The sequence below is a fragment of the Paraburkholderia caledonica genome (assembly GCF_000383275.1).
Lineage (GTDB): Bacteria > Pseudomonadota > Gammaproteobacteria > Burkholderiales > Burkholderiaceae > Paraburkholderia > Paraburkholderia caledonica.
This window is the reverse complement of the sequence record NZ_KB911047.1, coordinates 1-93,828: the sequence shown is the minus strand read 5'-3', so window position 1 is coordinate 93,828 and position 93,828 is coordinate 1. Positions and strand designations below refer to the sequence as shown.

108 protein-coding genes, 1 tRNA gene and 1 riboswitch are annotated in these 93,828 nt (G+C 61.9%); of the genes, 19 read left to right on the top strand and 90 right to left on the bottom strand.

Annotated elements, in window-relative coordinates; translation table 11 throughout:
- Window positions 1-269: 269 nt before the first annotated feature.
- A complete protein-coding gene (locus H281_RS0129165; RefSeq protein WP_020070664.1) occupies window positions 270-1,565 on the top strand; it encodes a TIGR03862 family flavoprotein in 1,296 nt (431 codons plus the stop codon).
- 31 nt (window positions 1,566-1,596) lie between these two features.
- Here the strand turns inward: H281_RS0129165 and H281_RS0129160 are convergent, their stop codons facing one another.
- The 8 genes from H281_RS0129160 to H281_RS0129125 all read right to left on the bottom strand — a co-directional run bounded on the left by H281_RS0129160 (window position 1,597) and on the right by H281_RS0129125 (window position 8,241).
- Window positions 1,597-2,724 (bottom strand): methyltransferase, encoded by a 1,128-nt coding sequence (locus tag H281_RS0129160; protein ID WP_020070663.1) that lies wholly within the window; start codon window positions 2,722-2,724, stop codon window positions 1,597-1,599.
- Between the two features lie 368 nt (window positions 2,725-3,092).
- A tRNA-Thr gene (locus H281_RS0129155) sits at window positions 3,093-3,168 on the bottom strand.
- Window positions 3,169-3,187: 19 nt separating this feature from the next.
- Window positions 3,188-3,706: a ClpXP protease specificity-enhancing factor gene (locus H281_RS0129150; protein WP_020070662.1), complete on the bottom strand. Its 519-nt coding sequence runs from the start codon at window positions 3,704-3,706 to the stop codon at window positions 3,188-3,190.
- Window positions 3,707-3,776: 70 nt separating this feature from the next.
- Window positions 3,777-4,388 (bottom strand): glutathione S-transferase N-terminal domain-containing protein, encoded by a 612-nt coding sequence (locus tag H281_RS0129145; protein ID WP_006052302.1) that lies wholly within the window; start codon window positions 4,386-4,388, stop codon window positions 3,777-3,779.
- Window positions 4,389-4,484: 96 nt separating this feature from the next.
- Complete coding sequence (locus H281_RS0129140) at window positions 4,485-5,240, bottom strand: cytochrome c1 (RefSeq protein WP_027805049.1); 756 nt, start codon at window positions 5,238-5,240, stop codon at window positions 4,485-4,487.
- Between the two features lie 23 nt (window positions 5,241-5,263).
- A complete protein-coding gene (locus tag H281_RS0129135) occupies window positions 5,264-6,643 on the bottom strand; it encodes a cytochrome b (RefSeq protein WP_020070660.1) in 1,380 nt (459 codons plus the stop codon).
- The gene (gene petA / locus H281_RS0129130; protein WP_020070659.1) at window positions 6,643-7,263 is read right to left on the bottom strand and encodes a ubiquinol-cytochrome c reductase iron-sulfur subunit; all 621 of its coding nucleotides are present in this window, start codon (window positions 7,261-7,263) and stop codon (window positions 6,643-6,645) included. Before petA ends, H281_RS0129135 begins: the two co-directional genes overlap by 1 nt.
- 231 nt (window positions 7,264-7,494) lie before the next feature.
- Complete coding sequence (locus tag H281_RS0129125) at window positions 7,495-8,241, bottom strand: Nif3-like dinuclear metal center hexameric protein (RefSeq protein WP_020070658.1); 747 nt, start codon at window positions 8,239-8,241, stop codon at window positions 7,495-7,497.
- Between the two features lie 19 nt (window positions 8,242-8,260).
- Between H281_RS0129125 and H281_RS0129120 the strand changes: the two genes are divergently transcribed.
- A complete protein-coding gene (locus H281_RS0129120; protein ID WP_020070657.1) occupies window positions 8,261-9,475 on the top strand; it encodes a Do family serine endopeptidase in 1,215 nt (404 codons plus the stop codon).
- A gap of 194 nt (window positions 9,476-9,669) precedes the next feature.
- Here the strand turns inward: H281_RS0129120 and tatC are convergent, their stop codons facing one another.
- The 29 genes from tatC to H281_RS0128970 all read right to left on the bottom strand — a co-directional run bounded on the left by tatC (window position 9,670) and on the right by H281_RS0128970 (window position 31,917).
- Entirely contained in the window at window positions 9,670-10,449 is a 780-nt protein-coding gene (gene tatC, locus H281_RS0129115) for a twin-arginine translocase subunit TatC (RefSeq protein ID WP_020070656.1), read from the bottom strand.
- 34 nt (window positions 10,450-10,483) lie between these two features.
- Window positions 10,484-11,002 carry a Sec-independent protein translocase protein TatB gene (gene tatB / locus H281_RS0129110; RefSeq protein WP_020070655.1) on the bottom strand — a complete coding sequence of 173 codons (519 nt, stop codon included), beginning with the start codon at window positions 11,000-11,002 and terminating at the stop codon, window positions 10,484-10,486.
- 39 nt (window positions 11,003-11,041) lie between these two features.
- Window positions 11,042-11,278, bottom strand: coding sequence for a Sec-independent protein translocase subunit TatA (gene tatA / locus H281_RS0129105; RefSeq protein ID WP_020070654.1), 237 nt, complete (start codon window positions 11,276-11,278; stop codon window positions 11,042-11,044).
- Window positions 11,279-11,472: 194 nt separating this feature from the next.
- The gene (locus H281_RS0129100) at window positions 11,473-11,838 is read right to left on the bottom strand and encodes a histidine triad nucleotide-binding protein (RefSeq protein WP_020070653.1); all 366 of its coding nucleotides are present in this window, start codon (window positions 11,836-11,838) and stop codon (window positions 11,473-11,475) included.
- Window positions 11,839-11,919: 81 nt separating this feature from the next.
- On the bottom strand, window positions 11,920-12,315 hold the full coding sequence (locus tag H281_RS0129095) for a DUF4870 family protein (protein WP_020070652.1): 396 nt from the start codon (window positions 12,313-12,315) through the stop codon (window positions 11,920-11,922).
- A gap of 105 nt (window positions 12,316-12,420) precedes the next feature.
- Complete coding sequence (locus H281_RS0129090) at window positions 12,421-12,804, bottom strand: phosphoribosyl-ATP diphosphatase (protein ID WP_020070651.1); 384 nt, start codon at window positions 12,802-12,804, stop codon at window positions 12,421-12,423.
- A complete protein-coding gene (hisI, locus tag H281_RS0129085) occupies window positions 12,801-13,211 on the bottom strand; it encodes a phosphoribosyl-AMP cyclohydrolase (protein ID WP_020070650.1) in 411 nt (136 codons plus the stop codon). Before hisI ends, H281_RS0129090 begins: the two co-directional genes overlap by 4 nt.
- Before the next feature lies 1 nt (window position 13,212).
- Window positions 13,213-13,986 carry an imidazole glycerol phosphate synthase subunit HisF gene (gene hisF, locus H281_RS0129080; RefSeq protein WP_020070649.1) on the bottom strand — a complete coding sequence of 258 codons (774 nt, stop codon included), beginning with the start codon at window positions 13,984-13,986 and terminating at the stop codon, window positions 13,213-13,215.
- Between the two features lie 238 nt (window positions 13,987-14,224).
- Window positions 14,225-14,977 (bottom strand): 1-(5-phosphoribosyl)-5-[(5-phosphoribosylamino)methylideneamino]imidazole-4-carboxamide isomerase, encoded by a 753-nt coding sequence (gene hisA, locus H281_RS0129075; RefSeq protein WP_020070648.1) that lies wholly within the window; start codon window positions 14,975-14,977, stop codon window positions 14,225-14,227.
- Window positions 14,978-15,191: 214 nt separating this feature from the next.
- Window positions 15,192-15,833 (bottom strand): imidazole glycerol phosphate synthase subunit HisH, encoded by a 642-nt coding sequence (gene hisH / locus H281_RS0129070; RefSeq protein WP_027805048.1) that lies wholly within the window; start codon window positions 15,831-15,833, stop codon window positions 15,192-15,194.
- On the bottom strand, window positions 15,830-16,450 hold the full coding sequence (locus tag H281_RS0129065) for a MarC family protein (RefSeq protein ID WP_020070646.1): 621 nt from the start codon (window positions 16,448-16,450) through the stop codon (window positions 15,830-15,832). Before H281_RS0129065 ends, hisH begins: the two co-directional genes overlap by 4 nt.
- 51 nt (window positions 16,451-16,501) lie before the next feature.
- On the bottom strand, window positions 16,502-17,089 hold the full coding sequence (hisB, locus tag H281_RS0129060) for an imidazoleglycerol-phosphate dehydratase HisB (protein ID WP_015003873.1): 588 nt from the start codon (window positions 17,087-17,089) through the stop codon (window positions 16,502-16,504).
- A 70-nt stretch (window positions 17,090-17,159) separates the two neighbouring features.
- On the bottom strand, window positions 17,160-18,230 hold the full coding sequence (gene hisC / locus H281_RS0129055) for a histidinol-phosphate transaminase (protein WP_020070645.1): 1,071 nt from the start codon (window positions 18,228-18,230) through the stop codon (window positions 17,160-17,162).
- A 317-nt stretch (window positions 18,231-18,547) separates the two neighbouring features.
- Window positions 18,548-19,870 carry a histidinol dehydrogenase gene (gene hisD / locus H281_RS0129045; RefSeq protein WP_020070643.1) on the bottom strand — a complete coding sequence of 441 codons (1,323 nt, stop codon included), beginning with the start codon at window positions 19,868-19,870 and terminating at the stop codon, window positions 18,548-18,550.
- A gap of 61 nt (window positions 19,871-19,931) precedes the next feature.
- Complete coding sequence (gene hisG, locus H281_RS0129040) at window positions 19,932-20,630, bottom strand: ATP phosphoribosyltransferase (protein ID WP_020070642.1); 699 nt, start codon at window positions 20,628-20,630, stop codon at window positions 19,932-19,934.
- Window positions 20,627-21,889, bottom strand: coding sequence for a UDP-N-acetylglucosamine 1-carboxyvinyltransferase (gene murA, locus H281_RS0129035; RefSeq protein WP_027805047.1), 1,263 nt, complete (start codon window positions 21,887-21,889; stop codon window positions 20,627-20,629). Before murA ends, hisG begins: the two co-directional genes overlap by 4 nt.
- A gap of 111 nt (window positions 21,890-22,000) precedes the next feature.
- Window positions 22,001-22,240 (bottom strand): BolA family protein, encoded by a 240-nt coding sequence (locus H281_RS0129030; RefSeq protein WP_006052280.1) that lies wholly within the window; start codon window positions 22,238-22,240, stop codon window positions 22,001-22,003.
- Window positions 22,241-22,254: 14 nt separating this feature from the next.
- Window positions 22,255-23,019, bottom strand: coding sequence for an ABC transporter permease (locus H281_RS0129025; protein WP_020070640.1), 765 nt, complete (start codon window positions 23,017-23,019; stop codon window positions 22,255-22,257).
- A complete protein-coding gene (locus tag H281_RS0129020; protein WP_020070639.1) occupies window positions 23,016-23,948 on the bottom strand; it encodes an ABC transporter ATP-binding protein in 933 nt (310 codons plus the stop codon). The genes H281_RS0129025 and H281_RS0129020 overlap by 4 nt, the downstream gene beginning before the upstream one ends.
- Window positions 23,949-24,143: 195 nt before the next feature.
- A complete protein-coding gene (locus H281_RS0129015) occupies window positions 24,144-24,437 on the bottom strand; it encodes an STAS domain-containing protein (RefSeq protein WP_020070638.1) in 294 nt (97 codons plus the stop codon).
- Complete coding sequence (locus H281_RS0129010; RefSeq protein WP_020070637.1) at window positions 24,434-25,066, bottom strand: MlaC/ttg2D family ABC transporter substrate-binding protein; 633 nt, start codon at window positions 25,064-25,066, stop codon at window positions 24,434-24,436. The genes H281_RS0129015 and H281_RS0129010 overlap by 4 nt, the downstream gene beginning before the upstream one ends.
- A gap of 114 nt (window positions 25,067-25,180) precedes the next feature.
- Window positions 25,181-26,236 carry an MlaA family lipoprotein gene (locus tag H281_RS0129005; RefSeq protein WP_027805046.1) on the bottom strand — a complete coding sequence of 352 codons (1,056 nt, stop codon included), beginning with the start codon at window positions 26,234-26,236 and terminating at the stop codon, window positions 25,181-25,183.
- A gap of 11 nt (window positions 26,237-26,247) precedes the next feature.
- On the bottom strand, window positions 26,248-26,778 hold the full coding sequence (gene mlaD, locus H281_RS0129000) for an outer membrane lipid asymmetry maintenance protein MlaD (RefSeq protein ID WP_027805045.1): 531 nt from the start codon (window positions 26,776-26,778) through the stop codon (window positions 26,248-26,250).
- Between the two features lie 88 nt (window positions 26,779-26,866).
- Window positions 26,867-27,634 (bottom strand): lipid asymmetry maintenance ABC transporter permease subunit MlaE, encoded by a 768-nt coding sequence (gene mlaE / locus H281_RS0128995; protein WP_027805044.1) that lies wholly within the window; start codon window positions 27,632-27,634, stop codon window positions 26,867-26,869.
- Window positions 27,635-27,642: 8 nt separating this feature from the next.
- Window positions 27,643-28,464, bottom strand: a complete 822-nt coding sequence (locus tag H281_RS0128990) for an ABC transporter ATP-binding protein (RefSeq protein WP_020070633.1) — start codon at window positions 28,462-28,464, stop codon at window positions 27,643-27,645.
- 93 nt (window positions 28,465-28,557) lie between these two features.
- A complete protein-coding gene (gene thiE / locus H281_RS36195) occupies window positions 28,558-29,670 on the bottom strand; it encodes a thiamine phosphate synthase (RefSeq protein WP_020070632.1) in 1,113 nt (370 codons plus the stop codon).
- A complete protein-coding gene (locus tag H281_RS0128980; RefSeq protein ID WP_027805043.1) occupies window positions 29,667-30,482 on the bottom strand; it encodes a thiazole synthase in 816 nt (271 codons plus the stop codon). Before H281_RS0128980 ends, thiE begins: the two co-directional genes overlap by 4 nt.
- Window positions 30,483-30,517: 35 nt before the next feature.
- A complete protein-coding gene (thiS, locus tag H281_RS0128975; protein ID WP_020070630.1) occupies window positions 30,518-30,715 on the bottom strand; it encodes a sulfur carrier protein ThiS in 198 nt (65 codons plus the stop codon).
- A 71-nt stretch (window positions 30,716-30,786) separates the two neighbouring features.
- A complete protein-coding gene (locus tag H281_RS0128970; protein WP_020070629.1) occupies window positions 30,787-31,917 on the bottom strand; it encodes an FAD-dependent oxidoreductase in 1,131 nt (376 codons plus the stop codon).
- A gap of 218 nt (window positions 31,918-32,135) precedes the next feature.
- A riboswitch (TPP riboswitch) is annotated at window positions 32,136-32,259 on the bottom strand.
- A 381-nt stretch (window positions 32,260-32,640) separates the two neighbouring features.
- Between H281_RS0128970 and H281_RS0128960 the strand changes: the two genes are divergently transcribed.
- The 5 genes from H281_RS0128960 to H281_RS0128940 all read left to right on the top strand — a co-directional run bounded on the left by H281_RS0128960 (window position 32,641) and on the right by H281_RS0128940 (window position 37,485).
- Window positions 32,641-34,392, top strand: a complete 1,752-nt coding sequence (locus H281_RS0128960; protein WP_020070627.1) for an ABC transporter ATP-binding protein/permease — start codon at window positions 32,641-32,643, stop codon at window positions 34,390-34,392.
- Window positions 34,389-35,249, top strand: a complete 861-nt coding sequence (locus H281_RS0128955; protein ID WP_020070626.1) for an SDR family NAD(P)-dependent oxidoreductase — start codon at window positions 34,389-34,391, stop codon at window positions 35,247-35,249. The genes H281_RS0128960 and H281_RS0128955 overlap by 4 nt, the downstream gene beginning before the upstream one ends.
- Window positions 35,250-35,458: 209 nt before the next feature.
- Entirely contained in the window at window positions 35,459-35,920 is a 462-nt protein-coding gene (locus H281_RS0128950) for a hypothetical protein (protein WP_027805042.1), read from the top strand.
- An 85-nt stretch (window positions 35,921-36,005) separates the two neighbouring features.
- Window positions 36,006-36,653, top strand: coding sequence for a hypothetical protein (locus tag H281_RS0128945; protein WP_027805041.1), 648 nt, complete (start codon window positions 36,006-36,008; stop codon window positions 36,651-36,653).
- Between the two features lie 88 nt (window positions 36,654-36,741).
- Entirely contained in the window at window positions 36,742-37,485 is a 744-nt protein-coding gene (locus tag H281_RS0128940) for a response regulator (RefSeq protein ID WP_020070623.1), read from the top strand.
- A 102-nt stretch (window positions 37,486-37,587) separates the two neighbouring features.
- Here H281_RS0128940 and H281_RS0128935 read toward each other — a convergent pair whose 3' ends face one another.
- The 4 genes from H281_RS0128935 to H281_RS36185 form a co-directional block, all read right to left on the bottom strand.
- On the bottom strand, window positions 37,588-38,229 hold the full coding sequence (locus tag H281_RS0128935; protein WP_370687492.1) for a flagellar basal body L-ring protein FlgH: 642 nt from the start codon (window positions 38,227-38,229) through the stop codon (window positions 37,588-37,590).
- Between the two features lie 93 nt (window positions 38,230-38,322).
- On the bottom strand, window positions 38,323-39,060 hold the full coding sequence (locus tag H281_RS0128930) for a hypothetical protein (RefSeq protein WP_027805040.1): 738 nt from the start codon (window positions 39,058-39,060) through the stop codon (window positions 38,323-38,325).
- Window positions 39,061-39,063: 3 nt separating this feature from the next.
- Window positions 39,064-39,261: a DUF6726 family protein gene (locus H281_RS36190; RefSeq protein WP_084690199.1), complete on the bottom strand. Its 198-nt coding sequence runs from the start codon at window positions 39,259-39,261 to the stop codon at window positions 39,064-39,066.
- Window positions 39,262-39,276: 15 nt separating this feature from the next.
- On the bottom strand, window positions 39,277-39,468 hold the full coding sequence (locus H281_RS36185) for a hypothetical protein (RefSeq protein WP_084690197.1): 192 nt from the start codon (window positions 39,466-39,468) through the stop codon (window positions 39,277-39,279).
- A 458-nt stretch (window positions 39,469-39,926) separates the two neighbouring features.
- Between H281_RS36185 and H281_RS0128915 the strand changes: the two genes are divergently transcribed.
- Together H281_RS0128915 and H281_RS0128910 are read left to right on the top strand one after the other, a co-directional pair.
- A complete protein-coding gene (locus H281_RS0128915; protein ID WP_020070618.1) occupies window positions 39,927-40,667 on the top strand; it encodes a response regulator in 741 nt (246 codons plus the stop codon).
- Window positions 40,664-41,989, top strand: coding sequence for an ATP-binding protein (locus H281_RS0128910; protein WP_020070617.1), 1,326 nt, complete (start codon window positions 40,664-40,666; stop codon window positions 41,987-41,989). The genes H281_RS0128915 and H281_RS0128910 overlap by 4 nt, the downstream gene beginning before the upstream one ends.
- 226 nt (window positions 41,990-42,215) lie before the next feature.
- Here the strand turns inward: H281_RS0128910 and H281_RS0128905 are convergent, their stop codons facing one another.
- Window positions 42,216-43,160, bottom strand: a complete 945-nt coding sequence (locus H281_RS0128905) for a tyrosine-protein phosphatase (RefSeq protein ID WP_020070616.1) — start codon at window positions 43,158-43,160, stop codon at window positions 42,216-42,218.
- Between the two features lie 349 nt (window positions 43,161-43,509).
- Here H281_RS0128905 and H281_RS0128900 point away from each other — a divergent pair, with 349 nt between their 5' ends.
- Window positions 43,510-44,769, top strand: coding sequence for an MFS transporter (locus H281_RS0128900; protein ID WP_020070615.1), 1,260 nt, complete (start codon window positions 43,510-43,512; stop codon window positions 44,767-44,769).
- A gap of 43 nt (window positions 44,770-44,812) precedes the next feature.
- Window positions 44,813-46,141 (top strand): D-amino acid dehydrogenase, encoded by a 1,329-nt coding sequence (locus H281_RS0128895; protein WP_020070614.1) that lies wholly within the window; start codon window positions 44,813-44,815, stop codon window positions 46,139-46,141.
- A 139-nt stretch (window positions 46,142-46,280) separates the two neighbouring features.
- Here the strand turns inward: H281_RS0128895 and H281_RS0128890 are convergent, their stop codons facing one another.
- The 3 genes from H281_RS0128890 to H281_RS0128880 all read right to left on the bottom strand — a co-directional run bounded on the left by H281_RS0128890 (window position 46,281) and on the right by H281_RS0128880 (window position 53,584).
- Complete coding sequence (locus tag H281_RS0128890; protein WP_020070613.1) at window positions 46,281-47,750, bottom strand: glutamate synthase subunit beta; 1,470 nt, start codon at window positions 47,748-47,750, stop codon at window positions 46,281-46,283.
- A 128-nt stretch (window positions 47,751-47,878) separates the two neighbouring features.
- Window positions 47,879-52,582, bottom strand: a complete 4,704-nt coding sequence (locus H281_RS0128885; RefSeq protein WP_027805038.1) for a glutamate synthase-related protein — start codon at window positions 52,580-52,582, stop codon at window positions 47,879-47,881.
- Between the two features lie 294 nt (window positions 52,583-52,876).
- Complete coding sequence (locus H281_RS0128880) at window positions 52,877-53,584, bottom strand: transposase (RefSeq protein WP_020070611.1); 708 nt, start codon at window positions 53,582-53,584, stop codon at window positions 52,877-52,879.
- A gap of 187 nt (window positions 53,585-53,771) precedes the next feature.
- Here H281_RS0128880 and H281_RS0128875 point away from each other — a divergent pair, with 187 nt between their 5' ends.
- The 3 genes from H281_RS0128875 (at window position 53,772) to H281_RS0128865 (ending at window position 55,249) form a co-directional block, all read left to right on the top strand.
- Window positions 53,772-54,497, top strand: a complete 726-nt coding sequence (locus H281_RS0128875; protein ID WP_020070610.1) for an OmpW/AlkL family protein — start codon at window positions 53,772-53,774, stop codon at window positions 54,495-54,497.
- Window positions 54,498-54,541: 44 nt separating this feature from the next.
- Complete coding sequence (locus H281_RS0128870) at window positions 54,542-54,727, top strand: hypothetical protein (protein WP_020070609.1); 186 nt, start codon at window positions 54,542-54,544, stop codon at window positions 54,725-54,727.
- A gap of 141 nt (window positions 54,728-54,868) precedes the next feature.
- Window positions 54,869-55,249, top strand: a complete 381-nt coding sequence (locus H281_RS0128865; RefSeq protein WP_020070608.1) for a DUF883 family protein — start codon at window positions 54,869-54,871, stop codon at window positions 55,247-55,249.
- Between the two features lie 246 nt (window positions 55,250-55,495).
- Here the strand turns inward: H281_RS0128865 and H281_RS0128860 are convergent, their stop codons facing one another.
- From H281_RS0128860 to pilM, 7 genes are all read right to left on the bottom strand, one after another.
- Window positions 55,496-56,701 carry a deoxyguanosinetriphosphate triphosphohydrolase gene (locus tag H281_RS0128860; protein ID WP_020070607.1) on the bottom strand — a complete coding sequence of 402 codons (1,206 nt, stop codon included), beginning with the start codon at window positions 56,699-56,701 and terminating at the stop codon, window positions 55,496-55,498.
- 68 nt (window positions 56,702-56,769) lie between these two features.
- Window positions 56,770-57,846: a 3-dehydroquinate synthase gene (gene aroB / locus H281_RS0128855; protein WP_033379725.1), complete on the bottom strand. Its 1,077-nt coding sequence runs from the start codon at window positions 57,844-57,846 to the stop codon at window positions 56,770-56,772.
- An 8-nt stretch (window positions 57,847-57,854) separates the two neighbouring features.
- Window positions 57,855-58,406, bottom strand: a complete 552-nt coding sequence (locus H281_RS0128850; RefSeq protein WP_027805037.1) for a shikimate kinase — start codon at window positions 58,404-58,406, stop codon at window positions 57,855-57,857.
- Between the two features lie 106 nt (window positions 58,407-58,512).
- Window positions 58,513-60,231 (bottom strand): type IV pilus secretin PilQ, encoded by a 1,719-nt coding sequence (locus H281_RS0128845; RefSeq protein WP_020070604.1) that lies wholly within the window; start codon window positions 60,229-60,231, stop codon window positions 58,513-58,515.
- A complete protein-coding gene (locus H281_RS0128840) occupies window positions 60,228-61,175 on the bottom strand; it encodes a hypothetical protein (protein ID WP_020070603.1) in 948 nt (315 codons plus the stop codon). Before H281_RS0128840 ends, H281_RS0128845 begins: the two co-directional genes overlap by 4 nt.
- Complete coding sequence (locus H281_RS0128835) at window positions 61,172-61,924, bottom strand: hypothetical protein (protein WP_020070602.1); 753 nt, start codon at window positions 61,922-61,924, stop codon at window positions 61,172-61,174. Before H281_RS0128835 ends, H281_RS0128840 begins: the two co-directional genes overlap by 4 nt.
- Window positions 61,921-62,913 carry a type IV pilus biogenesis protein PilM gene (gene pilM, locus H281_RS0128830; RefSeq protein ID WP_027805036.1) on the bottom strand — a complete coding sequence of 331 codons (993 nt, stop codon included), beginning with the start codon at window positions 62,911-62,913 and terminating at the stop codon, window positions 61,921-61,923. Before pilM ends, H281_RS0128835 begins: the two co-directional genes overlap by 4 nt.
- A gap of 254 nt (window positions 62,914-63,167) precedes the next feature.
- Between pilM and H281_RS0128825 the strand changes: the two genes are divergently transcribed.
- Window positions 63,168-65,561 carry a penicillin-binding protein 1A gene (locus tag H281_RS0128825; RefSeq protein ID WP_020070600.1) on the top strand — a complete coding sequence of 798 codons (2,394 nt, stop codon included), beginning with the start codon at window positions 63,168-63,170 and terminating at the stop codon, window positions 65,559-65,561.
- A 93-nt stretch (window positions 65,562-65,654) separates the two neighbouring features.
- Here H281_RS0128825 and cyaY read toward each other — a convergent pair whose 3' ends face one another.
- Window positions 65,655-65,972, bottom strand: coding sequence for an iron donor protein CyaY (cyaY, locus tag H281_RS0128820; protein ID WP_020070599.1), 318 nt, complete (start codon window positions 65,970-65,972; stop codon window positions 65,655-65,657).
- Window positions 65,973-66,007: 35 nt separating this feature from the next.
- Here cyaY and H281_RS0128815 point away from each other — a divergent pair, with 35 nt between their 5' ends.
- A complete protein-coding gene (locus tag H281_RS0128815) occupies window positions 66,008-66,364 on the top strand; it encodes a lipoprotein (protein ID WP_027779505.1) in 357 nt (118 codons plus the stop codon).
- 9 nt (window positions 66,365-66,373) lie between these two features.
- A complete protein-coding gene (gene lysA / locus H281_RS0128810) occupies window positions 66,374-67,636 on the top strand; it encodes a diaminopimelate decarboxylase (protein WP_020070597.1) in 1,263 nt (420 codons plus the stop codon).
- An 84-nt stretch (window positions 67,637-67,720) separates the two neighbouring features.
- On the opposite strand, the gene msrQ is transcribed toward lysA, so the two are convergent.
- From msrQ to H281_RS0128785, 5 genes are all read right to left on the bottom strand, one after another.
- Window positions 67,721-68,422 (bottom strand): protein-methionine-sulfoxide reductase heme-binding subunit MsrQ, encoded by a 702-nt coding sequence (msrQ, locus tag H281_RS0128805; RefSeq protein ID WP_206362282.1) that lies wholly within the window; start codon window positions 68,420-68,422, stop codon window positions 67,721-67,723.
- 11 nt (window positions 68,423-68,433) lie between these two features.
- Window positions 68,434-69,429, bottom strand: a complete 996-nt coding sequence (gene msrP / locus H281_RS0128800; RefSeq protein WP_020070595.1) for a protein-methionine-sulfoxide reductase catalytic subunit MsrP — start codon at window positions 69,427-69,429, stop codon at window positions 68,434-68,436.
- A 184-nt stretch (window positions 69,430-69,613) separates the two neighbouring features.
- A complete protein-coding gene (ccsB, locus tag H281_RS0128795; protein WP_027805035.1) occupies window positions 69,614-70,825 on the bottom strand; it encodes a c-type cytochrome biogenesis protein CcsB in 1,212 nt (403 codons plus the stop codon).
- 4 nt (window positions 70,826-70,829) lie between these two features.
- On the bottom strand, window positions 70,830-73,028 hold the full coding sequence (locus H281_RS0128790) for a cytochrome c biogenesis protein ResB (protein ID WP_020070593.1): 2,199 nt from the start codon (window positions 73,026-73,028) through the stop codon (window positions 70,830-70,832).
- 116 nt (window positions 73,029-73,144) lie between these two features.
- Window positions 73,145-73,798, bottom strand: coding sequence for a c-type cytochrome (locus H281_RS0128785; protein WP_020070592.1), 654 nt, complete (start codon window positions 73,796-73,798; stop codon window positions 73,145-73,147).
- Between the two features lie 216 nt (window positions 73,799-74,014).
- Between H281_RS0128785 and yihA the strand changes: the two genes are divergently transcribed.
- Together yihA and hemB are read left to right on the top strand one after the other, a co-directional pair.
- Window positions 74,015-74,668 carry a ribosome biogenesis GTP-binding protein YihA/YsxC gene (yihA, locus tag H281_RS0128780; RefSeq protein WP_020070591.1) on the top strand — a complete coding sequence of 218 codons (654 nt, stop codon included), beginning with the start codon at window positions 74,015-74,017 and terminating at the stop codon, window positions 74,666-74,668.
- A 264-nt stretch (window positions 74,669-74,932) separates the two neighbouring features.
- Window positions 74,933-75,931 carry a porphobilinogen synthase gene (hemB, locus tag H281_RS0128775; protein WP_027805034.1) on the top strand — a complete coding sequence of 333 codons (999 nt, stop codon included), beginning with the start codon at window positions 74,933-74,935 and terminating at the stop codon, window positions 75,929-75,931.
- 161 nt (window positions 75,932-76,092) lie between these two features.
- On the opposite strand, the gene dsbD is transcribed toward hemB, so the two are convergent.
- From dsbD to H281_RS35010, 32 genes are all read right to left on the bottom strand, one after another.
- Window positions 76,093-77,952 carry a protein-disulfide reductase DsbD gene (dsbD, locus tag H281_RS0128770; protein ID WP_020070589.1) on the bottom strand — a complete coding sequence of 620 codons (1,860 nt, stop codon included), beginning with the start codon at window positions 77,950-77,952 and terminating at the stop codon, window positions 76,093-76,095.
- Complete coding sequence (gene cutA, locus H281_RS0128765; protein ID WP_020070588.1) at window positions 77,945-78,277, bottom strand: divalent-cation tolerance protein CutA; 333 nt, start codon at window positions 78,275-78,277, stop codon at window positions 77,945-77,947. The genes dsbD and cutA overlap by 8 nt, the downstream gene beginning before the upstream one ends.
- Before the next feature lie 376 nt (window positions 78,278-78,653).
- A complete protein-coding gene (gene rplQ, locus H281_RS0128760; protein ID WP_006052227.1) occupies window positions 78,654-79,046 on the bottom strand; it encodes a 50S ribosomal protein L17 in 393 nt (130 codons plus the stop codon).
- Between the two features lie 169 nt (window positions 79,047-79,215).
- Complete coding sequence (locus H281_RS0128755) at window positions 79,216-80,193, bottom strand: DNA-directed RNA polymerase subunit alpha (protein WP_006052226.1); 978 nt, start codon at window positions 80,191-80,193, stop codon at window positions 79,216-79,218.
- 124 nt (window positions 80,194-80,317) lie between these two features.
- Entirely contained in the window at window positions 80,318-80,941 is a 624-nt protein-coding gene (rpsD, locus tag H281_RS0128750; protein ID WP_020070587.1) for a 30S ribosomal protein S4, read from the bottom strand.
- Between the two features lie 156 nt (window positions 80,942-81,097).
- Window positions 81,098-81,502, bottom strand: coding sequence for a 30S ribosomal protein S11 (rpsK, locus tag H281_RS0128745; RefSeq protein ID WP_006052224.1), 405 nt, complete (start codon window positions 81,500-81,502; stop codon window positions 81,098-81,100).
- 28 nt (window positions 81,503-81,530) lie between these two features.
- Window positions 81,531-81,896 (bottom strand): 30S ribosomal protein S13, encoded by a 366-nt coding sequence (gene rpsM / locus H281_RS0128740; protein WP_006052223.1) that lies wholly within the window; start codon window positions 81,894-81,896, stop codon window positions 81,531-81,533.
- A 41-nt stretch (window positions 81,897-81,937) separates the two neighbouring features.
- Window positions 81,938-82,054 carry a 50S ribosomal protein L36 gene (rpmJ, locus tag H281_RS0128735; RefSeq protein ID WP_004199844.1) on the bottom strand — a complete coding sequence of 39 codons (117 nt, stop codon included), beginning with the start codon at window positions 82,052-82,054 and terminating at the stop codon, window positions 81,938-81,940.
- Window positions 82,055-82,074: 20 nt separating this feature from the next.
- Window positions 82,075-82,293, bottom strand: coding sequence for a translation initiation factor IF-1 (gene infA, locus H281_RS0128730; RefSeq protein WP_004521905.1), 219 nt, complete (start codon window positions 82,291-82,293; stop codon window positions 82,075-82,077).
- 8 nt (window positions 82,294-82,301) lie between these two features.
- Window positions 82,302-83,648 (bottom strand): preprotein translocase subunit SecY, encoded by a 1,347-nt coding sequence (secY, locus tag H281_RS0128725; RefSeq protein WP_020070586.1) that lies wholly within the window; start codon window positions 83,646-83,648, stop codon window positions 82,302-82,304.
- Between the two features lie 46 nt (window positions 83,649-83,694).
- Window positions 83,695-84,129 carry a 50S ribosomal protein L15 gene (gene rplO / locus H281_RS0128720; protein ID WP_020070585.1) on the bottom strand — a complete coding sequence of 145 codons (435 nt, stop codon included), beginning with the start codon at window positions 84,127-84,129 and terminating at the stop codon, window positions 83,695-83,697.
- Window positions 84,130-84,158: 29 nt separating this feature from the next.
- Window positions 84,159-84,341 (bottom strand): 50S ribosomal protein L30, encoded by a 183-nt coding sequence (gene rpmD, locus H281_RS0128715; protein ID WP_007180126.1) that lies wholly within the window; start codon window positions 84,339-84,341, stop codon window positions 84,159-84,161.
- A gap of 10 nt (window positions 84,342-84,351) precedes the next feature.
- Window positions 84,352-84,870 (bottom strand): 30S ribosomal protein S5, encoded by a 519-nt coding sequence (gene rpsE, locus H281_RS0128710; protein WP_006052219.1) that lies wholly within the window; start codon window positions 84,868-84,870, stop codon window positions 84,352-84,354.
- Window positions 84,871-84,884: 14 nt separating this feature from the next.
- Entirely contained in the window at window positions 84,885-85,250 is a 366-nt protein-coding gene (gene rplR / locus H281_RS0128705; protein WP_006052218.1) for a 50S ribosomal protein L18, read from the bottom strand.
- 12 nt (window positions 85,251-85,262) lie between these two features.
- Window positions 85,263-85,793: a 50S ribosomal protein L6 gene (gene rplF / locus H281_RS0128700; protein WP_006052217.1), complete on the bottom strand. Its 531-nt coding sequence runs from the start codon at window positions 85,791-85,793 to the stop codon at window positions 85,263-85,265.
- An 18-nt stretch (window positions 85,794-85,811) separates the two neighbouring features.
- A complete protein-coding gene (gene rpsH / locus H281_RS0128695; protein ID WP_006052216.1) occupies window positions 85,812-86,207 on the bottom strand; it encodes a 30S ribosomal protein S8 in 396 nt (131 codons plus the stop codon).
- A 14-nt stretch (window positions 86,208-86,221) separates the two neighbouring features.
- Window positions 86,222-86,527: a 30S ribosomal protein S14 gene (gene rpsN / locus H281_RS0128690; RefSeq protein ID WP_006052215.1), complete on the bottom strand. Its 306-nt coding sequence runs from the start codon at window positions 86,525-86,527 to the stop codon at window positions 86,222-86,224.
- A gap of 7 nt (window positions 86,528-86,534) precedes the next feature.
- Window positions 86,535-87,074, bottom strand: a complete 540-nt coding sequence (gene rplE, locus H281_RS0128685) for a 50S ribosomal protein L5 (protein ID WP_006052214.1) — start codon at window positions 87,072-87,074, stop codon at window positions 86,535-86,537.
- 17 nt (window positions 87,075-87,091) lie between these two features.
- Entirely contained in the window at window positions 87,092-87,400 is a 309-nt protein-coding gene (rplX, locus tag H281_RS0128680; protein ID WP_020070584.1) for a 50S ribosomal protein L24, read from the bottom strand.
- Between the two features lie 9 nt (window positions 87,401-87,409).
- Window positions 87,410-87,778, bottom strand: a complete 369-nt coding sequence (rplN, locus tag H281_RS0128675) for a 50S ribosomal protein L14 (protein WP_006052212.1) — start codon at window positions 87,776-87,778, stop codon at window positions 87,410-87,412.
- 289 nt (window positions 87,779-88,067) lie between these two features.
- On the bottom strand, window positions 88,068-88,340 hold the full coding sequence (gene rpsQ / locus H281_RS0128670) for a 30S ribosomal protein S17 (protein ID WP_007180129.1): 273 nt from the start codon (window positions 88,338-88,340) through the stop codon (window positions 88,068-88,070).
- Entirely contained in the window at window positions 88,337-88,531 is a 195-nt protein-coding gene (rpmC, locus tag H281_RS0128665) for a 50S ribosomal protein L29 (protein WP_007180130.1), read from the bottom strand. The genes rpsQ and rpmC overlap by 4 nt, the downstream gene beginning before the upstream one ends.
- A gap of 10 nt (window positions 88,532-88,541) precedes the next feature.
- Complete coding sequence (gene rplP / locus H281_RS0128660; RefSeq protein WP_013340739.1) at window positions 88,542-88,958, bottom strand: 50S ribosomal protein L16; 417 nt, start codon at window positions 88,956-88,958, stop codon at window positions 88,542-88,544.
- Window positions 88,959-88,960: 2 nt separating this feature from the next.
- The gene (rpsC, locus tag H281_RS0128655) at window positions 88,961-89,767 is read right to left on the bottom strand and encodes a 30S ribosomal protein S3 (RefSeq protein ID WP_020070582.1); all 807 of its coding nucleotides are present in this window, start codon (window positions 89,765-89,767) and stop codon (window positions 88,961-88,963) included.
- 11 nt (window positions 89,768-89,778) lie between these two features.
- On the bottom strand, window positions 89,779-90,108 hold the full coding sequence (rplV, locus tag H281_RS0128650) for a 50S ribosomal protein L22 (RefSeq protein WP_011490054.1): 330 nt from the start codon (window positions 90,106-90,108) through the stop codon (window positions 89,779-89,781).
- A 10-nt stretch (window positions 90,109-90,118) separates the two neighbouring features.
- On the bottom strand, window positions 90,119-90,394 hold the full coding sequence (rpsS, locus tag H281_RS0128645) for a 30S ribosomal protein S19 (RefSeq protein WP_004199273.1): 276 nt from the start codon (window positions 90,392-90,394) through the stop codon (window positions 90,119-90,121).
- Between the two features lie 10 nt (window positions 90,395-90,404).
- On the bottom strand, window positions 90,405-91,232 hold the full coding sequence (gene rplB / locus H281_RS0128640) for a 50S ribosomal protein L2 (RefSeq protein ID WP_020070581.1): 828 nt from the start codon (window positions 91,230-91,232) through the stop codon (window positions 90,405-90,407).
- A gap of 2 nt (window positions 91,233-91,234) precedes the next feature.
- A complete protein-coding gene (gene rplW / locus H281_RS0128635; protein WP_007180135.1) occupies window positions 91,235-91,549 on the bottom strand; it encodes a 50S ribosomal protein L23 in 315 nt (104 codons plus the stop codon).
- Window positions 91,546-92,166, bottom strand: a complete 621-nt coding sequence (gene rplD, locus H281_RS0128630; protein ID WP_007180136.1) for a 50S ribosomal protein L4 — start codon at window positions 92,164-92,166, stop codon at window positions 91,546-91,548. The genes rplW and rplD overlap by 4 nt, the downstream gene beginning before the upstream one ends.
- Complete coding sequence (rplC, locus tag H281_RS0128625) at window positions 92,166-92,825, bottom strand: 50S ribosomal protein L3 (protein WP_007180137.1); 660 nt, start codon at window positions 92,823-92,825, stop codon at window positions 92,166-92,168. Before rplC ends, rplD begins: the two co-directional genes overlap by 1 nt.
- 201 nt (window positions 92,826-93,026) lie before the next feature.
- Window positions 93,027-93,338: a 30S ribosomal protein S10 gene (gene rpsJ, locus H281_RS0128620; RefSeq protein ID WP_006998489.1), complete on the bottom strand. Its 312-nt coding sequence runs from the start codon at window positions 93,336-93,338 to the stop codon at window positions 93,027-93,029.
- 130 nt (window positions 93,339-93,468) lie between these two features.
- Window positions 93,469-93,828: EF-Tu C-terminal domain-related protein (locus H281_RS35010; RefSeq protein ID WP_020070580.1), on the bottom strand; the 360-nt coding region annotated here is incomplete at its 5' end.

The following is a 93,828-nucleotide window of genomic DNA, read 5'->3' as shown; positions in this document are numbered from 1 at the left end:
TTGGGCGTTTGGGCGTTTGGGCGTTTGGGCGTTTGGGCGTTTGGGCGTTTGGGCGTTTGGGCGTTGGGCGCATGCGGCGCGTTCCGCCGCATCGGACACGTTTCTCCGCGCTCTCGCGCCTTCATCGTGCTCGACGCTCCGCTGGGCGTCCGGGATCGCAAGCGTTCCAGCGCCTCACACTGCCGCGGTAGTCGTTTTTCACACCCTTCGCGCCGTCCACTCATTAGTGCTGCCGGCCCGCCGCCTCTTTTGCTCATCTGCAGGCCCACATGTCATCTTCGTTCGATTCCGCCCGCGTCGCCGTCATCGGCGGCGGACCCGCTGGCCTGATGGCCGCCGAGGCGCTTTCCCTGCAAGGCGTACAGGTCGACGTCCATGACGCGATGCCCTCGGTGGGCCGCAAATTCCTGATGGCCGGCAAAGGCGGCATGAACATCACGCATTCGGAGCCGCTCGAGCCGTTTCTCGATCGCTACGGCACGCGCCGCGAATGGATTGCGCCGCTGTTGCAGACGTTCGGACCCGAAGCGTTGCGCGCCTGGCTGCGAGAGTTGGGGGTCGAGACGTTCGTCGGCAGTTCGGGACGCGTCTTTCCGACCGACATGAAAGCGGCGCCCATGCTGCGCGCCTGGCTGCATCGATTGAAGGATGCGGGCGTGCGCTTCCACATGCGGCAAAAATGGATTGGCTGGCAGATCGGGGATGAGACCGCCGCCGACGCGTCCGCGACGGCGCACTCCGCGCATACCCTTGTATTCGGCACGCCCGACGGCGAGCAGGCCGTGACCTACGACGTCGTCGTGTTGGCACTTGGCGGCGCAAGTTGGCCTCGCCTCGGATCGGATGCCGCCTGGGTTCCGTTGCTCACCTCCCGCGACGCGCCCGTGCGTCCACTGCAACCCGCGAACTGCGGCTTCGACGCGGACTGGAGCCCTTACCTGCGCGAGCGTTTCGCGGGTCAGCCGGTGAAGTCGATCGCCATTTCACTCACCGATGTAGACGGAAAAGTCCACAATCGACAAGGTGAAATACTTTTGACGGAAACGGGCCTCGAAGGGAGCTTGATCTATGCGCTTTCCACCGCGATTCGCGAGCGAATTCGTGCTGACGGCGAGCTCACCATTACCCTGGATCTGGCGCCCGGCTTGCCTTTGGAGCGCGTGATAGCAGAAGTCACGAGACCGCGCGGCTCGCGATCGATATCGAGCCATCTGCAGGGAAGAGTTGGGATTAGCGGTGTCAAACTGGCGTTACTGCACGAGATACTGCCGAAAGACGTGTTCGCGGATGCCCCACGTCTCGCGCACGCTATCAAGGCGCTCCCGGTGAAACTTCTGCGCGCCCGGCCGATTGCAGAAGCGATCAGCAGCGCCGGGGGCATTCCGTTCGAGGCGCTGGACCATCAGCTGATGATCCAGCACTTGCCCGGTGTTTTCTGCGCCGGCGAAATGTTGGATTGGGAAGCGCCGACAGGCGGCTATCTGCTGACTGCATGCTTTGCGAGCGGTCTCGTCGCTGGCCGCGGTGCCGCGGCGTTCGTAGGGGCGCGCGGCGCGGCGCAGTAAAGTGGGCGCCGTGTCAGAACCCAAACTCGCTTCAGGAACGCGCCTTCAGCCGCCACAGCGACGTAACTTCGGCGACCCGCGCTGCATGCAACGGGTCCGTCTCGTCGGTAGATTTGGGATGCCTCGGACGAATATCCTCGCGCCCGATCACAATTAAGCCGGCCTCGTCGATCGCGGCAAGCAACCACTCGCGCGTGCGCAAACCCAGATGCTCCGCGAAGTCCGACAAAATGAGCCAGCCTTCGCCGCCCGGCGACAAATGCTCGGCCAGGCCGTTGAGAAAGCCCAGCAGCATTCGGCTTTCCGGATCGTAGACCGCGTATTCGATCGGCGATGCGGGCCGCGCCGGCACCCAAGGCGGGTTGCAAACAACCAGCGGCGCGCGTCCTTCAGGGAACAGGTCGGCTTGAACGACCTCGACCTGCTGTTCGTAGCCGAGGCGCGCAATGTTCTCCCGCGCGCAAGCGAGCGCGCGTGGGTCCTGGTCGGTGGCAACGATCTTCTTCACGCCGCGCTTTGCCAGCAACGCCGACAGCACGCCGGTGCCGGTGCCGATATCGAACGCCTTGTTCAACGAAGGCAACGCAGTCCGCGCAACGAGATCCACGTATTCACCGCGCACCGGCGAAAACACGCCGTAATAAGGATGAATGCGATCGCCGAGCGCGGGAATCTCGACGCCCTTTTTGCGCCACTCATGCGCGCCGATCAGTCCGAGCAGTTCGCGCAACGACACGACTGACGCCTCATCGGTCGGCGGTCCATAGGTTTCGATGCACGCCTGCTGCACGTCGGGCGCGCGGCGCAGCGGAATCACATACGACGCGTCAAGCGGTATCAGAATCATGCCGAGCGTGCGCGCGCGTTGTGACTGCGTCTGACGATGCAGGTTGAAGGCCTCGAGCGGCGTTGCGCCCTGCTTGCGCGGCTTGCGTTCCAGACGTCGCGTCACCGCCTGCAACAGTTGCCGCGCGTTCTGGAAATCCCCGTTCCACAGAAGCGCCGTGCCTTCGCACGCAAGCCGGTAGGCGGAGTCGGCGGTGGTCCGGTCGTCGGCGACGATTACGCGTTTGGGCGGAGGCACCGCCGCTTCGGAGCGCCAACGCGCGGTGCGGGGGCCGTCGGCTTCGGGCCAGGTGATGCTTGCAGGGCTGGTCATGATGAGGTGGGTCGTGTTGCGGGAGCGACGCGGTAAAACGTGGCCAAGTTGGACGGCGCTAAGCGCCGGGGTGCGCGGGCGGCGTGCATGAAGCGCACAGCAGTGCCCGCCCGACCCGAATAGTAACCCCTGCCGCCTCGCCTCACGGCATCGTATTCACCGCGCTACTCGCCACGAATGTAGACGATTTTGTCCACGATCGACAAGGTGAAAGAGATATGGCGATTTTGAGCATCAAAAACGCTCACCGATCGGCGAAAAACGGCGATGGGTCGCGTGCGGGCCCTCCTAGCGGCCGACCAGATGCTCAATCACCGCCAAATAAAAAACGGGGTTTCTGACTGGACAGAAACCCCGTTTCGTACTACTGGTGCCGGCTGCAGGACTCGAACCCGCCACCTCATGATTACAAGTCAAGCGCTCTACCTGATGAGCTAAGCCGGCATGAGGCCGTGATTCTACTTCATTTTACGATCTTGAGGCGAGCCCTACCGCCACCTTTTGAACCGTCGTCGTCGGGCTGGTCGCCCTCCGGCGCCTGATCAGCTTTGGCGGCGCTGTCAGTTGCGGACGCACTTTCGACCGCACGAGGCGCACTGGGCGCAACCGGCGCGGCGGCCGGCTCGACTGTTTCGGCGTCGGCGCCCGAATCCTGCGCTTCGCCTCCGGTCGACTCGACCGGAAAAGCCATGCCCTGCCCGTTTTCGCGCGCGTATATCGCGAGGATATTGGCGACCGGCACTTCGATCTTGTGCGACTTGCCGGAGAACCGCGCGCTGAATTCGACCCACTCGTTGCCCATTTGCAGCTGGCTCGTAGCCTCGAAGCTGATGTTCAACACAATCTCGTTGTCGCGCACGAATTGCCGAGGCACACGCGTCTGATTGTCGACGCGCACTGCGATATGCGGCGTGTAGCCGTTATCCGTGCACCATTCGTACAGCGCTCGCAGCAGGTACGGCTTGGTGGAAATCTCTTGCATCAGCAGTCCTCTTACCGGGCGCGGAGCTGCGCGCGAGAGGCCGCGCGCAGCCCGCAACCCAAAGCCAAACTCAACGACGCATCACCTTTTCCGACGGCGTCAGTGCCTCGATATAAGCCGGACGGCTGAAAATGCGCTCGGCGTACTTCATCAGCGGTGCCGCATTCTTCGACAGTTCAATCCCGTAGTGATCGAGACGCCACAGGAGCGGCGCGATCGCGACGTCGAGCATCGAGAACTCTTCGCCGAGCATGTACTTGTTCTTCAGGAAGATCGGCGCGAGTTGCGTCAGGCGGTCGCGGATGGCGAGGCGCGCTTTCTCGTGATTCTTCTCCGCGGCCTTGCCCTTTTCGTTCTCGAGCGTGCCGACGTGGACGAACAGTTCCTTCTCGAAGTTCAGCAGGAACAGACGGGCACGCGCGCGTTGAACCGGGTCGGCCGGCATCAGTTGCGGATGCGGAAAGCGCTCGTCGATGTATTCGTTGATGATGTTCGATTCGTACAGAATCAGGTCCCGTTCGACGAGAATCGGCACCTGACCATACGGATTCATCACGGCGATGTCTTCCGGCTTGTTAAACAGGTCGACGTCGCGGATCTCGAAGTCCATGCCCTTTTCGAACAACACCAGCCGGCAACGCTGGGAGAACGGGCAAGTTGTGCCGGAATACAGAACCATCATGATTTACGTTTCCTCAAAAAGCTGAAGGGCCAGCGCGCGGAAAAACCGTTCAACAGGTTTTTCCTGGCGCCGGCCCCACGCCGTGTAGCGGCGTGATTATTTGATATGTTTCCAGTACGCGGCGTTCAGTCGCCAGGCGAAAAAGCTCAGAATACCGAGGAACATCAGCACCCACACGCCAAGCTGTTTGCGGGTTTTCTGAGTCGGCTCGGACATCCAGGACAGATACGACACAAGGTCGGCCACAGCAGAATCATAATCTACCGGCGACATCGTCCCCGGAGTGACCTGCTGGAAGCCCACAAATTTGTGCACCGTTTCGCCCGTTTTTTCGTCGACTTCTTCACCGAACTTCGCGGTACGTTGCCCCTGAAGCTGCCACAACACGTGAGGCATGCTCACGTTTTCATACACCAGATTATTCCAGCCAGTCGGCCGCGTATTGTCGCGATAAAAGCTGCGCAGATACGTGTAGAGCCAGTCCTTGCCGCGCGCCCGCGCTTCCACCGACAAATCCGGCGGACTTGCGCCGAACCACGCCTTCGCGTCGTCCGGGCGCATTGCCACGGTCATCGTGTTGCCGACCTTGTCGGTAGTGAACAGCAGGTTCGACTGAATCTCGGCTGGCGCAATGCCGAGATCGGTCAGCCGGTTGTAGCGCACCAGATTCGCGCTGTGGCAATTCAGGCAGTAGTTTACAAACAATTGCGCGCCGTGCTGCAAAGAAGCGAAATTGTCCGCGTTATCCGGGGCGCGGTCGAGATGAACATTCTCGTCCGCATACGCCGGGCCGCTCAGCACCGCGAGCAGTGTCGCGCCGATCAGCGCGCACGTCGAAAGCAGTTTCTTCATCTTCGTGTTCTCCTCGCTCGCCATTAGTGGGACTTGAACCGCACCCGCTCGGGCGGCTGCTTGAACGTGCCAAGCCTCGTCCAGAACGGCATGCCGAGGAAAAACGCGAAGTAGATCAGCGCGCACACCTGCGCAATCAACGTGGCGGCCGGCGACGGCGGTTTAGTGCCGAGGAAGCCCAACGTCAGGAAAGCGAGCACGAAGATCCCGTAAAACACCTTATGGAAGAACGGCCGGTACCGAATCGACTTGACCGGCGAGCGGTCCAGCCACGGCAGGAAAAAGAGCGAAATCACCGCGCCACCCATCACCACCACGCCCCAGAACTTCGACTCGGTGAAGGCCATTGCCAGAATCACGAGTACCGCGAGCACCGGCAAACCCAGTTTCCACTTGCCGCGGGCGCGCACCAGCGCGAGCAGGCCGAGCAACGCGATCACGACCATCAGCACGATCTTGAACGGATCGGTCGTGGCGCGCAGCATCGCGTAAAAGGCCGTGAAATACCACACCGGCGCGATTTCCTGAGGTGTTTGCAGCGGATTCGCGGGGACGAAGTTGTTGGCCTCGAGGAAGTACCCGCCCATTTCCGGCGCGAAGAAAATAATCGCCGCAAAAATCATCAGGAAGATCGACACGCCGAAGAAATCATGCACCGAGTAGTACGGATGGAACGGGATGCCGTCGAGCGGAATGCCGTCCGGGTCTTTCTTCGCCTTGATCTCGATGCCGTCCGGGTTGTTGGAACCGACTTCATGCAGCGCGACAAGGTGCGCGACGACGAGCCCGAGCAACACCAACGGTATCGCGATCACATGGAACGCGAAGAAGCGGTTCAGCGTGACGTCCGACACCACGTAGTCGCCGCGAATCCACAGCGACAGGTCCGGCCCGATGAACGGAATCGCCGAGAACAGGTTCACGATGACCTGCGCGCCCCAGAACGACATCTGGCCCCACGGCAGCAGGTAGCCGAAGAACGCTTCGGCCATCAGGCACAGGAAGATCGCGCAGCCGAAAATCCATACGAGTTCGCGCGGCTTGCGGTACGAACCGTACATGAGGCCGCGGAACATATGCAGATACACGACGACGAAGAACATCGACGCGCCCGTGGAGTGCATGTAGCGGATCAGCCAGCCCCACGGCACTTCGCGCATGATGTACTCGACCGACGCGAACGCGAGCGTCGCGTCGGGCTTGTAGTTCATCGTGAGGAAAATGCCGGTGACGATCTGATTGACCAGCACCAGCAGCGCGAGCGAGCCGAAGAAGTACCAGAAGTTGAAATTCTTCGGTGCGTAGTATTCGGAGACGTGCTTTTTCCAGGTGGACGTTAGGGGGAAGCGCCGGTCGATCCAACCGACCAGCCCGGTCGTCTCTACTTCATGTTCGATCGCCATTACGCTTCTCCTTTCTCGTCCTTGCCGATCACGAGCCCGTTGGCTCCCGTGAACATGTAAGGCGGGATGTCGAGGTTCTGCGGCGCAGGTTTGTTCTTGAAGACGCGGCCGGCCATGTCATAGGTCGAACCGTGGCACGGGCACAGAAAGCCGCCTGGCCAGTCGTCAGGAAGATTGGGCTGCGCGCCCTCCATGAAGCGCGGCGTCGGCGTGCAGCCCAGATGGGTGCACACGGCAACGGCGACAAATATGTTCTTACGGTCGGTGCGTGCACGGAATTCGTTGTTGCAGTACTCCGGCAGCGGCATCGAAAAGACGTTCTTGCTGTGGGGATCGGCTACTTCGTTATCGGCTTTCTGGACATCGGCAAGCATCTTGTCGGTGCGGTTGATGATCCACACCGGCTTGCCGCGCCATGCAACGGTCATCATGTCGCCGGGCTTCAGATTGCTGATGTCCACTTCGACCGGGGCACCTGCTGCCTTGGCCTTTTCAGATGGTGCAAACGAACTAACAAAGGGTACGACAGTGGCAACGCCTCCTATGCCACCTGCTACGGTCGTCGCTATCAGCCAGGTACGGCGGCTGCCGTCGACGCGTTCATCTTCCTTGTCTCGCATCACACGCCCCACTTCTGAGTTGGATTTTTCCTTCACGTCGCTTCTACCGCCGCTAGTTTGCTCGAATGGAGTCGCCATTTACAAGGGCCGATTGCCAAAAACCGTGCGAAGCCCTTGATAGGTAAGGGTTTCTCCGTACGGATCGCAAACTTTTTCGCACCTCCTTTTAAGTGTCCCCTCCGTTATTCGTGCCTTTTGCTTAGCTAATGCCTATTTTCTATTTCAAACGAATCAAACCGGATTAGGGATATCGATAAAGAGGTGTTCGATATCGAACTGCTCGGACAAGTGCTTGCCCACCGCCTGCACCCCGAAGCGCTCCGTCGCATGATGCCCGGCCGCGAGAAACGCGACGCCGCTTTCCGCCGACGTGTGCATGACCGATTCCGATACTTCGCCGGTCAGATAAACGTCGGCACCGGCGTTGATCGCCGCGTCGAACATGCCTTGTGCAGCGCCCGTGCACCACGCGACGCGGCGCAGACTGCGATCCGGATCGCCGAACACGAGCGGCGTGCGGCCAAGCGTCTGTTCGATCTCGGCAGTGAAGTGCGCGAGCGTGATCGGCATTGCGAAAGTGGCGAGCCAGCCGAGGTCGTTCTCACCGAAGCGCGCGTCGCTGATCCAGCCCATCTTCGCGCCTATCTGCGCGTTGTTGCCGAGTTCGGGATGGTCGTCGAGCGGCAAGTGATAAGCGAACATGTTCAGGTCGTTCGCGAGCAGCAGTTTCAGCCGCGCGTATTTTCGGCCGGTGATCTGCGGCGCCTCGTTGCGCCAGAAATAGCCGTGATGGACGAGCACGGCGTCCGCGCCCCAGTCCAGCGCGGCTTCGAGAAACGCCACCGAGGCGGTCACACCCGTTGCGAGCTTGTTGATCTTGCGACGCCCTTCGACTTGCAGGCCATTGGGGCAATAGTCCTTGAAGCGCGCGGTTTCAAGGAGATTGTTCAAGTACAATTCAAGTTCGATCCGATCCATATAAACCTCTAGTCTTCAGATGCTTAGACGCTTTTGGCTGTTCTTTGCCCAAGCGGTGACTGTGCTGTTGGCGCTGATGTTCATCATCGCGACCCTCAAACCGCAGTGGCTCCAGCGTCAAGGGCAATTCGGCAAGCAACTTGCCGAACCGATCGTCGCCTTGCGGGAAGTGGCGCCTGGCATGGGTAGCGGGCCCGCAACTACGTCTTATGCAGACGCCGCTCAAAAGGCCATGCCTGCGGTCGTGAATGTCTTTTCCAGCAAAGATGGCTCGCTGCCGCCCGATCCGCGCGCAAAAGACCCGCTGTTCCGCTACTTCTTCGGCGACAAGAACAATCGCAAGCAGCGCGAGCAACCGGCCGCGAACCTCGGCTCCGGCGTGATAGTGAGTTCGGAAGGTTACATTCTAACGAACCAGCACGTGGTCGACGGCGCCGATCAGATCGAAATCGCGTTGGCCGACGGCCGCACCACGAACGCCAAGGTGATCGGCATCGATCCTGAAACGGATCTGGCCGTGCTGAAGGTCAACATGACCAACCTGCCCACCATCACACTGGGTCGCATGGAACAGACCCGCGTCGGCGACGTCGTGCTCGCGATCGGTAATCCGTTCGGCGTCGGGCAGACCGTCACCATGGGCATTGTCAGCGCGCTTGGTCGCAACCATCTCGGCATCAATACGTTCGAAAACTTCATTCAGACTGACGCGGCGATCAATCCCGGCAATTCGGGCGGCGCACTGGTCGACGTGAACGGCAATCTGCTCGGCATCAACACCGCCATTTATTCGCGCTCCGGCGGTTCGCTCGGCATTGGCTTCGCAATTCCGGTGTCTACGGCCCGCAGCGTGCTGGAGAGCATCATCACCACGGGTTCGGTCACGCGCGGCTGGATCGGCGTCGAGCCGCAAGATGTCACACCGGAGATTGCCGAATCGTTCGGGCTCGAACAGAAGTCTGGCGCGATCGTCGCAGGCGTATTGAAGAACGGTCCGGCCGACCGCGCCGGTATCAAGCCAGGCGACATTCTGATGAGCGTGAACGGTCAGGAAATCACTGACACGACCCGCCTGCTGAATGTGATCGCGCAGATCAAGCCGGGCACGGCCGCGAAGGTGCACCTGGTGCGCAAGAACCGCGAGCTCGATCTCGACGTGACCATCGGCAAGCGCCCGCCGCCGCCGAAACAACCCGTCGAAGACAGCGATCAGCAGGACGACGACGGCGGTTGAGTCTGCCGGTGCAAAAGCCATATGGGCTTGAGGCAGAACGCGGAACACAAAAAAGGGCAGCCCATGACGGACTGCCCTTTTGTTTTAGTCGCGCTGCGTAATTGCTGCCGCGGTATTACCGCAAGATCGACACCGGTCACCGCAAGCCTGTCACCGATCGGCAGAGCCACGGCAACAACCGTGGCCGGTTCACTTCAAGCCGGCGGCGTCGCATCTTCGACAACTGCGGGTTGCTTGCCGACGATCAACCGCGCGGCGATGATCCCCGCCTCATACAGCACGACCAGCGGAATGGCGAGAATAAGCTGGGAGAACACGTCTGGCGGTGTGACCACCGCCGAAATCACGAACGCGCCGACGATCACATACGGCCGGATCTCCTTGAGCTTCTTCAGCGTTACTACGTTCATGCGCACCAGCAGCACGACGACGATCGGTACTTCGAACGTCACGCCAAACGCGATGAACATGGTGAGCACGAAGCTTAGGTAGTTGTCGATATCGGTCGTCATCTCCGCGCCCAATGGCGCGTTGTAATGGGCCATTACGCGGAAGATGGTCGGGAACACCACGAAGTACGCGAACGCCATGCCGCACAAAAAGAGCGTATAGCTGCTGCCGACCAGCGGCCCGACCAGCTTCTTTTCATGCTGATAAAGACCCGGCGCGACAAACGCCCAGATCTGATAAAGCACGATGGGCAGCGCGATCACGAAAGCCACCAGCATGGTCACTTTCATCGGCACGAAGAAGGAGCCGGTGACGTCGGTGACAATCATCTTGCCGTCTTTGGGCAGGTTCTGCATCAGCGGGCGCGCCAGCAGCCGGAAGATATCCGGCGCCCAGTACACCAGGCCGACAAACACCACGATGACGGCAAGGCCCGCGCGGATAATGCGGTCGCGCAATTCAACGAGGTGAGAAATGAAGGTCTCTTCAGCGCCTTCGTCCTGACTTTTCTGGGGGTCGCTCACACCGGCCCTCTGTTAGAGATTGTCGTTCTGGTCATCAGAAAAAACGCGTCGGACGACGCATGCTGGCAGGCGTGTGCCGCGCGACGCGCGCCGCGCCCGACTGCACGCGCGTGCGGCGCGTGGTTGCGCGCTTGTACCAGGTTGGCATTGCGGTTTGCTTGACGCGCCAGTTCTTGCGCTTGGCTGCCCCGGCTGGCGTGCTGCCTTGCCACGGAGTATTGACGGCGTCTTCGACCGCACCGCCGGCAATGCTCGGCGACACCGACGTGCCGCTGTTCCACGCGTCGTTCAGTTCCGTCTCGTGCTTGCGCAGGTTCTCCTGCACGGAGGTCTGGACATTGCTGGCCGCCGTCTCGAACTCGGTTTTCATGCGACGCAATTCGTCGAGTTCGATTTCCCGCGTGACTTCCGACTTGACGTCGTTGATATACCGCTGAGCGCGACCGAACAGCGCGCCGGCCGTGCGGGCGACGCGCGGCAAGCGCTCAGGGCCGAGCACGACTAGCGCGACGACGCCAATCAGCGCCATCTTGGTTAGACCGAGGTCCAGCATGGAGGGAAATGTCCGTCAGTAACGCGGTTGGCCCGCGGCTTAGCGGTAATCGCCCGAACGCGGGGCCTTTTCCTTTGCTTCCACATCGACGGCGCCGTTGCGCGGCAGTTCGCGCTGTTGCGTCTCAGCCGGCGTTTCGCCTTCCTTCATGCCTTCCTTGAAGCCTTTTACAGCGCCACCCAGGTCGCCGCCGATATTGCGCAACTTCTTCGTGCCGAACACGAGTGCCACGATCAGCAACACGATCAACCAATGCCAAATACTCAACGAACCCATGACTACTCTCCTTAACCCCGACGCCGCACGTGATGCGGCAAAAATCGTCTGCCTTGCGGCGTGAATCGAAGCAGATGCGCTTCTTCTACGTTACAGCGGCACAGTGCACATTGTGGCCATGCGATCGCGTCGCCGAAATTACAACGCAGCAAAAACAACGCCGACCCGACGGGCCGCTCGCCCGATCTTCGCGATCAGCCCATGCGCTGCCACGGACGCGGCCCCGCCAGGATGTGCGCATGCAGGTGATAAACCTCTTGCCCACCGCCCGGCCCCGTGTTGATGACCGTGCGGAAGCCCGTTTCACCGCCTGTGTATGCCACGCCCAACTGATCGGCAAGACGCGCCGTCAAAACAAGCATTCTACCAAGCAGCGGCGCATCGCTCTCGGTGCAGTCACTGAGGGTGGCAATGTGCTTGCGCGGGATCACCAGCACATGGGTCTCGGCCGCCGGACGGATGTCGCGGAAGGCGACGAACTCGTCGTCTTCGTGGACTTTGGTCGACGGAATCTCGCCGGCGGCGATCTTGCAAAAGAGACAGTTCGGGTCGTGGCTCATCGTATTCCTAACGCGGTAATGCCAAGCATGACTGGACGCGGTCCGTCGCGGCTCCGCGATCGCCCTTAACGTCGGACGAATTCAGAACCACGAACGCGGATTCGCGAGTGGCTTGTTATCGTACAGATACAGCCACCCTTTGATAATACGGTACAACATCCAGATGCTCACCGCCCACAGCACCGCAACACCGATCACCACGAACAGCAGCAGCCCGCCTATCGCATAGCCCAGCAGGCCGATCCAGAACGTGCGAATTTGCCACTCGAAGTGTGCTTCATACGGCGTGCCCGCCGCGTCGCTGCGCTTCACATAGTTGATGATGATCGCGACGAGGATGGTCAGCCCGCCCGTCAGCCAATGCACTGCATACAGCGCGTACAGCACATGCGTCAGCGTGCGCAGGCTGCGTTCCCGCTCCGGCTCGATCGCGTGGCGATACGCCGGCCGCGGATAACTCTCATGCGACTGTTCCATGCTTGCGTCCTCCCGAGGATGCGTTTGCGATGCGTTCAGTGCAATGTGGGCTCCGGCGCGCGCCACTTCAAGACAGTACGGGAAAACATCGGCGAAGAACGCCGCTCAGTCCCCGTTCTGTTCGCGCTCGCGGCTCTTGCGCAGCGCCTTTTCTTCGATGCCGGACATGCCTTCGCGACGCTCCAGTTCGGCGAGCACGTCCGCTGGGCTCAGATCGTAGTGCGAAAGCATCACGAGGCAGTGAAACCACAAGTCCGCAACCTCGCCGACGAGCGCCTTCGTCGCGCCGCCGTGGCGCGTGTCCTTGGCTGCCAGTACGACTTCGGTGGCCTCTTCGCCGATTTTCTTGAGCACCGCGTCGTCGCCTTTGTGGAACAGGCGCGAGACGTACGACACGTCGGGATCGCCGCCCTTGCGGCTGTCGATGATCGCCGCGAGGCGCATCAGCGTGTCGGTCGTGGACGGTGTAACTTGCGTGGTCTGCGTCATTTGTAGATGTGTTCGGGGTCTTTCAGCACGGGATCGACGGCGATCCAGTCGCCATCTTCGGCCGTGCCTTCGAATTTCTGGAAAAAGCACGAGTGACGGCCGGTGTGGCACGCAATGCCGGACACCTGCTCCACTTTCAGCAGCACGACGTCTTCGTCGCAATCGAGCCGAACTTCATGCACATGCTGTACGTGGCCGGACTCTTCGCCTTTGAACCACAAGCGCTGGCGCGAGCGCGAGAAGTACACCGCGCGGCCCAGTTCGATGGTCTTCGCCAACGCCTCGCGGTTCATCCACGCGAACATGAGCACGTCGTTCGTCGACGCTTCTTGCGCGATGACCGGCACGAGGCCGTTCGCGTCCCATTTGACCTTGTCGAGCCAATTGACTGCCGTTGGATTCACCACGTCACAACCTCACCGAAATGCCTTGCTCGGCCATGAAGCGCTTGGCCTCGCCCACCGTGTGCTCGCCATAGTGGAAGATGCTCGCGGCAAGCACGGCGTCCGCGTGGCCGCTCGTGATGCCGTCGGCGAGATGCTGCAGATTGCCGACGCCGCCCGATGCGATCACCGGAACCGGCACTGCGTCGGACACCGCGCGCGTGAGCGCGAGGTCGAAGCCGCTCTTCGTGCCGTCGCGGTCCATGCTGGTCAGCAGGATTTCGCCCGCGCCGAGTTCGGCCATCTTGCGCGCCCATTCGACCGCTTCGAGGCCTGTGGCCTTGCGTCCGCCGTGCGTGAAGACTTCCCAGCGCGGCGTCTCGCCGTCCGCGGAAACGCGCTTCGCGTCAATCGCGACGACGATGCATTGCGAGCCGTATTTGTCGGTGGCGTCTTTCACGAGCTGCGGATTCGCGACCGCCGACGAGTTCATGCTGATCTTGTCCGCGCCCGCGTTCAGCAGACGCCGCACGTCTTCGACGGCGCGCACGCCGCCGCCGACCGTCAGCGGAATAAAGACCTGCGAGGCGACCGCTTCGATGATCGGCAGGATCAGGTCGCGCTGATCCGAGGTAGCGGTGATATCGAGGAAAGTGAGTTCGTCCGCGCCCTGATCGTCGTAACGCCGCGCGATTTCGACCGGGTCGCCCGCGTCGCGCAATTCGACGAAGTTGACGCCCTTGACCACGCGGCCAGCGGTGACGTCGAGACAGGGAATGATGCGTTTAGCTAGAGCCATGATCTTGCAATTCTGCCAATACCGCTGATGAGGCCGCTCACTTCGGAGTGAAGCGAGCGGCATGGCCCGGCGCGGAAGGCCGCGCCACGCCGGATGTGTTTCGCGCAACCGAGCCTCGAACCGCTACGGGAGCGCGCCGCAGGAACACGCCGCCACGTGCGCTCGGGTGCCGGAAAGGAATCCGGGCGCGAACGCGTCAAACCTGCCCGTCGCGTCGCGACGATACCGACGCCACGATTCAGGCGTCGTCTGATTCGCGCAGCCGGTCCGCCAGTGTCTGCGCAGCCGCAAAGTCGAGGTCGCCCGAGTAGATTGCCCGGCCGCAGATCACGCCTTCGATCCCTTCGTCTTCGACTTCGCACAGCGATTCGATGTCGGTCAGGTTCGACAGCCCGCCGCTCGCGATCACCGGAATCTTCACCGCGCGAGCAAGACGCACGGTCGCTTCGATGTTGATGCCTTGCAGCATGCCGTCGCGGCCGATATCCGTGTAAATAATCGACTCGCAGCCGTAATCCTCGAACTTGCGCGCGAGATCGGCGACTTCGTGGCCCGTCAGCTTGCTCCAGCCGTCGGTCGCGACCTTGCCGTCTTTCGCGTCCAGACCGACGATGATATGGCCGCCGAACGCCGTGCACGCGTCCTGCAAGAAGCCCGGATTCTTCACCGCTGCGGTGCCGATGATCACGTACTCCAGACCGTCGTCGAGATAGCGCTCAATCGTATTCAGGTCGCGGATGCCGCCGCCGAGCTGCACGGGAATCTCGCCGCCCACTTCCTCGATGATCGCGCGAATCGCTTCTTCGTTCCTCGGCTTGCCGGCGAACGCGCCATTCAGGTCGACGAGGTGCAGACGGCGCGCGCCGCGCTCGACCCAATGTCGGGCCATAGCCGCCGGTTCCTCGGAGAATATCGTCGCCTGGTCCATGTCGCCCTGTTTGAGGCGTACACACTGACCGTCTTTCAGGTCGATGGCGGGGATCAGCAGCATAGCAATCGGGTGTTGTGTGGGAAGGGGTTGAAGGTCGGCGGCAGCGGCTGGTAGGTCAGCTCGCCAGAACGCCGTCTCGCTAGTTTAGTACAACTCTTTCGGCGGCCTTGCGTACCGGCAGGGCCGCGCGAAATCACGGTGCAAAAGCTGTGGCGCGCGGCAGCAGTCCCGCTCGTGGCGGAACGGTGCACGGCAACGGAACGGGCAAAGGCGCTCACGGGTTCCAGTGCACGAAGTTGCGATACACGCGCAGCCCCGCGTCGGCGCTCTTTTCCGGGTGAAATTGGGTCGCGAAGATGTTATCCCGCGCCACCGCCGAGGTAAAGGGCACACCGTACACGGTTTCGCCGGACGTATGCGCGGCATTTTCCGGCACCACGTAGTAGCTGTGCACGAAGTAAAAGAACGCGTTGTCCGCCACGCCGTCCCACAGCGGATGCGGCAGCGCCTGACGCACGCGGTTCCAGCCCATCTGCGGCACCTTGAAGCGCGAGCCGTCGTCCTGCACCTGGCCTTCCAGATCGAAACGCAGCACCTTGCCCGGCAACAGTCCGAGGCCTGGCGTATCGCCCTCCGCACTCCAGTCGAACAGCATCTGTTCGCCGACGCAGACGCCCATCAGCGGCTTCACGCGCGACGCTTCCACGACTGCTTCCTGCAAGCCGGACTCCGCGAGACTGCGCATGCAATCGGGCATCGCGCCCTGGCCCGGCAACACCACGCGGTCGGCCGCGCGAATCGCTTCGGGCTTGTCGACGATCGCCACGTCCGCTTCCGGCGCGGCTTTGCGCAAGGCCTGCGCCACCGAGCGCAAGTTGCCCATTCCGTAATCCACAATCGCTATCGAAGTTTTCATTTCAAGTTAGGCAGCAAAGCCTTCAATCCATCGACGATGAATTCCACCGCCAGCGCCGATAACATCAAACCCATGAGCCGCGTGCCGATGTTGATACCCGTGCGACCAACCCAGCGGGCAATCGGTTCGGCAAGACGCAACGAAAAAAAGCAGATCGCCGCCAGAACCGCGCCGATCACGATCAGGCTGATCCGGTCGTACCAGTGCGGCGAGCCGGCTGCATAAATGATCGTGGTGCTGATCGCGCCCGGGCCGGTCAACAGCGGAATCGCCAGCGGCACGACCGCGATGTTGTCCTTCTGCTCTGCCTCGTGGCGTTCTTCGGGCGTCGAACGGCTATTGCCGATCTGCGCGTTCAGCATGTTGATCGCCATCAGCAGCATGATGATCCCGCCGCCGACCTCGAGCGAACCGACCGAAATGCCGAAGAAGCTGATGATCTGCTGCCCGAGCATCGTGGTTATCGCAATCACGCAGAACACCGAGATCGCCGCGATCCGAATGGTTCTGCGACGCTCGACGTCGCTCTGATTCGCCGTCAGGCTCATGAAAAACGGAATGGCGCCGATCGGATTGATCAGCGCGAGCAGCGAGATAAACGACTTCAGAATATCCATTGAACACCGGGCGCGCGCATTGCGCGACCCCGGTCCTGGTAAATGCGTCGCTTAAAGACTGCCCTTGGTCGACGGAATCTGTCCCGCCGCGCGCTCGTCAAGCTCGACAGCCATGCGCAGCGCACGACCGAAAGCCTTGAACACCGTTTCCAGTTGATGGTGAGCGTTCAGGCCGCGCAGGTTGTCGATATGCAGCGTGACGCCCGCGTGGTTCACGAAGCCGCGGAAAAATTCGATCGACAGATCGACGTCGAACGTGCCGATGCGCGCGCGCGTGAACGGCACATGAAATTCGAGTCCCGGACGGCCGGAGAAGTCGATTACGACACGCGAAAGCGCTTCGTCGAGCGGCACATACGAGTGGCCATAGCGGCGAATGCCCTTGCGGTCGCCGATTGCTTTTGCCACGGCCTGGCCGAGCGTGATGCCGGTGTCTTCGACAGTATGGTGGTCGTCGATGTGCAGGTCGCCATGCGCTTCGATGTCGAGATCGAACAGGCCATGCCGTGCGATCTGGTCGAGCATGTGGTCCAGAAACGGCACGCCGGTGGCCAGCTTTTGCTGACCGGTGCCGTCCAGATTGATCTTGACACGGATCTGCGTTTCGCTGGTATTGCGAACGACTTCCGCAAGGCGCATGGTAATTCCTCGAATCTAGCTGTGAAGCGATAGTAGTGTGGGGTGGGAGCGGCTGCTTGTCGCCGCTCGCTCAGTGCAGCACGAGTTTCAGCGCGGCGATCAATTGGGCGTTTTCTTCGGGAGAACCGACGGTCAAACGCACACAATTAGCGAGCAGTGCATGCATTTTACTCACGTTTTTGATCAAAACCCGCGCGGCGAGCAGGGTTTCGAACAGAACCGAGGCATCGGGCACACGCACCAGCAGGAAGTTACCGGCGCTGGGGAACACTTCGGCGCCCGGCAATTCGGCTACGGCCTGAGCGAGTTTCGTGCGCTCGTCGCGCAATTGCGCGGCTTGCGAGTCGAGCACGTCGACGTGATCCAGCAGGAAGTCCGCCGCGGCCTGGGTCAACACGTTGGTGTTGTAGGGCGGGCGCACCTTGTCCAGTTCGGTTAGCCAGGCGGGCTTGCCGACCAGATAACCGAGACGGATGCCGGCGAGGCCCAGCTTCGACACCGTGCGCATCACGACGACGTTGTCGAACGCGTCAGCGCGCGGCAGCCAGCTTCGCTGCGCGAACGGCTGGTACGCTTCGTCGATCACCACGAGACTTTTCGTCGCTGCGGCGATGATGCGCTCCATGTCGGCATCGTCGAATAACGTGCCCGTGGGGTTGTTCGGGTAGGCGAGATAGACGACCGCCGGCTCGTGTTCGGCGATTGCCGCGAGCATGGCTTCCGTGTCGAGCGTGAAGTCGGCGTTCAGCGGCACACCGATGAACTCCAGATTCGCGAGCTTCGCCGACATCTGATACATGACGAAGCCCGGCACCGGTGCCAGCACCTTCGCGCCCGGCTTCGCGCACGCGATCGACACCATACTGATGATCTCGTCGGAGCCATTGCCGAGCAGCACGTCGCAGCCGGCCGGAACGCCCATTACGCGCTTGATTTTCTCTATCAGCGCTTCGGGGCGCGGCGCCGGATAACGGTTGAGCGCGACGCCCGCCAGATGCTCGCCAAGATGCGCTGCCAGCACCGGCGGCAGCGGAAACGGGTTTTCCATTGCGTCGAGCTTGATGTAGCCGGTCGCGTCTGCAACGGGATAGCTCGTCATCGCGAGCACGTCGCGTCGGATGATGTCTTGAGGTGTCGTCATAGGTCAGTTGGCTGGCCGCGCGTGTCGCACGCGTCTGGCGCATGAAACGCGTCGGACGCGCCTTGTTTCGCAGCGGCTTGCCGCGTCGGGTTGGTCTGCGTTGTCGTTATTGGATACGAGTTCGTCAACGGGAGTTGCGCGGGAGTTGCTCGGGGAGCGGCGAACCGTGCCGCATCGATGCATTGGCTGCGTAACGTTCCCGCCTTGTTCGCGATTCGGGGCACCTTGCGCTTGAGCTGCATGGGCCGCTCCGCTCGCCTTCGCTGTGATCAGCCGGTCAACACATTCGCGTAGCCGCCTTGCCGCTCCAGCCGCGCTCAGCCGCTATGCCGCATCCGGTACTCGGCGCTGCGCGCGTGTGCCTGCAGGCCTTCGCCGTAAGCCAGCTCGGCGGCAATCTCGCCAAGCGTCTGCGCGCCTTCCGCGCTCACTTCGATCACGCTCGAGCGCTTGAAGAAATCGTAGACGCCCAACGGCGACGAGAACCGTGCGGTGCGAGACGTGGGCAAAACGTGGTTCGGCCCCGCGCAGTAGTCGCCGAGACTCTCGCTCGTATAGCGGCCGAGGAAAATCGCGCCCGCGTGGCGGATCAACTGCCCCCACTGATGCGGCTCCAGCGCCGAGATTTCGAGGTGTTCCGGCGCGATGTCGTTGGCGATCGCGCAGGCCTCCGCCATATCGCGCACCTTGATGAGCGCGCCGCGCCCTTCGAGCGACGCCTGGATAACGTCCCGGCGCGGCATGGTGGGCAAGAGTTCGTTGATCGCATCGTTCACGCGGCCGATGAACGCATCGTCCGGGCACAGCAGAATGGACTGCGCGAGCTCGTCGTGCTCGGCTTGCGAGAACAGGTCCATCGCGACCCAACGCGGGTCGGTCGTACCGTCGCACAGCACGAGGATTTCCGACGGTCCCGCAATCATGTCGATGCCGACTGTGCCGAACACGCGCCGCTTGGCCGACGCCACGTACGCATTGCCCGGACCGCAAATCTTGTCGACAGCCGGTACGGTTTGCGTGCCGTACGCGAGCGCGCCGACGGCCTGCGCGCCGCCAATCGTGAATACCCGATCCACGCCGCCGAGCAGGGCCGCCGCCAGCACGAGCGGGTTCTTCACGCCGTCCGGCGTGGGCACCACCATGACGATTTCGCGCACGCCGGCCACGCGCGCCGGAATCGCATTCATCAGCACCGACGACGGGTACGCTGCCTTGCCGCCCGGCACGTAGATACCCGCGCGATCGAGCGGCGTGACCTTCTGGCCGAGCACAGTGCCGTCGGCTTCCGTGTATTGCCAGCTATGGCTGCCGCACTCGATTTTCTGCTTCTCGTGATAGCCGCGCACGCGCGCCGCCGCCGCTTCGAGCGCTGCGCGCCGCTTCGGCTCGAGACCTTCGAGCGCCGCTTCGAGTTCCGACATCGGCAGCTCTAACGCGGCAACGCTGTTTGCGCTCAGGCGGTCGAAGCGGTTCGTGTATTCGAGCACCGCCGCGTCGCCGCGCGCCTTGACGTCGCTGAGAATCTGCGCGACCGAGCGCTCGATTGCTTCGTCTTCGCTCGCCTCGAACGCGAGCACCGCATGCAGTGACTTCTGGAAGTCGCGAGCAGTGGAATCGAGTTTGCGAATCTTGATAGACATACGGGTATCCGTTTCGGTAAGGCGCGCTTTAGAGCAAAGTCAAACTGGCTCGATCCGCCTGTCAGGCCGCGGCAAGACCGGCTTTCGTCGCGCGTTCGAACGCGTCGAGAATCGGCCGCAATGCGGCGCGCTTGAGCTTCAGCGCCGCCTGGTTCACAACGAGGCGCGATGAAATCTGCATGATCTCCTCGACCTCCACGAGATTGTTGGCGCGCAACGTGTTGCCCGAACTGACCAGATCGACGATGGCGTCCGCGAGTCCGACGAGCGGCGCCAGTTCCATGGAACCGTACAACTTGATCAGGTCGACGTGAACACCCTTGGCGGCAAAATGCTCACGTGCGGTTTCGACGTACTTGGTCGCCACGCGCAAGCGGGCGCCCTGGCGCACCGCGTTCGCGTAATCGAAACCCGCCGCGACCGCGACCGACATACGGCAGCGCGCGATGTCCAGATCCACCGGCTGATACAGCCCGCTGCCGCCGTGTTCGAGCAATACGTCTTTGCCGGCCACGCCGAAATCGGCCGCGCCGTATTCCACGTAGGTCGGCACATCGGTCGCTCGCACGATGATCACGCGCAGATTGGCGTCGGTAGTCGGCAAAATCAGCTTGCGCGAGGTCTCCGGATCTTCGGCTACTTCGATACCGGCTGCAGCCAGTAGCGGCAGCGTTTCCTCGAAGATACGCCCCTTCGACAAAGCAAGCGTAAGCGGTGCGCTGACCGCTGGCGAGCTCGACGTTTGCGGCATCGAACTCATGCCTGGCTCCCGGCGATGCGGCGGACCTTTGCGCCAATCGCGTTGAGCTTGGCTTCCATGCGGTCGTAGCCGCGGTCGAGGTGATAGATGCGGTCGATCAGCGTCTCACCTTCCGCACGCAAAGCAGCGATCACGAGACTGGCCGACGCGCGCAGGTCCGTTGCCATCACCTTGGCGCCCGAGAGCTTGTCGACGCCGGTCACGAGCGCGGTCTTGCCGTCCGTTGTGATGTTGGCGCCGAGGCGGTTCAACTCCTGCACGTGCATGAAGCGATTTTCGAAGATCGTTTCGACAACCTGCGCCTTGCCGTCCGCCACCGTATTCAGCGCCATGAACTGCGCCTGCATGTCGGTCGGAAACGCCGGGTACTCGGACGTGCGGAACGACACGGCATTCGGACGCTTGTCCATGCGAACGCGCATCCAGTCGTCGCCTTCCTCGATTGTCACGCCGGCTTCGCGCAATTTGTCGGTCACCGCTTCCAGAATCTGCGGACGCACATGGCGCAACGTAACGTCGCCGCCCGCCGCAGCCACCGCGCACAGGAACGTGCCGGCTTCGATCCGGTCCGGAATAACGGTGTGCCTTGCACCGTGCAGCTTGTCCACGCCCTGAATGACGAGGCGGTCAGTGCCGATGCCCTCGATCTTCGCGCCCATCTGCACGAGCAGATGCGCAAGGTCGCCGACTTCCGGTTCGCGCGCCGCGTTTTCGATGATCGTCTCGCCTTCCGCAAGCACCGCTGCCATCAGCAGGTTTTCGGTTCCGGTCACCGTGATCATGTCGGTGATGATGCGCGCGCCCTTCAGGCGCTCCGCGCGCGCTTCGATAAAGCCGTGCTCGATGGTGATCTCGGCGCCCATGGCCTGCAGGCCCTTGATGTGCTGATCCACCGGGCGCGCGCCGATCGCGCAACCGCCGGGCAGCGACACGCGCGCGTGGCCAAAACGCGCGACCAGCGGGCCCAGCACCAGGATCGACGCGCGCATGGTCTTCACCATCTCATACGGCGCGACGAGGTTATCCACCTTCGATGCGTCGAGCGACACGCGCCCGTTGCCGCTTTCAATGCGCACGCCCATCTGGCCGAGCAGCTTGAGCATCGTGCGCACGTCCTGCAAATCCGGCACGTTATCCAGTTCCACCGGCTCCGCGCTCAGCAGACTGGCACACAGGATCGGCAACGCCGCGTTCTTCGCGCCCGAGACAACGACCTCACCCGACAGCGGGTAGCCACCTTCAATGACGAGTTTGTCCATGCCTGTCTGTTCCTGATCGACCCGGACTTCAGCCGGGACTGCTTTGAATGTGTTCGACGCGCCGCTGCCGGCGTCGCGCCCTTCCTGAGTAATTCGCACTAAATTTCCAGATTACGCGTTCTGCCATTCGGCGGGCGTCAGCGTTTTCATGCTGAGCGCGTGGATTTCTTCGCGCATGCGGTCACCGAGTGCCGCATACACGAGTTGATGACGCTGGATCAGCCGCTTGCCCTCGAAGCTCGGGGAAACGATGGTCGCAAAGAAATGCTGACCGTCGCCTTCGACTTCGAGATGCTGGCAGGCGAGCCCAGCGGCGATGTATTGCTTGACCTGTTCGGGAGTCGGCAACATGAGAAAAGCTCCAGTCAGTGGCGCAGCTTGTAGCCGGACGCGAGCATGCGCATCGCCACCACGGCCAGCACCACGAAGAAACCGGCGACAATCGCGAGGCTCGCGAGCGGATTGATATCCGACATCCCGAAGAAACCGTAGCGAAAGCCGTCGATCATGTAGAAAAAAGGATTGAGCCGCGACACCTCGCGCCATACCGGCGGCAGCGTATGTGTGGAGTAGAACACGCCCGAGAGAAACGTGAGCGGCATGATCAGAAAGTTCTGGAACGCGGCGAGCTGGTCGAACTTTTCGGCCCAGATACCGGCGATCAGACCGAGCGTGCCGAGAATCGCAGCGCCGCAAATGGCAAACAGAATGATATAGAGCGGCGCGACGAAACTGATCGGCACGAACCAGATCGTGACGATGAACACGCCGAAGCCGACCGCAAGCCCACGCGCGACCGCCGCGAGGACGTAGGCACCGAACATCTCGTAATGCGACAACGGCGGCAATAGCACGAACACCAGATTACCGGTGATTTTCGACTGGATCAGCGACGACGAACTGTTCGCAAACGCGTTTTGCAGCACGCTCATCATCACAAGGCCTGGAATCAGGAAGCTCGTGTATTCGACGCCCGGATAGACCTGCACATGGTCGCGCAATGCGTGGCCGAAAATGGTCAAATAGAGCAGCGCGGTGATGATGGGCGCCAACACCGTCTGGAACGACACCTTCCAGAAGCGCAGAATTTCCTTGTAGAACAGCGTGCCGAAACCGCTATAGCCGCTCATGCGAGCCCCTCGATCACTTCCGGACCGTTCATTACCTGAACGAAAACGTCTTCGAGGTCGGCTTTGCGGACCTCGATTTCTTCGAATGTGCAACCCGCCGCACGGCATTGCGCGAGGATTTTCTCGACCTCGTCATAGCTCGTGAGACGCAGCAAGTGCTGACGGCCGTTGCCGTTGCCAGCGCCGCCCTCGGCTTCGAGCGGCCGCAGTTCGGCCGGCAACACGCCTTGCGCGAAGCGCACGAACAACTGCATGCCGGCGAAGCGTTGCAGCAAGGTGCTCGTGCGATCGAGCGCTACCACTTCGCCGCGACGCAGCATCGCGATGCGGTCGCACAGCGACTCTGCCTCTTCCAGATAGTGCGTGGTCAGCACGATGGTGTGGCCTTCGCGATTCAGGCGCGAGATAAATTTCCACAGCGTCTGGCGCAACTCGACGTCGACGCCAGCGGTCGGTTCGTCGAGCACGATGACCGGCGGGCGGTGCACCAGCGCCTGCGCGACCAGCACGCGGCGCTTCATGCCGCCCGACAGTGCGCGCATGTTGGCGTCGGCTTTGTCGGTGAGATCGAGATTGGCCATGATTTCGTCGATCCACGCGTCGTTGTTGCGCAGCCCGTAATAGCCGGACTGGATACGCAACGTTTCGCGCACGGTGAAGAACGGATCGAACACCAGTTCCTGCGGCACCACGCCGAGAGCGCGGCGAGCCGCGCGGAAGTCGCCGACCACGTCATGGCCGCGCACGGCGATGTTGCCTTCGTCCGCGCGCGCGAGGCCAGCGAGAATGCTGATGAGCGTTGTCTTGCCCGCGCCGTTCGGACCGAGGAGCCCGAAGAACTCGCCTTCTTCCACCGAGAGGCTGACGCCCTTGAGCGCCTGCAAGTCCTTGTAGCGCTTTTTGACGTTACGAATTTCTATGGCTGACATGACAGTGCGCCACGTGCGACGCGGCGCTTAAAGGAGCCCTGGGCGGGCGCACAAATGCGGGAAAGAAACGGAATTGGGGCCGGTTAGGCGGTCCGAACCGCGCCCCAAAAAACGCTTGATTATAGGGCAAAACGCAAAGGCCCTATCTCAGTAGCGGGGAGTGCGGAGCGGCGCGATGAACGCTTCAGGAGAGCGTCAATGTCGCGCCGACAGCAGCGTATCAACGCCGTAGGCTTGCGCAAGACTGGCAAGGCCAGCCGGCAAATTGAGGATCTGGAAGGCGGCGCCGCGAGCCTGAGCGGCTCGCTGCCATGCGAGGAGCACGGCGAGCGCCGACGAATCGAACTGCGTAAGCGGCGCGCAATCGACAGCGCCCGCACCCGCGGCAATCCGCTCGAGACCCGCCGCAAGCGCGGCATTCGCGCTCGCGTGGGTCAGCGTCGTGCCGCTCGCAAAGCGATTGACGACGGGGCTCAGCACTTCGCTCACGACTGCTTGCCCGCGGCGAGTTGCTGGTTGCGCTGCGTGAGGAACTGGATCAGCCCGTCCACGCCCTTCTGCTGGATCTGCTCGTTGAACTGCTGCTGATACGCCTGGATCAGCCACGCGCCGAGCACGTTGATGTCATAGACACGCCAGCCTTGCGGCGTCTTGTAAAGACGATAGTCGAGCTGGATCGGCGAGCCGTTGTTCATCACGACGGAGCGAACCACCGTGTCGGTGTCGTCAGGATTCATGCGGAACGGCTTGTACTGGATCTGCTGGTCGCGCACCTGAGCAAGCGCGCCGGAGTACGTGCGAATCAGCAGCATCTTGAACTGCTCGACGACCTGGTTCTGCTGCTCAGGCGTCGCCGTGCGCCAGTTGCGGCCCATTGCCAGCTGCGTGGTGCGACGGAAATCCGTGTACGGCAGGATCTTCTGGTTGACGAGCTGCGTGATGTGCGAGATGTCGCCCTGCTGGATCGACTTGTCGGCGCGCACGGCGTCGATCACCTGTTGCGTGACTGTCTTGACCAGAACGTCCGGCGCGCTACTGTCGACGGTCTGCGCAGACGCACCCAAACTCGCGAACGAGAACAGCGCAGCAAACAACGGAATCAGGAAAAATTTTTTCATATCGAGCCTTGCGTAAAAAATAGTGCAACCGTTTGAACCGACATTAACACGCGAGTTCAGCGGCAATCCATGCGCAAACTGCGAGAGTCGTATCGATCTGTTACGGCCACGCGGTCAGCGCAATTTGAATGACGGGATGTTGAACCGTGTGGGCGGCACAAGCTGTCCCGCCGGGATCTGCGTGGTTTCGGGGCCGCCGTTCAAATCGAGCGGCGGCGTTTCCGAGCTGCCCGAAGCGGACTCGGGCGCCGTGGCGTTGTTGGCCGTTCCGGTTCCCGAAGCGGCTTGAGGCGGCGTCGCGGCGCTCGCACCCGACGCGGCCGACGCCTTTGCGGCAGCACTGTTCGTTCCAGCCGCGCCCGCCGTTCCCGTCACCGCGCCTGCCGGCGCACCGGCGGCCGTGCCGTCGACGTCTTCGTATTTCGGCAGCGGCGCTTCGTCGCCATAGTTCGGCAACGCCTGCGACTGCTTGCCGTCCGACAACAGATACTGACGACGCTGCAAATACGCGTTACGCACGAACGAATACTTGTCGAGCGCGGCGCCTTCCAGCACATCGCTCGCGTTAAGCAGATTCGCGCGCGTATTGACAATGTTGAGGCCGTACAGCGCCCAGCTCAAACCCGCCGGATCCACATAGCTAAGCGGGTTCACATAGTAGTTGCCGATGGAACCCACCGCGTCGCGCACCGTGCTCGGCCCGAACAGCGGCAGCACCAGGTACGGACCTGCCGGCACGCCATAGTGGCCGAGCGTCAGGCCGAGGTCGTTGTCGTGCTTCGGCAGCTTGGCAAGCGTCGCTACGTCGAACAGACCGCCGACACCGAAGATCGTGTTGATCACGATCCGCATGATGTCCTGCACGCCGTCGGTGATCTTCAGCTGCAGCAGGTTGTTCGCCGCGATGTAGACGTCGCCGATGTTCGAGAAGAAGTTAGTCACGCTGTCGCGAATCGGCTGCGGCGTGATGAATACGTAACCCTTGGCGACCGGCTTTAGCGCGTACTGGTCCAGCTTGTCGTTGACCGTGAAGATGGTGCGGTTCAAGCCTTCGAGCGGATCGCCCTTGGTGGGCGTCTGCACCGTGGTACAGCCGGCGAGCAGCGCGGCGGCGACGGCCAGTTTGGCCACCCGGAAGGCGCCAGCGCTCCCAGCGTGTGAGGTCTGCATTATTGTTCTCCTTATTGACCGGCGGAGCCGGAAGCAGGCAAGGCCGCCGCAGGCGCCGCGGATGCCGCGCCCGGCTTCGACGCGCCCGAATCAGCCGCTTTGCTATAGAGGAACTGCCCGATCAGGTTTTCGAGCACGATTGCCGATTGCGTCATCGAAATCGTGTCGCCGGCTTTAAGCATCTCGGAGTCGCCGCCTGGCTCCAGGCCAATGTATTGCTCGCCGAGAAGACCCGAGGTCAGGATCTTTGCCGACGTATCTTTCGGAAACTGGTATTGCTTGTCGATGTCGATAGTGACGACCGCCTGATAGGCATTGCTGTCAAAGCCAATCGAGGCGACGCGGCCAACTGTGACGCCCGCGCTCTTTACGGGCGCGCGCGCCTTCAATCCGCCGATATTGTCGAACTTCAGCTTAACCGGGTAGGTCGCCTGGAACGACAGCGAGCTCATGTTGCCGGCCTTGAGCGCGAGGAACAGCAACGCCACAAAACCCAGCACCACGAACAGGCCGACCCAGAAGTCGAGAGCAGTCTTTTTCATCGTCATCCCAAAGTGAATCTGCCGCGCCGCCGTTACTCCGCTGCGCGCGGCCACTGACGCGCCGCAGCGGAAAACATGCAGCGCAGTCTTAGCTGAACATCAGCGCGGTCAGCAGAAAATCGAGGCCGAGCACCGCAAGCGACGCGTACACGACAGTCTTCGTCGTGGCGCGCGACACGCCTTCCGGCGTCGGCTTGGCTTCATAGCCCTGAAAGAGCGCCACGAACGTCACCGCGAGACCGAACACCACGCTCTTGACGACACCCGCGCCCACGTCGCGCCAGACATCCACGCCGCCTTGCATTTGCGACCAGAACGCACCGGCGTCCACACCGATCAGCAGCACGCCGACCACATAGCCGCCCGCAATGCCGACCGCGCTGAAAATCGCGGCGAGAATCGGCATGGCAATGATGCCTGCCCACAGGCGCGGCGCGACCACGACCTTGACCGGGTCGACCGCCATCATTTCCATCGCGGTCAGTTGTTCGCCGGCCTTCATCAGGCCGATTTCAGCAGTGAGCGAGGTGCCCGCGCGACCGGCGAACAGCAGCGCCGTGACGACCGGCCCGAGTTCGCGCACGAGCGATAGCGCGACCAGCAGCCCAAGCGCTTGCTCGGAGCCGTAGCGATTCAACGTGTAGTAACCCTGCAGGCCGAGCACGAAGCCGACGAACAGCCCCGAAACCGCGATGATCACCAGCGAATAATTACCTACGAAGTGGATCTGCTTCGTGACAAGACGCGGGCGGCGCAGCAGCGGGAAAAATTCGAGCACGAGTCGCAGGAAAAAGCGTGTCGCATAGCCGGCCGTGCCGAGCCCGTCGAGCACCGAGCGGCCGACCGAGCTGATCAGTGAACCGATCATGACTGACCTCCGCCGACGCCGAAATCCGCCGCCAGCGGCGTCTTGCTCGGATAGTGAAATTTGAACGGGCCGTCTGGCGCGCCGTCGATAAACTGCCGCACCGTCGGGTCCGTGGACGCACGCAGTTGTGCGGGTGTGCCCTCGGCATGGACGCCGCCGTTGGCCAGGAAATAAACGTAATCGGCGATTGCGAACGATTCCGGCACGTCGTGCGTCACCAGGATGGACGTCGCGCCGAGCGCCTGATTGAGCGCCCGGATGAGATTCGCCGTGATGCCGAGCGAGATGGGATCGAGGCCGGCGAACGGCTCGTCGTACATCATCAGTTCGGGGTCGAGGGCGATGGCGCGTGCGAGCGCCACCCGCCGTGCCATGCCGCCCGAAATCTCCGAGGGCAGAAGATCGCGCGCGCCGCGCAGGCCGACTGCGTTGAGCTTCATCAGCACGAGGTCGCGAATCAATTCCTCGGGAAGCTCCGTGTGCTCACGCAGTGCAAACGCGACGTTCTCGAACACCGACATGTCCGTAAACAGCGCGCCGAACTGGAACAACATGCCCATCTTGCGGCGCAACGCGTAGAGGCCCTCGCGCGTCTGCGCGCCGACGTTCTGGCCGTCGAACATGATCTCGCCACGCTGCGCGCGCACCAGACCGCCGATCAGCCGGAGCACCGTGGTCTTGCCGCAACCCGAACCGCCCATGACCGCGACGACCTGACCGCGCTTGAAGCGCAGGTTCAGGTTCGACAGGACGAGCCGGTCGCCGTAACCGAAGTCGACATTGCGCAGCTCGAGTAAGGTCTCGGAGGGGGAAGACACTGACTGACAGTCCTTTTACACGGAAGGCCGAATTATAGGGCCATCATGCAAAAGTTGCCGTGAGGTGCCCTGTCCCTTAACGATTCATCGGGATTATCGCGTAAACCCTTGCTGCAGTGCGGAAACTGCAGCAGCGGGATCGGCGGCTTCTGTGACTGCGCGGACCACTGCGGCGCACCCCACGCCGGTCGCGAGCACCTCGGGCAGGACCTGCAGGTCAATCCCACCGATCGCGACCAGCGGCACGACGCCGTCCAGCAGCCGGACATAGCGGGCGAGGCGCTTGAGGCCCTGCGGCGCCGTGGGCATCACCTTGGTCGTGGTCGGAAACACTGCGCCCAACGCGATGTAGCTAGGACGGAAATGCAGCGCCTTCAGAATTTCGTAGAACCCGTGCGTTGAAAGTCCGAGACGTACACCCGCCGCGGCGATCGCCGACAGATCCGCGGTATGCACATCTTCCTGGCCGAGATGGACGCCGTAAGCGCCTGCATCGAGCGCGGCCTGCCAGTGGTCGTTGATGAAAACCTGCGCGTCGTGCTGGCGCCCCGCAGCAACGCAACGCGCGATTTCGCGCTGAAGTTCGTCGGCGGGATGGGCGGACTTCCGGCGTAGCTGCACCGTTTTCACGCCAAAGCCGACCACCCTTTCGACCCACTCCGCGCTCGGCAGAACCGGATAGAGACCGAGCCGCTCCGGACAGCGCGGAAAGGCCTGGGCCGGCGCTTGTGGCAAACCGGCGAGCCGAGGGAAAGTGGCCAGATCGCAAGGGAAAGCGTCACCCGCGGCGTTGGTCAGGGTTTCGTCGCCGTCGCGCCACGCGAGCGCCAGCACCAACGCGTCGTGCGGATCGAAACCGCAATCCAGAAATGCGGCCAGCGCGGGAATCCAGTCTTCCGCGAGATGCCCTTCAAGGCGATATTTCTCGCCGCCCAGGTGCAGCGTGGCCTTGTTCTCGGCGGCTTCGACGACCGCCGCGCCCTTTACCAGCCAGTGCGCCATCTGCCCCCCGTGCCGCGCGGCATCGGTGAGTACGATCAGATCGCCGCCGTTCGGCTCGTCGGGCGCGGTCAGGCAGATACGCCACGGCGCGTGGGTAGGCGGCCAGTCGCCAAGGCGCGCGCGGATGCGCTCGGTCGCCTCGGTGAGTTCGTCGGCGGGCGGCCAGAACAGGTCGCGGTCTTTCAGAGCCAATGTTTGCGTCATGCAGCGCTCCCGTCCTGATGCCAGAACGGCATGCCGACCACCGGCGTGCTCGCGTGGGCGCTCTCGCGCTCGGCCATCGGTCCCGCGAGAAACGCCTGGCGGCCCGCTTCGACGCCCAGCGCGAACGCGCGGGCCATCGCGTCCGGATGCGTGGCCTGCGACACGGCCGTGTTCAACAGCACCCCGTCAAAGCCCCATTCCATTACCTGCGCCGCATGCGACGGCACGCCAAGCCCGGCGTCGACAATGAGCGGCACGTCCGGCAACCGCTCGCGCAGCACGCGCAAGCCGTACGGATTGATGACACCCTTGCCGGTGCCGATCGGCGCGCCCCACGGCATCAGCGCTTCGCAACCGGCATCCAGCAGACGGCGGCCGATCACGAGGTCTTCGGTGCAATACGGCAGCACCTTGAAGCCGTCTTTGACGAGCTTCGCGGCCGCTTCGATCAGACCGACGGGATCGGGTTGCAACGTGTAGTCGTCGCCGATCAGTTCGAGCTTGATCCACTCGGTTTCGAAGATTTCACGCGCCATGTGCGCGGTCGCCACGGCCTCGCCGACGGTCAGGCACCCTGCCGTATTGGGCAATAGCGGCACGCCATGGTGCTTGAGCAGATCGAAGAAGCCGGCTTCAGCGCCGCCTTCGTTCATCTGCCGACGCAGCGCGACCGTCACCATGCCGGGTCGGGCGGCGTCGATGGAATCCGACAGCGATTGCAGCGACGGGTAACGCGACGTGCCAAGCAGCACGCGGCTCGCGAAGGGTTGGCCGTACAGCGTGAGCGCGTCGGCGGCCTGTGGGGTAGTCATTTGCATGTCCTGGTCTCCTGCAATGCGTGACGGCGTTAACCGCCGGCCACGGGTTGCACGACATCGAGCTTGTCGCCCGGTTGCAGCGCGCGCGCCGCGTGCTGCGCGCGTGCGACGAAATCGCCGTTGAGCGCGACGGCGAACGGCGGCCGCGCGCCGTAAGCGGCGAGCGCATCAGCGACAGTCGCGCCTTCGGGCAGCGACAGCGGCTTCTGGTTAATGTGAATGTCCATGATGTTCGAATACGGTTCAGTCGATGGCTAAAGCACAAGCGTGCTGACGGCACTGCGGCACGGTTCGGCGCTCATGCCGGCTCCCGCGCACAATCGTGCTGGAAAAGCTCGCTCCAGCGCGCGCCGCGCTGCCAGTCCGCGAACGCGTCGGCGTTGCCGATGCGCCCGTCCAGCAGCGCCGTCGCGAAGCGCACGGCTTCGTCGGCGACTTCGGGCACGATCATGTAGCCGTGCCGGTAAAGGCCGTTCACCCGCAGCGTCTGCGCGCCGTCCCACAGCAATGCCGGCCGATGATCGGGCAAAGTCGGGCGGCACTGCGAATTCAGCTCCAGAATGCGCGCCTCGCCAAAGCCCGGATGCACGGAAAACGCAGCGCTCAAAAGCTCCAGTGCGGAACGCACGCTGACGGGCGACATGTCCTCGCCTTCCACCTCGGTTGCGCCGATCACGTAGAGATCGTCCTGCTTCGGTGCAATGTAGAGCGGATAACGCGGATGCAGCAGCCGCACCGGGCGCGTCAGGTTAATGCCTGGCGCTTGCACGCGTGCGACCTCACCGCGAATGCCGCGCAGCGTCGGCAGCACGGGTTTGGCGCCGAGGCCGCGGCAGTCGATCGTGACGCGCGCGGGCGGCAGCGCAGCGTCGCTAACAGGTGTATTCCAGTGAGTCTGAACGCCGCGTTGCGCAAGCCCTGCCGCAAGCGCGCGAAGCACCTGGCGGTTATCCAGCTGGCCTTCGCGCGGCAGGAGCCACCCCTGACTAAAGCGTCCCGCCAGCGCCGGCTCGGCCGCACCGAGCTGCGCGCCGGCCAGCGTGACGAAGCCGCCGTCCAGCAATTCGGCCGGCGCGTTCGAACGCACGCGTCGTTCGAACAACGGCGCCTCGGTGCGATCCGCGTGATGCCAGACGACGAGCGTGCCATTGCGCTGAAAGAACACCGGTTCGGGCAGTTCGGCCAGCACTTGCGGCCAGGTATCGAGCGAGGTCGCGCCCAATCGCGTGATCAGAAGTTCGGCACTCGCGGCTTCGGCGAGCGGCGCCAGCATCGCTGCGGCGACCCACGCGGCGGCTTGCGAACCGGCTGCGTCGCCGCGCTCATAGAGCGCGACGCGATGCCCTTGCCCGGCGAGCCGCCACGCGACGAGACGCCCGCACAGGCCGCCGCCGAGCACCGCGAAATCGAGTTGTGCAGAGCGGCTCATCGTGCGCACTCCGATCCAATGCAACGCGCAATGGCAACGCAGTGCACGCCGCCGGCGACGTGACAAGGAGCAAGAAACATAACTGAAGAATAGGCGGTCATCGAGTCCTTTCCGTACGGCCAAAAAGAAGCGCGTACCCAGGACGAAACCGGCGGGCAAGGCCGGCCAGGCAATAGCGTGCTTCAATGAAGAACGCCGCCCGGCGGGGAATGGAAGACTGGTTGCTTCCGGAAACTTCCCGCGCCGGTATTACCCGGATCGGGTGCAAAGGGTCTCTCTCAGCCTCGCTGCCGCAGCGTGAAAATCACGCCGCTCAAGTGCGAAGCACCCCTGTTTCGTCGAAGGTCATTAGACCATAAAAGGCGCGGCGCTCGCAAACGAGCGGCGCGCGGCATCGCACGCGCCTTGATCCGGCACCGCCTTGGGCGTCGCCCATATCGGCGGCGCGGCGCTCTGGCACAATGCCAGCAGAGATGGCGCAGCGAATGCGGCGTGACGCGGGGCCTGGCGGCGCGAAGTCGCGGCGACGCAGGCGAAACACCCGCAGCGCGGTCGCCGGAAAACTCGCGCCGATCATTAATTTTCGCTTAAGGGCTTCGCGCCAGAATCGGCAATCGCACCGGTGATGCTTGCCGGGTGTCGCCACCCGCACACGCACAAATATTCGCAATGGGCCGGCCTGCGTGGGTCGGCCCGAATGGAACAGCACTCCTCAGGACGCTCATGACAACGAATACATCCGCCAGCCCCGCGCTGCCGCCAGACGAGAAAGTCTCCGCCTGGAGCCTGATCAAGCCCTACTGGGTGTCGGAAGAACGCAAGACGGCGTGGGCGTTGCTTCTCGCGATCATCGTGATGAATCTGCTGGTCGTGTGGATCAACGTCCGGCTCAACCGCTGGAGCGCCGACTTCTACAACGCGCTGCAAACCAAGAATGTGCGCGACTTCCCACATTTGCTGATGGTGTTTTCGGGCCTCGCGTTCGGCTACATCATTCTCGCGGTCTACGGGCGTTACATGCGGCAGATGCTCGGCTTCCGCTGGCGTCAGTGGCTCACCACGCGCTATCTGAACGAGTGGCTGCACGACAGCGCGTTCTACCGGATCGAGCGCGACCGTCTTGCCGACAACCCAGACCAGCGGATCAGCGACGATCTTCAGTCGTTCGCCACCACCACGCTGTCGCTCACGCTCGATCTGCTGTCCACGGTCGTCACGCTGGTGTCGTTCATCACGATCCTGTGGTCGCTCGCCGGCGCGCTGACCATCACTCTCGGCGGCGTTCCGCTGCACATCCCCGGCTATATGGTCTGGGCGGCCGCGCTTTACGCGGTGGTCGGATCGCTCGTGATCCAGAAAGTCGGCCACCCGCTGGTGCCGATCAACTATCAGGCACAGAAAGTCGAAGCGGATTTCCGTTTCGGCCTGATCCGTCTGCGCGAAAACGCGGAGCAGATCGCGTTCTACAACGGCATGGACACGGAGAAGAAAAACGCGCATTCGCTGTTCGGCCGGATTCGCGACAACTGGTGGCAGGTCATGAAGTACACGAAGCGTTTGACCTTCGTGCTGAGCTTCTATGGCCAGATCGCAATCATTTTCCCGCTCGTCGTGGCTGCGCCGCGTTACTTCGCGGGCGCCTTCACATTCGGCGTGCTGATGCAGATTTCGAGCGCGTTCGGCACCGTCAGCGATTCGTTCTCGTGGTTTATCAACAGTTACTCGACACTCGTCGAGTGGCGCGCCACCGTGAACCGGTTGCGCGAATTCAAGCGGGTCGTGCACGCACCGCGTCTGAAGGAATCGGTGTCGCCGGCCACCGCGCACGGCGGCATCAACCTGCATTTCGTCGACGCCGACTCGCTCACCACCGACCGCCTGAAGCTCGCGCTGCCCAACGGCACTCCGCTGTCGCGCATCCGCGATATCGCGATCGAACCCGGCTCACGGTGGCTCGTGCGCGGCCCATCCGGCTCGGGCAAGAGCACGTTGATGCGCGCGCTCGCCGGCCTCTGGCCGTTCGGCGACGGCTCGATAGACGCACCGGTCAACGCGCGCATGATGTTCATCCCGCAGGTCAGCTACATGCCGATCGGCACGCTGAAGGCTGCGCTCACCTATCCGTCGGCAGCCGACACATATACCGACGACGAATGCCGCGAGGCGCTCGTCACCTGCCATCTGTCGCAGTACGCGGACCGTTTGCAGGAATCGGGGCACTGGACGCGCATGTTGTCGCCGGGCGAGCAACAGCGCCTTGCCGCGGCACGCGTGCTGCTGCACAAGCCAGACTACCTGTTCCTCGATGAAGCGACGAGCGCGCTCGACGCCGAAAACGAAGCGCGGCTCTATCGCCTCTTCACCGAGCGCCTGCCGAAGGCGGCGATTGTCAGCGTTGCGCACCGCGAATCGCTTGCTGCGTTCCATGACGAGACGCTCGAAGTCGAGCGTGCCAGCGAAGCGGTCGCCGCATGACTTCCGGCAGCGGTGCGACGAGCGGCAGCAACGCGGCTTTCGAGCGCGTCGTACTGATCACGGGCGCGGGCTCGGGCATCGGGGCCGCGCTCGCCCGGCGGCTCTCGGCCCTGCGGATGGCCGCGCAGGAGACAAGCACCGCATCGACGACTCCGCCCGCGATCGACGCTCCACGCATTGCGCTGATGTTGCACGCACGCGGCGCCGATCACGAATCGCGTCAGCGTCTCACGCAAGTTGCCGCCGAGTGCAGCGCGAATGGCGCGGCCTGCGCCACCGTCTTCGGCGACCTCGCCGAGCGAGGCGCAGCCGAACATGTGGTGCATCAAACGCTTGCAACCTTTGGCGCGCTCGATCAACTGGTCGCCAACGCAGGCCACGCGCAGCGCCAAACGTTGCAGACACTCGATCCCGACACGCTGGGCGCGGCCTTCGCAGCGATGCCCGCCGCGTTCGCCGCGCTTGTGAAACGCGCCACGCCGGCACTCGAAACGTCGAGGCGCGGACGCGTGGTCGCGCTCAGTTCATTTGTCGCACACCGCTATCGCGCCGACGCGCCATTTGCCGCCACAGCGGCCGCCAAGGCGGCGCTGGAATCGCTCGCGAAAACCGCGGCCGCCGAACTCGCGCCGCATGGCGTGACCGTGAACTGCGTCGCGCCAGGCTATACGCGCAAGGATCGCGGGCCGAGCCCCGATAACGCCGCAGTGTGGACGCACGCAGCCGAGGCGACGCCGCTTGGCCACATCGCCGAGCCGGCCGACGTCGCGGCGCTGATTGCCTTTCTGCTTTCCGACGAAGCGCGTCACATCACCGGCCAGGTGATTCACGTCGACGGCGGTTTGACGCTGGGTTGAACTACCGGGCCGAGTCACCGACGCCACCGACGCAATCATCGCGCGGGCCGCACAAACGGCAAGATCCGGAAACACGAAAGAACAGTTCGAAAGCATTTGCGAAGCGGGCGAGCTTTTCCGCCCTTTGAAAAGAGCCGACAACAGCGACGATAGTCGTGCGAGCCGTCCCCGCGGCCCGCAGTCATTCACTGCTAACGGACTCTTCGCTCATGTCACTCGATCGCCGCTCTCCTCATTTCACTCATCGCCTCACGCTTGCTCTCGGCACGGCCATGCTGCTCGCGAGCGCCGCGCAAGCAGCACAAACCACGCCGCCGAACGAGCCGGCTGACGTGTGCCCTGCGCTCAAGCACATCGTCGAGGCGTCCGACTTCAAGCAGTTGCATACGCAACCGGCCGCACAACTGCCGGGCGTCGCAAGTGCGGAAGATTGCCGCTCCAACGCGCACGCTTACGACTGCCACTGGCGCGCGCACTGGCAGGCCGACGGAGTGGTCAACGATCCGCTCGAAGAAATCGGCGCGGACATCGCCGCCTGCTTTCCGAACGTCGTGCACGACGTCAATACGCCGACACGCCAGCACTTCGTCGTCACGACCGCCGAGCGACGCGTCAACGTGACGGCGAGCGTGCAAGGGCAGAACGAATTGCGTCTGCGCGTCACGCGCTAGGCGTCGGGACCATGCGCGTCTTCCTGCGTCTCGCGCAGACGGTCGATCTCTGTTGTTTGTGCTCATCGCCACCTGGCTCTGCTTCATGACCTTCCTGCCTGGCACACGCGCTCACGCTAACGCCTTCACGCGAGCCCCTCGTGCGGCCTGGGTCAGGTTGCGGCGGCCGAGCGCAAAGCTCGTCGCCTGTACCACGCTGACAGTGGGACTGAACGGCTGCGCATGGACGCTGATCCAGGCAGCCGACGCCACCGGCTCCGTGATCCAGGCCGGCTATGCGATTGCCGCCAACTATTCGTCGCCGACCTTCGTGAACGGCCGTCCCGCCGATGTGCGACATGTCTGCATCGAAGTGAATCAGACGGTATCGGTGGGCGACTTCGTGCCGGCGCTGCAACTCGCGCTGGATCGGCGCGGCATTCGTTCGGATGTCTACAATCCCGGCACTTCGCCCGCCGGCTGCGAGGCGCGCCTCGTCTACAACGCCGCGATCGACTATGGCCGCCGTTCGTTCAGCGACGAGTCGATCCAGTACCTGTCGATCATCGACTTGACGCTCGTGCAGAGCGGCCGCGTCCTCGTCACCGCGCGCTATCAGACGGGCGGCCTGAACACCGACCGTTTCTCTTCGGCGTCGACCAAGCTCAATGGCCTCATCGAGAAGATGGTCGTCGATCAGACCGACTTCAGCCGCCAGACGCTGCAAACAGTTCAGACTTCGCAGGTCAATTGAACCGCGCTCATTGTTTGTCTTACTCAGGAAAGGTTTGGAAAGCATCAACCGCTTTGCTGCGCTCGCGCCGATCACTAAGATGATCTGAATGAACCAATCCATTCTGGTCGTCGACGACGACCCCGTCGTACGTGAGCTCGTCAGCCAGTATCTGGAAGGGCGCGGCTTCAAGGTCGCCACGCTCGAGCATGGCATGGCACTGCAGCGCAAGCTTCAGGACGAGCGCCCGGCGCTGATCGTGCTCGACATCATGATGCCCGAGCTCGACGGCATCAGCGCGCTGCGCGCGTTGCGCGTCGCGGGCGACGATATTCCCGTGATCCTTCTCACTGCTCGCGCGGATCCGATCGACCGCGTGATCGGTCTCGAACTCGGCGCGGACGATTATCTCGGCAAGCCGTTCGAACCGAGTGAACTGGTGGCGCGCATTCGCACGGTGCTGCGGCGTCGCGGTTCGGTTGCGCCGAGCGCACCGGAACAGCGCGCGCCGTATCGCTTCGGCCGCTTCGAAGTCAACTTCCCGGCGCGCGAACTGCGCCTCGACGGCGAGCGCATCACGCTGCGTTCGAGCGAATTTGCGATGCTGAAAGTGTTCGTCACGCACGCGATGACAGTGCTCACGCGCGCGCAGTTGCTCGAAAAACTGCACGGCAATAGCGAGGCGCATCGCAACCGCAGTCTCGATGTGTCGATCTGGCGCCTGCGCCGTCTGATCGAGGTCGATCCGTCAGAGCCGCGCTATGTGCAGACGGTGTGGGGGCGCGGCTACGTGTTCGTCCCGGACGGCGAGATCGGCGCGGCTGAGCGCGGCCCAACTGCGCTTTCACAGTAAGCGTGACAAGCGCCGCAGCGACACAAGGTTAGACTCAAGCACGGCGCGGACATAACCGAAAGGCGGCGCGGACAAAACGCGCCGCGCTGCGCCGCGCCCGCTTCAGAAAGTCAGCACGCTAAGAAACATTCGCTGCAGCCAACCCATGGTGGTCGCATCGGAGAGCATCCCCACGCCCGCCTGTTCGATACGTGCATTTGCGACCTTGCTCGAAGCCACGTAGTTACCTGCTTCGATATCCTTAGGATTGATGACGCCCGACAGACGCAGGCGGTCACGGTTGCCGCTCATCGAAATGATTTTTTCACCGGACACGACCAGGTTGCCCGTGGGCATCGTGCCGATCACTGTGACGGCGAGCGTCCCGGTCATGCCGCTCGCGTCGGTCAGGCTGCCCTGCCCTTTGAACTCGGTGCTTGCGGAGCCGACGTTGAAGAGTCTTGCGAGCCGCGCGGCGGCTCCGGTCGAATGATCGGCGGCATCCGCGGTGATGCTGCTTGACCGGCTTGCCGCTGCCGTCGAACTATTGTTCCCGCTATATGACTCCGACAGGCGGATCGTGAGCACGTCGCCGATGTGCTGCGCGCGCGGCGTCTCGTACAGCACCATCAGCGTGCCGGCCTGGTAGATCGCGCCCTGTGTGTTGACGTTCAGCGGCGCGGACACGAGCGGCGGCGCCATCGGCGTTTCGACGATCGACTTCTGTCCGCCGGCGCAAGCCGATAGAGCCACCACCGCGCACATCGCCGCGGAAAAACGAAGCTTAGGCATTGGTTTACTCCCTGGCCTGATCGGCCTCATCTTCGAGTGGATTGGCTGTCAAAGGCGCATGGCGCCTCAACCGGCTTCTGCATCGCTTGCCTGCCACTGCCGCACGACCGACTTGACCCACGCGTCGGAGCCCTTCAGCAGGTATGTCAGCGTGCCGTTGCGAGTGCCGGGCAAAAAACACAACGTGATCGAACTCACCGCGTTTTCCCATACGTAGACCGGCAGCGCGCCTGGCGCCGACACGTTCTGCGTCGCGTGACGCGGCGGGCCGTAGCGCTCCGCTAGCGCCTCGCGCAAGTCCTCGGCGGTGACTTCGTCGATCACGAACGAAATTTCGTATAGACGCAGCGCGCTTTGTTCGTCGCTCCGGCTTTCGCTTCGTCCCCCGATACGCGCGAAGCGCAGCACGTGCTCGGACGCCGGCGCACCATCGACCACCGCTTGCGACAGCGCCCAGCCGTTGTCGTCGCGATGTGCCCAGCGGCACGCGACCGTCAAACTTTCGTGCGACTTCAGCCGCATGCCGAGCACGCCCGCCTGCACATCCGTCTCGCAGACCGGCACGCTGCCGATCGGCGTCGCGCGCACCTTCGAGCCCGCGCGGAATTCGTCGAGCGTGATGCCAAGCGCAATGCCGCGGAAAGCGAACGGCGTGTCCTGCGCGCGCCGCCGCGCATCGGCCAAAGCGTCCTTCGACGCGGGAGCCGCCGCGCTGGCTTCGCGCGCCGCCGGCTGCGCCGGCACGGTCGGCGAAAACGTGCTGCAAACCAGCGCCAACGCGCAGGCAATCCGTTGGGGAGTCATGATTCAGTCGATCGCGGATGAACACATGTCGAACGGGCTGGCCGCCGCATGGCCGACGACCGGGATGATTTTCAGCGTGGCTGAAGTGAGCCGGCAGGGCAGCGCGGCAACGGCGCAGCCGCCGAGCGGCAACAGCGCCGCGCCGAGCGCGAGCCACACAGCGGCGCGGGTGAAACGCGCAAGGATTCTCGGAGTCGACACGCGGGCCTCGGCAGATCAGGCCGTCGTATTGACGTGGTGACCGACGAGGCCCGCGGGCGCCGGAGGCTGCGGCTGCGTTGCGGAAGCCGTGGTTTGCGCCGCGCCGCCGGTACTTGCGGAATTGCCTGCAGACGTGGGCTTTTCCGTCGTTTTGGTGGGCGCGACTGCAGGGAAGTGGGTCGAACTGAGGTTGCCTGGAACGGTCATGATGAGCCTCGCATGGTTTGGCGGAATGTCGGTCTTGCGCCGTCTATGCCGGACAGGGCCGTTAAGCTCTTGCGGCGTGTGGCGCTACGTATTGCAGGACGAATCTTCGCGCCGCCGGGGCCCTGGCGATGCACGAAGAAAGACGCGCTTTCCGGCGGTTCTTACGACCGGTTTCGAACGATTGCCACTGCTTCCCAGCGTGCGCAAACTGTTTCCGGAAAGCGGCCTGCGGCATGAGAACGCCGTTCGACGCAACGCGCGACGTTGGCGACCGCGTGCTCGTCGCGGCTGCCAGCCGCGTTGCCAACTGCGTTGCCAAATATGGCAGTGGTGAAATATGCTGTGAGCCTTGGGTGACGGGACTTACGCGCCAACGCGCCGATTTTGCGCAGCGCCGGGTAAGCATTGGTAAGAAAACAGTCGGCCGCGCGTTGCGCGCGTCAGTCTAGAATTTCGCCATGAATCCACAGGTCCTTATCGTCGACGACGATCCGGTCGTACGCGATCTGCTTTGCAAGTTCTTGCAGTCGAACGGCTTCGACGCGTCGGTGCTGCATGACGGCACCCATCTCCAGCGCAGGCTCGAACGCGAACGGCCATCGGTCGTCGTGCTCGACATCATGATGCCGAACACCGACGGCCTACGCGCGCTTACCGCGTTGCGCGCCGCCGGTGACGACATTCCGGTGATCTTCGTCACGGCGCGCGGCACGGTGGCGGACCGCATAGTCGGGCTCTCGCTCGGGGCAGACGACTACCTGACCAAGCCGTTCGATCCGCGCGAACTGCTCGCGCGCATCCACACCGTTCTGCGCCGCCGCGGCCCTTCAACCACCAGTGCACCCGAAGCGCGCAAACCGTATAAGTTCGGTCCGTTCGAACTGGACTTCGCCACGCGCTCGCTGTCGCGTGCGGACTCGAAGCTCCCGTTGCGCGACAGTGAGTTCGCGCTGCTGAAGATCTTCGTGAACAATCCCTATAAGGTGTTGTCGCGCGTGCTGATTCACGACCTCGTGCATCGCGACAATCTCGCATTCCGCGACCGCAGTCTCGACGTGCCGATCTGGCGGCTACGCCGCGTGATCGAGGACGATCCGTCCAATCCGTGCTATGTGCAAACAGTGCGCGGCAAGGGTTACGTCTTCGTGCCCGACGCAGACGGCACACCGTTCTCCGACGAGGCTGCCTCGAACGCATGAGAAACCCGCTGAACACGCTGTTCGGCAGAATGGCGTTGCTTTCGACGGCGGTGCTCTTCGCGATTCAGGCCGGCTGGTTCGTTCTCGTGGTGATGCAGCCGCCGCGTCATGAAGTCGACGGCTTTGCGCGCGGCCTCGTGCTGGTGCTGCAGGCGATCAACGGTGAGCCGATCAAGGGCGCCGCCCTCGCGCCCGCCATGCGCGTGCATCTCGTTCCGACCTGGAACATGCCGCCGAGCATCCATCTGCACGAACCGACGGAACGTCTCGTCGCCGACCTGGCGCGGCGCCTGCGTGACGATCTCCCGCCCGGCACGAAGATCGCCGTCGACGACCTGCGTCCGCCGCAACTGTGGGTGCTGTTTCCCGGCAAGTCGAACTGGGTGGTGCTACCCGTTGACCTTCCGCCGCCGCCGCGCTTTCTGATCGAATCCGTTTCGATGCTGGCCGCCGCGCTCATCCTGTCGCTCTTCGCGGTCTGGCAGATGCAGCGGCCGCTGTCGCGCGTCGCCGATGCCGCGCGTGAGTTCGGTTCGGGTGTGCGGCCACAACCCGTCACAGTGCAAGGTCCGCGAGAACTGCGCGATCTGATCGGCTCGTTCAACGACATGATGCGGCGCCTGAACGAAGCCGGCGACGATCAGGCCGTCATGCTCGCCGGTGTCGCGCACGACCTGAAAGCGCCGCTCACACGCCTGAAGTTGCGCGCGAGCGTGCTGGTAGAGGAAAGCGAACGTGCGGGCTTGATACGCGATGTCGACTCGCTGACGAACATCGTCCAGCAGTTTCTCGAATTTGCCGGCCAATCCGCTGACGCGGGGCCTGCAGTAGAGGTCGACGAGTTCCTGCGCGAACAGTTTTCCGCGAGCGACGGCTTCGCCGAACACACGGACAGCGGCGACGGCATGGACAGCACTTCCAGCGCCGGGGAGACGCCGCTCTTCGCGCTCCATCTGCGCGCCGGCCCGGCGTTCACGCTGCCGCGCACGCTGCTTGACCGGCTCGTGACGAACCTTGTCGATAACGCTTTGGAACATGGCGCGCCGCCCGTCGACATCGCCACCGAACGCGGCGACGGATATTGGCTCATCCGAGTGCGCGACCATGGCGCGGGCATTCCCGACGAGCGCATTGCCGCGGCGATGAAACCGTTCGTGCGGCTCGACGCCGCGCGGGGCGGCGAAGGACATTGCGGCCTTGGCCTTGCAATCGTCGCGCGGCTTGCGCACGACCGCGGCGGACGTTGCCATGTACGCAATCACGCGCAAGGCGGCCTGGAGGTATGTATCGAACTGCCGGCGGCGTCTGCCGCGACCGCATAAGGCGCAGGCTTTTGCTGCGAATGAGCGCCGCGACCGATCCGCTTACGTCACCTTACCGGATCGTCTATCGCGTGGCCGGCGGCCGTATAGTCGGCCCTGGCAACCTCGATGCCGCCCTTCTCAGTCCGCCCGCTTGTTCGGGGCGGATTTTTTTTGCCCACGGTTTGATGCGTGCGGTTTATGCGCGGATTTGTCCGGCTCCCGGGAATGACTTTCCCTGCGCGCCTCAAACGACGAGCCGGCTGCGCAAACTCTCGATAGCCGACTCCGACACGCCAAGGGCTTCGGTCAGATAGCGCGTCATCGTGCCGTAGCTTGCCTGCACCTGATCGAAGCCCGCCTGCAGATAGCTTTCCTGAACGCCGAGCAAGGGCTCCTGGATCGCGGCGAGCGCGTCGCCGTCCTGCGCACGCAACGTCTCTTTCTGCGACCTGATCGCCTGTGCGCGATAGACGTTGCTCAGCAGGTAGTCCTGCATGATGACGTCGAGCGGCACGTTAGCAATGCTCTGCAACAACGCGGCAACCCAACCCGCGCGATCCTTACCGGCGTTCGAATGGAACAGCTGCGCGCCCGCGCCATCGGCCAGCTGACGTAGCAGCGCGCCGTAGTTCGCCCGTTGCGCGGCGCCGGTTACATAGGCGCGAGCCTCGGACTCCATGAACGCGGCCGCGCCGCCCGCCGAATTGAAGGCGGGCGTGATGAAGTCGCGAGCGCCAAGTACATTCAACGTCTGCGATACGGTGGCACGCGGCAGGATATCTGCCGTCCGCTCGATCTCGCCTGGCGTGCGCAAATCGAAGATGGCGGCAATGCCGAGACTTTCGATTTCGGTCTGGTCAGCCACGCTGAGCGCGAGCACGTTCGCGCGAAAGAACACGCCTCGGCGCATCGTTTTGCCGTCGGCAGTTGGATAGCCTGCGGCAGCGCCCGCGACATCGCGGAAATTATCGACCGAGGCCAGTCGCGGCGTCTCGCCCTGCTCAGTATCCAGGTTGCCGCCGCCGCACGCGGAGAGCAGCGAAGCGCCGATACCGGACGCCAGCAGCACGCTTGCGGAACCCTTCAGGAACGTCCGGCGCGACCCGCTCGCGGCAAGTTGGCGCGCGGGCACGGCCACGTGCGCAAAGTGGCGGCGAGGCTCCGGGCAGATTTTCGCGGTGGCGGGCATTAGGCGATCAGATGTGGCAGGCGCGAGTGTGAGCAAACAATGTGCAGCCGATGCGCTGCGTGCGCAGTGTAACGGTGTTCATTATCTTTTTGGTTACGGCGTATTAGTTCGTAAGCAACGGCTTTCGCGAGCTTTCGCCGTCTTGCATGCATCGGCTGGTATGCCGTCCAGCGCCCCCCTCGCCGGATCCGTTTCTTTCGCATCTCGTCTGTTGTCCGCTGCTTACCCGTTGTTGCCATGATCGCTGCCAATTTTGACCACAACTGGCCGCATGTTGCCTCGTCCCCGTAGAATAGAAACACCTCCCACGAGCCGCCGGCACACAAAAAACCAGGAGAACACAACAAACATGCCTTCTCTCCAATGGTTCACCGAACTGACGCAGCGGGAACGCCGCACCCTGTACGCCGGTTTCGGCGGCTATGCGGTCGATGCGTTCGATTTCATGATCTACTCGTTCCTCATTCCGACGCTGATCGCGACGTGGGGCATGACCAAAAGCGAAGCGGGCATGATCGCCACGAGTTCGCTCATCTCGTCGGCGTTGGGCGGCTGGCTCGCCGGCATTCTGGCCGACCGGTACGGCCGCATCCGCGTGCTTCAATGGACGATCGCCACCTTCGCGCTATTCACGTTTCTGTCGGGCTTCACGCATTCGTTCTGGCAACTGCTCGCCACACGCACCCTGCAAGGAATCGGCTTCGGCGGTGAATGGTCGGTCGTGACGATCATGATGGCCGAGACGATCCGCTCGCCGCAGCATCGCGCGAAAGCCGTGGGCACCGTGCAAAGCAGCTGGTCGTTCGGCTGGGCGGCGGCGGCCATCGTCTACTGGGCATTTTTTGCGTTGCTGCCCGAACAGTATGCGTGGCGTGCGTGCTTCTGGATCGGTCTGCTGCCCGCCGCCTGGATCATCTACATTCGCCGCAACGTCAGCGACCCCGACATCTATCTGCAGACGCGCCGTGCACGTGAGAGCGGTTTCGAAACTGCGCATTTCCTGCAAATTTTCTCGGGGCCGCACTTGCGCATCACACTGCTTGGCAGCGCGTTGTGCACCGGCATGCTCGGCGGTTATTACGCGATCACCACGTGGCTGCCCACCTATCTGAAGACCGTGCGTCATCTGTCCGTGTTCAACACGAGCGGCTATCTGATCGTGTTGATCGTCGGCTCGTTCACCGGTTATATCGTGGGCGCGATCTTGTGCGACAAGATTGGACGGCGCGCGTCCTTCATTTTGTTCGCGGTCGGCTCATTCGTGCTCGGCATGGTCTACACGATGCTGCCGGTCACCGACGGCATGATGCTTGCGCTCGGATTTCCACTCGGCATCGTCGTGCAAGGGATTTTCGCGGGTGTGGGCGCCTATTTGTCGGAGCTATATCCCAATGCGATTCGCGGCTCCGGGCAAGGCTTCTGCTACAACCTTGGGCGCGGCTTCGGCTCGTTCTTTCCGATTCTCGTCGGCACACTTTCGCAGGGCATGTCTCTGGTGAAGGCAATGGGCATCGTCGCCGGTGCGGGTTATCTGCTCGTGATCGTCGCCGCGTTGTGCCTGCCCGAAACCAAGGGCAAGGTGCTCGGCACGGCCAGTCCTGCCGCCTGACTTTGTCGCTGATTTCTGGCGCTGATTCCTGCCCACTAAGCACATGAAAACGATTGTTCTGGGAGGCGGCGTGATCGGCGTCGCTACCGCTTTCTACCTGCGCCAGCAAGGCTGCGAGGTCACGGTGATCGAGCGGGAGCCGGACGTCGCGCTCGCCACGAGCTTCGGTAACGCGGGTGTGATCGCGCCCGGCTACGTGACGCCGTGGGCCGCGCCGGGCATGCCGACGAAGATCCTCAAGTACCTGTTCAAGCCAGCGTCGCCGCTGATCTTCCGTCCTACCCTCGACCCGGCTCAGTGGCGCTGGATCGCGCGCTGGTTGCGCGAATGCGACCTCGAACGCTTTCGCGTCAACAAACAACGGATGCAGCGCATCGCCTATTACAGCCGGGACTGCCTGCACGAATTCCGCAGCCGTCATCCGTTTGATTACGGGCGCAGCCAAGGGTATCTGCAACTGTTTCGCAGCGAGTACGACGTCGAACTCGCGCAACCGGCACTGGCTGTGCTGCGCGACGCGGGCATCGCATATCGGGAAGTGAACCCCGCGCAATGCGTCGATATCGAGCCGGGTTTGCGCTGGGCGCGCGCGACTCCGGTGTCGGGTATTCATCTTCCCGACGACGAAGCCGGCGACTGCGCCCGCTTCACGCGCGAATTACGAGCTATCTGCGAGCGCCACGGCGTGCAGTTTCGCTTCGACACGCGCGTGACATCGATCGACGTGCGCGGCGGTGCGGTCCGCGGTGTGCGTGTGGAAAGTGAAGCCGGTGGACGACCGGACGGTGCAAACGGTGCAAACGGTGCAAATGGCGCAACTGGCGCAACTGGCGCCGCTGAAATCGTACAGGCCGATAGCGTCGTGGTGGCGCTGGGCGTCGACAGTGCGGCGCTGCTTGCACCGCTCGGCGTTAAGGTGCCGCTCTATCCGGTGAAGGGATATTCCGCAACGCTTCCCGTGATCGATGATGAGAAAGCCCCACGGGCCGCGCTCATGGACGAGTCGCTCAAGACAGCCATCACGCGCTTTGGCAACAACCTGCGGGTGGCGGGCACGGCCGAGTTGGGCAACCGGCAGACCACGCTGCGCGAGCAGGCGCTACAAACGCTGATGAAAGTGCTGGATGACTGGTTTCCGCATGCCGCCGCGCCGACGTCCGCACACTTCTGGGTGGGTCGCCGCCCAATGACGCCCGACGGCGCGCCATTGCTCGGACCTTCGGGCATCGACAATTTGTGGCTCAACCTCGGGCACGGCTCGACGGGCTGGGCGATGTCGATGGGCTCGGCGCGGGTGGTCGCCGATCTCATCACGCAGCGCAAGCCGGAGATCGATCTCAACGGGCTCACGTTGGCGCGTTATGGGAAGTGACGCGGCGAGCTGAATCACAAGCAGCACATATGAAAAAACCGGGTCACCCTGTCGGGTGCCCGGCTCTCTTTTTACCGCTTTGATGTGCCTTCTGCACCGCTTAACGGACGACGCCGTTGCGGCAAACCAGCGGCGACGTTTAGCGCGGCAGGTCCGAATGCCCCATCAGGAAAGCGTCGACCGAACGTGCGCACTGACGGCCTTCGCGAATCGCCCACACTACGAGCGACTGGCCGCGGCGCATATCGCCGGCAGTGAACACCTTGTCCACCGACGTGTAGTACGCCTTGTCACCTTCGGTGGTGGCCCGCACGTTGCCGCGCGCGTCCTTGTCGACGCCGAAGGCTTCCAGCACAGGCGACACCGGTTGCGTGAAGCCCATGGCGAGCAGCACGAGGTCGGCCTTCATTTCGAACTCGGAGCCCGGCACTTCGACCATCTTGCCGTCCTTCCATTCGACGCGCGCCGCAATCAACTTCTCGACTTTGCCGTTCTTGCCTTCGAGGCGCTTGGTCGCGACAGCCCAATCGCGCGAACAGCCTTCCTCATGCGACGACGACGTGCGCAGCTTGATCGGCCAGTACGGCCACACGAGCGGCTTGTTCTCTTCTTCCGGCGGTTGCGGCAGCAGTTCGAACTGCGTGACGCTCTTCGCGCCGTGACGATTCGACGTGCCCACGCAGTCCGAACCCGTATCGCCGCCGCCGATCACGACGACGTGCTTGCCCTTGGCAAGCAACTGGTTCGGGACTTTGTCGCCGGCATTGACCTTGTTCTGCTGCGGCAGGAATTCCATTGCGTAATGGATGCCTTCCAGTTCGCGGCCCGGCACCGGCAGATCGCGCGGCGTTTCCGAACCGCCGGCTACCACGACCGCGTCGAAGTCTTCCTTCAACTGGTCCGGCGTGATGGTTTCCTTTGCGGTGTTGCCGATGTGGGCCGGCAGCGAATCGGCCTTACCCACGAACACGTTGGCGCGGAACGTCACGCCTTCGGCTTCCATCTGGCGCATACGGCGATCGATCAGCCACTTCTCCAGCTTGAAGTCGGGAATGCCGTAGCGCAGCAGACCGCCAACGCGGTCGTTCTTCTCGAACACCGTCACATCGTGACCGGCGCGCGCGAGTTGCTGAGCGACCGCCAGACCGGCAGGACCGGAACCGACCACGGCAACCTTCTTGCCGGTCTTGTGCTTCGGCGGCAACGGCGCGACCCAGCCTTCGGCCCATGCCTTGTCGATGATCGCGTGTTCGATCGACTTGATGCCGACCGGATCGTCGTTGATGCCGAGCGTGCACGCCGCTTCGCACGGCGCCGGGCAGATGCGGCCCGTGAACTCCGGGAAGTTGTTCGTGGAGTGCAACACCTCGATCGCCGTCTTCCAGTCCTGTTGAAAAACCAGGTCGTTGAAGTCCGGGATGATGTTGTTCACCGGGCAGCCGTTGTTGCAGAACGGAATGCCGCAGTCCATGCAACGTGCGCCTTGAACCTTCGCTTCGTCGTCGGTGAGTGCGGCGACGAATTCCTTGTAGTGCTTCACGCGTGTGAGCGGAGCTTCATACGCCTCGTGGCGGCGCTCGAACTCGAGAAAACCGGTTGCCTTGCCCATGTGGTTCTCTTCTCTATCTGTATCTAGGGGGTGATCTGAACCCGCCGCAGCGCGCCGTTGAACGGTCGCGCGCGGCAGGTACGGCTAAAGGTGACGTCTCTGTGCGAAAGCAGTCGAGCGGTCTGCGCTCAGGCGGCGAGAACTTCTTTATTCGCCTTCTTCGCTGCCATTTCGCCCAGCGCGCGCTTGTACTCGGTCGGGAACACCTTCACGAATTGACGGCGCGACGCGTCCCAGTTTTCGAGCAGCGCTTTTGCACGCGGCGAGCCCGTGAACTGGAAGTGACGTTCGATGAGACCCTTGAGCAGCGCTTCGTCGGTCGTGCCGGCGTGCCACAGGCTCTTGTCGACCGTGCGCTCCTGTTCGGCCTGCTGCAGAACCGGCTCGAGCGCAACCATCGACTTGTTGCACTTGCCCGCGAACGTGTTGTCCGGGTCGTACACGTAGGCGATGCCGCCCGACATGCCGGCCGCGAAGTTACGGCCGGTTTCGCCGAGCACGATGACCGTGCCGCCCGTCATGTATTCGCAGCCGTGGTCGCCCGTGCCTTCGACAACCGCCGTCGCACCCGAGTTACGCACGCAGAATCGCTCGCCAGCCACGCCGCGGAAGAACGATTCGCCTTCGATCGCGCCATACATCACCGTGTTGCCGCAGATGATGTTCTCTTCCGACTTGCCGCGGAAATCGTTCGTGGGACGGATGATGATGCGCCCGCCCGACAAGCCTTTGCCGACGTAGTCGTTGCCGTCGCCGACCAGATCCAGCGTGATGCCCTTCGCGAGGAACGCGCCGAAGCTCTGACCCGCAGTACCCTTCAACTGGATGTGAATGGTGTCGTCGGGCAAGCCGTCGTGGCCGTACTTCTTCGCGATCGTGCCGGACAGCATCGCGCCAACCGTACGATTGACGTTGCGCACGGGCTGTATGAACGACACGTGCTCGCCGTTCTCGATGGCCGCCTTCGCCTTCTCGATCAGCGTGTGGTCGAGCGCGCGGTCCAGACCGTGGTCCTGGTCTTCCACATGCTTGCGCGCGACTTCAGCCGGCACTTGCGGCAGATAGAACACGCGCGAGAAGTCGAGACCCTTCGCCTTCCAGTGCTCGATGCCCTTCTTCGTGTCGAGCAGTTCGGCGTGACCGATCAGGTCGTCGAACTTGCGAATACCCAGTTGCGCCATGATTTCGCGCGCTTCTTCTGCAACAAAGAAGAAGAAGTTGACGACATGTTCCGGCTGGCCCTTGAACTTGGCCCGCAGCACCGGATCTTGCGTCGCGACGCCGACCGGGCAGGTGTTCAGGTGGCACTTGCGCATCATGATGCAGCCTTCGACGACGAGCGGCGCCGTCGCAAAGCCGAACTCGTCGGCGCCGAGCAGCGCGCCGATCACGACGTCGCGGCCGGTCTTCATCTGACCGTCGGCCTGCACGCGGATACGCCCGCGCAACTGGTTCAGAACCAGTGTCTGCTGCGTTTCGGCGAGACCGAGTTCCCACGGCGTACCGGCATGCTTGACCGACGACAGCGGCGACGCGCCGGTGCCGCCGTCGTGGCCTGCGATCACGACGTGGTCGGCCTTCGCCTTGGCGACGCCCGCTGCGACCGTGCCGACACCGGATTCCGACACCAGCTTCACCGACACGCTAGCCGCCGGATTTGCGTTCTTCAGGTCGTGAATGAGCTGCGCCAGATCTTCGATCGAGTAGATGTCGTGGTGCGGCGGCGGCGAAATGAGACCGACGCCCGGCACCGAGTAACGCAGCTTGCCGATGTACTCGGACACCTTGTGGCCCGGCAACTGGCCTCCTTCGCCCGGCTTCGCGCCCTGCGCCATCTTGATCTGGATCTGATCGGCCGAGGCGAGGTATTCCGCCGTCACGCCGAAGCGGCCCGACGCGACCTGCTTGATCTTCGAGCGCAGCGAATCGCCTTCCTTCAACGGAATGTCGACGATCACCTCGTCGCCGATCACGGACTTCATCGTGTCGCCGTTCTTGATTGGAATGCCGCGCAATTCGTTGCGATAGCGGTTTTCGTCTTCGCCGCCTTCGCCGGTGTTCGACTTGCCGCCAATGCGGTTCATCGCAACCGCCAGCGTGGCGTGCGCTTCCGTGCTGATCGAGCCGAGCGACATTGCACCGGTGGCAAAACGCTTGACGATTTCCTTCGCCGGTTCCACCTCGTCGAGCGGAATTGCCTTGGTCGGGTCGAGCTTGAATTCGAACAGACCGCGGAAGGTCATGTGACGCCTGGTCTGATCGTTGATCAGGTGCGCGTATTCCTTGTACGTCTGATACGAATTGCTGCGCGCCGAGTGTTGCAGCTTGGCGATCGCATCCGGCGTCCACATGTGTTCTTCGCCGCGCACGCGGTACGCGTACTCGCCGCCTGCGTCGAGCATGTTCGCGAGGATCGGGTTGTCGCCGAACGCGTCGCGGTGCAGACGGATCGCTTCTTCCGCAACGTCGAAGAGACCAATGCCGCCGACCTTCGACGAGGTGCCCTTGAAGTACTTTTGCACGAGATCTTCGGCAAGGCCGACTGCTTCGAAAATCTGCGCGCCGGTGTACGACATGTAGGTCGAAATGCCCATCTTCGACATGACTTTCTGCAAGCCCTTGCCGACAGCCTTCGTGAAGTTGTAGACGGCCTTTTCCGGCGACAGGTCGCCCTTCAGGCCGGCTGCGAGCTGGCCGAGCGTTTCCATTGCCAGGTACGGGTGCACGGCTTCCGCGCCGTAGCCGGCCAGCAGCGCGAAGTGGTGCGTTTCACGCGCGGAGCCGGTTTCGACGACGAGACCCGTGCTGGTACGCAAGCCTTGCTGCACGAGGTGCGTATGGATGGCCGCCGTGGCGAGCAGCGCCGGAATCGCGACGTTGTCGCGGTCGGTCTTGCGGTCGGACACGATCAGCATGTTGTAGCCGGACTTGACGGCGTCGACAGCTTCCGCGCACAGCGACGCGAGCCGCGCCTCGATGCCTTCCTTGCCCCACGCAACCGGATAGCAGATGTTCAGCTCGTACGAGCTGAACTTGCCGCCCGTGTACTGATCGATCGCGCGGATCTTCGCGATGTCCTTGAAGTCGAGCACAGGCTGCGACACTTCGAGACGCATCGGCGGGTTGATGTTGTTCGTGTCCAGCAGGTTCGGCTTCGGTCCGACGAACGACACGAGCGACATCACCATGTTTTCACGGATCGGGTCGATCGGCGGGTTCGTGACCTGCGCGAACAGCTGCTTGAAGTAGTGATAGAGCGTCTTGTTCTTGTTGGACATGACCGCGAGCGGCGAGTCGTTGCCCATGGAGCCGACCGCTTCTTCGCCGGCTTGCGCCATCGGCGCCATCAGGAACTTGAGGTCTTCCTGCGTGTAGCCGAACGCCTGCTGGCGATCCAGCAAAGCAGCGGCTTCGCGGCGCTCGGTCGCGACGTCTTCGGCCTTCGGCTCGATCTCGTCGAGCTTGATGCGCACGGCGTCGATCCAGCTCTTGTACGGCTTGGCGTTCGCGAGGTTGTCCTTCAGTTCCTTATCGTCGATGATGCGGCCGTGTTCCATGTCGATCAGGAACATCTTGCCCGGCTGCAGGCGCCACTTCTTGACGATCTTCGACTCAGGGATAGGTAGCGTGCCCGCTTCCGACGCCATGATGACGAGGTCGTCGTCGGTGACGATGTAGCGCGCCGGACGCAGCCCGTTACGGTCGAGCGTCGCGCCGATCTGGCGGCCGTCGGTGAACGCGATTGCAGCGGGGCCGTCCCACGGCTCCATCATGGCGGCGTGGTATTCGTAGAACGCGCGGCGGTTGTCGTCCATCAGCGTGTGCTGTTCCCAGGCTTCCGGGATCATCATCATCATTGCGTGGACGAGCGGGTAGCCGGCCATCACCAGCAGTTCGAGACAGTTGTCGAACGAGGCAGTGTCCGATTGGCCCGGATAGATCAGCGGCCAAAGCTTCGGCAAGTCGTCGCCGAGCACGTGCGACGCGATTGCGCCGGTACGCGCGTTCAGCCAGTTGACGTTGCCCTTCACCGTGTTGATTTCGCCGTTGTGGGCGATCATCCGGTACGGGTGAGCCAGTTCCCAGGCGGGGAACGTGTTGGTCGAGAAGCGCTGGTGCACGAGCGCGAGCGCCGAAACGGTGCGCTCGTCCTGCAGGTCGCGGTAGTACACGCCGACCTGACCTGCCAGCAGCAGTCCCTTATAAACGACGGTGCGCGCCGACATGGACGGCACGAAATATTCCTTGCCGTGCTTGAGCTTGAGCGCCTGAATGCGGTGGCTCGCGGTCTTGCGGATCACGTAAAGCTTCCGCTCCAGCGCGTCGGTCACCATGATGTCCTTGCCGCGACCGATGAAGATCTGGCGGATCAGCGGCTCGCTCGCCTTGACGGTCGGCGAAATCGGCATGGTGTGGTCGACCGGCACATCGCGCCAGCCGAGCACCACCTGGCCTTCGGCCTTCACCGTACGCTCCAGCTCCTGTTCGCAGGCGAGACGCGACGCGTGTTCCTTCGGCAGAAACACCATGCCGACGCCGTATTCGCCGAACGGCGGCAACGTCACGCCCTGCTTGGCCATTTCCTCGCGATAGAAACCGTCCGGAATCTGGATCAGAATGCCGGCACCGTCGCCCATCAACGGATCTGCGCCGACGGCGCCCCGGTGATCGAGGTTCTCGAGAATCTTCAGGCCTTGCTCGATGATCTCGTGGCTCTTCTTGCCCTTGATGTGGGCGACGAAGCCGACGCCGCAGGCGTCATGTTCGTTTTGCGGGTCGTACAACCCTTGGGCGGCGGGTACCGGGTGAACCGGTTGCTGGCGATCGTTCATGGGGACACCGTCTGTGAGGGGCCGACAGGCCGTTAAACCGTTTTTCTATTGCCGCACGTGCACACCCGCAACGGCTGAGACGCCTTTGACGCTGCAACGTACACAGTTCAAAAACGCCGGAATTCGGAATATACGCGACGAATCAATGGAATAGCAAATAAAACGTTATGGTCGATCCCTAATTATCAGTTTGGTGCATTGCGGGTATTTTTTATTGGTGCCATATCAAATATGGGCAAAATAAAACGGCATGTCGTGATGCCGTTTGAAAGACAAACAATTGATTCGATTCGCTTATTGCGCCTGCGGAGTCTCCCGGACCTTGCGAGGCCGACCACGAGGCAGCGGCGATACGCGCCGGTTCGCCGCCCGGGCCGCCCATTCACGGTACGTGTCGCTGCCGAGCACCCAGCCTTTCAGCGTGGCCTGCTGAAGCTGGCTTGCCTCTCGTTCGTCGAGCGGCTGCTCGCACAACTCGCGGTACGCGCGCTGCCGCTCGAACGGCGTATTGCCGAGTGACCAGTAGAGCGGATGGTCGGTGATCAGGCTGTCGAGCGTGAGACCGATGTGATGACGGTAACTCGACCACCGGTAGTCTTCTGGCGCGCTCGCGAGTTGCATGCGCACCGGGCACATTTCGACGACGCGGCTCGCCAGCAGAAAATACCGCTCGCCCTCGATCACCGTCGCGCGATAGCGACCTTCCCACAACGTGCCACGTCGCGCGTAACGGCGGTTGAAGTGCGCCACGTAGCGGCGCCCGACCGCCTGCATCGCTTTCGGCAGGCTCGACTCCTCCGTTGGAGTGACAAGCAGTTGGACCGCGCCCGGCATCAACGCATAAGCGTGGATCGATAAGTGATGATCGCGCGAAGCCGCTTTCATACAGTCGATGAAGAGTTCGTAGTCCTGGTCGTCGACGAACGCAGGCTGCTGATCGAGTCCGCGGAGGATGACGTGCTGCGGCTGGTCAGGAACATAAAGACGTGCAAGCCGTGCCATGCTGAAGTATCCGATAGTCGCGTTGGTACATACCCGAAGGTCCAAAGAGCCGCATGCGCCGGAGGTTCGACGCGGCGCGGCCAGGCCAGGAAGCGCGCCCGGCTTAGGGAGAAAACTCTAACCGGCGCGTATGGTTAGTTTCAAACGTTGTGGTCATAATGAGCGGGCCTTTTTTGGAGGAGCACATATGAAATTAAAACAGGCCGTAACGGGGATCGCAGTGCTAGCCAGCATGACAACAGCAGCACACGCGCAATCGGCCGGTAGCTTTTTCGTCTCAACAGGCTGGTTCCATCTTGCGCCTCAATCGAGCAGCCAGCCCCTGCGAGTAACGAGCATTGGCGGCAGCCCGACCAACATCACAGAAGCCAATACCGGAGCCTCACTGGGTTCGGCCGACACCATCGGCTTCACCGCGGGTTACTTCATTACCGATCACATCGCCACCGAATTCGTGATTGGCTATCCGCCTTCGTTCGACCTGAACGGCACCGGTAGCCTCGAACAATTCGGCAAGCTGGGTCAGGCGAAACAGTGGAGCCCAACGCTGCTGTTCAAGTACTACTTCAACGCTCCCACTGCCACATTCCGTCCGTATCTCGGTATCGGCGTGAGCCGTATCTGGTTCACCGACGAGAAGATCACCAACGGAGCATTCCAGGCGAACGTCCTGCATGGTCCGACCAGCGTGACTACGGATAGTTCGTGGGAGCCGGTGTTTAATGCGGGTTTCACTTACGCGTTCAATCAGCACTGGTTCGCGGGCGTGTCGGTGTCGTACCTGCCGCTCAGCACCACGGCCAAACTGAACACGCAGGCGCAGACGCCGGTCGGTACGCTCAATGTGCAGTCGCAGACCAAGATCAAGCTGAACCCGATCGTTACCTACGTCAACATCGGTTACCGCTTTTAACACGGCTTGTCACACGGCTTGTAACACCGTTCTTCACGCGTGGAATGCTGTGGTTTAGGGTAGTCGAATTCGCGGGGCTTGAACAACGCCGTCATTTATCCAATGGCGGCGTTTTTTATTTTGTGCCGCCGTGGCAGCAGCGCGCCGCCTTTACCGATGCAGCGCGCCGCGGCCTCGGCGCGTTTGTAAAACTGACCCGCAAGCGTTGTGCTTCGTGCAATATCTGCTGACGATTTTCGCTCTGCGGCACCGTACGCCGGGCATTGGGGTTTGGCACCGAAGTTGCGTCCTGCTGGTGTTTCCTGCGTTGCGATGTGGTTTAAGCGTAACCGTGAACGTGGGCCTTTTTTACCCTCATCGACGGAGCGACTATGACAGCACTTCCGAATACGCGAGATGCCCTCGGCGAATCCTGGACCAGCACGAGCCGCCGCGCGCGGCGTATTGCCCGCCACAGCCGCGACGCGGCTGAAGACATTGCAGGCGAACTTCGCACGCTAATGTCGGAGCTCGAATCCACGCTGGCCGAAGGAACCCAGGCCGATGCAGTAGCGCTGCGCGGCAAACTGCGCAAGCAGCTCGACAACGCCCGCGCCCGCATGAACGACACGCGGGAGGCCGTACGCGAACGCGCGAATGTAGCGCTCTCGGACGCGGACGACTATGTGCATGAAAATCCGTGGCAGACGCTCGCGATTGTCGGCGGCGTCGCGCTGATCGCAGGCGCGTTGTTCGCCTCGCGCATGCGCTGAACGTTGCGCTGAGCCGGGCGCCGAATGTTGCGTTAAAGCGCGCATGAGCTTGCGCGGAGAAGAGCGCTCAGCAGTGTGGCTCAAGCGCGCGGGTGGGCTGCATGGCATTAGCGTCCCGTTGCATCGACGCTTTGCAGCCCAGTGGTAAGAGACCGCCATCCCAGGCGGTCTCTGCCGTACCTCGTGTGCCGGACTCAGCCGACTCGCTTCCTGCCGTGGCCCTCGCTTGCCACGGCTCGTGCTCGTTCAGTTATCGTCGATCACGAAGAGACGCTGATACTCCTTCAGCGCGTATCTGTCCGTCATGCCTGCGATGTAATGCGCGATAAGCCGAGGTTGCTGCGCGGCGTCGGTAGACTGGTAGCCCGGCGGCAGCAGCCGAGGGTCTTCTGTGAACGCGTCGAAGAGACCGACGACCACGCGGCGCGCCTTGTTCGCCATCCGCATCACGCGGTAATGGCGGTACAGGTTCTTGAACAGAAAACGCTTGAGCGCTGCAGCTTGTGCTGCAACCTCTTCGCTATGCGCGACGAGCGCCGGCGCGGCGCGCACTGCGTCGAGCGAATCCGGTGCATGACGGACCAGATTGAGCTTCGTGGTATCAATGAGATCGACGATCAGCGTGTTGATGATGCGCCGCACAGTCTCATGGATCAGCCGGCGGCCTTCGATCTGAGGAAAATCGCGCCGGGCAGCTTCATAGTGTGTTTGCCACAACTCGACTTCGGCGAGTTGCTCGACGGTCAGCAAACCAGAGCGCAAGCCGTCGTCCACGTCGTGATTGTTATACGCGATCTCGTCGGCCACGTTCGCGATCTGCGCCTCGATGGACGGCTGGCGTCCTTCGAGAAAACGCTCGCCCAAAGCACCCAGCCGCCGCGCGTTCTCGCGTGAGCAATGCTTGAGAATGCCCTCGCGCGTTTCGAAACACAGATTCAGGCCGTTGTACGCGCCGTAATGCTCTTCGAGATCGTCAACCACCGCGAGGCTTTGCAGATTGTGCTCGAAGCCGCCGTGCTCGCGCATGCATTCGTTCAGCGCATCCTGGCCCGCATGCCCGAAGGGCGTGTGGCCGAGATCGTGCGCAAGTGAAATCGCTTCAACCAGGTCTTCGTTGACACGCAGGTTGCGCGCCACGGAACGCGCAATCTGCGCGACTTCGAGGCTGTGTGTGAGACGCGTGCGAAACAGGTCGCCCTCGTGATTCACGAAAACCTGCGTCTTGTATTCGAGCCGGCGGAACGCCGTTGAATGAACGATGCGGTCGCGGTCGCGCTGGAATTCGGTGCGGGCGCTCGGCGGTGCTTCCGGATAGCGGCGCCCGCGCGAGAGCGCCGAATGCGCGGCATACGGCGCGAGGTGCGCTTCGAGCGCTTCCTGCGTCGGGACGCCGAGCGCTGCGGCGTTCGCCGCGGATTCCTGCTTTACATCGTCGCTGCGCCTGTCTGTCACCGGGTTCTCCGAAACATGGGCGGCGCCGGTCGACGCCGTGCGCGGCGCCTCGCTGCCAAAGCCGGTCTTCAGACAGCGGCGGCCAGCGTGGCGTGCACCTCGGCGTCGGGCGCCTGGGTGATGAGCGTCTCACCGAAACGCTTCAGCAGAATGAATTTGATCGCGCCGGCTTCCGCTTTCTTATCGACCTGCATCAGTTCGACATAGCGCGATTCGCCGAGCGCCGGCGCGCGGGTCGGCAGGTGCGCGGCGACGATGACGTCGACGAGCCGCTTGCGCGACGCTTCGTCCAGATAGCCAAGGCGCACTGACAGATCCGCAGCCATCACCATTCCGCAGCCGACCGCCTCGCCATGCAGCCACTCGCCGTAGCCAAGTCCGGCTTCGATCGCGTGGCCAAACGTATGGCCGAAATTGAGGATGGCGCGCAGTCCGCCTTCGCGCTCGTCCTGCGCGACCACGGACGCCTTGATTTCGCACGAGCGCTTGACCGCTTCGGCGAGGGCTTCCGGCTCGCAGCGATTCAAAGCCTCGACATTGGCTTCGATCCAGCGGAAAAAACCGGCGTCTGCAATGGCGCCCGTCTTGATGACCTCGGCCACGCCCGCCGCCAGTTCGCGCGCGGGCAGCGTGCGCAGCGCGCCGATATCGGCGATCACAGCCTGCGGCTGATAGAACGCGCCGATCATGTTCTTGCCGAGCGGATGATTGATGCCGGTCTTGCCGCCCACCGACGAATCCACCTGCGAGAGCAGCGTAGTCGGCACCTGAATGAACGGCACGCCGCGCATGTAGCAGGCAGCCGCGAACCCCGTCATGTCGCCGATCACGCCGCCGCCCAACGCAATCAGTGTGGTCTTGCGGTCGGCGCGCGAGCCGAGCAGTGCGTCGAAGATGAGGTTCAGCGTTTCGAGGTTCTTGTGGGCCTCGCCGTCCGGCAAGACGACAGTGGACACCTGCTTGCCGAGCGGCGCGAGCGAGGCGCGCAACGTGTCGCCGTAAAGCGGGTCGACGGTGGTATTGGTGACGATCGTGACCGAGTTGCCGGCGATGTGCGGCGCGAACAGCGCGGTCTGGCCGATCAGGTCGGCACCGATATGAATGGGGTAGGCGCGGTCGCCCAGTTCGACATTGACGGTAATCATACGGCCCATTATGACGCAGGATGTTTGGCGACGCCGGCCATCTCGAGCTGCATCAGAACCATATTGACGAGTCCGTTGACGGAAGGCCGGCCGGTTTCGATCACAAAATGCGCGCATTCGCGGTAGAGCGGATCGCGTACTTCGTAGAGCGCTTCAAGGCGCGCTTTGGGGTCTTCCGTCTGCAGAAGCGGGCGATTTTTGTCGCGCCGGGTCCGCAGCCACAGGTCGTGCGGATTGGCGCGCAGATAGATCACCACGCCCCGGCTTTGCAGCGCCTGCCGGTTTTCCGGCCGCAGCACCGCGCCGCCGCCGGTCGCGAGCACGATTTTGTCGCGACCGGTGAGCTCGGAAATCACGCTCGCCTCACGCTCGCGAAAGCCGGCTTCGCCCTCCAGCTCGAAGATCACAGGAATGCGCGCGCCCGTGCGCGCTTCGATTTCATGGTCTGAATCGAAAAACGGGCGATCGAGACGGCGCGCAATGGCCCGGCCCACGGTGGTTTTTCCTGCCCCCATGAGCCCTACAAAAAATACATTGGCGTGTGCGTCCCGCGCTTGCAACGGTGTCCTCTGGCTAATCCGGTATGGTTCGTGCCGCAGCTTACTGGCAAAGCGGCTGCCTTGTCGAGCCTGCGCGCCGCCGCTTTTGAGCGGCGGCAGCGTGCCCCTAATTCGTCTGAACGACGCGCGGCGTGATGAAAACTGCCAGTTCGCTGCGCTGGTCGCGATGAGCCCGATGGCGGAAAAGCGCACCTAGAATCGGTATTTTGCCCAGGAGCGGCACCCGAGTCACATCGTCCCGGCCGTCGGTCGCGTAAATTCCTCCAATCGACACCGTACCACCGTCTTCCACCTCGACCCGCGTTTGCACGTGCTTCGTGTTGATTGCAGGCCCGGCGTCGGTCTGTTCGCCGACGCTGTCCTTCGCAACATCGAGGTCCAGCACCACGCGGCCGTCCGGCATGATCTGCGGCTCGACCTCGAGCTTCAGCGTGGCGCGGCGAAATTGCACACCCGATACGCCCTGCCCGACTTTCGCCTGATAAGGCAACTCAGTGCCTTGTTCGACCACCGCCTTCATCCGGTCGGCGGTAACGACGCGCGGACTTGAGACGATTTCGCCGCGCCCCTCGGCCTCCAACGCGCTCAGCTCGACGTTCAGAAGCCGCGTCGCGCCCGCCGCGAACAGCGTCAAGCCGGCCGTCGCCGCGTCGAAACCCGCAACCGGGCGGGCAGACAGATCGTAGACGAGACCGTCCTTGCCGCCGCTCAAACCACGCGTGGTGCCGTCGGCGTTCGTACCCGCCATAGAAAGCCGCACGCCGAGATTGCGAGAAAAACCATACTCACCTTCGACGATGCGCGCCTCGATCAGCACCTGGCGCGTCGGCCGGTCGACGGAAGCAAGCAGCGCGGCAATCTGCGCGAGGCGCCCCTCCAGATCCGTGACGAACAGTAGATTGGTACGCGGATCGGCGGTCACCGCGCCGCGTTTGGACAACACCCGCTGGTTCCCCGAGCCTGTCAGCAGGCGCCGCACGTCCTCGGCGCGCGCGTAGTGCAGCTCGAACGTGCGGCTTGCGAGCGGCTCGAGATCTGCCGTCCGCGCGTGCGCCTCGAAGCGCTGCCGCTCGCGCGCGGCCAGATCGGCGATTGGCGCAACCCAGACCACGTTGCCGTGGCGCTCCATGGCGAGACCGTTGACGTCGAGCAGCGTGTCGAACGCGACGCGCCACGGAACCTTGTCGAGGCGCAGTGAAACGGCCCCGCGCACTCTCTCGCTCGCGACGATGTTCAAGCCGGTGAACTGTGCGAACGCATTGAGCACGGCACCGAGTTCGGCGCGCTGAAAGTTGAGCGAAATCGGCTTGTCGTCGGCGGCGAGCGACGCGTCATCGGCGGTTTTCGGCGCGCCACTCAGACGCGCGAGCGGAGGCAATGGCACCGGCGGGCCTTCGAGCGCCGACGCGCTCGCGCCGGCATGGCCGGCGGCAGCGGCAGGTTGCCGGCCGAGAGGCACTGAGCCATCCGCGTCGTCCATTGCATCGTCTGTGCGGCTTTGCCGGGCCTCCGTCGGCGTGCGCGAGACGGCGGTGGCATCCGCGGAATCCTCGCGGAACGGGTTCGGCGTTTCGGAGGCTGAACCGCGAGGCAGCGGCGGCGCATTGTATGGCGAGTCGGACGATGCCACCGCATCGTCGAGCGGCATGTAGGCAGGCAACGGAGGCAGCGATGGAATCGCAGCACCTGCCGCGCCGGTGGTTAGCGCCGCGCCGAGAAACAAGGTCACCGACAGTCCCACGCGAACGCGGGCACGAACACTCAAGACTGCGGCAACACCGATAGATGCATGCCGGTCGCCGCGCAATAGCTCCGTTATGCTCATGACGAAGCCTCCGCGAGATCGAGCGTCCGCGTTGCAGCGCCTTTGGCGAGCGTGATGCCGAACGTGTCGAAGCGCGTGACGCGCTCGTCGCCGATCTGCTGGCCGGACGCGACAGTGGTCGCGCCCTCGGGCGTATCGAACAATGCGAGCCCGCGCGCGCGATCGTGCAGCAATCCGACAAGACGTAGTTGCGGCTGTCCGGGCAAATCGACAGTCGCCTGCATTTGAGCGGGCGAGAAAGGATCGAAGAACACCACATCTTCTTCGTCATCCGAATCAAGGCTCGCGTCGGCAAGCTCCTGCGTCGTGAGGCTGGCAGGCGCCGGGCGTAGACCGCTGTACACGCGCAGCGCCGCGCTCACCGAAAGCGCAGACCCGTCGCGCTTGATGACGACGTCGACGGGAACCATCAGCACCGGCAGTTCGACCAGTCCACGCATGAATGACATCAGGTGAATGAAGTCGGTGCGCGCGGCAAGCTGAAGCGGACGCTCGCTCTGAGCGCCCGTTCCGCTCGCGGCGCCGGGCTCGACCGCCAGTAACGCCACGCCGTTCTGCGCGGCGAGTTCCGAAACGACGCGCACGTCATCGGCCGAAGTCCATTGCTTCGACGCGCGCGAAGCAGTGGCTATGGCCGCCGGGGTGGCGTCTGACGCCGTGTCTTCGCGACGCAGCGACGGCAATTGCGCAAGCGCTCGCCTTGCGTCGGCTAGATGCTCCGCGCTTGCAAGTAGCGCCGCGCGGCTCGCTGCCAGACGTCCCAGATCGGCCACGATCCAGCCGTGCGCCCCAAGGCTGAACACGACGAGCGCAATCAACAACGCAATCGCCCAGCGGCGACGCGGGCTCCAGGTGTGAAGCGGCGCGCGCAGACGTTTGATCGCATGCGACAGCGACACTCGTGGCCGCGGCACGCCGCTAAATCCGGCAAATGTCGTACTCATTTCGAACCTCCAATGTGCCCGGCTTTTGCTATTTGCGATGCCGCGACGCCAGCGCGTTTGTCTGTCATGTTCGCAGCGCCCTCCCAATGCAGGCGAGCGCCGAACTCAAATGCAGCGGCTGCTCCTGCGCTTGCATTCGTAGCTGGACTCGCATGCGGCGACGAGCGATGTGACTCGCTCATTTCCGCACCTGTCACGCCGGGAATCCCACCGAGACGCTTAAGCCACTGCGCAGAATCGATATGCGCTCGCGAGGTCGCCACCAGTTCCGTCTCGTGCTCGCGCTGGCGAAGCTGCTGCAATAGAACGCCGTCGCCGGGTTCGAAACTCAGCGCGTCGAGCAAGTCGCGCAGATACGTGAGCGGCTCGGACAAACGCTTCGCGCGAGCGGCCTTGTCGCGTTGCTCGTCGCGCGCCCGTAGCAGGCGCGCATGCTCGGCGAGCGGCGCGGCGAGTTGCGCAAGCGACTGCTCGATCGACGCACGCTGTGACTCGAGCCGCGCCTTTTCTATCGCCTGATATCCGGCTAGCGCAAAGACCGCTGCGCAACCGGCCAACGCTGCAATCGCCAATGTCAGCAGACATCGCCGACGCGCGAGCCGGGCTTTGCGTTGTCGATGAGGCAGTAAATTGAAGCCGCCGAGCCATGGCTTGACAGGACGCACGGCGCGCCGCCCGCGCATGTCGCGCCCGACATGAACTCGCGCCGCCGCGTTCAAGCGGCCTTCATCGAAAACCGCGGCGCTCATTCGAATACCCCGCGCAATGCGAGCCCGAACGCGACGGCGCCCGCCGCTTCATGCAGAAGCGGATCGTTCAATTGACGCGCTACAGCGCCCAGCGCCGCGCACTCGAACGGCAGGACCGTGCAGCCCAGAACGTCTGCGATATCCGCGATCGAGAAGCCAACGCCCTCCAGCAGTTCCACCTCGCCGCTCACGAGCGCGCAGTCGAGCATCGGACCATGCGCGAGGTCGCGCAACGCGTCTGCGAGATCCGAATGCTCCGGCGCGGGGTAGTGCATCTCGGCTGCGATGGTGTCGTCGACGAGACGCCAGCCATGCACGCCGTCCGTGCCGATCCATAACGCGACATACGGTTCGTGCGGATCGAGTTCATGACTCGCCGCGTAGCGCATGGCCCGCAGCGCAGCATGCGGTTCGCCGTCGATCGCTGTGAGCGATATGCCCGCGGCGGCCGCGCATTCGATCCGCGCTTCGAGATGTTGACGCCCGGTCGCGGCAATCGTCACGGAACGAGCGAGCGACGGCCTGTCGTCGACGAACCAGTCGACAGCCAGCGCGTGCCGCTCGAGACCTGCGATGCGTTCCACTTCGTTCATGACTGCAGGTTCGAGTTCGGCGAGTTCGTGCCCGCCGTCTTCCGCGCAACCGCTTTGCATCGCGAGCCGCGCGAGCGGCACAGTGGCGGTCAACGTTGCTGATGCGGGCACGGCCATCGCGCATCGCAACGCCTGTGTCGCGCACGAGTGAGGCATATCGGCGAACGCGTCGCGCAACGCGCGAGCGACTGACTGCCGGTCAGCGATCTCGTTGCCGGCCATCGCATTAGCAGGAAGCGGCACCGTGCACGCATACTCGATCTGCATCGAAGCGCATGCGCGTGCACGCTGGCTCACTACGACGAGCCGCACGTTTTGCGAACTCACGTCGATACCTGCAGCGAAACGCTGCACCCCTGCCTGCACGGCTTCAAGCCATGAATTTCTTAACGTCATCACGCCCTCCCTGAGACTCACGCGGCGAACCATTCGAGCGCGAGTAGCGAGAGAGAATTGTGCGTAAGCACGCCGCTGGGCGACACTCAGCCAAACGGCTAACGTTGAAGGCCGGCCGCCCCGACGTTCGTCAAAGCAGCTACAGTGAAGCCTCATTTCACGCGGTGCAGAGACTTGTAAAGAACTGTCGGTAAGCACGCCGAAAGCTGAAAAGCTGGGCGGCTATAATCGCGGGACTGTTTTTTGGTGCCTATATGCAATCCACGTCTCCCACGTCTCCGCCGCCCGCGCCGCAGAAGCGCAAACGCCCGTTGTGGCTCAAGCTCCTGCTGGGCTTTTTCGGGTTGATCGTCGCGGGCATTGTGTGCGTGCTGCTGGTGGTCGGCTATGCGCTCGTCGTGGCCACGCCCAATCTGCCCTCGCTCGACGCGCTCACCGACTACCGGCCGAAAGTGCCGCTGCGCATCTATACCGCCGACCATGTGCTGATCGGCGAATTCGGCGAAGAACGGCGCGACATCGTCCGCATTCAGGAGGTGCCCGACAGCCTGAAGAAAGCCGTGCTCGCCATCGAAGACGCGCGCTTTTACGACCATGGCGGCGTCGACCTGACCGGTATCGCTCGCGCCGGTATCGTTGCGCTGACCAATGGCCATGCAACGCAAGGTGCAAGCACGATCACGATGCAGGTCGCGCGCAACTTCTTCCTTTCAAGCGAGAAGACGTACACGCGCAAGATTTACGAGATGCTGCTCGCCTACAAGATCGAGTCGAAGCTTTCGAAAGATCAGATTCTCGAGGTCTACATGAATCAGATCTATCTCGGCCAGCGCGCGTACGGTTTCGCGAGCGCGGCGCGCGTGTACTTCGGCAAGGACATGAAAGATCTGACGCTCGCGGAGTCCGCCATGCTGGCGGGCTTGCCGAAAGCGCCGTCCGCGTATAACCCGGTGGTGAATCCGAAGCGCGCGAAGGTGCGTCAGGAGTACATTCTTCAGCGCATGTACGAGCTGCATTACATCAACCAGCAGCAATACGATGAAGCGAGCCGTCAGGCTCTTGTCGTAAAGGGCGCTGGCAAGGAATTCAGCGTGCACGCCGAGTACGTGGCGGAAATGGTGCGGCAGATGATGTACGCGCAATACCGCGAGGAAGCGTACACGCGTGGTCTGAACGTAGTCACGACGATCGACTCCGCGGATCAGGACGTCGCCTACCGCGCATTGCGCAAAGGCTTGATGGACTATGAGCGGCGCCACGGCTATCGCGGCCCCGAAGCGTTCATCAATCTGCCGTCCGATGCGGACGACCGCGAGCAGGCCATCGACGACGCCTTGCTCGAACATCCGGACAACGGCGAAATCATTGCGGCGGTTGTGACAGCGGCGAGCCCGAAGCAGGTGCAGGCGACGTTCATCGACGGCAATGTGGCGACGGTTCAGGGTGACGGCCTGCGCTTTGCACAGTTCGCATTGAGCGCACGCGCCCAGCCGAACCAGCGCGTGCGGCCGGGCGCGATCGTTCGCCTCGTCAAGAACGACGACGGTCAGTGGGCAATCACGCAATTGCCGCAAGTAGAAGGTGCGTTTGTTTCCGTGGTGCCGCAAGACGGTGCGATTCGCGCGCTCGTCGGTGGCTTCGACTTCAACAAGAACAAGTTCAATCATGTCACGCAGGCATGGCGTCAGCCGGGCTCGAGCTTCAAGCCGTTCATCTATTCGGCGTCGCTTGAAAAAGGGCTTGGACCGGCAACCGTGATCAACGACGCGCCGCTATTTTTCAGCGCAGCGGAGACGGGCGGCCAGGCGTGGGAACCGAAGAATTACGGCGGCGGCTTCGACGGTCCGATGACCATGCGCACCGCGTTGCAGAAGTCGAAGAACCTGGTGTCGATTCGCATCCTCAACCACATTGGTACGAAGTATGCGCAGCAGTACATCACGCGCTTCGGTTTCGATGCGGACCGTCACCCGGCTTATCTGCCCATGGCGCTGGGCGCGGGTCTCGTCACGCCGCTGCAAATGGCGGGCGCATTCTCGGTATTCGCGAACGGCGGCTATCGGATCAACCCGTATCTGATCGCCGAAGTCACCGATCCGCGCGGCGTCGTAGTCGCGCATGCGCAACCGCTCGTCGCCGAGCAAAGCGCGCCGCACGCCATCGAACCGCGCAACGCCTATGTGATGAACAGTCTGCTGCAGAGCGTCGCGCAGCGCGGTACCGGCGCCAAGTCGAACGCACTCAAGCGCACGGACCTCGGCGGCAAGACGGGTACGACGAACGATTCGCGCGACGCGTGGTTCGCCGGTTATCAGCACACGCTCACCGCGATCGCGTGGATCGGCTACGACAACCCTCGCAGTCTGGGTGACAAGGAAACCGGCGGTGGCCTCGCACTGCCGGTCTGGATCGAGTACATGGGACGCGCGCTCAAAGGCGTGCCGGAGTACAAGATGCCGATGCCCGACGGAGTGACCGAAGTCGGCTCGGAACTGTATTTCGACGAGTTCACGCCCGGCCACGGTTTCGTGGGAACGGTCGGCATCAGTCAGGCGGCACTCGACGAAGCAAGCGCTGCGTCCGCAGCGCCGGGACAAGTCGGCGAGCAGGAGAAGCAGGACATCATGAATCTGTTCCGCGGGCACTAACGCAGCGCCCTGCATGCCGCAAAAAAGCCGCCGCGCAGGGTCCTGCGCGGCGGCTTTTTGTTTTGTTAAGCGTCTAACCGCTCGATGCTGTGATCAGGCCTCGAAATGCACCGGCTCGCCGGCCTGCTCCGTCGCGTACTCGGACAGCGCCGCGAAAAACTCGTTGCCGCTGCGCGTGTCGCGCCACTCGCCATCGACAAAACGGTAGTGGAAACCGCCCGCTTTCGCGGCTATCCAGATCTCGCTCATCGGCGGTTGCAGATTCACAATGATCTTCGAGCGATTCGCGAATTCGAGGGTCAGCACGTTGCCGCTGCGCTCGAGTTCGATGTCGGCCTCGGTGTCGTCCAGCGCGCGTTCAATGGCGGCTAGCGCGGCCTCTGCACGGGTCAGGTAATCACTATCGGACATGCTAAACTCCATCGATTATTTATTCAGGGACAGTCATGCGAGTCGTATCTCGGATGCGCGCGGCGGCGCCCGGCCGCGCGATTGTAGCGGGTTTAGCCATTCTCGCAGGTTGCGCACTCGGTGGCTCGCTCGCCGGCTGCGGACAACGCGGTTCGCTCTATTTGCCTACCGTGCCACCTTTGCCGGAAAAGCCCATCGACCGCACACAGCCGCCGTCTCCTGACGAAGTACAACCCGGCGCCGAAACCGCGTCCGACGCAGACTCCATTCCTGACACGTCCGGCACGCCGCTCTCGCTCGCGCCCGCGAACGAACTGTCGGCGTCTCCTTCATCTGCTGGTTCCGCTGCTTCGGCTTCGCAGCCTGCTTCCGCCGCCACTCCCGTTCAATAAGACCTCCGCATGACTCGACCTGCATTTGACTACGTCAACGGCGTGCTTCACGTCGAAGGCGTGTCCGCCGTTTCGCTCGCCGAACAGTTCGGCACGCCGCTTTATGTGTACTCCCGGGCCGCGCTCACCGACGCGTGGAACGCGTACGCAGGCGCGTGCGCCGGCCGTCGAGCGAGCGTGCACGTGGCCGTGAAGGCCAATAGCAATCTCGCGGTGCTGAACGTGTTCGCGCGTCTCGGTGCGGGCTTCGACATCGTGTCGGGCGGCGAACTGGCCCGCGTGCTGGCGGCCGGCGGCAAAGCGGAAAACACCGTGTTTTCCGGCGTCGGCAAACACGCGAGTGAGATGCGCGAGGCACTCGCGGCGGGTGTGAAGTGCTTCAATGTCGAATCCATTCCGGAACTCGATCGCCTGAACACGGTGGCCGCGGAAATGGGCAAGATCGCGCCCGTCTCGCTGCGCGTGAATCCCGACGTCGATGCGAAGACGCATCCCTACATCTCCACTGGGCTGAAGTCGAACAAGTTCGGCGTCGCATTCGAAGATGCACGCGCCACGTATCAGGCGGCCGCAGCCATGGCGAACCTTGAGGTTGTCGGCATCGACTGCCATATCGGCTCGCAGATAACCGAGATTGCGCCTTACCTGGACGCGGTAGACAAGCTTCTGGAACTGGTCGAACTGATCGAGAAAGACGGCATTGCAATTCGTCATATCGACGTGGGCGGCGGCCTCGGCATCACCTACGACGACGAAACGCCGCCGGACATCGGCGAATTCGTACGCACGGTGCTCGATCGCATCGAGGCGCGCGGTCACGGCCACCGCGAGGTGTACTTCGAGCCGGGCCGCTCGCTAGTTGGCAATGCGGGCGTGCTGCTCACGCGCGTCGAATTCCTGAAGCCGGGCGCTGAAAAGAATTTCGCCATCGTGGACGCGGCCATGACCGAACTCGCCCGCCCGGCGATGTACGAGGCGTATCACGCTATCGACGCCGTTGTTGAGCGCGACGTCCCCGCTCATGTGTACGACATCGTGGGACCGGTATGCGAAAGCGGCGACTGGCTGGGGCGCGAACGGCTGCTTTCCGTCGAGCCCGGCGATTTGCTCGTGATTCGCTCGGCAGGCGCCTACGGCTTCGTGATGAGCTCCAACTACAACACCCGCCCGCGTGCAGCGGAGGTGATGGTTGATGGTACACAAGCGCATGTAGTTAGGGCGCGAGAAGAAATCCAGCAGCTGTTCGCGGGCGAAACGGTTTTGCCGGCGTAACCAGCGTCGCAAGTCCGCTTCAAATAAAAAAGGCGATGCCATTGCGGCATCGCCTTTTTTATTAGCGCTTACGCTCGCGCGCAGTCAGCGCGGCTTTAACTTGCGCCGCTCGCGTACCCACACAATCAGACGCCAACCCAGCAGCGCCAGCATGATCGCGCCGTAGATTTTCGGCAGGATCAGGTCGTGCTTGCCCGCTTTCATCCACCAGAAATGCAGAATCGCCAGCGCGCCGATGGCATAGATCGCGCGGTGCAACGTCTGCCAGCGGCGGCCGAGCTTGCGCACCATTGCGCGCGGCGACGTTGCGGCCAACGCGATCAGCAGCACGAACGCTGCAAAACCCACAGTAATGAACGGCCGCTTGCCGATGTCTTTGACGATCTCCGCCACGTCGAACCATTTGTCGAACCAGAGATAAGTCGTGAAATGCAGCGTCGCGTAGAAGAACGCGTATAGCCCGAGCATGCGGCGAAACCGCACGAACGCCGCGATGCCTGTGAGCCGGCGCAGCGGTGTCACAGCCAGCGTGATGCAAAGGAACACGAGCGTCCACAGGCCCGTTGAGCGCGTGATGAACTCGATCGGGTTTGCGCCCAGCCGGTCGGTCACGCCGAACAACACGATCCGCGCCAGCGGATACCACGCCGCGATGAACACCGCGATTTTCGCGGGCACGACCCAGCGCGAGCCAGCGGCGGGACGCTTTGCCGGCGCCGTAGCAGGCGCATTGGCTCGCGGCGCGCTATGCCCGGTACGAGTGACAGATTGGGTATCGGAAGCCATCGTCATGTCGCTCAAAAGTTCTTCTTCAGGTCCATGCCCTGATAAAGAGACGCCACCTGATCGCCGTAGCCGTTGAACAGCAACGTCTTGCGCTTGGGCGTGAAAAAGCCGTCTTCGCCGATGCGCCGCTCAGTCGCCTGACTCCAGCGCGGATGGTCGACATTCGGGTTCACGTTCGAATAAAAGCCGTACTCGCTCGACGCATAAGTGTTCCAGCTCGTCGCGGGCTGTTTCTCGACAAAGCGGATTTTCACCAGCGACTTGGCGCTCTTGAAGCCGTATTTCCACGGCACCACGACGCGAACCGGCGCGCCGTTCTGGTTCGGCAGCACCTGACCGTATACACCCATGGTGAGCAGCGTGAGCGGATTCATCGCCTCGTCCATACGCAAGCCTTCGGAGTATGGCCAGTCGAGTATCGGCGTGGAGAGTCCCGGCATCTGCGACGGGTCGGCCAACGTAATGAACTGAACATATTTCGCGTTGCCTGTCGGCTGCACGCGCTTGATCAGTTCGCCGAGCGGCACGCCGATCCACGGGATCACCATCGACCAGCCTTCGACGCAACGCAGCCGATACACGCGCTCCTCGAGCGGCGCGAGCTTGAGCAGTTCGTCGATGTCGTAGACCTTCGGGTTCTTGATCTCGCCTTCAACACTGACCTTCCATGGCCGAGGCCGCAACGTTCCGGCGTTATGCGCCGGATCGGACTTGTCGGTGCCGAACTCGTAGTAGTTGTTGTATGTGGTGATGTCCTTGAACGGCGTGATCTTGTCCAGCGCGACGAACTTCGCGTTCGTTTTGGCCGCCAGTTTCTGCGCTTTCGGATCGGTCGACGTGTAAGCCGCCAGTGCTTCGCCGTTCACGCCGATCAGACCGCCGAGCGCCAGCGCGCCTGCGGCCTGCAGCACGCGCCGCCGGTTCTCGAAAATGTGCTGCGGCGTGATTTCGCTGCGAGCGATATCGTCGCCGGTAAGTTGAATCCTGTCGCTTCGCTTGATCCACATCATGCTGCTCCTTGCCGGCCGCCGCCTCAGACATCTGACGGGGCCAGGGTGATGATCGCTCGTCGGGCCATCCATGCGTACTCACATGGACGAACACATTTGGCGTGCAAATATTCCGTCGGCCATAAAAAAACCGCCGGTGCGAAACACGCGGCGGTTCTTTGTCGGCTGGGAACAGCGGAAATTACAGTTTGCCGTAACTATGCAAGCCCGACAGGAACATGTTCACGCCAAGGAACGCGAAGGTCGTGACGAGCAGGCCGGTCAGCGCCCACCACGCGGCGACCGCGCCGCGCAAGCCTTTCATCAGACGCATATGCAGCCAGGCTGCATAGTTCAGCCAGACGATCAGTGCCCACGTTTCCTTGGGATCCCAGCTCCAGTAGCCGCCCCACGCTTCTGCCGCCCACAACGCGCCGAGAATCGTCGCAATCGTGAAGAACGCGAAGCCGACGGCAATCGACTTGTACATGACGTCGTCGAGCACTTCGAGCGCCGGCAGGCGGTCGGCCAACATGCCGCGCTCCTTCGCCAGATAAGCGACTGCGACCATTGCCGACAAGGCAAAGCTGCCGTACCCGATGAAGTTCGCCGGCACGTGGATCTTCATCCACCAGCTTTGCAGCGCCGGAACGAGCGGCTGGATCTGCTGCGCGTCGCGGGCGACCGAATACCACATCAGGAAACCGACAGCGGCGCTGATCACGAGCAGCACGAACGCACCGAGCGCGCGCGTGTTGTAGTGCTGTTCATAGTAGAGATAGAACAGCGCGGTGATCAGGCTGAACAGCACGAAGACTTCGTACAGGTTCGAAATGGGAATATGGCCGACGTCCGCGCCGATCAGATACGACTCGTACCAGCGCACCATCAGACCGACGAAGCCCATCAGCACGGCGGCCCATGTCATTTTCGAGCCGATCGCGGCGCCGGTGGGCGAGCGCGAGAGCAGGCCGATCCAGTAGAAAACGGTGGCGAACACGAAAAGCGCGCTCATCCACAGAATCGCGGACTGGCTCGACAGGAAATACTTCAGGAAGAAGGCGTTGTCGGCCCGGCTCAGATCGCCGTGATAGATCTGGATGGCCAGCAGCGACAGTGCCGCAATGCCCACCATCAGCGGACGCACGGGCTTCCAGCGCCAGCCGAGCACGACGAAGACCGGCACCGCGCACACCAGCACCAGCTTGTCGTAGTAATTCATGAACGGGTAATAGCGCGACAGCGCGAACCCGGCGCCCGCGACCATGGCGAGGGCGAATAGCCAGTCGACGATGCCAAGCCGTTTCAGGAACGGCCGCTCGTCATATTGGGCAGCGTTGAACGCTTCGTCCGCAGACGCCTTGGGGGGCCGGGCGGATGAAGGGGAAGATGAGGAAACCTGAGTCAAGTCCATGGTATTACCGGGTCGAATCTTGTGAGCTTGCGGACGGCGTGCCGGCGTTGCCGGACGATGCATCGGTGAGCTTCGCGCCCAACGCGGCGCCGACCGCGTCGCGCGTCTGAACAAATTCTTTCTCGAAGTCGAGCGTTTTGCGCGCGCTCGACATGGCCATCACGACATTGGTGCCCTGCTCAGTATCTTTGAGCCAGAACCACAGGCGCCGTTCGCGGACGTAGAACATCGAAAAGATGCCCAACACGAGAAGCAGGCTGCCAAGATACACGACTTTTTTGCCGGGTGCGCGCGTCAGCTGAAATACCGAGGCTTGCACCTGCTTGAAGGAGTCGAGCTGCAAGTAGACCGGCGATCCATACAGAAAGCTGTCGGATATCGCATTGATCGAGCTTTGTACGAAGCGGCTCGAATCCGCGTTGGCCTGCGCCTCTGGCTCGCCGACTTGCTGGCGCGACAGTTGCCAAAGGTCCCACATCGAGCCCTCCAGCATGCGCAGCAACAGCCCTGCCGCCTTTTCCTGCTCGCCCTTCGGCACCGAATGGTCAATAAATCCGGCGATCGCCTGGAAGCCGCCGACTGGCTGACCGTTCGGCATTTTGACGGTGTTGTCCGCGCCCGCAAAAAGGGTCAGGACGCGCAGCGCGCTTTCTTCCAGATGCTGCTGCAATTCCGTGTTCGCTTCGGGCACGGAGCGCTGGGCGAAGCGGTGAGCGGCTTGCGCGCGCATTCCCGGGTTCTCGAGCGTTGCGCGCAGGTTCATCCAATCCTTCACGGTACCGCCGCTGTCGGCGGGAATGCGCAGATAGCGGAACGGGTCGTCGGGATTCAGGCGCATGCCGGCAAGGAAGAATCGTTCCCCGGCAACCGCGACCGGCAGCATGTAGTTGTTGTACTCGCGTGCCTGGCCGTCCTTGTCGCGTACCTTGTACTGCACCGACGGGCCGACGTTATGAAGGTCCAGCGGCTTGGACGTCTTCGCGCCTGAGCCGAGCCGCTCGTCGAATGCTTCCTTCAGCGAGCGGTGGGCGGCGACGCCGCGGGCGTCCGTCTGGCCGCTGCCATTGGAAATGTTCTCTACGTTGATCGCGCGGAAGTCGGTGAACTCGACCGTCTGCCCGTCGGCAAGCGACGTGGCCGAACTCAACGGCGCATTGCCTCCGATCGTGCCGCCGAAAGGCGCGGTTTTCGCGCTCGGGCCCGTCATCGGGTAGGCCGTCATCTGCATTTGCGAGCCGCCGTCCTGGAAGCTCGATTGATAGATCGACACGCCGTCGTATTCGAACGGCTTGTTCACTTCGATACGAGCCGGCACGCGCGCGCCGGTCTTGTGATCTACCACGACGATGTCGCTAGCGAACAGCTTCGGCATGCCCGTCGAATAATAATCGACGATGAATTTCTGTAACTCGATCGAAAACGGCAGGTCCTGGATCAGCGAGCCGTCCGGCTGGTTGAGGATCGCGGTGGACACGTGCTGCCCTTCCGGCACCCATGCGTAACCGCGGAACGTCGGATTCGATTGCGACAGGCGATGTTCCGGCGGAATGTCGTTGATTACGGTGTTCGCGCGGATCGGCGATTTGTCGAACAGCCACATTTGCAGTTTGATCGGCAGATTGCTGTCCAGCAGCCCGCCAAGGCAAATCACCACGATCGCAATGTGCGCGGAAATGTAGCCGAGCTTGGTCAAGGCGCCGCGCTTGGCCGCGATCAGCGTGGCGCCGTCCGACTCGCGCGTGACGAACTTGTAGCCGAGCTTGGCGGACAGTCTGGCGAGCACTGCCGACGTCTGGGCACGCGTGCCGTGCACCGCGAATTCGCCCTTGTGATGGAACGCGCGGAGGCTGGCTTCGCGGACCTTGTCTTTCCAGCTCTTGGTGTCGGCAATCATTTTCGGCGCGTTGCGGATCACGCATAGCGACACCGAGACCATCAGAAAGCCGAGAATCAGCATGAACCACCACGAGCTATAAACCGTGTAAAGGCTTAGCGCGCGGAAGATATCCGCCCAGAACGGGCCGAACTGGTTGACGTAATTGGGATAGGGATCGTCCTGCGTAAGGACGGTGCCGATAATGCTGGCGATCGACAGGATCACGAGCAGCGCAATGGCAAAACGCATCGAACTCAATACTTCGACAACGTTGCGCACGATGCGATTGCTCGACTTCGACTGCAAACCCGACGTGGTGACGCTCATTCATACTCCGACTGAACAGCAAAAAAGGGTGAAGGGCGACCGTTCACACGACGCCCCCACCCTTTTCTTGTTTTTTACCGGCCTCGGCGGGCCGGTTGCAATTGCGCGCGGGCCTCTTAGTGCAAGCCCGCGATGTAATCGGCCACAGCTTTGATCTCGCTGTCCGACAGACGCGATGCGACAGCATGCATCGCCTCGTTGTTGTTGCGCGCTCCGGGGCCCTGCGTGAACGCGTTCAACTGCGCCACCGTGTATTCAGCCCATTGGCCTGACAAGCGCGGATATTGCGACGGAATACCCTGACCCGTGGGCCCGTGACAACTGGCACAGGCCGGCACGCCCTTCTCCGCGATGCCGCCTCGATAAATCTTCTGCCCGAGCGGCACCGTGTCCTTGTTGTGCGCATAACCGGGCTTTGGAGCCTGCGCCGCGAAGTAGGCTGCGACGTTGACCATATCCTGGTCGGACAGCGCGGCCGCCATAGCCGTCATGATCGCATTGTTACGCGCGGGCTGCTTGGCGCCGGGCTGCGGCTTGAAATCCTTGAGTTGCTTGACGAGATAGTCGGGATGCTGGCCAGCCAGTTTCGGGTATGCGCCGCCGGCACTGTTGCCGTCTGCGCCGTGACATGACGCGCAAACCTGCACTGCGATTGCCTGCCCCCGATTGACGTCCGGCTTTGCCGGATCTGCTGCTCGTGCCTGAATTGCCAAACTTGAAAGACCTGCTGCTACATGAAAAACCATCAGAGCCTTGCACAGTCGATTCATTCGCACACCCTGTCTCGTCTTGTGGATTTTAGAGGTTTTGCACAATACGACGGCGACCCGAGTGACCGCCAGGAGCCGCCGAGGCACGCGGGCTGGCCCCCTCAGGTTTTCAGTAAACCATCGTATTGTACAATAACTCGCTAATCGCTAAGACGCCAGTCGGGCTTGACCCGTCCCCACTCCGGGTTCCCCGGCGTCTCGAAATCTGGCCTGATCATGTCCTTCCTGCTCCACCAATCCCGCTTTTTCACGACCGTCAATCACCTTCGTGATCTGCCGGCCACCGCTCAGCCTGAGATTGCTTTTGCCGGGCGCTCGAATGCAGGCAAGTCGACGGCCATCAATATCCTGTGCAACCAGAAGCGGCTCGCATTCGCGAGTAAGACACCGGGACGCACCCAGCACATCAATTACTTCTCCGTCGGCAAGGCGGACGAACCTACGGCCCATCTTGTCGATCTGCCCGGCTACGGTTATGCGGAAGTGCCCGGCGCAGCCAAGGCGCATTGGGAGGCGCTGCTTTCCACGTACCTGCAATCGCGTTCGCAATTGCGCGGCATGATCCTCATGATGGACTCGCGCCGGCCGCTGACCGATCTGGATCGGCGAATGATCGAATGGTTCGCTCCGACCGGAAAGCCGATTCACGCGCTGCTCACCAAATGCGACAAATTGACGCGTCAGGAAAGCGTGAATGCGTTGCGCGCGACACAGAAGGGTTTTGACGAATATCGTGCGGCGGGCTACCAGGGCGAGCTGACGGCGCAACTCTTCTCGGCGCTCAAGCGGGTCGGCATCGACGAAGCTCACGAACTGATTGAAAGCTGGCTGATCCCCGAAACGAAGGGCGCAACCGACGCCGCACAGTAACCTCGCGGTGTGTTTGCTGAAAGCCTGAACGCGCTCTTTCCGCCGCCCATAAAAAAACCCGCCGCTTTAACGGCGGGTCAAACAGCCTAATCGAAAAACGACAGGCACCCGCTCAGGGAGGAGAAGCGGGGAGGTCAGCGCCAAGCGCCTTGCTCGATCGGTATGATATACCATTGTCTTGAAAAGTTTCCGTGAGCGGCCGCCGGCTCCCGAGCACCTCTCTGGGCACTGTCCTACGTCAAGACATCCACGATCTTCAATTCCATGAGCTTCTACCCGCACTATCGTCCTCGCCGCATGCGCCGCGACGACTTCTCGCGCCGCCTGATGCGCGAAAACATCCTCACCACCAACGACCTGATTTACCCCGTCTTTGTAGTCGAAGGCACGAACGTGCGGCAAGCCGTGCCGTCGATGCCTGGCGTCGAGCGGGTTTCGGTCGACTTGCTGATGAAAGTCGCCGAGCAATGCGTCGAGCTCGGCGTACCGGTGCTGTCGCTGTTTCCGGCGATCGAACCGTCGCTCAAGACACCCGATGGCCGCGAAGCGACCAACGCCGCTGGTCTGATCCCGCGGGCGGTCCGCGAGCTGAAGAAGCACTTCCCGGATCTGGGCGTTCTCACCGACGTCGCGCTGGATCCGTACACGAGCCACGGCCAGGACGGCGTGCTCGATGAAAACGGCTACGTGATCAACGATGAGACCGTCGACATCCTGATCGAACAGGCACGCGCGCAGGCTGAAGCCGGCGTAGATATCGTCGCGCCTTCGGACATGATGGACGGCCGAATCGGTGCCATCCGCGAAATGCTGGAAAGCGAGGACCATGTCCACACGCGCATCATGGCTTATGCGGCCAAATTCGCGTCCGCGTTCTACGGCCCGTTCCGCGACGCTGTGGGCTCCGCGACGAACCTCGGCAAAAGCAACAAGATGACGTACCAGATGGACCCCGCCAACTCCAACGAGGCGTTGCGCGAGGTGCAAGCGGACATCAACGAAGGCGCCGACATGGTCATGGTCAAGCCGGGCATGCCGTACCTGGATATCGTGCGCCGGGTGAAGGACGAGTTCCAGTTCCCGACCTACGTCTATCAGGTCAGCGGCGAATACGCGATGCTGAAGGCAGCGGCTCAGAACGGCTGGCTGGACCACGACAAGGCCATGATGGAATCGCTGCTCGCCTTCAAGCGCGCGGGCGCGGACGGCATTCTGACCTATTTCGCGCTGGATGCAGCGAGGATTCTTCGCTCGCAAAAATAGGTTGCGCCGCGCCTGGCGGCAGCTATCTCGTCTGGCTGGGACTGAGTCGATTCATGTGCGAGTTCAGCAGGGGCCAGAACGCAAAACGGAGGCGGACTTTTGGTCACGCCTCCGTTTTTTTATCCACTCGCGGTTGCCGCTCGTTCATGCGGTCAATGCGATCACGCCTGAGGTCGGCTCGCCCGTTCGAGCGTGCGCAGGAATTTGTCGGCCGACTCATAACCGACGACGCGCAGTACCTCCTTGCCGCCGCGGTCGAAGAAGATAATTCCCGGTGGGCCGAAAAGGCCAAAGCGCTTGAGCAGTGCCTGATCATCGGTGTTGTTGGCCGTCACGTCGGCGCGCAGCAGGTTCATCTCCTTCAATTTCGCCTGGACGCGCGGGTCGCTGAAAGTGAATTTCTCCATCTCTTTGCAACTGACGCACCAGTCGGCGTAGAAATCGAGCATGGCAGGCTGCGCAGCGGCTTTGACGGCCTCGTCCAGTCCGACTGATGATCGCACCGGTTGAAACGCCAGATCGCCCTGCGACGCATTCTGGGGCGAGCCAGCCACACGATCCGGCACCGGCGCGCCGCCGCGCGTCGCCAGCACGGCCAACGGACGCAGCGGATCTGACGACCCCGCGGCGAGTCCAACAAGCAGCACCGCAGCCCAAACGGCAAAGGCAGCGCCGATACCGCGGCCAAGCCGGCGCCATATCGATGCTTGCGCCAAAGGGGCCGAAAAGAGACCCAGCGACGCCGCGGCGATCAAGAGCCAGAGCGCACTCAGGAGCATGGCAGCCGTTGCTCCGAGCACCGGCCAGACGATCCAGAGCGCCGCGGCGAGCAGCACGACACCGAACAGCACTTTGACGCTGTCCATCCACGCGCCGGCGCGCGGCAGCAAGGTTCCGGCGCCAAATCCGATGATAAGCAGCGGCACGCCAAGCCCGAGTCCCATGGAGAACAGCGCGGCGCCACCGAGCACCGCATTCCCCGTGTGCGCGATAAAGGCGAGCACCGCGAAGAGCGGCGCAGTCATGCAGGCACCTACGACCAACGCGGACAGCGCGCCCATTCCGGCAACGGCTGCAAACTTGCCGCCAGAGCGCCGCGCCGACACGTGCGAAACGCCTTCCTGCCAACGCTGCGGCAGTGCGATATCGAAACCCGCAATCAACGTGAGCGCAAAAACGGTCAGTAGTACGCCGAACGCGCCCAACACCCACGGATTTTGCAGCCACGCGCCCAGACTTTGCCCAACGAGCGCGGCGGCAATTCCCAGCGCGGTGTAAACGAGCGCCATTCCGATTACATAGGCGAGCGATAGCGCCAAGCCCCGCGCGCGCGTGACCCGTGCGCCCTCGCCGATGATGATTGCCGAAAGAATCGGAATCATCGGGTATGAGCACGGCAGCAGACTCAGCACCATGCCCGCGACGAAGTAAAGTCCGATGATCGTGAGGAAACCGCCGCCCTGCAGCAGCGATTGCGCGTAATCGGCGTTGGTGGCCCGCTCGTACCACGGCGTATCGCTTGCCTCAGATTGCAGCGCGCCCGCGCTGCCCGCCGGTTGCAGGGCAGCACCGCTTACATGGTAGACGCGCTCCATCGGCGGATAGCAGATACCGGCGTCCGCACACCCTTGGGATGTCACGGCCAGATCGAACCCTCCGGCGGCCTGCTTAACCGGGATGCGGATCGTCAACTCGTTGCGATACGTCTCGACGTTCTTGTTGAATGTCTGATCGAACTTGATATGGCCCGCCGGCAACTGCGGCTCACCGATTGTCGCGTTGCCACTGCGGGTTGCGAATGCGAAACGCTCCCGATACATGTAGTAGCCGTCAGCAATTTTGTACGTAACGTCGACTTCGCCCGGCTTTTCTGCCGCACTGAATTTGAACGCTACCGCGGGATCGAGGAAGTCGTCTGCCGCATGGGCGAGCGTGCAGAACTGCGCCAGGATCAGGCCGGCAAAGAGGAGGAATGCGGCACGAAGCGCATGGCGCGCGCGCCCGTCGAGACAGTTAAACATGTAGAGGGCGTTGGGTTTCTGCAAGGATCCACTGACCGTAAGTGGCCGAGGCCATGGCTTGCCACGACAGAATTTCCGGCGTGTCGTATGGATGGTGTGTCTGTATGTATTGCTCAAGTTCAAGAGCACGTGCGGCGCTCGTCTTGAACAACAACTGTATTTCTTGTGCCGTTTCGACCTGCCCTTGCCAGTGGTAGCGCGATTGCACGGCGCCGAGTTGCGTTACGCAGGCGCATAGCCGGGCAGCGAGCGCGTCTGCGGCGAGCTTGTCAGCAACGGTCGCGTCGGGCACCGTCGTCAGGATCAAGGTAACACTCACGCTCACTGAAAGCTCCGGCAAGGCACGATTCGGGTGGCAATATCGTATCACCTGGCAGTCAAGTGCCGCAGGCAGCGCGGGCTCGCGTGTGCGGCATTTGGCCACTGCGGATTGACTGGCTGCGCGCTTGGACTTGGATTCGTAAAACGCTGCAGCCGTTGTGGATCGCTTGAGGGCTGCATGTTGTAGCGATGCGGCCCGTCGGTCGTGCGCGCTTCGACCTCCTGCCGTGGCGCTTTTCGATCGGCTTTTCCTACCCAACCCTGCGACTCACGGAGACATTTGCCTAGCCCGAAAAACAAAACCCCACGCTCCGAGAAACGTGGGGTTCGTCTGCATTCTGTAGCCAAGCGTGACGCCTAGCTCTTGAGTGCCTTGAAGCTTACTCGGCTTCTTGCACTTCAACTTCTTCAACTTCCGGACGATCGAGCAATTCGACCAGAGCCATCGGTGCATTGTCGCCGACGCGGAAGCCAAACTTCAGCACGCGCAGGTAGCCGCCCGGACGGGTAGCGTAGCGCGGGCCGAGGACTTCAAACAGCTTCGTGACCGAGTCACGGTCGCGCAGGCGGTTGAATGCCAGACGGCGATTTGCCAGCGACGGCTTCTTGCCCAGCGTGATCAGCGGCTCGACAACTTTACGGAGTTCTTTCGCCTTCGGCAGCGTGGTCTTGATGACTTCGTGCTCGATCAGCGAGTTGGACATATTACGGAGCATTGCCAGACGGTGGCTGCTCGTGCGGTTCAGTTTCCGCAGACCATGACGGTGACGCATGTTGATTCCTTCGATTCAGAGTTTTGGTCCAGCTCTTCTATCGCGCTCGATCTACTGCAAATTCGAGTGCACGGGCCGGTAGTTGAAAAAGGCAAGACGCGGATTTTAAAGGAAAATCCGCGTCTTTGCCAGTGCAGCGACGGGTTCTGTCCCGAGACGAAGCGCCGACTTACTTGTCCAGCCCAGCGGGCGGCCAATTTTCGAGCTTCATGCCGAGCGTCAAACCACGCGACGCCAGTACTTCCTTGATTTCGTTCAACGACTTGCGGCCCAGATTCGGCGTTTTGAGCAACTCGTTTTCCGTGCGCTGGATCAGATCGCCGATGTAGTAGATGTTCTCGGCCTTCAGACAGTTCGCGGACCGAACCGTCAATTCGAGATCATCGACCGGACGCAGCAGGATCGGATCGATCTGCGGCGCGCGCGACGGCGCTTCAGCCGTTGCTTCGGTGCCTTCCAGTGCAGCGAACACAGACAGTTGATCAACCAGAATGCGAGCCGATTGACGGATCGCTTCTTCCGGCGAGATGACACCGTTCGTTTCGATGTTCATCACGAGCTTGTCGAGGTCGGTACGCTGTTCGACGCGAGCGCTTTCAACGGCGTAGCTCACGCGGCGAACCGGCGAGAACGACGCGTCCAGCACGATACGACCGATGATCTTGGCCGACTCTTCGCCGTAACGACGCACATTGCCCGGCACGTAACCGCGGCCCTTCTCAACCTTGATCTGGACGTCGAGCTTGCCGCCCTTCGACAGATGCGCAATCACGTGATCAGGGTTGATGACTTCGCAATCATGCGCGAGTTCGATATCGCCAGCAGTGACAACGCCTTCGCCTTCCTTGCGCAGCGTAACCGTCACTTCGTCACGGTTATGCAACTTGAACACTACGCCCTTCAGGTTCAACAACAGGTTGACCACGTCCTCTTGCACACCGTCGAGCGTCGAATACTCATGTACGACGCCTGCGATCGTCACTTCGGTCGGCGCGTAGCCGATCATCGACGACAACAGCACGCGCCGGAGCGCGTTACCCAAGGTGTGGCCGTAACCGCGTTCAAACGGTTCCATGACCACTTTCGCGTGGCTTTCGCCCAGCGATTCAACTGCGATGATCTTGGGCTTCAACAAACTGGTTTGCATAGGTTTTCCTTTTCAATACCCTCGGCTCGTTACACCGATAAGGCTGACCGGTAACAACCTGAAAATAAACAGCCGAGACTCCCCCTTGCGCAACGCAATCGGGGTGCCCCGGCCATTAATCCGATTACCGCGAATACAATTCGACGATCAGGCTTTCGTTGATATCGCCAGCGATGTCGCTGCGTTCCGGCTTGGACTTGAACGTGCCTTCGAACTTCTTCGAATCGACAGCGACCCAGCTGGGCATACCGCCTTGTTCAGCCAGCGACAGCGCTTCGAGGATACGCGCTTGCTTCTTCGATTGTTCGCGCACTGCGACGACGTCGCCTGCCTTCACTTGCATCGACGGGATGTTCGACACAACGCCGTTCACCGTGATCGCCTTGTGGCTCACAAGCTGACGCGCTTCAGCACGCGTCGAGCCGAAGCCCATGCGATACACGACGTTATCCAGACGCGACTCGAGCAATTGCAGCAGGTTCTCACCCGTGTTGCCCTTCAGACGGTCAGCTTCAGCGAAGTAACGGCGGAATTGGCGCTCGAGGACACCGTAGATGCGCTTCACTTTTTGCTTTTCGCGCAACTGCGTGCCGTAGTCGGACGTACGTGCACCCGACGTGCGGCCATGCTGGCCAGGCTTGCTGTCAAGCTTGCACTTGTCAGCGAGCGAACGACGGGCGCTCTTCAGGAACAGGTCAGTGCCTTCACGGCGGGACAGCTTGGCCTTAGGGCCGATATAACGTGCCACGTTGATTCCTTCGTTGATTGATCACGCGAATGCAGACACTCGCGCTAGTCCGAACCCTTTGGGTCGAACAGTGGGCTTAGTCAATTCAATAGCGCAAGCAGCCTGTTTCGCCGGTTACTAAATCCGGCGGCAACAGGCGCTAGCGAAAACAGCGTCTTAGATACGACGACGCTTCGGCGGACGGCAGCCGTTGTGCGGGACCGGAGTGACGTCGGAGATCGCCGTGATCTTGATGCCAAGACCATGCAACGCACGCACCGCCGACTCACGGCCAGGACCGGGGCCCTTGATCCGCACTTCGAGGTTCTTCACGCCGTATTCCATCGCCACGCGGCCAGCCGATTCGGCTGCCACCTGGGCTGCAAACGGGGTCGATTTACGCGAGCCCTTGAAGCCCTGACCACCCGACGTTGCCCAAGCAAGTGCATTGCCTTGACGATCGGTGATCGTGATGATGGTGTTGTTGAACGACGCGTGAACGTGAACCACGCCCTCGGCGACGTTCTTCTTGACCTTCTTGCGAACGCGTTGCGCCGCGGAGTTGTTCGAAGCCTTAGCCATTACGTTTTCCTGTAACTGTCAGTTCCGCTTACTTCTTCAGCGATTGCGCTGCACGACGCGGACCCTTGCGCGTACGGGCATTCGTACGCGTACGCTGGCCGCGCAGGGGCAAGCCCTTACGATGCCGAACGCCACGGTAGCAGCCGAGATCCATCAGGCGCTTAATGTTCATCGTCGTTTCACGGCGCAGATCGCCTTCAACGATGAACTTGCCGACTTCTTCACGCAGCTTTTCGAGGTCTGCGTCGTTCAGGTCTTTGACCTTCTTCGAAAATGCCACACCAGCAGCGACGCAAATGTCGCGCGAGCGCGTGCGGCCGATACCGTAAATAGCCGTCAGGCCGATTTCAGTATGCTGGTGATTCGGGATGTTAACCCCTGCGATACGAGCCATTGTTTTTCCTCAAACAAAAAGCGCAAGCAAAAGCGCGGCGTTCAGCCTTGACGCTGTTTGTGGCGCGGATCAGAGCTGCAAATCACGCGCACAACGCCTTTGCGCTTGATGATCTTGCAATTGCGGCAAATGCGCTTAACCGATGCCATCACTTTCATGATATTACCCTTTTTTCAAATCACTTCGCCCGGAACACGATCCGCGCACGCGACAGATCGTAAGGCGTCAATTCAACCGTCACCTTGTCGCCCGGCAAGATTCGGATGTAGTGCATCCGCATCTTCCCGGATATGTGTCCCAATACGACATGGCCGTTTTCCAGCTTCACCCTGAAGGTAGCGTTAGGCAGGTTTTCGATGACTTCACCCTGCATCTGGATAACATCGTCTTTGGCCATAAGTCCTTTCAACGCATCGGGACGCCGCCGCCTTTGAAATTAGCTTTCTTCAGCAGCGATTCATACTGTTGCGACATAACGTACGACTGCACCTGCGCCATGAAATCCATTGTGACGACGACAATGATCAGCAGCGACGTTCCACCAAAATAAAACGGCACGTTCCAGCGCAGCACCAAGAACTCGGGCAGCAGACAAACAAACACGATGTAGATCGCACCGGCCAGCGTCAGACGCGTCAGGATGCGGTCGATATATCGCGCCGTTTGATCGCCCGGGCGGATGCCAGGAACGAATGCGCCACTCTTCTTCAGGTTGTCGGCCGTCTCCCTGCTGTTAAACACCAGAGCGGTGTAGAAAAAGCAGAAGAATACGATCGCCAACGCGTACAGCAACACGTACACGGGTTGGCCGGGCTTGAGGGCTTCGGCCACATTATGCAGCGTGTCTGCGAACCAGCCGGTACGCGACCCCGAACTAAACCAGTTCAGGATGGTTGCCGGGAAGAGAATGATCGACGATGCAAAGATCGGCGGAATCACGCCCGACATGTTCAACTTCAGCGGCAAATGCGAGGATTGACCGCCGTAAATCTTGTTACCGACTTGCCGCTTCGCGTAGTTCACAAGGATCTTGCGCTGGCCGCGTTCGATGAACACCACCAGATACGTCACAGCAGCAATCAACGCAACGACAATAATCGCCGAGATGATACTCATCGAGCCGGTTCGGACCAGTTCAAAGAGACCACCGATTGCATTCGGGAAACCCGCTGCAATACCGCCGAAAATGATGATCGAGATACCGTTGCCGAGTCCGCGCTCCGTAATCTGCTCACCGAGCCACATCAGGAACATCGTGCCCGTTACCAGCGTCACGACCGTCGTCAGCCGAAACACCATTCCCGGATCGATCACGAGAGCCGGCTGATTTTCCAATGCCACGGCGATGCCGAATGCCTGGAACGTCGCCAGCAAGACCGTGAAGATCCGCGTGTACTGCGTGATCTTCCGCTGCCCCGCCTGCCCTTCCTTTTTCAGCGCTTCCAGCTGCGGCGAGACAATCGCCAGCAACTGCATGATGATCGACGCCGAGATGTACGGCATAATCCCAAGCGCGAAAATCGTGAACCGCGAAAGTGCGCCACCCGAAAACATGTTGAACATGCCAAGGATGCCGCCCGACTGGCTCTGGAACAACTTTGCCAGCTGGTCCGGGTCGATACCCGGCACCGGAATGTGCGCGCCGATACGGTAGACGATCAGCGCCAGCAGCAGAAACACTGCTCGCCGACGCAGATCGCCAAACTTCGCCGCGCTGCGACCGGGTTTTACGAGACTCGGGCTGTTAGCCAAGTACCTTCTCCGATGCAAATGCTAGTGACGGCAAATAACTTGCGCGTTACTCGGCAAAAGAGCCGCCGGCTGCTTCAATAGCAGCGCGCGCACCCTTCGTCGCACCCAGACCCTTCACAACGATCTTGCGCTTGAGCTCGCCCGTCGCGATGATCTTGGCGCTCTTGATCAGCTCGCCAACCAAACCGGCTTGCTTCAGAGCCAACAGGTCGATTTCGTCGACCGGCAGCTTTTCCAGATCGGAGAGACGCACTTCACCAACGAATTCCTTCGTCAGCGAGGTGAAGCCACGCTTCGGCAGGCGACGTTGCAGCGGCATTTGACCGCCTTCGAAGCCAACCTTGTGAAAGCCGCCCGAACGCGACTTCTGACCTTTGTGACCACGGCCGGCGGTCTTGCCCAGGCCAGAGCCGATGCCGCGACCAACGCGACGCTTTGCGTGCTTCGCGCCTTCAGCCGGCTTCAGGTTATTCAATTCCATTATCAACTCCTTGAGTCCCGGTCAGCCGCTTAGCTGATGACCTTAACGAGGTACGAAACCTTGTTGATCATGCCGCGCACGGCCGGCGTGTCCTGCAATTCGCTAACCGAGTTGAGTCGGCGCAGACCGAGGCCACGCACCGTTGCACGGTGCGTTTCGCGGGTGCCGATCAGGCTCTTGACGAGCTGGACCTTGACAGTTTTATCAGACATGGTGTCCACCTTAGCCCAGAATATCTTCGACGGACTTGCCGCGCTTCGCCGCGATGTCGCCCGGCGTGGACTGCTTGCGCAGACCGTCGAGCGTTGCACGAACGAGGTTATACGGGTTCGTCGAACCGTGGCTCTTGGCCACAACGTTCTGCACGCCCATCACGTCGAACACTGCGCGCATCGGACCGCCAGCGATCACACCGGTACCGTCCTTCGCCGGAGCGAGGAGGACCATCGATGCGCCGTGCTTGCCGTGCACTTCGTGTTGCAGGGTACCGTTCTTCAGCGGCACCTTGAACATGTTGCGGCGGGCTTGTTCCATCGCCTTCTGGACAGCGACAGGCACTTCCTTCGCCTTGCCCTTGCCCATACCGACGCGGCCATCACCGTCGCCGACCACGGTCAGTGCGGCGAAACCGAGAATACGGCCACCCTTCACGACCTTGGTCACGCGGTTGACCGAAATCATCTTTTCACGCAGGCCGTCGTCGCGTTCGTCAGCCTGAACTTTCGCTTGCATCTTTGCCATGACGAATTCTTCCCTTAGAACTTGAGTCCGGCTTCACGCGCCGCATCAGCCAGCGCTTTCACGCGGCCGTGGTAACGGAAACCCGAACGGTCGAAGGCGACGGATTCGATGCCGGCAGCCTTAGCCTTTTCTGCGATGCGCTTGCCGATCAGCGTGGCAGCAGCGACGTTGCCGCCCTTGCCCGTTTGATCAGCCAGTTGCGCACGCACTTCGGCCTCGAGCGTCGACGCGCTGGCGAGCACCTTGGTGCCGCACGGCGAGAACACTTGCGCATAGATGTGCGTATTCGTGCGATGCACGGCGAGACGCGCGACCTGCAGCTCAGCGATCTTGATACGCGTCTGACGAGCGCGGCGCAGGCGAGATTGAGTCTTATCCATGATTGCGCACCCTTACTTCTTCTTCGTTTCTTTGAGGATCACGACCTCGTTGGCGTAGCGCACACCCTTGCCCTTATAGGGCTCCGGCGGACGATAGCCGCGCACTTCTGCCGCGACTTGGCCAACTTTCTGCTTGTCGATCCCCTTGATCACGATTTCGGTTTGCGACGGGGTTTCAGCCTTGACGCCTTCCGGCATCTGGTGCACCACGGGGTGCGAGAAACCCAGCGACAGGTTCAGCTTGTCGCCTTGCGCCTGTGCGCGGTAACCGACGCCAACCAGCGTCAGCTTGCGCTCGAAACCCTTCGTCACGCCGTTCACCATGTTCGCCACCAGTGCGCGCATCGTGCCCGACATCGCATTCGCTTCGCGGCTTTCGTCCACCGGCTCGATCTTCAGAATGCCGTTGTCGTTCACCACTTTCACGAGGCGGTTAGCCGCCTGCGTGATCGTACCCAGCGGGCCCTTGACGGTAATGCGATCGTCGCTCAGGGCCACTTCTGCGCCTTGCAGCGCGATCGGGCTTTTACCTACTCGAGACATGTTTCTCTCCTTTCGGCCTTAAGCGACGTAGCAGATGACTTCGCCGCCAACGCCCGTTGCGCGCGCCTTGCGGTCCGTCATCACGCCCTTCGGCGTCGACACGATTGCCACGCCGAGGCCATTCATGACCACGGGGATGTCGTTACGGCCGCGGTACACACGCAGACCAGGCTTCGAGACGCGCTCAATGCGCTCGATCACCGGACGGCCAGCGTAGTACTTCAACACGATGTTCAATTCAGACTTCGCACCTTCGGACTTCACTGCGAAATCATCGATATAGCCTTCGTCCTTCAGGACCTGCGCAATCGCAACCTTGACTTTCGACGAGGGCATAGTCACCGAGACTTTCTCAACCATCTGCGCGTTGCGGATGCGAGTCAGCATATCGGCGATAGGATCACTCATGCTCATTTACGTTTCTCCTATTACCAGCTCGCCTTGGTCAGGCCAGGGATCTCGCCGCGGAACGCGATTTCGCGAATCTTGTTACGCGCCAGCCCGAATTTACGGAACGTACCGCGCGGACGACCGGTAATTGCGCAACGATTGCGCTTACGGGTCGGGTTAGAGTTGCGCGGCAGTTGTTGCAGTTCCAGACGTGCTGCGTAATGCTCTTCGTCCGACTTGCTCATATCGCCAATGATCGCCTTCAACTCTGCACGCTTGGGCGCGTACTTAGCGGCGAGGCGAGCACGCTTCTTTTCACGTTCGATCAGTGCCAGTTTAGCCACGGTAACCTCAGTTTCTGAACGGGAACTTGAAGCTGGCGAGCAGAGCCTTTGCTTCGTCGTCGGTCTTCGCAGTCGTCGTGATGCTGATGTTCAGCCCACGCAGTGCGTCGATCTTGTCGTAGTCGATTTCGGGGAAAATGATCTGCTCTTTCACACCGATGTTGTAGTTGCCGCGACCGTCGAACGCACGACCCGACACGCCACGGAAGTCACGCACACGGGGGAGCGCAACCGTCACGAAACGGTCCAGAAATTCGTACATTGCCTGACCACGCAACGTGACCATTGCACCGATCGGGTATCCCTGACGAATCTTGAAGCCAGCGATTGCCTTGCGTGCCTTCGTGATCACCGGCTTTTGGCCTGCGATCTTCGTCAGGTCGCCAACGGCGTTTTCGATGATCTTCTTGTCAGCAACCGCTTCGCCAAGGCCCATGTTCAGGGTGATCTTGGTGATGCGCGGCACTTCCATCACGGACTTGTAACCGAACTTCTCGATGAGGCCGGGTACAACCTTTTCTTTGTAAAACTCTTGCAAACGAGCCATTTTTTTACTCCGCAGCGTCAGGCGCTCAGCTCGGCACCAGTCGTCTTAAGGAAACGGACCTTCTTGTCTCCTTCGACCTTGATGCCTACACGCGACGCCTTGCCATTCGCGTCGACCAATGCGACGTTCGAAATTTGCAGCGGCATCGTCTTGGCTTCCACACCACCCGTCGTACCCTTCATCGGGTTCGGCTTGACGTGTTTCTTGACGAGGTTGATACCCTCGACAGTCACCTTGCCTTCGCCAACGGACAGCACGACGCCGCGCTTGCCTTTATCTTTGCCGGTGATGACGATAACTTCGTCACCTTTGCGAATCTTGTTCATCGCGACTCCTTACAGCACTTCAGGTGCCAACGAAACGATCTTCATGAATCGTTCGCTGCGCAACTCGCGCGTGACAGGCCCGAAAATACGGGTGCCAATAGGTTCGAGCTTGGCATTCAACAACACTGCGGCGTTGCCATCGAACTTGATCAGCGAGCCGTCCTGACGGCGCACGCCCTTGGCGGTGCGAACCACCACGGCGTTATAAATTTCGCCTTTCTTCACGCGCCCGCGCGGCGTTGCTTCTTTGACGGTCACCTTGATGATGTCGCCAATGCTGGCATAACGACGCTTCGAGCCGCCGAGCACCTTGATGCACATGACTTCACGCGCACCCGTGTTGTCGGCCACTTCAAGCCGAGTTTCGGTCTGGATCATGGTTTATCTTTCCCAACTTAATCCGGTCACACCACCATGGCGTACCCGGTCAGTCTTGGTCCCGTCAGCCAATCGGCTGCTTGGGTTAGAACAGCAGCGACGGCAAACGAAACCCGCCATCGCAATCCGGTGAATCCTTCGGGACAGACTGGCGCCTGAACCGCTTCCCCCACCAACTTCGCCCGCGACGGGGCTCCCATAAAGAGGGAAGACCGAGATTATAACAAATAATCTCGGTCTTGCAAGCGAAATCTACTGCGATTTCAACAACTTCTACTACTCAGCGGCGTCAGATGACGCGAGCAGCCTCGACCAGGCGAGCCACAACCCAAGCCTTCGTCTTCGAAATCGGACGAGTTTCCTGGATTTCAACGAGGTCACCCTCGTTGTACGTGTTCGCGTCGTCGTGCGCGTGGTACTTCTTCGAGCGCACAACATACTTGCCGTAGATCGGGTGCTTCACGCGGTGCTCAACCAGCACGGTGACCGTCTTGTCCATCTTGTTGCTGACGACCTTGCCGACCAGCGTCCGCTTGAGCGAGGTTTTTACGCTATCGTTCATTTCTGGTTCGCCTTCTCAGTCAGGACGGTCCGCACACGTGCGATGTCGCGACGAACCTTCTTCAGCTGGCTCGTGTTCGTGAGCTGCTGGGTCGCGAGTTGCATGCGCAGGCCGAATTGCGCCTTCAGCAGGTCCGACAGCTCCTTGTTGAGCGCGGCCTGATCTTTCTGGTGAAGTTCGGAAGCCTTCATCATTTGCTCCTTAGGCGCCAAGCTGACGCACGATGAAGGTCGTCTTCAGCGGCAGCTTAGCTGCAGCCAGACGGAACGCTTCGCGTGCCAGCTCTTCGGTTACGCCGTCCATTTCGTACAGCATCTTGCCCGGTTGAATCTCTGCGACGTAGTACTCAGGGTTACCTTTACCGTTACCCATACGTACTTCAGCCGGCTTGTGCGAGATCGGCTTGTCCGGGAAGATGCGGATCCAGATGCGGCCACCACGCTTGATGTGACGCGTCATTGCGCGACGTGCCGCTTCAATCTGGCGCGCGGTCAAACGACCACGACCGATAGCCTTCAGGCCGAATTCACCGAACGACACCGCGTTACCGCGGGTAGCGACACCGGTGTTACGACCTTTCTGCTCTTTGCGATACTTTCTGCGTTTCGGTTGCAGCATCGTTATTCTCCAGTCTTCCCGTCGCCGCCGGCACCGCCAGCACGACGAGGAGCGCCACGGCGTGCACCTGCCGGGCCACCACCTTCACCATCGCGACGCGGACGGCGATCGCCACCCGGACGTGCGTTGCGACGCGGACGCTTTTCTTCGGCGACTTCTTCAACCACCGGTGCGTCGTTGCGGCCGAGCGTATCGCCCTTGTAGACCCACACCTTCACGCCGATGATGCCGTACGTCGTCTTCGCTTCCGAAGTCGCATAGTCGATATCTGCGCGCAGCGTATGAAGCGGAACGCGACCTTCGCGATACCATTCCGTACGAGCGATTTCGATACCGTTCAGACGACCAGCGCTCATGATCTTGATGCCTTGAGCACCCAGACGCATCGCGTTCTGCATCGCACGCTTCATCGCGCGGCGGAACATGATCCGGCGCTCGAGCTGTTGCGTGATCGAGTCGGCGATCAGTTGCGCATCGGTTTCCGGCTTGCGGATTTCTTCGATGTTGACGTGGACCGGAACGCCCATGCGGCGTTGCAGTTCCGACTTCAGCAGCTCGATATCCTCGCCCTTCTTACCGATGACCACACCCGGACGCGAGCTATAAATCGTGATGCGCGCGTTTTTCGCCGGACGCTCGATAACGACGCGACCAACCGAAGCGTTCTTCAGCTTCTTCTTCAGGTATTCACGAACACCGATGTCTTCCTGCAACATCGCCGCGAAATTGTTGTTGTTCGCGTACCAACGCGACGCCCAATTGCGGCTGACGGCCAAACGGAAGCCAGTCGGATGAATTTTCTGTCCCATCGTATGACCCCTTAATTCCCGACCGTCACAGTGATGTGACAGGATTGCTTCTCGATGCGGTTACCGCGGCCTTTAGCGCGCGCGGTAAAACGCTTGAGCGACGCAGCCTTGTCGATGTAAATGCTCGTGATCTTGAGCTCATCGATATCGGCGCCTTCGTTATGCTCCGCATTCGCGATCGCCGACAGCACGACCTTTTTCACGATTCCCGCAGCCTTCTTCGGCGAGAACGTCAAAACGTTCAGCGCCTTGTCGACCGGCAAACCGCGGATCTGGTCAGCCACAAGGCGCGTTTTCTGCGCCGAGATGCGGGCACCGCGATGAATTGCTTTCACTTCCATCTTGAGCCCCTTATTTCTTAGCCTTCTTGTCGGCTGCGTGACCCTTGAACGTACGGGTCAGTGCGAACTCGCCAAGCTTGTGGCCGACCATGTTTTCCGAGATGTACACCGGAACGTGTTGACGGCCGTTATGAACGGCGATCGTCAGACCGATGAAATCCGGGAGGATCGTCGAGCGACGCGACCAGGTTTTGATCGGCTTCTTATCCCGCGAAGCTGCTGCCGCCTCAACTTTCTTCAGCAAATGGGCGTCGCAGAACGGACCTTTTTTTACAGAACGTGCCATTGCCTACTCCTTAACGCTTGTGACGGCGCTGGACGATCATGCTCGTCGTGCGCTTGTTGCTGCGGGTGCGATAACCCTTAGCAGGCGTGCCCCACGGGCTCACCGGATCGCGACCTGCAGCCGTCTTGCCTTCACCACCACCGTGCGGGTGATCGACCGGGTTCATTGCAACGCCACGCACCGTCGGGCGGATACCGCGCCAGCGGTTTGCGCCAGCCTTACCGATTTGACGGAGGCTATGCTCTTCGTTGCCAACTTCACCAATCGTCGCGCGGCACTCAACGTGGACGCGGCGGATTTCACCCGAGCGCAGGCGGACCTGTGCGTAGATGCCTTCACGAGCCAGCAACATCGCCGACGTGCCAGCCGAACGCGCCATTTGCGCGCCCTTGCCCGGCAGCATTTCGATGCAGTGGATCGTCGTACCGACCGGAATGTTGCGGATCGGCAGCGTGTTGCCTGCGCGAATCGGCGCTTCCGAACCGGACATCAGCTGCTGACCGACGGTGATACCCTTCGGAGCGATGATGTAACGGCGCTCGCCGTCCGCATACAGAACCAGCGCGATGTTCGCGCTACGGTTCGGATCGTATTCGAGACGTTCGACCTTCGCTGCGATGCCGTCCTTGTTGCGACGGAAATCGACGACACGGTAATGATGCTTGTGACCACCACCCTTGTGACGCGTAGTGATGTGGCCATTGTTGTTACGGCCGGCGGTGGAGGATTGCGAGTCGAGCAGCGGTGCAAACGGCTTGCCCTTGTACAGATCCTTGTTGACCACCTTGACCATCGCGCGGCGACCCGGCGAAGTCGGCTTAACTTTAACGATTGCCATGATTACTTGGCCTCCGCTTCAAAGTTGATTTCCTGGCCGGGCTTCAGGCAGACATATGCCTTCTTCACGTCTTTGCGCTTGCCCATGAAGCGGCCAAAGCGCTTGGCTTTGCCCTTCGAGACCAGCACGTTGACGGAATTGACTTCCACCTTGAACAGCAGCTCGACTGCAGCTTTCACTTCCTGCTTCGTGGCATCGGGCGCGACTTCGAACACGACTTGCTCGTTCTTGTCGGCCACCAGCGTCGCCTTTTCGGAGATCACCGGCGCGAGCAGGACCTGCATCAAACGATGATCGTTTTTGCGAATCTCGCTCATGACAGCAACTCCTCGATCTGGGCGACCGCAGCCTTCGTGATCAGGATCTTCTTGAAGTAGATCAGCGACAGCGGGTCGGCGTAACGCGGCTCGACAACCGCCACATGGGCGAGGTTGCGCGACGCGAGGTACAGGTTTTCGTCAACCGTGTCGGTAATCACCAGCACGGAGTCGAGACCCATCGCCTTGAATTTTTCGGCCAGCAGCTTGGTCTTCGGAGCTTCGAGCGTCAGCTCGTCGACAACTGAGATACGGCCTTCGCGGGCCAGCTGCGAGAAGATCGAGCAGAGACCTGCGCGATGCATCTTCTTGTTAACCTTGTGCGAAAAGTTTTCTTCCGGCGAATTCGGGAAGATCCGGCCACCGCCGCGCCACAACGGGCTCGACGACATACCGGCACGGGCGCGGCCCGTACCCTTCTGACGCCACGGCTTCTTGGTCGTGTGCTTGACTTGCTCACGATCTTTCTGCGCGCGGTTGCCGCTACGGGCATTCGCTTGATACGCAACCACCACCTGGTGAATCAGGGCTTCGTTGTAATCGCGGCCGAACACGACGTCCGACGCGCTAACGCCTGCACCTTCCTGACCATTGGCATTCAGGAGCTTAAGTTCCATTATTTCGCTCCTTTCACGGCACGCGTCTTCACGGCCGGCGTAACGAATACCTTGCCACCCTTCGCACCCGGAACGGCGCCCTTGACCAGCAACAGCTTGCGGTCAGCGTCGATACGAGCGATTTCGAGGTTTTGCACCGTTACCGTGTCGTCACCCATGTGACCGGTCATGCGCTTACCCGGGAAAACACGACCCGGATCCTGCGCCATACCGATCGAACCCGGCACGTTGTGCGAGCGCGAGTTACCGTGCGATGCACGGCCGGATGCGAAGTTGTAACGCTTGATGGTACCGGCGTAGCCCTTACCAATCGACACGCCTTGCACGTCGACCTTCTGGCCTACTTCGAACAGGTCAGGACCAACTACGGTGCCGTTCGACAACTCGGCAGCCTTAGCGGCGTCGATCTGGAATTCTTTGAGGATTTCACCGGCTTGAACACCGGCTTTGGCGAGATGACCGGCCAACGGCTTCGTCACACGCGATGCACGGCGCGTACCGAATGCAACCTGCACGGCCGTGTAGCCGTCGGTTTCAACAGTCTTGATCTGCGTCACGCGGTTGTCGGACACGTCCAGCACGGTAACGGGAATCGAATCCCCTTCTGCCGTGAAGATACGGGTCATGCCAACCTTGCGACCTACGAGTCCAAGGCTCATCGTTTTCTCCATTCCCGACTGCGATTGGTCGGGGCTAATTTACAAAATGCCGGTGCCGTTTCGGGCATGAATGCATGCTGCAGCACACCGACTTTTTTGCGCAAATGCGCGAAAAGCCTTGCATTATAGCGAGGCTTTTCGTTTTCTGCAAGCAATCAAAGACTTAGCGTTGTCAGCGACGCTGAGCAACGCTCGAAGCCCTTATTGCAGCTTGATTTCGACGTCCACGCCTGCCGGCAAGTCCAGCTTCATCAGTGCGTCGACGGTCTTGTCCGTCGGATCGACGATGTCCATCAGGCGCTGGTGCGTGCGGATTTCGAGCTGATCGCGCGACGTCTTGTTGACGTGCGGCGAACGCAGGATGTCGAAGCGTTGAATGCGGGTCGGCAGGGGCACCGGACCACGAACGATTGCGCCAGTCCGCTTTGCCGTGTCGACGATTTCAGCAGCCGATTGGTCGATCAGGCGATAGTCGAAAGCCTTCAGGCGAATGCGGATTTTCTGGTTCTGCATGACAATTCCTTGAAAAAGAGCGAGGCGGTATTGCGCCGCCAGACAGTAAAAGAACGTAGAGCCGGGCGCCCGCTGAGGGCCGGCGCCCGGCTCCGGGCACCACTTACAGCAAATACGTCAATCCGCGATTTTACTCGAGAATCTTGGCAACGACACCGGCGCCGACGGTACGGCCGCCTTCGCGGATAGCGAAGCGCAGACCTTCTTCCATCGCGATCGGGTTGATCAGCTTCACCGTGATCGACACGTTGTCGCCCGGCATGACCATTTCCTTGTCCTTCGGCAACTCGATCGAGCCCGTCACGTCCGTCGTACGGAAGTAGAACTGCGGACGATAGTTGTTGAAGAACGGCGTGTGGCGGCCGCCTTCGTCCTTGCTCAGCACGTACACCTCAGCCGTGAAGTGCGTGTGCGGGTTGATCGAACCCGGCTTGGCCAGCACCTGGCCACGCTCCACGTCTTCGCGCTTCGTGCCGCGCAGCAGGATACC

Excerpts from the sequence above, each read along its gene's own strand:
- H281_RS0129165 (WP_020070664.1), top strand. The coding sequence starts at position 270 with ATGTCATCTTCGTTCGATTCCGCCCGCGTCGCCGTCATCGGCGGCGGA.
- H281_RS0129160 (WP_020070663.1), bottom strand. The coding sequence starts at position 2,724 with ATGACCAGCCCTGCAAGCATCACCTGGCCCGAAGCCGACGGCCCCCGC.
- H281_RS0129150 (WP_020070662.1), bottom strand. The coding sequence starts at position 3,706 with ATGCAAGAGATTTCCACCAAGCCGTACCTGCTGCGAGCGCTGTACGAA.
- H281_RS0129145 (WP_006052302.1), bottom strand. The coding sequence starts at position 4,388 with ATGATGGTTCTGTATTCCGGCACAACTTGCCCGTTCTCCCAGCGTTGC.
- H281_RS0129140 (WP_027805049.1), bottom strand. The coding sequence starts at position 5,240 with ATGAAGAAACTGCTTTCGACGTGCGCGCTGATCGGCGCGACACTGCTC.
- H281_RS0129135 (WP_020070660.1), bottom strand. The coding sequence starts at position 6,643 with ATGGCGATCGAACATGAAGTAGAGACGACCGGGCTGGTCGGTTGGATC.
- petA (WP_020070659.1), bottom strand. The coding sequence starts at position 7,263 with ATGCGAGACAAGGAAGATGAACGCGTCGACGGCAGCCGCCGTACCTGG.
- H281_RS0129125 (WP_020070658.1), bottom strand. The coding sequence starts at position 8,241 with ATGGATCGGATCGAACTTGAATTGTACTTGAACAATCTCCTTGAAACC.
- H281_RS0129120 (WP_020070657.1), top strand. The coding sequence starts at position 8,261 with ATGCTTAGACGCTTTTGGCTGTTCTTTGCCCAAGCGGTGACTGTGCTG.
- tatB (WP_020070655.1), bottom strand. The coding sequence starts at position 11,002 with ATGCTGGACCTCGGTCTAACCAAGATGGCGCTGATTGGCGTCGTCGCG.
- tatA (WP_020070654.1), bottom strand. The coding sequence starts at position 11,278 with ATGGGTTCGTTGAGTATTTGGCATTGGTTGATCGTGTTGCTGATCGTG.
- H281_RS0129100 (WP_020070653.1), bottom strand. The coding sequence starts at position 11,838 with ATGAGCCACGACCCGAACTGTCTCTTTTGCAAGATCGCCGCCGGCGAG.
- H281_RS0129095 (WP_020070652.1), bottom strand. The coding sequence starts at position 12,315 with ATGGAACAGTCGCATGAGAGTTATCCGCGGCCGGCGTATCGCCACGCG.
- H281_RS0129090 (WP_020070651.1), bottom strand. The coding sequence starts at position 12,804 with ATGACGCAGACCACGCAAGTTACACCGTCCACGACCGACACGCTGATG.
- hisF (WP_020070649.1), bottom strand. The coding sequence starts at position 13,986 with ATGGCTCTAGCTAAACGCATCATTCCCTGTCTCGACGTCACCGCTGGC.
- hisA (WP_020070648.1), bottom strand. The coding sequence starts at position 14,977 with ATGCTGCTGATCCCCGCCATCGACCTGAAAGACGGTCAGTGTGTACGC.
- hisH (WP_027805048.1), bottom strand. The coding sequence starts at position 15,833 with ATGAAAACTTCGATAGCGATTGTGGATTACGGAATGGGCAACTTGCGC.
- H281_RS0129065 (WP_020070646.1), bottom strand. The coding sequence starts at position 16,450 with ATGGATATTCTGAAGTCGTTTATCTCGCTGCTCGCGCTGATCAATCCG.
- hisB (WP_015003873.1), bottom strand. The coding sequence starts at position 17,089 with ATGCGCCTTGCGGAAGTCGTTCGCAATACCAGCGAAACGCAGATCCGT.
- hisC (WP_020070645.1), bottom strand. The coding sequence starts at position 18,230 with ATGACGACACCTCAAGACATCATCCGACGCGACGTGCTCGCGATGACG.
- hisD (WP_020070643.1), bottom strand. The coding sequence starts at position 19,870 with ATGTCTATCAAGATTCGCAAACTCGATTCCACTGCTCGCGACTTCCAG.
- hisG (WP_020070642.1), bottom strand. The coding sequence starts at position 20,630 with ATGAGTTCGATGCCGCAAACGTCGAGCTCGCCAGCGGTCAGCGCACCG.
- murA (WP_027805047.1), bottom strand. The coding sequence starts at position 21,889 with ATGGACAAACTCGTCATTGAAGGTGGCTACCCGCTGTCGGGTGAGGTC.
- H281_RS0129030 (WP_006052280.1), bottom strand. The coding sequence starts at position 22,240 with ATGTTGCCGACTCCCGAACAGGTCAAGCAATACATCGCCGCTGGGCTC.
- H281_RS0129025 (WP_020070640.1), bottom strand. The coding sequence starts at position 23,019 with ATGAGCGGCTATAGCGGTTTCGGCACGCTGTTCTACAAGGAAATTCTG.
- H281_RS0129020 (WP_020070639.1), bottom strand. The coding sequence starts at position 23,948 with ATGTCAGCCATAGAAATTCGTAACGTCAAAAAGCGCTACAAGGACTTG.
- H281_RS0129010 (WP_020070637.1), bottom strand. The coding sequence starts at position 25,066 with ATGAAAAAATTTTTCCTGATTCCGTTGTTTGCTGCGCTGTTCTCGTTC.
- H281_RS0129005 (WP_027805046.1), bottom strand. The coding sequence starts at position 26,236 with ATGCAGACCTCACACGCTGGGAGCGCTGGCGCCTTCCGGGTGGCCAAA.
- mlaD (WP_027805045.1), bottom strand. The coding sequence starts at position 26,778 with ATGAAAAAGACTGCTCTCGACTTCTGGGTCGGCCTGTTCGTGGTGCTG.
- thiE (WP_020070632.1), bottom strand. The coding sequence starts at position 29,670 with ATGACGCAAACATTGGCTCTGAAAGACCGCGACCTGTTCTGGCCGCCC.
- H281_RS0128980 (WP_027805043.1), bottom strand. The coding sequence starts at position 30,482 with ATGACTACCCCACAGGCCGCCGACGCGCTCACGCTGTACGGCCAACCC.
- thiS (WP_020070630.1), bottom strand. The coding sequence starts at position 30,715 with ATGGACATTCACATTAACCAGAAGCCGCTGTCGCTGCCCGAAGGCGCG.
- H281_RS0128970 (WP_020070629.1), bottom strand. The coding sequence starts at position 31,917 with ATGAGCCGCTCTGCACAACTCGATTTCGCGGTGCTCGGCGGCGGCCTG.
- H281_RS0128960 (WP_020070627.1), top strand. The coding sequence starts at position 32,641 with ATGACAACGAATACATCCGCCAGCCCCGCGCTGCCGCCAGACGAGAAA.
- H281_RS0128955 (WP_020070626.1), top strand. The coding sequence starts at position 34,389 with ATGACTTCCGGCAGCGGTGCGACGAGCGGCAGCAACGCGGCTTTCGAG.
- H281_RS0128950 (WP_027805042.1), top strand. The coding sequence starts at position 35,459 with ATGTCACTCGATCGCCGCTCTCCTCATTTCACTCATCGCCTCACGCTT.
- H281_RS0128945 (WP_027805041.1), top strand. The coding sequence starts at position 36,006 with ATGACCTTCCTGCCTGGCACACGCGCTCACGCTAACGCCTTCACGCGA.
- H281_RS0128940 (WP_020070623.1), top strand. The coding sequence starts at position 36,742 with ATGAACCAATCCATTCTGGTCGTCGACGACGACCCCGTCGTACGTGAG.
- H281_RS0128935 (WP_370687492.1), bottom strand. The coding sequence starts at position 38,229 with ATGTGCGCGGTGGTGGCTCTATCGGCTTGCGCCGGCGGACAGAAGTCG.
- H281_RS0128930 (WP_027805040.1), bottom strand. The coding sequence starts at position 39,060 with ATGACTCCCCAACGGATTGCCTGCGCGTTGGCGCTGGTTTGCAGCACG.
- H281_RS36185 (WP_084690197.1), bottom strand. The coding sequence starts at position 39,468 with ATGACCGTTCCAGGCAACCTCAGTTCGACCCACTTCCCTGCAGTCGCG.
- H281_RS0128915 (WP_020070618.1), top strand. The coding sequence starts at position 39,927 with ATGAATCCACAGGTCCTTATCGTCGACGACGATCCGGTCGTACGCGAT.
- H281_RS0128910 (WP_020070617.1), top strand. The coding sequence starts at position 40,664 with ATGAGAAACCCGCTGAACACGCTGTTCGGCAGAATGGCGTTGCTTTCG.
- H281_RS0128905 (WP_020070616.1), bottom strand. The coding sequence starts at position 43,160 with ATGCCCGCCACCGCGAAAATCTGCCCGGAGCCTCGCCGCCACTTTGCG.
- H281_RS0128900 (WP_020070615.1), top strand. The coding sequence starts at position 43,510 with ATGCCTTCTCTCCAATGGTTCACCGAACTGACGCAGCGGGAACGCCGC.
- H281_RS0128895 (WP_020070614.1), top strand. The coding sequence starts at position 44,813 with ATGAAAACGATTGTTCTGGGAGGCGGCGTGATCGGCGTCGCTACCGCT.
- H281_RS0128890 (WP_020070613.1), bottom strand. The coding sequence starts at position 47,750 with ATGGGCAAGGCAACCGGTTTTCTCGAGTTCGAGCGCCGCCACGAGGCG.
- H281_RS0128885 (WP_027805038.1), bottom strand. The coding sequence starts at position 52,582 with ATGAACGATCGCCAGCAACCGGTTCACCCGGTACCCGCCGCCCAAGGG.
- H281_RS0128880 (WP_020070611.1), bottom strand. The coding sequence starts at position 53,584 with ATGGCACGGCTTGCACGTCTTTATGTTCCTGACCAGCCGCAGCACGTC.
- H281_RS0128875 (WP_020070610.1), top strand. The coding sequence starts at position 53,772 with ATGAAATTAAAACAGGCCGTAACGGGGATCGCAGTGCTAGCCAGCATG.
- H281_RS0128870 (WP_020070609.1), top strand. The coding sequence starts at position 54,542 with ATGCTGTGGTTTAGGGTAGTCGAATTCGCGGGGCTTGAACAACGCCGT.
- H281_RS0128865 (WP_020070608.1), top strand. The coding sequence starts at position 54,869 with ATGACAGCACTTCCGAATACGCGAGATGCCCTCGGCGAATCCTGGACC.
- aroB (WP_033379725.1), bottom strand. The coding sequence starts at position 57,846 with ATGATTACCGTCAATGTCGAACTGGGCGACCGCGCCTACCCCATTCAT.
- H281_RS0128845 (WP_020070604.1), bottom strand. The coding sequence starts at position 60,231 with ATGAGCATAACGGAGCTATTGCGCGGCGACCGGCATGCATCTATCGGT.
- H281_RS0128840 (WP_020070603.1), bottom strand. The coding sequence starts at position 61,175 with ATGAGTACGACATTTGCCGGATTTAGCGGCGTGCCGCGGCCACGAGTG.
- H281_RS0128835 (WP_020070602.1), bottom strand. The coding sequence starts at position 61,924 with ATGAGCGCCGCGGTTTTCGATGAAGGCCGCTTGAACGCGGCGGCGCGA.
- pilM (WP_027805036.1), bottom strand. The coding sequence starts at position 62,913 with ATGACGTTAAGAAATTCATGGCTTGAAGCCGTGCAGGCAGGGGTGCAG.
- H281_RS0128825 (WP_020070600.1), top strand. The coding sequence starts at position 63,168 with ATGCAATCCACGTCTCCCACGTCTCCGCCGCCCGCGCCGCAGAAGCGC.
- cyaY (WP_020070599.1), bottom strand. The coding sequence starts at position 65,972 with ATGTCCGATAGTGATTACCTGACCCGTGCAGAGGCCGCGCTAGCCGCC.
- H281_RS0128815 (WP_027779505.1), top strand. The coding sequence starts at position 66,008 with ATGCGAGTCGTATCTCGGATGCGCGCGGCGGCGCCCGGCCGCGCGATT.
- lysA (WP_020070597.1), top strand. The coding sequence starts at position 66,374 with ATGACTCGACCTGCATTTGACTACGTCAACGGCGTGCTTCACGTCGAA.
- msrQ (WP_206362282.1), bottom strand. The coding sequence starts at position 68,422 with ATGGCTTCCGATACCCAATCTGTCACTCGTACCGGGCATAGCGCGCCG.
- msrP (WP_020070595.1), bottom strand. The coding sequence starts at position 69,429 with ATGTGGATCAAGCGAAGCGACAGGATTCAACTTACCGGCGACGATATC.
- ccsB (WP_027805035.1), bottom strand. The coding sequence starts at position 70,825 with ATGGACTTGACTCAGGTTTCCTCATCTTCCCCTTCATCCGCCCGGCCC.
- H281_RS0128790 (WP_020070593.1), bottom strand. The coding sequence starts at position 73,028 with ATGAGCGTCACCACGTCGGGTTTGCAGTCGAAGTCGAGCAATCGCATC.
- H281_RS0128785 (WP_020070592.1), bottom strand. The coding sequence starts at position 73,798 with ATGAATCGACTGTGCAAGGCTCTGATGGTTTTTCATGTAGCAGCAGGT.
- yihA (WP_020070591.1), top strand. The coding sequence starts at position 74,015 with ATGTCCTTCCTGCTCCACCAATCCCGCTTTTTCACGACCGTCAATCAC.
- hemB (WP_027805034.1), top strand. The coding sequence starts at position 74,933 with ATGAGCTTCTACCCGCACTATCGTCCTCGCCGCATGCGCCGCGACGAC.
- dsbD (WP_020070589.1), bottom strand. The coding sequence starts at position 77,952 with ATGTTTAACTGTCTCGACGGGCGCGCGCGCCATGCGCTTCGTGCCGCA.
- rplQ (WP_006052227.1), bottom strand. The coding sequence starts at position 79,046 with ATGCGTCACCGTCATGGTCTGCGGAAACTGAACCGCACGAGCAGCCAC.
- H281_RS0128755 (WP_006052226.1), bottom strand. The coding sequence starts at position 80,193 with ATGCAAACCAGTTTGTTGAAGCCCAAGATCATCGCAGTTGAATCGCTG.
- rpsK (WP_006052224.1), bottom strand. The coding sequence starts at position 81,502 with ATGGCTAAGGCTTCGAACAACTCCGCGGCGCAACGCGTTCGCAAGAAG.
- rpsM (WP_006052223.1), bottom strand. The coding sequence starts at position 81,896 with ATGGCTCGTATCGCAGGGGTTAACATCCCGAATCACCAGCATACTGAA.
- rpmJ (WP_004199844.1), bottom strand. The coding sequence starts at position 82,054 with ATGAAAGTGATGGCATCGGTTAAGCGCATTTGCCGCAATTGCAAGATC.
- infA (WP_004521905.1), bottom strand. The coding sequence starts at position 82,293 with ATGGCCAAAGACGATGTTATCCAGATGCAGGGTGAAGTCATCGAAAAC.
- rplO (WP_020070585.1), bottom strand. The coding sequence starts at position 84,129 with ATGGAATTGAATAACCTGAAGCCGGCTGAAGGCGCGAAGCACGCAAAG.
- rpmD (WP_007180126.1), bottom strand. The coding sequence starts at position 84,341 with ATGTCTGATAAAACTGTCAAGGTCCAGCTCGTCAAGAGCCTGATCGGC.
- rpsE (WP_006052219.1), bottom strand. The coding sequence starts at position 84,870 with ATGGCAAAGATGCAAGCGAAAGTTCAGGCTGACGAACGCGACGACGGC.
- rplR (WP_006052218.1), bottom strand. The coding sequence starts at position 85,250 with ATGGATAAGACTCAATCTCGCCTGCGCCGCGCTCGTCAGACGCGTATC.
- rplF (WP_006052217.1), bottom strand. The coding sequence starts at position 85,793 with ATGTCTCGAGTAGGTAAAAGCCCGATCGCGCTGCAAGGCGCAGAAGTG.
- rpsH (WP_006052216.1), bottom strand. The coding sequence starts at position 86,207 with ATGAGCATGAGTGATCCTATCGCCGATATGCTGACTCGCATCCGCAAC.
- rplE (WP_006052214.1), bottom strand. The coding sequence starts at position 87,074 with ATGGCTCGTTTGCAAGAGTTTTACAAAGAAAAGGTTGTACCCGGCCTC.
- rplX (WP_020070584.1), bottom strand. The coding sequence starts at position 87,400 with ATGAACAAGATTCGCAAAGGTGACGAAGTTATCGTCATCACCGGCAAA.
- rplN (WP_006052212.1), bottom strand. The coding sequence starts at position 87,778 with ATGATCCAGACCGAAACTCGGCTTGAAGTGGCCGACAACACGGGTGCG.
- rpsQ (WP_007180129.1), bottom strand. The coding sequence starts at position 88,340 with ATGAACGATAGCGTAAAAACCTCGCTCAAGCGGACGCTGGTCGGCAAG.
- rpmC (WP_007180130.1), bottom strand. The coding sequence starts at position 88,531 with ATGAAGGCTTCCGAACTTCACCAGAAAGATCAGGCCGCGCTCAACAAG.
- rplP (WP_013340739.1), bottom strand. The coding sequence starts at position 88,958 with ATGCTGCAACCGAAACGCAGAAAGTATCGCAAAGAGCAGAAAGGTCGT.
- rpsC (WP_020070582.1), bottom strand. The coding sequence starts at position 89,767 with ATGGGACAGAAAATTCATCCGACTGGCTTCCGTTTGGCCGTCAGCCGC.
- rplV (WP_011490054.1), bottom strand. The coding sequence starts at position 90,108 with ATGGAAGTGAAAGCAATTCATCGCGGTGCCCGCATCTCGGCGCAGAAA.
- rpsS (WP_004199273.1), bottom strand. The coding sequence starts at position 90,394 with ATGGCACGTTCTGTAAAAAAAGGTCCGTTCTGCGACGCCCATTTGCTG.
- rplB (WP_020070581.1), bottom strand. The coding sequence starts at position 91,232 with ATGGCAATCGTTAAAGTTAAGCCGACTTCGCCGGGTCGCCGCGCGATG.
- rplW (WP_007180135.1), bottom strand. The coding sequence starts at position 91,549 with ATGAGCGAGATTCGCAAAAACGATCATCGTTTGATGCAGGTCCTGCTC.
- rplD (WP_007180136.1), bottom strand. The coding sequence starts at position 92,166 with ATGGAACTTAAGCTCCTGAATGCCAATGGTCAGGAAGGTGCAGGCGTT.
- rplC (WP_007180137.1), bottom strand. The coding sequence starts at position 92,825 with ATGAGCCTTGGACTCGTAGGTCGCAAGGTTGGCATGACCCGTATCTTC.
- rpsJ (WP_006998489.1), bottom strand. The coding sequence starts at position 93,338 with ATGCAGAACCAGAAAATCCGCATTCGCCTGAAGGCTTTCGACTATCGC.